This is a genomic window from Acidovorax sp. 69 (genome assembly GCF_002797445.1).
GTDB lineage: Bacteria > Pseudomonadota > Gammaproteobacteria > Burkholderiales > Burkholderiaceae_C > Acidovorax.
Genome location: NZ_PGEP01000001.1, coordinates 1089334 through 1200825 on the forward strand (window position 1 = coordinate 1089334; position 111492 = coordinate 1200825).

The 111492-nt window shown below is 64.3% G+C and carries 108 protein-coding genes, 1 tRNA gene and 2 pseudogenes (2 of these 111 cut by a window edge); 73 read left to right on the top strand and 38 right to left on the bottom strand.

Annotation, left to right across the window (positions count from 1 at the left end; translation table 11 throughout):
- Both CLU85_RS05020 and CLU85_RS05025 read left to right on the top strand, forming a co-directional pair.
- On the top strand, positions 1-174 hold the end of the coding sequence (locus CLU85_RS05020; RefSeq protein ID WP_100409324.1) for an Hpt domain-containing protein. Its footprint begins 5940 nt before the window's first position; 174 of the gene's 6114 nt are visible here — the last part of the coding sequence; its start codon lies off the left edge, out of view; the stop codon is at positions 172-174.
- 112 nt (positions 175-286) lie between these two features.
- On the top strand, positions 287-1447 hold the full coding sequence (locus tag CLU85_RS05025) for a PilT/PilU family type 4a pilus ATPase (protein ID WP_369858160.1): 1161 nt from the start codon (positions 287-289) through the stop codon (positions 1445-1447).
- A 48-nt stretch (positions 1448-1495) separates the two neighbouring features.
- Here CLU85_RS05025 and CLU85_RS05030 read toward each other — a convergent pair whose 3' ends face one another.
- Positions 1496-3034, bottom strand: coding sequence for a deoxyribodipyrimidine photo-lyase (locus CLU85_RS05030; protein WP_198509134.1), 1539 nt, complete (start codon positions 3032-3034; stop codon positions 1496-1498).
- 21 nt (positions 3035-3055) lie between these two features.
- On the opposite strand from CLU85_RS05030, the gene CLU85_RS05035 reads away from it, so the two are divergent.
- The 7 genes from CLU85_RS05035 to CLU85_RS05065 all read left to right on the top strand — a co-directional run bounded on the left by CLU85_RS05035 (position 3056) and on the right by CLU85_RS05065 (position 9133).
- On the top strand, positions 3056-3655 hold the full coding sequence (locus tag CLU85_RS05035) for a YqgE/AlgH family protein (RefSeq protein WP_100409327.1): 600 nt from the start codon (positions 3056-3058) through the stop codon (positions 3653-3655).
- The gene (gene ruvX / locus CLU85_RS05040; RefSeq protein ID WP_100409328.1) at positions 3652-4071 is read left to right on the top strand and encodes a Holliday junction resolvase RuvX; all 420 of its coding nucleotides are present in this window, start codon (positions 3652-3654) and stop codon (positions 4069-4071) included. Before CLU85_RS05035 ends, ruvX begins: the two co-directional genes overlap by 4 nt.
- Positions 4068-4589 (top strand): bifunctional pyr operon transcriptional regulator/uracil phosphoribosyltransferase PyrR, encoded by a 522-nt coding sequence (gene pyrR, locus CLU85_RS05045; RefSeq protein ID WP_100409329.1) that lies wholly within the window; start codon positions 4068-4070, stop codon positions 4587-4589. The genes ruvX and pyrR overlap by 4 nt, the downstream gene beginning before the upstream one ends.
- A gap of 2 nt (positions 4590-4591) precedes the next feature.
- Positions 4592-5554, top strand: a complete 963-nt coding sequence (locus CLU85_RS05050) for an aspartate carbamoyltransferase catalytic subunit (RefSeq protein ID WP_100409330.1) — start codon at positions 4592-4594, stop codon at positions 5552-5554.
- Positions 5555-5633: 79 nt separating this feature from the next.
- Positions 5634-6929 (top strand): dihydroorotase, encoded by a 1296-nt coding sequence (locus tag CLU85_RS05055; protein WP_100409331.1) that lies wholly within the window; start codon positions 5634-5636, stop codon positions 6927-6929.
- A 30-nt stretch (positions 6930-6959) separates the two neighbouring features.
- On the top strand, positions 6960-7697 hold the full coding sequence (locus CLU85_RS05060; RefSeq protein WP_100409332.1) for a 1-acyl-sn-glycerol-3-phosphate acyltransferase: 738 nt from the start codon (positions 6960-6962) through the stop codon (positions 7695-7697).
- A gap of 200 nt (positions 7698-7897) precedes the next feature.
- Positions 7898-9133 (top strand): Yip1 family protein, encoded by a 1236-nt coding sequence (locus CLU85_RS05065; RefSeq protein ID WP_100409333.1) that lies wholly within the window; start codon positions 7898-7900, stop codon positions 9131-9133.
- A gap of 85 nt (positions 9134-9218) precedes the next feature.
- Here CLU85_RS05065 and CLU85_RS05070 read toward each other — a convergent pair whose 3' ends face one another.
- Positions 9219-10298: an ABC transporter ATP-binding protein gene (locus CLU85_RS05070; RefSeq protein WP_100409334.1), complete on the bottom strand. Its 1080-nt coding sequence runs from the start codon at positions 10296-10298 to the stop codon at positions 9219-9221.
- 118 nt (positions 10299-10416) lie between these two features.
- Here CLU85_RS05070 and CLU85_RS05075 point away from each other — a divergent pair, with 118 nt between their 5' ends.
- On the top strand, positions 10417-12045 hold the full coding sequence (locus CLU85_RS05075) for an iron ABC transporter permease (RefSeq protein WP_100409335.1): 1629 nt from the start codon (positions 10417-10419) through the stop codon (positions 12043-12045).
- A 56-nt stretch (positions 12046-12101) separates the two neighbouring features.
- On the opposite strand, the gene CLU85_RS05080 is transcribed toward CLU85_RS05075, so the two are convergent.
- The 3 genes from CLU85_RS05080 to CLU85_RS05090 all read right to left on the bottom strand — a co-directional run bounded on the left by CLU85_RS05080 (position 12102) and on the right by CLU85_RS05090 (position 16560).
- On the bottom strand, positions 12102-13883 hold the full coding sequence (locus CLU85_RS05080; RefSeq protein WP_232727733.1) for an ATP-binding protein: 1782 nt from the start codon (positions 13881-13883) through the stop codon (positions 12102-12104).
- A 115-nt stretch (positions 13884-13998) separates the two neighbouring features.
- Positions 13999-15438: an aldehyde dehydrogenase family protein gene (locus tag CLU85_RS05085; RefSeq protein WP_100409337.1), complete on the bottom strand. Its 1440-nt coding sequence runs from the start codon at positions 15436-15438 to the stop codon at positions 13999-14001.
- Between the two features lie 393 nt (positions 15439-15831).
- Positions 15832-16560 (bottom strand): FadR/GntR family transcriptional regulator, encoded by a 729-nt coding sequence (locus CLU85_RS05090; protein ID WP_100409338.1) that lies wholly within the window; start codon positions 16558-16560, stop codon positions 15832-15834.
- 120 nt (positions 16561-16680) lie between these two features.
- Here CLU85_RS05090 and CLU85_RS05095 point away from each other — a divergent pair, with 120 nt between their 5' ends.
- The 13 genes and pseudogenes from CLU85_RS05095 (at position 16681) to CLU85_RS05155 (ending at position 31396) form a co-directional block, all read left to right on the top strand.
- Positions 16681-17499: an NAD(P)-dependent oxidoreductase gene (locus CLU85_RS05095; RefSeq protein WP_100409339.1), complete on the top strand. Its 819-nt coding sequence runs from the start codon at positions 16681-16683 to the stop codon at positions 17497-17499.
- 53 nt (positions 17500-17552) lie between these two features.
- On the top strand, positions 17553-18542 hold the full coding sequence (locus CLU85_RS05100; protein WP_100409340.1) for a TRAP transporter substrate-binding protein: 990 nt from the start codon (positions 17553-17555) through the stop codon (positions 18540-18542).
- A 91-nt stretch (positions 18543-18633) separates the two neighbouring features.
- Positions 18634-19152, top strand: a complete 519-nt coding sequence (locus CLU85_RS05105) for a TRAP transporter small permease (protein ID WP_100409341.1) — start codon at positions 18634-18636, stop codon at positions 19150-19152.
- A 2-nt stretch (positions 19153-19154) separates the two neighbouring features.
- Positions 19155-20438, top strand: coding sequence for a TRAP transporter large permease (locus CLU85_RS05110; RefSeq protein ID WP_100409342.1), 1284 nt, complete (start codon positions 19155-19157; stop codon positions 20436-20438).
- A 6-nt stretch (positions 20439-20444) separates the two neighbouring features.
- Entirely contained in the window at positions 20445-21473 is a 1029-nt protein-coding gene (locus CLU85_RS05115; RefSeq protein ID WP_100409343.1) for a lactonase family protein, read from the top strand.
- A 16-nt stretch (positions 21474-21489) separates the two neighbouring features.
- A pseudogene (garD, locus tag CLU85_RS05120) lies at positions 21490-23066 on the top strand (galactarate dehydratase).
- An 83-nt stretch (positions 23067-23149) separates the two neighbouring features.
- The gene (locus CLU85_RS05125; protein WP_100409344.1) at positions 23150-24085 is read left to right on the top strand and encodes a DMT family transporter; all 936 of its coding nucleotides are present in this window, start codon (positions 23150-23152) and stop codon (positions 24083-24085) included.
- A 10-nt stretch (positions 24086-24095) separates the two neighbouring features.
- Entirely contained in the window at positions 24096-25208 is a 1113-nt protein-coding gene (locus tag CLU85_RS05130; protein ID WP_100409345.1) for an aldose epimerase family protein, read from the top strand.
- Between the two features lie 76 nt (positions 25209-25284).
- Positions 25285-26274, top strand: a complete 990-nt coding sequence (locus CLU85_RS05135; protein ID WP_100409346.1) for a catalase — start codon at positions 25285-25287, stop codon at positions 26272-26274.
- Positions 26275-26474: 200 nt separating this feature from the next.
- Entirely contained in the window at positions 26475-27998 is a 1524-nt protein-coding gene (locus tag CLU85_RS05140) for a DegQ family serine endoprotease (protein ID WP_100409347.1), read from the top strand.
- Positions 27999-28172: 174 nt separating this feature from the next.
- On the top strand, positions 28173-28832 hold the full coding sequence (locus CLU85_RS05145; protein ID WP_100412379.1) for a response regulator transcription factor: 660 nt from the start codon (positions 28173-28175) through the stop codon (positions 28830-28832).
- Positions 28829-30181, top strand: coding sequence for an ATP-binding protein (locus tag CLU85_RS05150; protein WP_198509135.1), 1353 nt, complete (start codon positions 28829-28831; stop codon positions 30179-30181). Before CLU85_RS05145 ends, CLU85_RS05150 begins: the two co-directional genes overlap by 4 nt.
- A 222-nt stretch (positions 30182-30403) precedes the next feature.
- Positions 30404-31396, top strand: a complete 993-nt coding sequence (locus CLU85_RS05155; RefSeq protein WP_100409348.1) for a 2-dehydropantoate 2-reductase — start codon at positions 30404-30406, stop codon at positions 31394-31396.
- Here the strand turns inward: CLU85_RS05155 and CLU85_RS05160 are convergent, their stop codons facing one another.
- A complete protein-coding gene (locus CLU85_RS05160; RefSeq protein ID WP_100409349.1) occupies positions 31397-31888 on the bottom strand; it encodes an Lrp/AsnC family transcriptional regulator in 492 nt (163 codons plus the stop codon).
- 89 nt (positions 31889-31977) lie between these two features.
- On the opposite strand from CLU85_RS05160, the gene CLU85_RS05165 reads away from it, so the two are divergent.
- Together CLU85_RS05165 and CLU85_RS05170 are read left to right on the top strand one after the other, a co-directional pair.
- Positions 31978-32880: an EamA family transporter gene (locus CLU85_RS05165; RefSeq protein ID WP_100409350.1), complete on the top strand. Its 903-nt coding sequence runs from the start codon at positions 31978-31980 to the stop codon at positions 32878-32880.
- A gap of 169 nt (positions 32881-33049) precedes the next feature.
- Positions 33050-33445: a hypothetical protein gene (locus CLU85_RS05170; protein WP_100409351.1), complete on the top strand. Its 396-nt coding sequence runs from the start codon at positions 33050-33052 to the stop codon at positions 33443-33445.
- 120 nt (positions 33446-33565) lie between these two features.
- On the opposite strand, the gene CLU85_RS05175 is transcribed toward CLU85_RS05170, so the two are convergent.
- From CLU85_RS05175 to CLU85_RS05205, 7 genes are all read right to left on the bottom strand, one after another.
- Positions 33566-33640, bottom strand: a tRNA-Arg gene (locus CLU85_RS05175).
- A gap of 55 nt (positions 33641-33695) precedes the next feature.
- Positions 33696-38123, bottom strand: a complete 4428-nt coding sequence (locus CLU85_RS05180; RefSeq protein WP_232727734.1) for a translocation/assembly module TamB domain-containing protein — start codon at positions 38121-38123, stop codon at positions 33696-33698.
- On the bottom strand, positions 38123-39988 hold the full coding sequence (locus CLU85_RS05185; RefSeq protein ID WP_198509248.1) for an autotransporter assembly complex family protein: 1866 nt from the start codon (positions 39986-39988) through the stop codon (positions 38123-38125). Before CLU85_RS05185 ends, CLU85_RS05180 begins: the two co-directional genes overlap by 1 nt.
- A gap of 207 nt (positions 39989-40195) precedes the next feature.
- Entirely contained in the window at positions 40196-41383 is a 1188-nt protein-coding gene (locus CLU85_RS05190) for a VWA domain-containing protein (protein WP_100409353.1), read from the bottom strand.
- A 21-nt stretch (positions 41384-41404) separates the two neighbouring features.
- Positions 41405-42004 carry a GNAT family N-acetyltransferase gene (locus tag CLU85_RS05195; RefSeq protein WP_100409354.1) on the bottom strand — a complete coding sequence of 200 codons (600 nt, stop codon included), beginning with the start codon at positions 42002-42004 and terminating at the stop codon, positions 41405-41407.
- A 16-nt stretch (positions 42005-42020) separates the two neighbouring features.
- A complete protein-coding gene (locus CLU85_RS05200) occupies positions 42021-42266 on the bottom strand; it encodes a hypothetical protein (protein WP_100409355.1) in 246 nt (81 codons plus the stop codon).
- The gene (locus tag CLU85_RS05205) at positions 42267-43121 is read right to left on the bottom strand and encodes a MoxR family ATPase (RefSeq protein WP_100409356.1); all 855 of its coding nucleotides are present in this window, start codon (positions 43119-43121) and stop codon (positions 42267-42269) included.
- 106 nt (positions 43122-43227) lie between these two features.
- Here CLU85_RS05205 and CLU85_RS05210 point away from each other — a divergent pair, with 106 nt between their 5' ends.
- Complete coding sequence (locus tag CLU85_RS05210) at positions 43228-43890, top strand: cytochrome c (RefSeq protein ID WP_100409357.1); 663 nt, start codon at positions 43228-43230, stop codon at positions 43888-43890.
- A gap of 184 nt (positions 43891-44074) precedes the next feature.
- Complete coding sequence (locus tag CLU85_RS05215; protein ID WP_232727735.1) at positions 44075-45337, top strand: putative Na+/H+ antiporter; 1263 nt, start codon at positions 44075-44077, stop codon at positions 45335-45337.
- 25 nt (positions 45338-45362) lie between these two features.
- Here the strand turns inward: CLU85_RS05215 and CLU85_RS05220 are convergent, their stop codons facing one another.
- Positions 45363-45797, bottom strand: a complete 435-nt coding sequence (locus CLU85_RS05220) for a DUF1841 family protein (RefSeq protein WP_100409359.1) — start codon at positions 45795-45797, stop codon at positions 45363-45365.
- 188 nt (positions 45798-45985) lie between these two features.
- Between CLU85_RS05220 and CLU85_RS05225 the strand changes: the two genes are divergently transcribed.
- Positions 45986-46207, top strand: coding sequence for a hypothetical protein (locus CLU85_RS05225; RefSeq protein ID WP_198509136.1), 222 nt, complete (start codon positions 45986-45988; stop codon positions 46205-46207).
- A 43-nt stretch (positions 46208-46250) separates the two neighbouring features.
- On the opposite strand, the gene CLU85_RS05230 is transcribed toward CLU85_RS05225, so the two are convergent.
- Positions 46251-47054, bottom strand: coding sequence for an IclR family transcriptional regulator C-terminal domain-containing protein (locus CLU85_RS05230; protein ID WP_100409361.1), 804 nt, complete (start codon positions 47052-47054; stop codon positions 46251-46253).
- 91 nt (positions 47055-47145) lie between these two features.
- Between CLU85_RS05230 and CLU85_RS05235 the strand changes: the two genes are divergently transcribed.
- From CLU85_RS05235 to CLU85_RS05280, 10 genes are all read left to right on the top strand, one after another.
- The gene (locus CLU85_RS05235; protein WP_100409362.1) at positions 47146-47847 is read left to right on the top strand and encodes a 3-oxoacid CoA-transferase subunit A; all 702 of its coding nucleotides are present in this window, start codon (positions 47146-47148) and stop codon (positions 47845-47847) included.
- Positions 47848-47876: 29 nt separating this feature from the next.
- Positions 47877-48527, top strand: a complete 651-nt coding sequence (locus tag CLU85_RS05240) for a 3-oxoacid CoA-transferase subunit B (protein WP_100409363.1) — start codon at positions 47877-47879, stop codon at positions 48525-48527.
- A 39-nt stretch (positions 48528-48566) separates the two neighbouring features.
- Complete coding sequence (gene pcaF, locus CLU85_RS05245) at positions 48567-49772, top strand: 3-oxoadipyl-CoA thiolase (RefSeq protein WP_100409364.1); 1206 nt, start codon at positions 48567-48569, stop codon at positions 49770-49772.
- A gap of 32 nt (positions 49773-49804) precedes the next feature.
- Positions 49805-50599 (top strand): 3-oxoadipate enol-lactonase, encoded by a 795-nt coding sequence (pcaD, locus tag CLU85_RS05250; RefSeq protein WP_100409365.1) that lies wholly within the window; start codon positions 49805-49807, stop codon positions 50597-50599.
- Between the two features lie 28 nt (positions 50600-50627).
- Complete coding sequence (locus CLU85_RS05255) at positions 50628-51695, top strand: cyclase family protein (RefSeq protein ID WP_100409366.1); 1068 nt, start codon at positions 50628-50630, stop codon at positions 51693-51695.
- A gap of 103 nt (positions 51696-51798) precedes the next feature.
- Positions 51799-52095: a YciI family protein gene (locus CLU85_RS05260; protein WP_100409367.1), complete on the top strand. Its 297-nt coding sequence runs from the start codon at positions 51799-51801 to the stop codon at positions 52093-52095.
- Positions 52096-52162: 67 nt separating this feature from the next.
- Positions 52163-52888, top strand: coding sequence for an SDR family oxidoreductase (locus tag CLU85_RS05265; protein WP_100409368.1), 726 nt, complete (start codon positions 52163-52165; stop codon positions 52886-52888).
- Positions 52889-52950: 62 nt separating this feature from the next.
- Positions 52951-54285, top strand: coding sequence for a short-chain fatty acid transporter (locus tag CLU85_RS05270; RefSeq protein WP_100409369.1), 1335 nt, complete (start codon positions 52951-52953; stop codon positions 54283-54285).
- Positions 54286-54346: 61 nt separating this feature from the next.
- On the top strand, positions 54347-54631 hold the full coding sequence (catC, locus tag CLU85_RS05275; protein ID WP_100409370.1) for a muconolactone Delta-isomerase: 285 nt from the start codon (positions 54347-54349) through the stop codon (positions 54629-54631).
- Positions 54632-54695: 64 nt separating this feature from the next.
- Positions 54696-55688: a tripartite tricarboxylate transporter substrate binding protein gene (locus tag CLU85_RS05280; protein WP_100409371.1), complete on the top strand. Its 993-nt coding sequence runs from the start codon at positions 54696-54698 to the stop codon at positions 55686-55688.
- Between the two features lie 99 nt (positions 55689-55787).
- On the opposite strand, the gene CLU85_RS05285 is transcribed toward CLU85_RS05280, so the two are convergent.
- Positions 55788-56390, bottom strand: a complete 603-nt coding sequence (locus CLU85_RS05285; RefSeq protein WP_100409372.1) for a short chain dehydrogenase — start codon at positions 56388-56390, stop codon at positions 55788-55790.
- 132 nt (positions 56391-56522) lie between these two features.
- Here CLU85_RS05285 and CLU85_RS05290 point away from each other — a divergent pair, with 132 nt between their 5' ends.
- Positions 56523-57416, top strand: a complete 894-nt coding sequence (locus CLU85_RS05290; RefSeq protein WP_100409373.1) for a LysR family transcriptional regulator — start codon at positions 56523-56525, stop codon at positions 57414-57416.
- Between the two features lie 21 nt (positions 57417-57437).
- On the opposite strand, the gene CLU85_RS05295 is transcribed toward CLU85_RS05290, so the two are convergent.
- The 6 genes from CLU85_RS05295 to kefC form a co-directional block, all read right to left on the bottom strand.
- Positions 57438-58727, bottom strand: coding sequence for a type II toxin-antitoxin system HipA family toxin (locus tag CLU85_RS05295; protein WP_100409374.1), 1290 nt, complete (start codon positions 58725-58727; stop codon positions 57438-57440).
- Positions 58724-59368, bottom strand: a complete 645-nt coding sequence (locus CLU85_RS23265; RefSeq protein WP_232727736.1) for a helix-turn-helix transcriptional regulator — start codon at positions 59366-59368, stop codon at positions 58724-58726. The genes CLU85_RS05295 and CLU85_RS23265 overlap by 4 nt, the downstream gene beginning before the upstream one ends.
- 281 nt (positions 59369-59649) lie before the next feature.
- Positions 59650-60111, bottom strand: coding sequence for a PaaI family thioesterase (locus CLU85_RS05305; RefSeq protein ID WP_100409375.1), 462 nt, complete (start codon positions 60109-60111; stop codon positions 59650-59652).
- Positions 60111-60800 carry a transglutaminase family protein gene (locus CLU85_RS05310; RefSeq protein ID WP_100409376.1) on the bottom strand — a complete coding sequence of 230 codons (690 nt, stop codon included), beginning with the start codon at positions 60798-60800 and terminating at the stop codon, positions 60111-60113. The genes CLU85_RS05305 and CLU85_RS05310 overlap by 1 nt, the downstream gene beginning before the upstream one ends.
- Before the next feature lie 120 nt (positions 60801-60920).
- Positions 60921-61568, bottom strand: coding sequence for a trimeric intracellular cation channel family protein (locus CLU85_RS05315; RefSeq protein ID WP_100409377.1), 648 nt, complete (start codon positions 61566-61568; stop codon positions 60921-60923).
- A 118-nt stretch (positions 61569-61686) separates the two neighbouring features.
- Positions 61687-63582: a glutathione-regulated potassium-efflux system protein KefC gene (kefC, locus tag CLU85_RS05320; RefSeq protein WP_100409378.1), complete on the bottom strand. Its 1896-nt coding sequence runs from the start codon at positions 63580-63582 to the stop codon at positions 61687-61689.
- Positions 63583-63830: 248 nt separating this feature from the next.
- Between kefC and CLU85_RS05325 the strand changes: the two genes are divergently transcribed.
- From CLU85_RS05325 to CLU85_RS05340, 4 genes are all read left to right on the top strand, one after another.
- The gene (locus tag CLU85_RS05325) at positions 63831-64469 is read left to right on the top strand and encodes a LysE family transporter (RefSeq protein WP_100409379.1); all 639 of its coding nucleotides are present in this window, start codon (positions 63831-63833) and stop codon (positions 64467-64469) included.
- A 107-nt stretch (positions 64470-64576) separates the two neighbouring features.
- The gene (locus tag CLU85_RS05330) at positions 64577-65194 is read left to right on the top strand and encodes a ParA family protein (protein WP_100409380.1); all 618 of its coding nucleotides are present in this window, start codon (positions 64577-64579) and stop codon (positions 65192-65194) included.
- A gap of 99 nt (positions 65195-65293) precedes the next feature.
- Positions 65294-65758: a MaoC family dehydratase gene (locus CLU85_RS05335; RefSeq protein ID WP_100409381.1), complete on the top strand. Its 465-nt coding sequence runs from the start codon at positions 65294-65296 to the stop codon at positions 65756-65758.
- Positions 65759-65790: 32 nt separating this feature from the next.
- Positions 65791-66732, top strand: a complete 942-nt coding sequence (locus CLU85_RS05340; protein ID WP_100409382.1) for a LysR family transcriptional regulator — start codon at positions 65791-65793, stop codon at positions 66730-66732.
- Here CLU85_RS05340 and CLU85_RS05345 read toward each other — a convergent pair.
- Together CLU85_RS05345 and CLU85_RS05350 are read right to left on the bottom strand one after the other, a co-directional pair.
- On the bottom strand, positions 66725-67252 hold the full coding sequence (locus CLU85_RS05345; RefSeq protein ID WP_100409383.1) for a tRNA (cytidine(34)-2'-O)-methyltransferase: 528 nt from the start codon (positions 67250-67252) through the stop codon (positions 66725-66727). The genes CLU85_RS05340 and CLU85_RS05345 overlap by 8 nt on opposite strands.
- A 96-nt stretch (positions 67253-67348) precedes the next feature.
- The gene (locus CLU85_RS05350; RefSeq protein WP_100409384.1) at positions 67349-68071 is read right to left on the bottom strand and encodes a ComF family protein; all 723 of its coding nucleotides are present in this window, start codon (positions 68069-68071) and stop codon (positions 67349-67351) included.
- A 34-nt stretch (positions 68072-68105) separates the two neighbouring features.
- Here CLU85_RS05350 and CLU85_RS05355 point away from each other — a divergent pair, with 34 nt between their 5' ends.
- From CLU85_RS05355 to CLU85_RS05385, 8 genes are all read left to right on the top strand, one after another.
- Positions 68106-69008: a biotin synthase gene (locus CLU85_RS05355; RefSeq protein ID WP_100409385.1), complete on the top strand. Its 903-nt coding sequence runs from the start codon at positions 68106-68108 to the stop codon at positions 69006-69008.
- 151 nt (positions 69009-69159) lie between these two features.
- Entirely contained in the window at positions 69160-69636 is a 477-nt protein-coding gene (locus CLU85_RS05360) for a DUF2244 domain-containing protein (RefSeq protein ID WP_100409386.1), read from the top strand.
- Between the two features lie 59 nt (positions 69637-69695).
- Positions 69696-70865: a cytochrome c oxidase subunit II gene (gene coxB / locus CLU85_RS05365; RefSeq protein ID WP_100409387.1), complete on the top strand. Its 1170-nt coding sequence runs from the start codon at positions 69696-69698 to the stop codon at positions 70863-70865.
- Positions 70866-70895: 30 nt separating this feature from the next.
- Positions 70896-72527 carry a cytochrome c oxidase subunit I gene (gene ctaD / locus CLU85_RS05370; RefSeq protein WP_100409388.1) on the top strand — a complete coding sequence of 544 codons (1632 nt, stop codon included), beginning with the start codon at positions 70896-70898 and terminating at the stop codon, positions 72525-72527.
- Between the two features lie 11 nt (positions 72528-72538).
- A complete protein-coding gene (locus CLU85_RS23270; protein WP_232727916.1) occupies positions 72539-72649 on the top strand; it encodes a cytochrome oxidase small assembly protein in 111 nt (36 codons plus the stop codon).
- A gap of 13 nt (positions 72650-72662) precedes the next feature.
- Positions 72663-73289, top strand: coding sequence for a cytochrome c oxidase assembly protein (locus CLU85_RS05375; protein ID WP_100409389.1), 627 nt, complete (start codon positions 72663-72665; stop codon positions 73287-73289).
- Complete coding sequence (locus CLU85_RS05380; protein ID WP_100409390.1) at positions 73286-73510, top strand: DUF2970 domain-containing protein; 225 nt, start codon at positions 73286-73288, stop codon at positions 73508-73510. The genes CLU85_RS05375 and CLU85_RS05380 overlap by 4 nt, the downstream gene beginning before the upstream one ends.
- A gap of 75 nt (positions 73511-73585) precedes the next feature.
- Positions 73586-74467, top strand: a complete 882-nt coding sequence (locus CLU85_RS05385; protein ID WP_100409391.1) for a cytochrome c oxidase subunit 3 — start codon at positions 73586-73588, stop codon at positions 74465-74467.
- Positions 74468-74584: 117 nt separating this feature from the next.
- On the opposite strand, the gene CLU85_RS05390 is transcribed toward CLU85_RS05385, so the two are convergent.
- Positions 74585-74806, bottom strand: coding sequence for a twin transmembrane helix small protein (locus CLU85_RS05390; RefSeq protein WP_100409392.1), 222 nt, complete (start codon positions 74804-74806; stop codon positions 74585-74587).
- Between the two features lie 15 nt (positions 74807-74821).
- On the opposite strand from CLU85_RS05390, the gene CLU85_RS05395 reads away from it, so the two are divergent.
- The 7 genes from CLU85_RS05395 to CLU85_RS05425 all read left to right on the top strand — a co-directional run bounded on the left by CLU85_RS05395 (position 74822) and on the right by CLU85_RS05425 (position 82699).
- Positions 74822-75601 (top strand): SURF1 family protein, encoded by a 780-nt coding sequence (locus tag CLU85_RS05395; RefSeq protein ID WP_100409393.1) that lies wholly within the window; start codon positions 74822-74824, stop codon positions 75599-75601.
- A complete protein-coding gene (locus CLU85_RS05400; RefSeq protein WP_100409394.1) occupies positions 75543-76286 on the top strand; it encodes a hypothetical protein in 744 nt (247 codons plus the stop codon). Before CLU85_RS05395 ends, CLU85_RS05400 begins: the two co-directional genes overlap by 59 nt.
- Positions 76283-77464 carry a heme A synthase gene (locus tag CLU85_RS05405; protein WP_100409395.1) on the top strand — a complete coding sequence of 394 codons (1182 nt, stop codon included), beginning with the start codon at positions 76283-76285 and terminating at the stop codon, positions 77462-77464. The genes CLU85_RS05400 and CLU85_RS05405 overlap by 4 nt, the downstream gene beginning before the upstream one ends.
- A gap of 37 nt (positions 77465-77501) precedes the next feature.
- Entirely contained in the window at positions 77502-78374 is an 873-nt protein-coding gene (cyoE, locus tag CLU85_RS05410; RefSeq protein WP_100409396.1) for a heme o synthase, read from the top strand.
- Positions 78371-78985: an SCO family protein gene (locus tag CLU85_RS05415; protein WP_198509138.1), complete on the top strand. Its 615-nt coding sequence runs from the start codon at positions 78371-78373 to the stop codon at positions 78983-78985. The genes cyoE and CLU85_RS05415 overlap by 4 nt, the downstream gene beginning before the upstream one ends.
- A gap of 373 nt (positions 78986-79358) precedes the next feature.
- Positions 79359-80933 carry a PAS domain-containing methyl-accepting chemotaxis protein gene (locus tag CLU85_RS05420; protein WP_100409397.1) on the top strand — a complete coding sequence of 525 codons (1575 nt, stop codon included), beginning with the start codon at positions 79359-79361 and terminating at the stop codon, positions 80931-80933.
- Positions 80930-82699, top strand: a complete 1770-nt coding sequence (locus CLU85_RS05425; RefSeq protein ID WP_100409398.1) for a bifunctional diguanylate cyclase/phosphodiesterase — start codon at positions 80930-80932, stop codon at positions 82697-82699. The genes CLU85_RS05420 and CLU85_RS05425 overlap by 4 nt, the downstream gene beginning before the upstream one ends.
- A gap of 35 nt (positions 82700-82734) precedes the next feature.
- Here the strand turns inward: CLU85_RS05425 and CLU85_RS05430 are convergent, their stop codons facing one another.
- The 6 genes from CLU85_RS05430 to ftsY form a co-directional block, all read right to left on the bottom strand.
- Positions 82735-83460, bottom strand: a complete 726-nt coding sequence (locus CLU85_RS05430; RefSeq protein ID WP_232727737.1) for a Crp/Fnr family transcriptional regulator — start codon at positions 83458-83460, stop codon at positions 82735-82737.
- Positions 83461-83603: 143 nt separating this feature from the next.
- Positions 83604-84632, bottom strand: a complete 1029-nt coding sequence (locus tag CLU85_RS05435; protein WP_198509139.1) for a tripartite tricarboxylate transporter substrate binding protein — start codon at positions 84630-84632, stop codon at positions 83604-83606.
- Positions 84633-84745: 113 nt separating this feature from the next.
- Positions 84746-85687, bottom strand: coding sequence for an RNA polymerase sigma factor RpoH (gene rpoH / locus CLU85_RS05440; protein WP_100409399.1), 942 nt, complete (start codon positions 85685-85687; stop codon positions 84746-84748).
- Between the two features lie 240 nt (positions 85688-85927).
- On the bottom strand, positions 85928-86971 hold the full coding sequence (locus CLU85_RS05445; protein WP_100409400.1) for a hypothetical protein: 1044 nt from the start codon (positions 86969-86971) through the stop codon (positions 85928-85930).
- A 107-nt stretch (positions 86972-87078) separates the two neighbouring features.
- The gene (locus CLU85_RS05450) at positions 87079-89727 is read right to left on the bottom strand and encodes an EAL domain-containing protein (protein ID WP_100409401.1); all 2649 of its coding nucleotides are present in this window, start codon (positions 89725-89727) and stop codon (positions 87079-87081) included.
- Positions 89728-89857: 130 nt separating this feature from the next.
- Positions 89858-91234, bottom strand: coding sequence for a signal recognition particle-docking protein FtsY (gene ftsY / locus CLU85_RS05455; protein ID WP_100409402.1), 1377 nt, complete (start codon positions 91232-91234; stop codon positions 89858-89860).
- Between the two features lie 28 nt (positions 91235-91262).
- Between ftsY and CLU85_RS05460 the strand changes: the two genes are divergently transcribed.
- The 4 genes from CLU85_RS05460 to coaD all read left to right on the top strand — a co-directional run bounded on the left by CLU85_RS05460 (position 91263) and on the right by coaD (position 95422).
- Entirely contained in the window at positions 91263-92708 is a 1446-nt protein-coding gene (locus CLU85_RS05460) for a pitrilysin family protein (protein WP_100409403.1), read from the top strand.
- Between the two features lie 21 nt (positions 92709-92729).
- Complete coding sequence (locus CLU85_RS05465) at positions 92730-94076, top strand: pitrilysin family protein (RefSeq protein ID WP_100409404.1); 1347 nt, start codon at positions 92730-92732, stop codon at positions 94074-94076.
- Complete coding sequence (gene rsmD, locus CLU85_RS05470; protein WP_100409405.1) at positions 94073-94789, top strand: 16S rRNA (guanine(966)-N(2))-methyltransferase RsmD; 717 nt, start codon at positions 94073-94075, stop codon at positions 94787-94789. Before CLU85_RS05465 ends, rsmD begins: the two co-directional genes overlap by 4 nt.
- A 129-nt stretch (positions 94790-94918) precedes the next feature.
- Positions 94919-95422: a pantetheine-phosphate adenylyltransferase gene (coaD, locus tag CLU85_RS05475; protein ID WP_100409406.1), complete on the top strand. Its 504-nt coding sequence runs from the start codon at positions 94919-94921 to the stop codon at positions 95420-95422.
- A gap of 108 nt (positions 95423-95530) precedes the next feature.
- Here the strand turns inward: coaD and CLU85_RS05480 are convergent, their stop codons facing one another.
- Positions 95531-96475, bottom strand: a complete 945-nt coding sequence (locus CLU85_RS05480) for a LysR family transcriptional regulator (protein ID WP_100412385.1) — start codon at positions 96473-96475, stop codon at positions 95531-95533.
- A 122-nt stretch (positions 96476-96597) separates the two neighbouring features.
- Here CLU85_RS05480 and lysA point away from each other — a divergent pair, with 122 nt between their 5' ends.
- A complete protein-coding gene (gene lysA / locus CLU85_RS05485) occupies positions 96598-97842 on the top strand; it encodes a diaminopimelate decarboxylase (RefSeq protein WP_100409407.1) in 1245 nt (414 codons plus the stop codon).
- A gap of 325 nt (positions 97843-98167) precedes the next feature.
- On the opposite strand, the gene CLU85_RS05490 is transcribed toward lysA, so the two are convergent.
- The 4 genes from CLU85_RS05490 to CLU85_RS05505 all read right to left on the bottom strand — a co-directional run bounded on the left by CLU85_RS05490 (position 98168) and on the right by CLU85_RS05505 (position 100546).
- Positions 98168-99181, bottom strand: coding sequence for an NAD(P)H-dependent glycerol-3-phosphate dehydrogenase (locus tag CLU85_RS05490; protein WP_100409408.1), 1014 nt, complete (start codon positions 99179-99181; stop codon positions 98168-98170).
- 52 nt (positions 99182-99233) lie between these two features.
- Positions 99234-99692: a protein-export chaperone SecB gene (secB, locus tag CLU85_RS05495; RefSeq protein ID WP_100409409.1), complete on the bottom strand. Its 459-nt coding sequence runs from the start codon at positions 99690-99692 to the stop codon at positions 99234-99236.
- A gap of 107 nt (positions 99693-99799) precedes the next feature.
- Complete coding sequence (gene grxC, locus CLU85_RS05500) at positions 99800-100060, bottom strand: glutaredoxin 3 (RefSeq protein WP_100409410.1); 261 nt, start codon at positions 100058-100060, stop codon at positions 99800-99802.
- Between the two features lie 78 nt (positions 100061-100138).
- The gene (locus CLU85_RS05505; RefSeq protein ID WP_100409411.1) at positions 100139-100546 is read right to left on the bottom strand and encodes a rhodanese-like domain-containing protein; all 408 of its coding nucleotides are present in this window, start codon (positions 100544-100546) and stop codon (positions 100139-100141) included.
- 87 nt (positions 100547-100633) lie between these two features.
- Between CLU85_RS05505 and gpmA the strand changes: the two genes are divergently transcribed.
- From gpmA to CLU85_RS05525, 4 genes are all read left to right on the top strand, one after another.
- Positions 100634-101377 carry a 2,3-diphosphoglycerate-dependent phosphoglycerate mutase gene (gene gpmA / locus CLU85_RS05510; protein WP_100409412.1) on the top strand — a complete coding sequence of 248 codons (744 nt, stop codon included), beginning with the start codon at positions 100634-100636 and terminating at the stop codon, positions 101375-101377.
- A gap of 122 nt (positions 101378-101499) precedes the next feature.
- Positions 101500-102936 carry a S41 family peptidase gene (locus CLU85_RS05515; RefSeq protein ID WP_100409413.1) on the top strand — a complete coding sequence of 479 codons (1437 nt, stop codon included), beginning with the start codon at positions 101500-101502 and terminating at the stop codon, positions 102934-102936.
- An 86-nt stretch (positions 102937-103022) separates the two neighbouring features.
- On the top strand, positions 103023-103772 hold the full coding sequence (locus CLU85_RS05520) for a HesA/MoeB/ThiF family protein (RefSeq protein WP_100409414.1): 750 nt from the start codon (positions 103023-103025) through the stop codon (positions 103770-103772).
- Between the two features lie 113 nt (positions 103773-103885).
- A complete protein-coding gene (locus CLU85_RS05525; protein WP_232727917.1) occupies positions 103886-104374 on the top strand; it encodes a response regulator in 489 nt (162 codons plus the stop codon).
- Positions 104375-104435: 61 nt separating this feature from the next.
- Here CLU85_RS05525 and CLU85_RS05530 read toward each other — a convergent pair whose 3' ends face one another.
- Positions 104436-105068 carry a response regulator transcription factor gene (locus CLU85_RS05530; RefSeq protein ID WP_100409415.1) on the bottom strand — a complete coding sequence of 211 codons (633 nt, stop codon included), beginning with the start codon at positions 105066-105068 and terminating at the stop codon, positions 104436-104438.
- A gap of 123 nt (positions 105069-105191) precedes the next feature.
- On the opposite strand from CLU85_RS05530, the gene CLU85_RS05535 reads away from it, so the two are divergent.
- The 6 genes from CLU85_RS05535 to CLU85_RS05560 all read left to right on the top strand — a co-directional run bounded on the left by CLU85_RS05535 (position 105192) and on the right by CLU85_RS05560 (position 110530).
- A complete protein-coding gene (locus tag CLU85_RS05535; RefSeq protein WP_100409416.1) occupies positions 105192-106598 on the top strand; it encodes a CHASE3 domain-containing protein in 1407 nt (468 codons plus the stop codon).
- Positions 106599-106895: 297 nt separating this feature from the next.
- Positions 106896-107060, top strand: coding sequence for a DUF1328 domain-containing protein (locus CLU85_RS05540; protein ID WP_010463174.1), 165 nt, complete (start codon positions 106896-106898; stop codon positions 107058-107060).
- Positions 107061-107134: 74 nt separating this feature from the next.
- Entirely contained in the window at positions 107135-107527 is a 393-nt protein-coding gene (locus tag CLU85_RS05545; RefSeq protein ID WP_100409417.1) for a hypothetical protein, read from the top strand.
- A 176-nt stretch (positions 107528-107703) separates the two neighbouring features.
- Entirely contained in the window at positions 107704-108021 is a 318-nt protein-coding gene (locus CLU85_RS05550) for a BON domain-containing protein (RefSeq protein ID WP_100409418.1), read from the top strand.
- Between the two features lie 189 nt (positions 108022-108210).
- Positions 108211-109395 (top strand): putative zinc-binding metallopeptidase, encoded by a 1185-nt coding sequence (locus tag CLU85_RS05555; protein ID WP_100409419.1) that lies wholly within the window; start codon positions 108211-108213, stop codon positions 109393-109395.
- Between the two features lie 175 nt (positions 109396-109570).
- Entirely contained in the window at positions 109571-110530 is a 960-nt protein-coding gene (locus CLU85_RS05560; RefSeq protein WP_100412386.1) for an alpha-E domain-containing protein, read from the top strand.
- On the opposite strand, the pseudogene CLU85_RS05565 reads toward CLU85_RS05560, so the two are convergent.
- Positions 110496-111492 (bottom strand): annotated as a pseudogene (locus CLU85_RS05565) (transglutaminase N-terminal domain-containing protein); it runs 52 nt beyond the window's last position. The gene CLU85_RS05560 and the pseudogene CLU85_RS05565 overlap by 35 nt on opposite strands.

Here is a 111492-nt window from a genome sequence, read left to right on the forward strand (position 1 = left end):
GGTGCCTTGCGCGATCTGCCGATCATCATGATCACATCGCGTATCGCTGAGAAACACCGCGAGCATGCGATGGAACTGGGCGTGAACCACTATCTGGGCAAACCTTACTCGGACGAAGAGCTGCTGAGCCTGATCCAGCACTACGCCCGTCTCGCGGCAGCCGCAGAGGCCTGAACATGCGTTGTGCCCACAGATCCTGCATTTTTTGGCAGGTCTGTGGTGCGCTATTTGTTCGCGGCGTTGCGGGGCGTTTGTCCCGCATTCGCAGGGGTCGTTGATGGAGCCTTTGACCTCTCTTCCGGGCGATCCCCGACTGCTTGCGTGCCTGGCCTTTGTGGTGCGGGAGCGGGCGTCCGACCTGTTTCTCACGGCTGGGGCTCCCCCCACCATCAAACGGCAGGGGGCCTTTGCACCGATTGCGCAGCAGGTGTTGTCTGCGAACGATGTCCGGCAGATGGCTTACTCCATCCTGCGCGACGCACAGCGGCAGGAGTTCGAGACCACGATGGAGTGCGATCTCTCGTTCCAGACACCAGACGGCGAACGTTTTCGGGTCAATGTGCACCTTCAGAGGGGCCAGGTGGGCATGGTGGTGCGCCATGTCATCGCCCGGGTTCCGGGTCTGAGTGAGCTAGGCCTTCCGCCAGTCCTGCAGCAATTGGCTTTTCTCAAGGGGGGCCTGGTCCTCACAGTGGGGGCTGCGGGCTCGGGAAAAACCACCACATTGGCCTCGTTGTTGGACCATCGCAATGCCCACGCTGGGGGGCATATCCTGACGGTCGAAGACCCCATTGAATACCTGCACACCCACAAGAAGTCCTTGGTTACCCAACGCGAGGTGGGGCTCGATACCTTGTCCTATGACGAGGCCCTTCGCCGGGCCATGCGTGAGGCGCCCAACGTGATCATGATCGGCGAGATTCGTGACCGCGCCACGATGCAGCATGCTCTCCACTATGCCGAATCCGGGCACCTTTGCGTCTCCACCCTGCATGCGAACAATGCCAACCAGGCGGTACAGCGGATACTGAATTTTTTCCCCGAGGATGCCCATCGCCAGTTGCTCATGGACCTGTCCATCAATCTGCGCGCTGTTGTCGCACAGCGTTTGGTGATGGGGCTGGCTGGCGGCATGGTGCCTGCCACCGAGATCATGTTGCTCACGCCCTATGTGGCCGAGTTGATCCAGAAAGGGCAGATCGATGAGCTGAAGACCGCCATCACCCGCAGTGGAGAGCAGGGTATGTGCAGTTTTGACCAGTCCTTGCTGGCCATGGTCGAGGCCCGCGTGATTTCGCCCGAAGAAGCAATTGCCAATGCGGACAATCGTACCGATGTCAGCCTGCGGCTGCGCCTGGCGTCCGGCGCGTCGCTAGGGGGTGACGGTATACAGATGAGTCCCGACGAGCCTGAATCAGGCGATTTACCGCCTCCCGGTCACCGCTGAAAGCGCGACCCTTGTAGCGGGCGGGCTCCGCGAACAGCGTTTGCACGGCTACGAGCGCAGTGAGAGTTTTTCAGGGCCTTCAGTGAGATCGCCCACGCGTTCTGCGGCTGCTGCTGATTTCACCACCGCGTACCGGGCCAGTGTTTTGTGCCGAGCCGCGTCGTGCTCGACCACGGGCAAGGGGTAGTCGACGCCGAGCCGAACACCCGCTCCCTGCAACTCCAGCGGCCGCGCCAGCCAGGGCGCGTGCAATGCTTTGGTGGGTAACGGCGCCAATGCCGGCAGGTAGCGGCGAATGAACTTGCCCTCGGGGTCGAACTTCTCGCTTTGGCTGACCGGGTTGAAAATTCGGAAGTACGGTTGAGCATCGCAGCCGCTGGAGCTGGCCCACTGCCAGCCGCCGTTGTTGGCGGCCAGGTCGAAATCATTGAGGTGCGTGGCAAAGTAGGCCTCGCCCCAGCGCCAGTCGATGCCCAAGTCTTTGACCAGGAAGCTGGCCACCACCATGCGCAGGCGGTTGTGCATGTAGCCCGTCTGGTTGATCTGTGCCATGGCGGCGTCCACCAGCGGGTAGCCAGTGCGGCCCTCACACCAAGCGGCAAACAGGGCGTTGGCCTCGGGGCCTGATTCCCACTGGATGGCGTCGTAAGCCGGCTTGAAACTGTGGCCCACCACATGGGGATGGTGATGCAGGATTTGAAAGTAGAAATCCCGCCAGATCAGCTCGCTGAGCCAGGTGCTGGCCCCCGGGTTGCCTTGCAACATCAAGCGGTGCGCGGTGCGCGCCAGCAGGCGCGGCGAGATGGTGCCAAAACGCAGGTGCACGCTGAGATAACTGGGCCCTTTGACGGCAGGAAAGTTGCGCGTGTCTTCGTAGCGTTCGATGCGGCCGATAAAATCGTCGAACAACTGCTGCGCGCCGCTGGCACCGGTCGGCAGTTTGAGCTGCGGCAGGGCCGTGGCCTCGAAACCCAGCGACGCCAGGGTGGGGACCGCTTGGCAGTGTTCCTGCGGGCGCGGGGCGAAGCGGTGTGCATGGCGCTCCACTGGGTAGCTTGTGAGCTGAAACGCATCCACCTTCTTGAGCCAAGCGTTTTTGTAAGGCGTGAACACACTGTACGGGCTGCCGGTTTGTGTCAGCACCTCGCTGCGTTCCAGAACGGTGTGGTCCTTGAAGGTGTGAAAAGCCCTGCCGGTGGCGGCCAGTCGGGTGCGTACCCGACTGTCGCGTTCCAGGGCCTGCGGCTCGTCATCATGGTTGGCAAACACAGCCTGCACGCCCAGAGCGTTGGCCAGTGCCGGAATGGCGTCGCTGGCCACTGCGTGCAGCACGATGAGGCCGCCCTGCTCGTGCCCAGACAACGTGCGCAGCGTTTCATCAAGTTCCACCAGCGACTCGCGGATGAACTCCACCCGCCGGTCGGCCCGGGGCAGGGCGTCCAGGATCTCGCGGTCAAAAATGAAGGCGCAGTGCACCTGCTGGCACTGTGTCAGTGCGCGGTACAAAGCGGCCTGATCGTTCGCGCGCAAGTCGCGGCGGAACCAGACAAGACCGCTGGGGTAAGAAGGCTCGGAGGAGGGCGCCATGTTCACCGTTAAAATTGCTGCATGTCTTTCGATTCTGCGCCCATCAACCTGACGCATCACTTCCTGATCGCGATGCCCGGCCTGGAAGATGAGTCTTTCTCGCGCAGTGTGGTTTACCTGTGCGAGCACAGCGAACGCGGTGCCCTCGGACTCATCATCAACAAGCCCTCAGACATCACCCTCAAAGGCCTTTTTGACAAGGTGGACCTGTCCTTGCGGCGTGAAGACCTCACGAGGGAACCCGTTTTCCAGGGCGGACCGGTTCAGACCGAGCGCGGTTTTGTGCTGCACGAACCCATGCTCATGGACAAGGCAGAAACCGATGAATCGGCCTACGCTTCCACCATGACCATCCCCGGTGGCCTGGAGATGACCACCTCCAAGGACGTGCTCGAAGCACTGTCCACAGGCGCAGGCCCCCGCCGCGTGCTCATCACCCTGGGTTATTCGTCCTGGGGCGAGGGGCAGCTTGAATCCGAGCTGGCCGAAAACGCCTGGCTGACCGTGGCGGCCGATCTGTCGGTGATCTTTGACACCCCCGTGCCCGAGCGCTACGACCGCGCCCTGTCGCTGCTGGGCCTGAAGGCCTGGATGCTGTCGCCTGAGGCGGGGCACGCATGACCGGCTTGCCCGCTCAGCCAGCCGTTCCTGCGCATTTCCAGACCTTTCTTGCTTTCGATTTTGGCCTCAAGCGCACAGGGGTCGCCACGGGCAACCGCATGCTGCGCAGCGCCACGCCGCAGACCACCATCAAGGCCGAGGGCGACGCCCGCTTTGTGCAGGTGGCGCAGCGCATCAAGGAGTGGCAGCCCGACGCGCTGGTGATCGGCGTGCCTTACCACCCGGATGGCGCGAGCCACGAGAACACAGAGCGTGCCCTTAAATTCGGCCGACAGTTGCGTGGCCGCTTTGGTTTGCAGGTGTTCGAGGTGGACGAGCGCTATAGCACCACCGAGGCCATCGCCGGCGGCGCCAAGGACGCCGATGCCGCGTCGGCCTGCATCATCCTGGAACAGTTTTTGAGGAATCTTCCATGAGCCATCCCTCTCCTGTGGCCTCTGGCAGCCTCGTGCTCGACGCCGAGGCGCTGTACCGCGAACTGCTGCGCGGTGTGCGCAGCATGTTGACCCCCACCACGCGCCTGGCGGGCATCGCCTCGGGTGGTGCCTGGCTGGCCGAGCGTCTGCAAAAAGATCTGGGCCTTGAAGGGCCTGCCGGGGTGCTCTCGTCGGTGATGCACCGCGACGACTTTGCCCAGCGCGGCCTGTCGGCCGGTGCGCAGACCACGCTGCCGTTTGACGTGAACGGTGCCGATGTGCTGGTGCTCGACGACGTGCTCTACACCGGCCGCACCATCCGTGCCGTGCTCAACGAGCTGTTCGACTACGGCCGCCCCGCCAGCGTGCGCCTGGCCGTGCTGGTGGACCGGGGCGGGCGTGAATTGCCCGTGCAGTCCGACTTTGCCGCCGCGCGGGTGGCCCTGCCTGCCACCCAGTCGCTGGCCTTGGCGCGTGACGACAGCGGCACCTTCCAATTTCAAGTCAAAGAGGCCTGACCGTGCTGCACAAGCGCAACCCCCAACTCAACGGCAACGGCGAACTCATCCACCTGCTGTCCATCGAAGGCCTGCCGCGCGACATCGTCACGCACATCCTCGATACGGCCGCCAACTTCGTCAGTGTCAATGACCGCGAGGTCAAGAAGGTGCCGCTGCTGCGTGGCAAGAGCGTGTTCAACCTGTTCTTCGAGAACAGCACGCGCACGCGCACTACCTTCGAGATCGCGGCCAAGCGCCTGTCGGCCGACGTGATCAACCTGGACATCGCGCGCAGCTCGGCCAGCAAGGGCGAGTCGCTGCTCGACACCATCGCCAACCTTTCGGCCATGGCGGCCGATTTGTTCGTGGTGCGGCACAGCGAGTCGGGTGCTCCATACCTCATTGCCCAGCATGTGGCGCCCCATGTACATGTGATCAACGCTGGCGACGGCCGCCATGCCCACCCCACGCAGGGGCTGCTGGACATGTACACCATCCGGCACTACAAAAAAGACTTCAGCAACCTTACCGTGGCCATCGTCGGCGATGTGCTGCACTCTCGTGTGGCGCGCTCGGACATCCACGGCCTGACCACACTGGGCTGCGCCGAAGTGCGCGTGGTGGGCCCGCGCACGCTGGTGCCCAGCGACATGTCGCAGATGGGCGTGCGCGTGTGCCACACGCTCGAAGAGGGCATCAAGGATGCCGACGTGATCATCACGCTGCGCCTGCAGAACGAGCGCATGAGTGGCGCGCTGCTGCCGTCGAGCCAGGAATACTTCAAGAGCTTCGGCCTCACGCAAGAGAAGCTGCAACTGGCCAAGCCCGACGCCATCGTGATGCACCCCGGGCCCATCAACCGCGGTGTCGAGATCGACTCCGCCGTGGTGGATGGCAAGCAGAGCGTGATCCTGCCGCAGGTGACTTTCGGCATCGCTGTGCGGATGGCCGTCATGTCCATAGTGGCCGGGAACGAGGCGTGACACTTGGAATGAATACTCCTGTTTTCATAGCTGCTGGCGCTTATCCAGTAAGCGCTATCGGCCAAATTGGCTTGAAATCATGAAGATACTGATCCAGAACGGCCGCGTCATCGACCCCGCTTCGGGCCTCGACCAGACCTGTGACATCGCCATCGCTGCGGGCCGCATCGTCGGCGTCAACCGCGTGCCGCCCGACTTTGCGCCCAAGCGCGTGGTGGACGCCACGGGCTGCATCGTGCTGCCCGGCCTGGTGGACTTGGCCGCACGCCTGCGCGAGCCCGGCCACGAGCATGAAGGCATGCTCGAATCCGAAATGGCCGCCGCCGTGGCCGGTGGCGTGACCAGCCTGGTCTGTCCGCCCGACACCGACCCGGTGCTCGACGAGCCCGGTCTGGTCGAGATGCTCAAGTTCCGCGCCGAGAAGCTGCACCAGTCGCGGCTGTTCCCGCTGGGCGCTCTCACGCGCAACCTCGCAGGCGAGGTGCTGACCGAGATGGCCGAGCTGACCGAGTCCGGCTGCGTGGGCTTTGGCCAGGCCGAGGTCCCGCTGGCCAGCACCCAGGTGCTGCAGCGTGCGCTGCAGTACGCAGCCACCTTTGGCTACACCGTGTGGCTGCGCCCGCAAGAGATGCATCTGGGCAAGGGCGTGGCGGCTAGCGGCGCGCTGGCCACGCGGCTGGGCCTGTCGGGCGTGCCCGTGGCGGCCGAGACCATTGCGCTGCACACCATCTTCGAGCTGCTCAAGACCACCGGCGCGCGGGTGCACCTGTGTCGCATCAGCAGCGCGGCGGGTGTCGAGCTGGTGCGCCGGGCCAAGGCCGAGGGCCTCAACGTGACCTGCGACATCAGCATCAACACGCTGCACCTGACCGAAAACGACATTGGCTTCTTCGACAGCCGCGCGCGCCTCACGCCCCCGCTGCGCCAGCAGCGCGACCGCGATGCCCTGAGTGCGGCGCTGCTGGACGGCACCGTGGATGCGCTGGTGTCCGACCACACACCCGTCGATGAAGACGCCAAGACCCTGCCGTTTGCCGAAGCCGAGCCCGGCGCCACCGGCTTGGAACTGCTGCTGTCGCTTGCGCTCAAGTGGTCGCAGGACAGCGGCGTGCCGCTGCAGCGTGCACTGGCCACGGTCACGTCCGAACCTGCGCGGGTGCTGGGCAACGCGCTGGGCACCTTGCAGGCCAGCGTCGGCCAGATTGTGGAAGGGGGCGTGGGTGACCTCTGCATCCTTGATCCACAGGCCGCTTGGACCGTGCAGGACGACGCGCTGTGCAGCCAGGGCAAACACACGCCGTTCTCGGGCTACGAGCTGCCGGGCCGTGTGCGCATGACCCTCGTCGGGGGGCAGGTCGCTTTTGACCGGGGCTGATTGCGTGGCGCAGCACGGCGAGACCCTGCGATGAAGTCCTTGCTTGCCAGCTGGCGCCTGCTGCGCCTGCTCGGCCACATTGTCAAAGGGCTGGCGATCGTGGCGCTGCGGTTTCCGGCGCTTTCGCCCGACCAGCAGCACGCCCGCGTGCAGGTCTGGTCGCTGGAGCTATTGGCCCATGCAGGCATCAGCCTGCGCATCCTGGGGCAACCGCCAGTGTCCGGGCCGGTGATGCTGGTGGCCAACCACATCTCGTGGCTCGACATCCCTGTGATGCACGCGGCGCGGCATTGCCGCTTTGTTTCCAAGTCTGATGTGCAGGGATGGCCGTTGATTGGCACACTGGCCACGGCCGCCGGCACGCTCTACATCGAGCGCAGCTCGCGCCGCGACGCGCTGCGCATGGTGCGGTCGATGCAAGAGGCGCTGGAGCGTGGCGAGGTGCTGGCTGTGTTCCCTGAGGGAACCACGGGCGATGGGCGCGAGATGCTGCCTTTCCATGCCAACTTGCTGCAGGCCGCAGTGGCCGCACAGGCGCCGGTGCAGCCCGTGGGCCTGCGTTTTGCCGACAAGGCGACGGGCGCCACGAGTTTTGCGCCCAGCTATATCGGTGACGAAACCCTGGTGGGCTCGATCTGGCGCACATTGTGCGCCCCGCCCATCGAGGCCGTGGTGCACTACGGCCCGCCTGAGCGTGCTGGCGAGCGCGACCGCCGCATCTGGACACAGCATCTGCACGATACCGTCGATCAGTTGCGGCGGGGCTGACAGCCAGCAGGTCACAGAGGCTGTCCGTGCTGGCGGGGATGGCTTCGGTGCCCAAAAGCGTGCATATTCCACGTTTGTGGCTGCGTGGGCCGGATACCCGGTCTTCATTCCACACAATTTCCCGTATCGTCCGCGTCTTTCGGCCTGCACACATGCACAAGCGCACCTGCAGGCCCTGCCAACACTGCCGGGAGGGCACCATGAACCTGATTGAGCGCGCCAAGAGCATTCTTCTGCAACCCAAGGACACCTGGGCCACCATTGACGCGGAGACCACGGATGTGGCCACCCTGTTTACCCGCTACGCCATGATCCTGGCGGTGATTCCGGCGGTCTGTGGCTTCATTGGTATGTCGCTGATTGGTTTTGGCGGCTTTGGCGTCACCATCCGCGTACCTTTTGTGTCCGGCCTCGTGAACATGGTGGTGTCGTATGTGTTGAGTCTCGCCGGTATCTTTGTGCTGGGTCTCATCATCGACGCGCTGGCGCCTACCTTCGGTGGGCAGAAGAACCAGATCCAGGCCCTCAAGGTGGCTGTGTACGCCAGCACTGCGGCCATGCTGGGGGGCGTCTTCAGCCTGCTGCCTTCGCTGGCCATGCTGGGAGTGATTGCCGCGTTGTACTCCATCTACTTGCTCTACACCGGCCTGCCTGTGCTGATGAAGAACACCCCCGAGAAGTCGGTCGTCTACACGGTGGTTGTGATCGTCGCAGCCATCGTGATGGGCGTGGTGATCGGCGCCGTCAGTGCGCTCTTGCTGCCTCGGGGTGGTGCGATGTTTGGCGGGGCCCATGCCCCTGCAGCCATCACCATGAACACACCGGGCGGCAAGGTGTCCATCGACACGGCCGGCCTGGAGGCCGCTGGCAAGAAAATGGAAGAGGCCGCCCGCCAGATGGAGCAGGCGCAAAAGAGCCAGGACCCTGCTGCGATTGCTGCGGCCACTGGCAATGCGGCCAAGGCGGCAGCGGGCATGCTCGGCGGTGGCCAGGCCATTGCGGCCCAATCGCTCAAGGCAGCGTTGCCAGAAACGTTGGCGGGCCTGCCGCGCACGGGCTTTGAAGTGCAAGACGGAGCGACCCTGGGTCTGCCCACCAGCCAGGCCAGCGCGCAGTACGGCAGCGATGACAAACAGGTGCGCCTGGAGATCCTGGATGTGGGTGGCCTGGGGCAGATGGCGGTGATGGCCATGGGCATGGCACAGGGCGAAAAGGAAGACCAGACCAGCGCCGAGAAGACCTGGCAGGAAGGTGGCCGCACCCTGCACCAGCGCTATGAAAAGGACGGCAGCCGAGCCGAGTTCAAGACCATTCTGAAAAATGGCCTGGTGGTCAGCATCGAGGGTGACCATGTGGGCATCAAGGCCCTGCAGGGTTTCATGTCGCAGGTGGATCTGAACGGCCTTGAGGGCCTGCAGCGCAAGGGAAAGTCCTGAAAACTGTAGTGCGCTGTGGCGCAATGAATAATCAAAAATAATAGCAACCAGCGCTTTATGGATAAGCGCTGGAGCCTATTGGGGCTTAGATGGTGGTTCCCCGTTCCCGGGGGAACGTCACCACATGGTCCACCTGCGCCCGGATGCCGATCCACTCGCCCAGCGCATGGTCGTGGTGGCTGGGCACATGGGCCAGCAGGGTGTGGCCGCTGGCGAGTCGCAGCGTGTACAAAAACTCCGACCCCCTGAAAGATTTGCGTACGATTTGCGCCTGTACCGGCGCGTGGTCGTCGTGCACGATGTCATCTGCGCGCAGCAGCACATCACACTCGCCGCCGGGGAAGCTGCTGGGCAGGGGGCATTCTTCGAGATCGGTCAGATCGCCCAGCGGTGTTTGCGCGACCACGTTGTTGCCGCGTTGCACCAGGGTAGCGGGGGCGAACACACCGTGGCCAATGAAGTCCGCCACAAAACGCGTGGCGGGGCGGTGGTACAGCGTGTACGCGTCGTCCCACTGGTGTAGGTGGCCTTCGTTCATCACGCCGATCACATCACCAATGGCAAAGGCCTCGAACTGGTCGTGGGTCACAAACAGCGCCGTGGCGCCTGCGGCTTTCAGAATGCCGCGCACCTCGTGCGCCAGGCGTTCGCGCAGGTCCACATCCAGGTTGGAAAAGGGCTCGTCCAGCAGCATGAGCTGCGGACGCGGCGCCAGGGCGCGCGCCAGGGCCACGCGCTGCTGCTGGCCCCCCGAAAGTTCGTGGGGAAAGCGGTTCTCGCTGCCCTCCAGACCCACCAGCTGCAGTACCTCGGCCACGCGCGCGGCCTGCTCGGCCCGGGGCAACTGGTGGATGCCAAACGCCACATTGCGGCCCACTGACAGGTGTGGGAACAGTGCGTAGTCCTGGAACACCATGCCGATGCGCCGCAGTTCGGGCGGCACGCTGAGGCTGGCGCTGCTGACCACACTTTTGGTCAGGCGAATCTCGCCACCGGTCACGGGCTCCAGCCCCGCCACGGCGCGCAGCAGGGTGGTCTTGCCGCAGCCCGAGGGGCCGATCAGCACCCCGATATCCCCGGCTTTCAGGTTGAGCGTGACGCCTTGCACGGCGGCGTGTGCGCGGCCCGCATAGCGCACTTCGAGTTGGGAGACCTCTAGAAACATGCCGTGATTCTAGGTGGGCAGGGGCGAATGCTTAAAATTCGCATTTGCATTCCTGATCGTCGCTGGGCCCTTGCCGGGTGACGGGTGTGCGCTTCTTCCTTTTGCCGAGCCACTCGCCTTGCGCCGCACGCCATTTTTTGCCTTTCGCTCCCTCTCGCTGATCGTGTTCGCGGGTTTTTTGGCGTTGCCGGTGCTTGCCGTCCTCGCATCGTGGTTGCCGATAGGGCAGGGCGACGCACAGGCGGGCGCCATCCTGCGCGAGATGGCAGCCACGGTGTTGCCAGGTTATGTGTGGACCACCTTGTGGCTGAGCGTGCTGGTGGCCTTGGGCGCTGCGATGGTTGGCACGGGGGCTGCGGCAGCGGTCACGTTGTTTGACTTTCCCGGTCGGCGCACTTTTGAATGGCTGCTGCTGTTGCCACTGGCCATGCCGGCCTACGTCACCGCATATGCCTACACCGACTTTTTGCAGTTCAGTGGCCCGCTGCAGGTGGGCCTGCGCAACACCTTCGGCCTCGAAGGCCGCCTGCTACCCGAAGTGCGCAGCCTGGGCGGCGCGGTGTGGGTGTTCATCTTTTCGCTGTACCCGTATGTATACCTGCTGGCACGCACGGCTTTGGGCGAGCGCGCCGCCCACCTGATGGAAGCCGCCCGACTGTTGGGCGCCCCGCTGTCTCGGCGCATCCGCGCCGTGGCCCTGCCGCTCGCCCGCCCCGCCGTGGCTGCAGGCGTAGCACTGGTGCTGATGGAAACGCTGGCCGACTTTGGGGTGGCCAGCTACTTTGGCATCCAGACTTTCACCACCGGCATCTACAAGGCCTGGTTGTCGATGGACAACCGCTTGGCCGCCGCGCAACTGGCCACCATGCTGCTGGTGGTGGTGATGGCCTTGCTGCACCTGGAACACCGCGCCCAAAAGCGCATGCGTTTTGCCACGGGTGGCGGGCGCGCAGGCTCGGCCGAGGCACAGCCCCTGGCGCTGCGCGGCGCACGCCGCTGGGCCGCGTGGTGGGTGTGCACGGTGCCGGTGGTCATGGGTTTTGTCGCCCCGGTCCTGTTCATGCTGCGGCCCCTGGCGGCCGACTGGTCGGTGCTGCCGTGGGAGCGCTTCATGGAGTGGGCCTGGCACAGCGTGCGCCTGGGCGGCATCACCGCCGTGCTGGCCGTGGTCATCGCGCTGGCGCTGGCCTTTGCTGTGCGCCGCCAGCCCGACGCGGTCACCCGCGGTGTGGTGCAGCTGGCCAGCGTGGGCTACGCCGTGCCGGGTGCTGTCATCGTGGTGGGGCTGCTGCTGCCCGTGGGCTGGTTGCAGGCGGCCATGCCGCAGTGGGGCGTGGGCGCGCTGGTCACGGCCACGGCGTTTGGCATTGTGTGGGCGTACCTGGTGCGGTTTTGTGCCGTGGCTTTGCAGTCCTTGCAAAGCGGTTACGCGCGCATTCCCCTCAGTCTGGACGATTCGGCGCGCATGCTGGGTACTGGCAGCACGGGCCTGATGGCGCGCGTGCACTGGCCGCTGCTCAAACGCTCCACCGCCGCTGCAGCCTTGCTGGTGTTTGTGGATGTGATGAAGGAGTTGCCTGCCACCATGGTGCTGCGCCCCTTCAACAGCGACACCCTGGCCGTGGTGGCCTACCAGCTGGCGCGTGATGAGCGCCTGGGCGAGGCGGCGCTGCCGTCATTGGCGCTGGTGGCGGTGGGGCTAGTGCCGGTGATCCTGCTGAGCCGCACACTGCGCAGTCGGCAGTAGCCGCTTCCGTTGCGAGGCGCAGGGGATGGCCCTTGGGGCATGTGGCCCCAAGGGCTTTAAACAGCTATCGGGTGCTCAGGATGGCGCGGCAATGTGAGTGTGAAACGAGCGCCCTGGCCTTCGGTGGACGTCAGTGTCAGTGTGCCGCCCATCAGTGTTGCCAGGGCCCTGGACAGGGCCAGTCCCAGGCCTGTCCCACCATGCTGATAGCTCACCTGGTCATCACCTTGTCGGAATTTTTCAAAAATCGTTTCGTGCAGGCGGGCTGGGATGCCCGGTCCGGTGTCCACCACATGAAAGCGCACGGTGTCCTCCGTGCTGTCCACCTCGATGGTGACGGAGCCGGTGTCTGTGAACTTCATGGCGTTGGAGAGCAGGTTGTTGAGCACCTGCTTGAGCCGTAATCCATCACACATCAGGGTGGGTGGGGTATCGGTGGCGATTTGCACATCCAGTTGCAGATTTTTGTTGGCGGCCGTGATGGCGAAGAAATCGGCGGTGGACCGAACGATCTCGGCCAGGTTCTGCGCGGTCGGGGTGTGGGGCATGGCGCCTGCTTCTACCTTGGCCAGATCCAGAATCTCGGTGAGCAGCGCGTTCAGGTGGTCCGCCGCTTTGCGGATCAGGCTGGCCTGCTCTTTGAACCGGGGCTGGTCCAGGCGCAGCTCCATCAGCTCGGCAAACCCCCGGATGCTGGTCAGAGGCGTGCGCAGTTCGTGGGAGACCGCTGCCAAGAATTCGCTTTTTGCCTGGCTGGCAGAGTGGGCTTCGGCTTCGCTGATGCGCAGGGCCGCGTTGGTGCTCTCTAACGCACTCACGCTGCGCAGGAAGATGACGGCTGCGCCCATCAGCGCCATGCTGAAAAGACCGGTGGTGAACAGCGCAACGTTGCGGCTGGCACGCCACTCCTGCAGGGCTTCTTCGGTGCTGGTGGCCACAAAAACCAGCAGCGGGTAGTCGCCCACGCGGCTGTAGGCGTAGATGCGTTCGATGCCATCGAGACCGCTGGCCCGCACGTAGTGGCCGGAGCGACCCAGCTCGTCGATTTGGTTGGTGGCGGCACGATTGACCATGCCACCCATGCCCTGGCTCTTGCCACCCATGACGCGTGCGCGCACTGCGCTGTCATTGCCTAGCAAGGTCACGACTCCGATTGCGCCCAGTTGCACATCCCGGTAAACCTCTTCGAAATATTCCGGGTTGAGCGAGGCGACCACCAGCCCCAAAACACCCCCCTGGGGGGTGGATATCTTGCGGGACAGCTGGATCGTCGCCTTGCCCGAGACCTTGCCCACTACAGGCCTGCCAATGAAGAGTCCATTGCCGGTCATCTGCAAACGGTCTGTCTCTGACGATTTGGGTGCCAGATGCACCAGCACATGCTCGCGTTCGGAGAGATCGACGTGGCCCGTCTTTTCCCCCGTGGGGTCGATATTGCTTCCGACAAACCGTCCGCCAGGCCCCACCAGCGAAAGCTGGGTCAATATCTGCGGGGCCAGACCGGTCTCGTTGGCAAACCGCTTGAAGTCTGCCGGACCCAGTTCGCCGGACAGCACGGTATCGCGCATGCGTATCGTGGCCTGGTCCACAGCCGCCATCACACGCACGGTCTGCTCTCCCAGGCTCAGCGCCAGATTGCTGTTTTGCCGTATCTGCGCGTTCATGGCGTCCTGCCATGTCACGTTCAGGAGAATCAAGACCGTGGCCCATGCCAGGGTCAGCCCCAGTCCGGTCCCCAGAATGACCATGGCCCGTAACGGCACACCCGCCTGGCGCCTCGGCTCCGGTGGGCGTATGGCGGTCGCAGAGTGCGGGCTGGGCATGGCAGAGGCGGTCATTGAAGTGCGTGAAACGGGCGTAGCGGCATCATAGGCATTGGGGCCCTGGTGCCGATAGCTGCCTTGGTGGGCCGCGCCCGCTGGCCGCTGGCCTGCGTGGCACGAGCCCTCCCTGTCAAGCCTGGGTGTACGCCGTTTTCACTGTGGTGTAAAACTCTGCCGCATAACGCCCTTGTTCGCGCGAACCGTAGCTGCTGCTCTTGCGGCCACCAAACGGCACGTGGTAGTCCACGCCGGCTGTGGGCAGGTTCACCATCACCATACCGGCCTGGGCGTGGCGCTTGAAGTGCGTGGCGTGCTTGAGACTGGTGGTGGCAATGCCGCTGGCCAGGCCAAACGGGGTGTCGTTGGCCATGGCCAGCGCTTCGTCATAGTTCTTCACGCGCAGCACGCTGACCACCGGGCCAAAAATTTCTTCGCGGTTGATGCGCATCTGAGCGGTGGTGTCGGTGAACAGCGCGGGGCGCATGTAGTAGCCAGGGGCTCCATCAGCGTTGGTGGCCAGGGCTTCGCCGCCGTAGGCCAGGGTGGCGCCTTCCTGCTTGCCAATGCCGACATACTCCAGGTCCTGTGCCAGTTGACGGTCGTCCACCACAGGGCCGATGTCAGTACCGGCCTTGCGGGCGTCATCCACCTTCAAGGTCTTCATCTTTTCGACCATGGCGGCCACGAAGCGGTCGTGGATGCCTTCGGTCACGATCAGGCGGCTGCTGGCGGTGCAGCGCTGGCCGGTAGAGAAGAAACCGCTGTTGATGGCTGCGCCCACGGCCACATTCAGGTCCGCATCGTCCAGCACGACAAAGGGGTTCTTGCCACCCATCTCCAGTTGGACTTTGGCGCCACGCGGCACGCAAGCTGCAGCCACGCGCTGGCCGGTGCCGACGGAGCCGGTGAAGCTCACACCAGCGATGCGTTCGTCTTCGAGCAGTACCTGGCCTACGTCAGAACCACGGCCCATGACTAGGTTGAAAACACCGGCTGGCAGGCCTGCACGGTGCAGGATGTCGGCCAGCGCCCACGCAGAGCCAGGCACCACCTCGGCGGGTTTGAACACTACGCAGTTGCCATAGGCGAGGGCAGGGGCGATTTTCCAGGCCGGGATGGCGATGGGGAAGTTCCATGGCGTGATGATGCCAATCACCCCCAGGGGCTCACGTGTGATTTCGATGCCCACGCCAGGGCGCACCGAGGGCATCACCTCGCCACCAGGGCGCAGCGCCTCGCCAGCAAAGAACTTGAAGATGGCGGCGGCTCGGCCGACCTCGCCAATCGCTTCGGGCAGGGTCTTGCCCTCTTCGCGGGCCAACAGGTCGCCGAGTTCCGCTTTGCGCGCCAGGATTTCATTGCCCACGGCGTCCAGCACGTCAAAGCGCTGCTGGGGGGTGGACAGGCTCCAGGCTGGGAAGGCCGCGTGCGCAGCGGCCACGGCATCCAGCGCCTGCTCGCGACTGGCCACGGTGTAGTCACCGATCACGTCACGGGTGTCAGAGGGGTTGGTGTTGCGGTAGGCGCGGACGCCTTCGGTCCAGTTGCCGCCGATCAGGTTTGCATGCATGGGTGTGCTCGGGAAGTTGGGTGGTTGAAAGAAATGGGGAGAAACAGCGGGGTTCGAGGACTGACCCGTCGGTGAGCCAGGGCCGTAGATCGTGGAACGGTGCGAGATGTAGTGAGCACTGAACGATAACGGCCCAGTGCGCTGCGGGCAAGCTGAGTCATGAGCGGGCGCGGCCCAGCGCCCCCACTCATGGCTGGGCTTCTGTCAGAAGGTCTATGTGTTCTGTGTTTCCCAAATAGACGAAAGATTGTTGTATGTCATCGTACAACAATTTGTCATCCGTGTTTCTGGGGTTACTACTGAATCGGGAGCCATTGCGGGTCTCTGCTGCCCCGTCCACCGCTCCATTGGCAGAGCGGGCGGGGCTGCTGAGCCGTTCTGTGGCTTGCCTTCTTAGCCTACCTCGGCCTGGGCGCGGCGGCGCCGTTCGCGGCTGTTGGCCAGGTGGGTGCGCATGGCGGCGCGTGCGGCGTCGGGGTCCTGGCCCACGATGGCGTCGTAGATGCTCTCGTGCTCGCCGTTCACACGGCGCAGGTATTGGCGCAGGTCATCATGGGGGGCTTCGCCAGTGTCCAGCCGGGCGCGCGGAATGATCATGCTGCCCAGCGTGCCCATGAGTTCGGCAAAGTGGCTGTTCTGCGTGGCGCGCGCAATCTCCAGGTGGAACTGAAAGTCTGACGATACGGCGTCGCGCCCCTGGTCCACGGCCTGTGTCACGGCATCGAGCGCAACCCGCATGGCGACAATGTTGGCTTCGGTGCGACGTTGGGCCGCCAGCGCCGCAGCCTCCGTCTCCACCCCAATACGCAATTCCAGCACTGCGATCACGTCGCGCAAGGTGCTGAACTGGTCGGGTGTGATTTTGAAGCCAGGGGCCTGCCCCAGACCCAGCACGAAGGTGCCGATACCGTGGCGCGTCTCCACCAATCCAGAGGCCTGGAGCTTGGAAATCGCCTCGCGCACCACGGTGCGGCTGACCTCGAACTCCGCCATGATCGCGGCCTCGGTGGGCAGTTTGTCACCCAGCGCCAGTCGGCCATCGCGGATGCGATCCCCCAGGGACTCGACCAGTTCCAGGGCCAGTGTGCGGGGCTTTCGGCGAAGGGCAATGGCGGTGTTCATTTCTTGGTGTTATCCCTATGTGATCCAGGGGTGCTTAAGGGTACATTGCTTTTCGTTGTACGACAACTGATGACGTTCAACCTTGCTTGCCACACTGTACCAAGAACCTTCCCGATTGCCATGCCCAGCCACCCCACCCCGATCCGTTTCAACCGCCTGCTGCTCACCGGCGCTGCCGGCGGTTTGGGGTGTGAGTTGCGCACCCGCCTGAAGGCCTATTGCAGCACGCTGCGCTTGTCGGACATTGCCGAACTGGGGGTCGAGGCGGTGGGCGAGGAGCTGCGGCCCGCCAGACTGGAAGATGCCGCTGCCATCCACGCGCTGCTGGATGGGGTAGACGCCGTGGTGCATCTGGGTGGCGTCTCCACCGAGCAGCCCTGGGACGCCATCCTGCCAGCCAATATCGTCGGCGTGTACAACCTGTATGAAGCCGCTCGCAAACAGGGCGTCAAGCGCGTGGTGTTTGCCAGCTCCAACCACGTCACCGGCTTTTACCGCCAGGACGAAGTAGTGGATATCAAAGACCCCGCGCGGCCCGATGGCCTGTACGGCGTCTCCAAGGCTTTTGGTGAAGACCTCTCGCGCTTTTACTTCGATCGCTACGGCATCGAGACCGTGTGCCTGCGCATCGGCTCCTCCTTCCCCGAGCCACGCAACCGCCGCATGCTGGCCACCTGGATGAGCTACGACGACCTGGAGCGCCTGGTGGTGGCCAGCCTCACGGCCCCCGTGGTTGGCCACAGCATCATCTACGGCATGGGCGACAACACCACCACCTGGTGGGACAACACCCTGGCCCGCCATATCGGTTACCGGCCGCAGGACAGCTCCGAGCCGTTCCGTGCCAAGGTGGAAGCTGCAGATCCCCACCCTGACCTGGCCGACCCCGCCGTGATCTACCAGGGCGGTCCGTTTGTGCGAACCGGCCCTTTTGACTGAGTTTGCGCACGGCTCTGCATTCGATAACAAACCCTTTGCACCGGAGACATACCATGACCTTTCGCCGTTCCCTGTTGACCGCCTGCGCCGCTGCCGTGGCCGCGATGGCTTTTGTACCGCTGACTGCCCAGGCGCAGACCATGGTGCTCAAGGCGGCCGACGTGCATCCTGCCGGATACCCTAACGTGGTGGCGGTCGAAAACATGGGCAAGAAGCTCGACGCAGCCACCAAGGGGCGCCTGAAGATCCAGACCTTCCCCGGCGGCGTTCTCGGCGGTGAGAAGGAAATGATCGAGCAGACGCAGGTCGGCGCCATCAACATCTTGCGCACCTCGCTGGGCCCCGTGGGCACGGTGGTGCCCGAGGTGAATGTGTTCAACATGCCCTTCGTGTTCCGCAGCCAGGACCACATGCGCGCAGTGATCGACGGCGCCATTGGTGACGAGCTGCTGGCCAAGGTCAGTGCATCGCCCGCCAAGCTGGTGGCCATTGGCTGGATGGATGGCGGCTCACGCAGCTTGTACACCAAGAAGCCTGTTCGCAGCCCGGCCGACCTCAAGGGCCAGAAGGTGCGCATGATGGGCAACCCCCTGTTCGTGGACACCATGAACGCGATGGGCGGCAACGGCATCTCGATGGGCTATGGCGAAGTGTTCACCGCGCTGCAGACAGGTGTGGTGGATGGCGCTGAAAACAATGCGCCCAGCTTCTTCACCAGCAACCACTACAGCACGGGTGCCAAGTTCTACACGCAGACCAACCACCTGATCATTCCCGAACTGCTGGTGGTGTCGAAAGTGACGTGGGACAAGCTCTCCAAGGACGACCAGGCCCTGCTCAAGAAGCTGGGCCGTGAAGCGCAGCTGGAGCAGCGTGCCTTGTGGGACAAGAGCGTGGACGACTACACGGGCAAGCTCAAGGCTGCGGGCGTGGAATTCATCAACGTGGACACCAAGGCGTTCTATGACGCCACGGCTCCCGTGCGCGCCAAGTACGGAGCCAACTATGTGGACCTGATGAAGCGCATCGAGGCGGTGAAGTAGTCAGCTGCCGCAGGCCCCTGGGCGCAAGCAGTGCTCCTGGTGGGGTGCTTGCTGGGGACATCACTCATTTGATCCAACCTTTCGAATTCGTATGGACCACCCTTTTTTGCGCTGGATGGACCGGTTGTACCTGGCCACCATCTGGGCCGCCGGCACGGCTATTTTCTTTATGTCGCTGATCATCCCCTGGGGCGTATTCAGCCGCTATGTGATGGGCACGGGGTCGCAATGGCCCGAGCCCATTGCCATCCTGCTCATGATGGTGTTCACCTTCATCGGCGCTGCGGCGGCCTACCGCGCGGGTGGGCACATTGCCGTCAACATGCTCACCGAAAAATTGGCTGCCCCCCTGCAGCGGCTGCTGGTGGTGCTGGTGGACCTGCTGATGCTGGCCATTTGCGGCTTTGTGGCCTGGTATGGCACCAACCTGTGCATCGAAACCTGGGGCCAGGGTATTGCTGAACTGCCCTGGCTGCCCGTGGGGGCCACCTACTCCCCACTGCCCATCGGGGCGGCCGTAACCCTGCTGTTTGTGCTGGAGAAAATGGCCTTTGGGCCGCAGAACCACCGGCGCATCGTGCGCTTTGAAGAACTGACAGAAGGCGCCTGATCATGGACACTCTTGTACTGCTGGGCACGTTCTTCGTGCTGATGATGATCGGCGTGCCGATTGCCTATTCGCTGGGCTTGTCGGCGCTGGTGGGCGCGCTGTGGATAGACCTGCCGCTCGATGCCGTGATGATCCAGGTGGCCTCGGGCGTCAACAAGTTCTCGCTGCTTGCCATCCCGTTCTTCGTGCTCGCAGGCGCCATCATGGCCGAGGGCGGCATGGCGCGGCGCCTGGTAGCGTTTGCGGGCGTGCTGGTGGGCTTCATCCGGGGCGGGCTGTCGCTGGTCAATATTCTTGCGTCCACCTTCTTTGGCGCCATCTCCGGTTCGTCGGTGGCTGATACGGCGTCCATCGGCTCGGTGCTGATCCCCGAGATGGAAAAGAAGGGCTACCCTCGCCCCTTTGCCACGGCCGTCACCGTGAGCGGTTCGGTGCAGGCCATCCTGATTCCTCCCAGCCACAACGCGGTGCTGTATTCGCTGGCGGCAGGCGGAACGGTGTCGATTGCCGCGCTGTTCATGGCCGGCGTGCTGCCGGGGCTGCTCATGGGGCTCACGCTCGCGGCGCTGTGCCTGTTCACTGCGCACCGTGAAGGCTACCCCAAGGGCGAGGTCATCCCGCTCAAGCAGGCGCTCAAAATCTGTGTGGAGGCACTGTGGGGCCTGATGACCATGGTCATCATCCTGGGGGGCATCTTGTCGGGCATCTTCACGGCCAACGAGTCGGCGTCGATTGCCGTGGTCTGGGCGTTCTTCGTCACCATGTTCATCTACCGCGACTACAAGTGGCGCGACCTGCCCAAGCTGGTGCACCGCACGGTCAAGACCGTCACGGTGGTGATGATCCTCATCGGCTTTGCGGCGGCCTTCGGCTACCTGATGACGATGATGATGATCCCCATGAAGGTCACGGCTTTCCTCACCAGCCTGTCGGACAACAAGTACGTCATCCTCGCCATGATCAACATCATGCTGCTGCTGCTGGGTTGCCTGATGGACATGTCGCCGCTCATCCTGATCCTCACACCCATCCTGCTGCCTGTGGTCAAGATGCTGGGTGTGGACCCTGTGCACTTCGGCATGATCATGATGGTCAACCTGGGCATTGGCCTCATCACGCCGCCCGTGGGCACGGTGCTGTTCACCGGCGCTGCCGTCGCCAAGCTGCCGTTGGGCGTGGTCACCAAGGCCATGATGCCGTTCTTTGTGGCGCTGTTTGTGGTGCTGCTGATGGTGACCTATGTGCCTGCCATTTCGCTGTGGCTGCCCCGCGCGATGGGTTTGTGAGCACGCATGGACAAGACGCTGGTATTTGTCTCCTGCGCCGACAGCGGCGAGCTGCACGTACTGCATTGGGCTGCTGACACGTGGCAACTGCGCACCGAGCAGGTCTTGGCGCTGGGCGGACAACTCATGCCCATGGCGCTCAGCCCGGATGGCACCCGCCTGTATGTGGCGCGCCGCAGCGACCCGCTGGCCGTGGTCACCCTGGCCGTGGATGCGCGCGCGGGCCGCGCTGAGGTGCTGGCCGAGGCGCCATTGCCCGCCAGCATGGCCCATCTGGCCACCGATGGCACGGGGCGCTGGCTGCTGAGTGCGTCCTACGGCGCGGACCTGGTTGCGGTGCTGGCCATTGCCGCCGACGGCGTGGTGGGGGCCGGGCGCGATGCCGCCATCCATGCCACCGGCCGCCACGCCCACAGCGCACTGGCCAGCCCTGGCAACCGCTTCGTTCTGGCCGCATCGCTAGGGGGCGGGCAGCTGCACCGCTACCGTTTTGACGCCGCCACGGGTGCGTTGCTGCCTACCGATCCTGCGGTGTTCCCCTTGCCCGCTGGCACAGGCCCCCGGCACCTGCGCTTCAATGCGCAGGGCGACCGCATGTACCTGTTGGGAGAGCTGGACGCCTTTGTGCATGTGCTGGCTTGGGATGAAGCGAGCGGTGATCTGCAGCTGCTGCAAAGCCTGCCCACCGTACCGCCGGGCTTTGCAGGCCCTGCCTGGGGTTCCGACCTGCACCTGAGCCCCGATGGCCGCTGGCTGTACACCAGCGAACGCAACAGCCATACGCTGGCCGGGTTTGCTGTAGATGCGGTCACCGGCCAGTTGTCCCCCATCGGGCACTGGCACACCCAGCTACAGCCGCGCGGCTTTGCCATCACCCCCGACGGGCGCTACCTCATGGCGGCAGGGCAGATCAGCCACCGGGTGGGTGTGCACGCAATCGCCCCCAACAGCGGCGCCCTGACCCAGGTGGCCGAGCATGATGTGGGGCTCAACCCGAACTGGATCACCGTGCTGCCCATGCAGCCAAAAGCTTGAAGAGACTGTGCCAACGATGAACCGAACCGCCCTCACCATTCGCATGCACCCGGACGACAACGTTGCCATCGTCGCCAACGACGGTGGCCTACCTGGCGGAACCATGCTGCCCGGCGGCGTGCCAGGCGCTGGCATCACGCTGCGCGACAAAGTGCCCCAAGGCCACAAGGTGGCGCTGCAGGACATTGCCGAAGGTGCTGTGGTGCGCCGCTACAACGTGCCCATCGGGTACGCTTTGAAGCCCATCCTGGCCGGTAGTTGGGTGCATGAGCGCTTGCTGAAAATGCCATCGGCCCGTGCGCTGGAGGGCCTGCCCATGGCCACAGTGACGCCGCCGGCGCTGGAGCCACTCACGGGCTATACCTTCGAAGGCTATCGCAACGCCGACGGCTCGGTGGGCACGCGCAACATCCTGGCCATCACCACCACCGTGCAGTGTGTGGCCGGTGTGGTGGCCAACGCGGTGCACCGCATCAAGACGGAGTTGCTGCCGCTATACCCGCACGTGGACGACGTGATCGGCCTGGAGCACACCTACGGTTGTGGCGTGGCCATTGACGCACCTGACGCCATCATCCCCATCCGCACGTTGCGCAATATCAGCCTCAATCCCAACTTTGGGGGTGAGGTCATGGTGGTCAGCCTGGGTTGTGAAAAGCTCCAGCCCGACCGCTTGCTGCCCCCGGCAGCTTTCCCATCACCGACGAGCGCGATGGCGCCTTGGGCCCCGAGACGGTGTGCCTGCAGGCAGAGGAGCATGTGGGTTTCATGTCCATGCTCGACCACATCGTGCAAAGTGCGCGCCCCCATCTGGAGCGCCTGAACGCCCGCCGACGCGAGACCGTACCGGCCAGCGAGCTGGTATTGGGCGTGCAGTGTGGTGGCAGCGATGCGTTTTCCGGTGTCACGGCCAATCCTGCTGTGGGTTTTTGCGCAGATCTCTTGGTGCGCGCGGGCGCCACCGTGATGTTCAGCGAGAACACGGAGGTGCGCGACGCCGTCGAGCAGCTCACCAGCCGCGCCGCCACGCCCGAAGTGGCCCAGGCCATCGTGCGTGAACTGGGCTGGTATGACCAGTACCTCGACCGTGGCCGCGTGGACCGCGCAGCCAACACCACACCGGGCAACAAGGCTGGGGGGCTCTCCAACATCGCCGAAAAGGCCATGGGCTCCATCATCAAGAGTGGCACTGCGCCCATTTCGCATGTGTTGGCCCCGGGCGAAAAGCTGCGCCCTGACCAGCGTGGTCTGGTGTATGCCGCCACACCGGCCAGTGACTTCATCTGCGGCACACTGCAGCTGGCCGCAGGCATGAACCTGCATGTGTTCACCACCGGCCGGGGCACACCCTACGGCCTGGCTGAATGCCCGGTGGTCAAGGTGGCCACGCGCTCCGACCTGGCACGCCGCTGGCATGATCTGATGGACATCAACGCGGGCAAGATCGCTGACGGAGAGACCAGCATCGAACAGCTGGGCTGGGAGATGTTTCACTTGCTGCTCGAAGTGGCCAGCGGTCGCAAAAAAACCTGGGCCGAGCAATGGAATTTGCACAACGCACTGGTGCTTTTCAATCCCGCTCCCGTGACCTGAAGAAGATGCCTGCTGGCCCCCCGGCCACTGCCCCTCCCTCAACAGCCCTTGCCCGCAAGGGCTGTTGTCCTTGAAAGGCCCGCATGGGACATTCCCGTTTTTCTGACCCCAAGGTGGTGGTGGCCTTGGCGCTGCTGTGTTGCCTGCTTTGGGGCAGCTCCTACCCGGCCATCAAGACCGGTTATGCCTGGTTCGGTATTGCGCGCAACGACATTCCTGCGCAACTGGTGTTCGCAGGCTGGCGCTTTCTGGGCGCGGGGCTGATCCTGCTGGCCTGGGCCGTGGCAACACGCAGGTCCATCTGGGGCTTGGGGGTTGTGGCCGGGCGACAACTGCTGGTATTGGGCCTGGCGCAGACCACGTTGCAATACGTTTTCTTCTATGTGGGCCTGGCCCACACGACGGGGGTGAAAGGCTCGATCATGAACGCCACGGGCACCTTCTTCAGCGTGCTGCTGGCCCACTGGGTTTATCACAACGACCGTCTAAGCCACGCCAAGCTATGGGGTTGTGTGGTCGGCTTTGCGGGCGTCATGGTGGTTAACCTGGGGCGCGGCACGTTGGACATGGACTTCACCCTGCTGGGGGAGGGTTTTGTGGTGATTGCTGCCTTGGTGCTGGCCGCCGCCAGCATCTACGGCAAGCAAGTGTCTCAGGGCATGGATTCGGTAGTGATGACCGGGTGGCAACTCGGTGTGGGCGGTGCAGCGCTGTTGGCCATGGGCTGGGGCCTGGGGGGCTCGCTGTCCGGCTTCACATGGGGCTCCGGTGTGTTGCTGGTGTACCTGGCGTTGCTGTCATCGGCCGCCTTTTCGCTGTGGAGCATTCTGCTCAAACACAACCGCGTGAGCCAGGTCACGGTGTTCAACTTCACTGTGCCAGTGTTTGGCGCGGCGCTGTCAGCGTTGTTTTTGGGCGAGGCGCTGCTCGAGTGGAAGAACCTGCTGGCGCTGGTGCTGGTGTGTGTGGGCATCTGGCTGGTCACGCGCGATGCGCCCGCCGCGTCCACCACCAAATAGACTCGCCGTCATGGCTTACTCCCTTTCACGCGACGCGTTTCAACAAGAGCTGCAAGGTCAATGCACTGACCTATTCACCCTGCGTGGCGCTGGTGGCCTGCAGGTGGCGGTGAGCAACTACGGTGCGCGCCTGGTGCAGGTGGCGGTGCCCGACGGGCAGGGCAGTCTGGTCGACGTAGTGCTGGGCTATGACAGTCTGCAGGGCTATCTCGCTGGCCAGCTGTCCATGGGCGCTCTGATTGGCCGTTGGGCCGGGCGCTTGCGCGATGGTTTGCTCGTGCTTCCCGATGGATCGCATCTGCAGCTGCCCACCAACAGTGGCCCGCACCATCACCATGGCGGGCCCCGGGGCAGCCGCTTCCAGGTCTTTGCGGTCGAAGACGTGCAGTCTGATGCGCTCACCCTGAGCCATACCTTTCGCGCCGAGGACGACGGCATACCCGGCGACGTGCGCGTGCAGCTTCATCTGCAGGTCACGGCCGACAACGCGCTGCATCTGGCCTGGACGGCTGAGGCGCTGCATGCGCCCACGGTGCTCAACCTCACGGGGCATGCGTTCTTCAACCTCTCTGGCCTGGGCAGCACCCACGGCCACACCTTGCTGGTGCCCGCCAGCCGCTACGTGCCGCTGGCGCCCGATGTGTGCCCCACGGGCGCGCTGGCTGCCGTGCAAGGCACGCCGTTCGACTTCCGCCAGGCCCGCCGTGTGGGCGAGGCGGTGGCGGAGACGGACGAACAACTGGTCTTGGCCGGTGGGCTGGACCACTACCTGGTGCTGGATGAACAGGATGCCTCCCATGCCCCTCCCATCTCGGCCATCACCCCAGCCGGCCTGCGCCTGGCCGCGCTGCTCTGCGAGCCGGTGAGTGGCCGTGCCATGGAGGTGTGGAGCACTGCGCCCGGCGTGCAGGTGTACGCAGGCCACGGCCTCAAGGCCGATCCGGCGCGGGACCGGGGGCGGGGTGCGCTGCAAGGGCACTGGCTCTGGCAGCCCGGCGACGGCATCTGCCTGGAGCCTATGGAGTACCCCGATGCGCCCAACCACCCGGCCTTTCCCATGCGCTGGCTGGCGCCCGGGGAGGTGGAGCGTGGCGCGATCGTGTACCGGTTTCGCAGCCTCTGAGCGAAGTCGCTGGCAAGGGGCCGGGTTTTCGGCATGCCGGGCTACCATGTCCCCTGGCTCTCAACCGAGGTTGCTCATGGATACAAACTACACGCCCAGCACCGACTGGAAAGAGGTGGTGGCCCCTGACGAGGCGCAGCGCTTTGCCGGCTATGCGCGCCAGTTCGCCGAACTGCAAGTGCGCAAGTCGCAGAAGTACGGCAAGGGACGGGGCCTGCACCGCAAGCAGCTCACCGCAGCGCGGGGCCAGTTGCAGGTGCTGGGCGATCTGCCCGCGTTTGCGGCCCACGGGCTGTTTGCGCAGACTGCGCAGTACGAGGTGCTGGTGCGCCTGAGCAATGGCGGCATGGACAAGACCTCCGACCGCAAGCCCGATATCCGGGGCTTTTCGTTCAGCGTGCTGGGCGTACAGGGTGACTTTGCCCTGGGCAATGGCCCCGCCAAAAGCCAGGATTTCACGCTCATCAACCAGGAAAAATTTGCCTTTCCCCAAAGTGGCGAATTTGTGGACTTTGTGGTGGCGGCCTCACACGGCGGCGGCGCGCTGATCAAGTTTCTGGTGCAGCGCCATGGGCTGCTGGGGGCCGCCAGGCAGATCGCCAAAACGGTCAAAACCTTTGGCCGGCCGTTTGGCGGCTTTGCCGCCCATGCCATGCACAGCGCGGCGCCCATCGCCTGTGGGCCGTATGCGGTGCGCGTGCGCCTGGTGCCCCATGCATCCAACGGCGCACCGGTCACCCAGGTGCAGGACGATTGGAATGCCGAGTTCTCGGCCCGCCTGCGCCAGCAGGACTTGTTGTGGGACCTGCAATTGCAGCCCTTTGTGAACGAGGCCACCACCCCCATTGAAGACGCCAGTGTGGACTGGCCCACGCCCTACACCACCGTGGCGCGGCTGACCCTGCACCGGCAAGATCCAGCGGCCGACCCCACGCTGGCCGCGCAGGTCGAGGCCGCCGTGTTCGACCCCTGGCAGGCCTTGGCGGCGCACCGCCCTTTGGGCGACGTGATGCGCGCCCGCAAGGTGGTGTACTTTGAAAGCCAGAAGGGGCGCGGGGCCGCGTAGTTTGGGCCGCCGCCAGAGCGGCACACAACTCAGCAAAGCGGCTCTGGCTAGGCGCTGCGCCGCAGGCCGTACGAGTCGCATGACAAGACGCAGCAACGACGTCAAAAGAGTTTTGGAAGCCGCGTTGACTCTAAGTTTCGTCTAAGTCTTGGTGCCCACACTGCCCTCCATCGCAACCCCGATCGGAAAGGCACCACACCATGAACACAACAACGCTGACCTCTACCCCCCGCCGCCTCATTCTGGCCCTGGTGGCCGCAGGCGCCGTGGGTGCCACGGGCGCGGGCCTCATCAGCGGGCAGCAGGCGCGCGCTTTGACCCCCACCGCCCCCATCGTGGCGCAGACCCCGTCGGCCCCCGGCGGTGCGTTGCCCAGTTTTGCCCAGATCACCGCACAAAACGGCCCGGCCGTGGTCAACATCAGCGTCACGGGCACCACCAAGACGGCGGCACTGGCCAACGACGATGACGAGGACGAAGGCCAGCCCGCTGCACGCCAGCGCCGTGGCCCACAGATGGACCCCAGCGACCCGTTCTACGAGTTCTTCCGGCAGTTTGGAATCCCCGGCGCAGGCCCTCAGGGCCAGCCCAATGTGCCCACACACGGCCAGGGCTCGGGCTTCATCGTCAGCGCTGATGGGTTGGTGTTGACCAACGCCCATGTGGTCAAGGGCGCCAGCGATGTTGTCGTCAAGCTCACTGACCGGCGCGAGTTCCGCGCCAAGGTGCTGGGTGCCGACCCCAAGACCGACGTGGCCGTGCTCAAGATCGACGCCAAGGACTTGCCCACGGTGCGCCTGGGCAGCACACGCGACTTACAGGTGGGCGAGTGGGTGCTGGCCATTGGCTCGCCCTTCGGTTTTGAGAACAGCGTGACGGCGGGTGTGGTCAGTGCCAAGGGCCGCTCGCTGCCCGACGACAGTCTGGTGCCATTTATCCAGACCGATGTGGCGGTCAACCCCGGCAACTCGGGCGGTCCGCTGTTCAATGCGCGTGGCGAGGTGGTGGGCATCAACTCCCAGATCTACAGCCGCTCGGGCGGCTACCAGGGTGTGTCGTTCTCCATCCCTATCGAGCTGGCCGCCAAGATCAAGGACCAGATTGTGGCCACCGGCAAGGTGCGCCATGCGCAACTCGGTGTGGCCGTGCAGGAGGTGAACCAGGCGTTTGCCGAGTCGTTTGCGCTCGACAAGCCTGAGGGCGCGCTGGTGGCCAGCGTTGCCAAGGGCAGCTCGGCCGAGAAGGCTGGACTGCAGGCCGGTGACGTGATCCGCCAGGTGGACGGCCAGCCCATTGTGGCCTCGGGCGACCTGCCCGCGTGGGTGGGCCAGGCGCAGCCGGGTCAGCAGGCCAAACTGTCGGTGTGGCGCCAGGGTAAATCGCTGGAGCTGACGGCGACGCTGGGCGACGCCAGCGACAAGGCGAGCAAGCAGGCGCGCAATGACGACGCTGTGGGCAAGGGCCAGCTGGGCCTGTCGCTGCGCCCGCTGGACCCACAGGAGCGCCGCGAGGTGGGCGTGGCAGAGGGCCTGGTGATCGAGCAGGCGCGTGGCCCTGCCGCGGCCGCCGGTGTGATGCCCGGCGACGTGCTGCTTGCCATCAACGGAGCACCCGCCAGGAACATTGAGCAGGTGCGCGCGGCCATGTCCAAGGCGGGCAAGTCGGTGGCGCTGCTGATAGAGCGCGATGGCAACAAGATCTTTGTCCCTGTGCGTTTGGGGTAAGCGGCCCAAGACGCTCTCCTGGCGTCGTGGTTCCGTCTTGCCGTACCTTCAGGACTGTCTGCGACGAAGCGCCTGGCCAGGACTGCTGCGCTGAGCTTTGTCAGCCGCTTGGCAACGCACTTTGAAGGGGCCACTGCGGTGGCCCTTTTTCAATCATTGACTATGCTTGCCCCCATGCGCCTGCTCCTCGTTGAAGACGACCCCATGATCGGTGAAGCCGTTGCAGACCTGCTGCGTGCCGAACATTACGCCGTGGACTGGGCCCGCGACGGTGACGCAGCCGACTCTGCGCTGCGCACACAAGCCTACGACCTGGTGATGCTCGACCTGGGCCTGCCCCAGCGTGATGGCCTGACCGTACTGCGCGATTTGCGCGCCCGCAAAAACCGGACCCCTGTGCTGGTGGCTACCGCACGGGACGCCGTGGCCCAGCGCATCGACGGGCTGGACGCAGGGGCCGACGACTATGTGCTCAAGCCCTATGACCTTGATGAGCTGCTGGCCCGTATCCGCGCCCTGCTGCGTCGTGCAGCCGGGCGGGCAGAGCCGGTGTATGAACACAAAGGCGTGTGCATCAACCCCGCCACGCGCGAGGCCACGGTGCAGGGCGAGACCGTGGTGCTGTCGGCGCGCGAATGGGCCGTGCTGGAGCCGCTCATCGCCCGCCCCGGCATGGTGCTGTCACGCCAGCAGCTGGAAGACAAGCTCTATGGTTGGGGGGATGAAGTCAACAGCAACGCCGTGGAGGTCTACATCCACGGCCTGCGCAAGAAGCTGGGGGCTGACGTGCTTTTGAACGTGCGCGGCGTGGGCTATTTGGTGCCGAAGGCATGACCGGCAAGCTCGCTCGGGCCGTGGGCGGCATGCTCCCCCGCTCGCTGCGCGTGCGGTTGCTGGTGTTTCTGCTTGCAGCCATCGTGTTGGCGGGGGCCGTGCAAGGCGCACTGGCCTACCGGGGGGCGCTGGCCGAGGCCGATGCGCTGTTCGACTATCACATGCAGCAAACCGCCCTGGCCCTGCGTTCGGGTCTGCCGGTGGATGCCCAAGGTCTGGGCCAGGGCCTGGACCCCGAGGACGAAAACCACGAATTCATCGTGCAGGTGTGGACCAACGAGGGCCTGCGCATTTTTGAATCCGCCGTGGGTGCGGCCCTGCCGCAGATTGCCGTACTGGGCTTCACCAATGTGCAGGCGCGCGGCGGCACCTACCGCGTGTTTTCGATGCAGACGCGCTCGCAGGTCATCCAGGTGGCGCAGAACATGGCCGCGCGGCGCGACATGGCCCGCAGCCTGGCCCTGCGCACGCTGGCGCCGTTGGCCTTCATGGCGCCGCTGTTGGTGCTGGCTGTGTGGTGGGGCGTGAGCCGGTCGTTGGCACCCGTGGAGCGTGTGCGCCGCCAACTGGCCCAGCGCCAGGCCGACGACCTCTCGCCCGTGAGTGATGCGCAACTGCCCGACGAGGTGCAGCCCCTGGTGAGCGAACTCAACCTGCTGTTCGAGCGTGTGCAGCATGCCTTTGAGGCCCAGCAGCACTTTGTGGCAGATGCCGCACACGAGCTGCGCTCGCCGCTGGCCGCACTGCGGCTGCAACTGCAGGGTCTGCAGCGCGCGGGTGACGACGCCGCCCGCGCCAAGGCCATCGAACGCCTGTCCTCAGGCATCGAGCGCGCGACGCGGTTGGTCGAGCAGTTGCTGACCCTGGCCCGGCAAGAGGCAAGCGCGGCCGCCACCGAACCCGTGGACCTGCGCACCGTGGCCCAACTGGCTTTGGCCGACGTGGCCCCCGCCGCCCAGGCGCGCGGCATGGATGTGGGCTTGCTGGAATCCGACGCCATGACCGTCCCTGGCAATGCCGAGGCCCTTCGCATGCTGGCGCGCAACCTGCTGGACAACGCCATCAAGTACACACCGCCCGGCGGTCGGGTGGATCTGCAGGTGCGCACTGACAACGGTCAGGCTGTGCTCACGGTGGAAGACAGCGGCCCCGGTATCGCCCCCGAGCACCGCGAGCGGGTGATGCAGCGCTTCGTGCGTGAAACGGCAGAGGGCGCCCCTGGCAGCGGCCTGGGCTTGGCCATCGTGCAGGCCATTGCGCAGGGCCATGGCGCCACCGTGGCGCTGGACACATCCGTGCGCCTGGGGGGGCTGCGGGTGACCGTGCGTTTTGCCGTGACAAAGTCCTGAGAGTGTCTGTAATCTGCTATTGAATAGATAGCTTTTCGGGCAAGTTGTACGGGCGCTATCGGCCTGAAAGGTTTAAAAGTTGCAAGCAGGGGGCAAGTTGCCCGGTCACCTGTGCGCCACGCTGCGTTGCGTGTGGCGCGCACAATGTGACCGCCTCGCGCAGGGCCGTCCGGCTCCACGGTCTGCCTGCCCACACCTCCACCTCAGCACACACGCATCAGCATGAACTTCATCGTCTTGGGCGCAGGCGCCATTGGTTGTTATGTGGGGGGGCGCCTGGCAGCTCAGGGCCAGTCGGTCTGCTTGGTGGGGCGCCCCCATGCACTGGAGCCCATTGCCTTGCAGGGCCTGCAGGTCACCGATCTTGATGGTTTTGACCACTCTGTACCCCGCTCGGCCCTGCAGTTGGCGCACACGCTGGCCGACGCGGCCCCCAGCGCCGACAGCATCATCCTGCTGTGCGTCAAAAGTGGCGCCACCGAATCCGCCGCACGCGAACTGGCGGCAGTCTGTGCGCCCGGCACCTGCGTCATCTCTCTGCAAAATGGGGTGGACAACGTGGCCCGCGCCCGGGCGCTGGCGCCCGGCCTGAATGTGCTGGCTGGCATGGTGCCCTACAACGTGGTGCTGCGTGGCGCCCATGTGCACCGCGCCACCGCAGGCCCGCTGCAAGTGCAGCGCGATGCCGCCACGGAGCGCATTGCGCCCCTGTTCAACGCGGCGGGGCTGGCCACCGTGTTGCCGCCGGACATCCGTGCCGTGCAGTGGGGCAAGCTGCTGCTCAACCTGAACAACCCGGTCAATGCGCTGTCAGACCTGCCCCTGCGGCAAGAGCTGCTCGACCGCGACTGCCGCCGCGTCTTTGCCGCACTGCAGACCGAGGCACTGCGCGTGATGGCGCGCGCGGGCATCACGCCCGCCCAGGTCACCGCTGTGTCGCCCACGCTGCTGCCCCATGTGATGCGCCTGCCCAACTGGCTGTTCACGCGGCTGGCCCAACGCATGCTGCAGATCGATGCCACCGCCCGATCGTCGATGTGGGACGACCTGGAGGCCGGGCGCGTGACGGAGATCGACGCGCTGTGTGGCGCCGTGGTGCGCTTGGCTGCGCAGCAGGGCATGGCCGCGCCGCTCAATGCGCGCATGTGCGAACTGCTGGGCGGCCCGCGCCAGCGCCTCAGCGGCGCGCAGATGCGCAAGATGCTGGGGCTGTGATCAGGCGGGCGGCATGGCCTTGTCCAGCGGCAGGCTCAGCCCCGTCTTGAGACAAGCCAGCGCTACCGAGGTGCGAAACCTTCGCACGTTGTCGTCACCTTCAAACAGCCGCTGCGTCAGCGCTTCGTAGTCAGACATCGACGCCACGGTCACCACCAGCAGGTAGTCGGCCTCGCCGGTCACGCTGTAGCACTGCTGCACGGCATCTTCGGCCGCGATGCGTGCGCGCAAGGGGGCGGTGCGGTCAGGCCGCTCGTTTTCCAGGTGGACCTCCAGCATGATGGTCAGCGGCAGGCCCACTTTCACCGGGTCGAGCACGGCCACATTGGCGCGGATGACACCGCTGTCCTTCAGCCGCTGGATGCGCCGCTGGACGGCAGGTGCCGAGAGGTTGACCGCCTGTGCAATCACGCGCTGGGGCGTGGTGTTGTCGGACTGCAGGATGTCCAGGATCGCGAGGTCGAAGCGGTCTAGTGCTGCCGGGGTGGCCATGGAGGCTCCTTGGGAGGTGAGCGAAAGTTGCGTGCAAGCTCCAAAAATCGAGCCAAAAGCACGCCAGGGTCGCACTATATTTTCAGCCCATGAGCGCTTCCCCTTTCCGGTCTCTTCTTCACCGTTTTTTCCCTTTCCTCGCCGTTCTGGGCTCCGTCACTGCGCTGGGCATTGGCACCTCGTGGGCCAAGCACTGGCTGTTTCCGGTGGTGGGGGCGCAGGGCACCACCGCGGTGCGCGTGGGCTTTTCGGCGCTGCTGGTGCTGCTGCTGTGGCGGCCCTGGCGCTGGCATCTGTCGCGTGCCGATGCGCGGGCCGTCATGCTGTACGGCGCGGCACTGGGGGGCATGAACCTCATGTTCTACATGTCGCTGCGCACCCTGCCGTTTGGACTGGCGGTGGCCATCGAATTCTCGGGCCCCTTGGCGGTGGCCATCTGGTCATCGCGCCGCGCGGTGGATTTTGTCTGGGTGGCGCTGGCCATGGCGGGCCTGGGCATGCTGCTGCCGCTGGGGCTCAACGGCAGCACGCTGGACCCGGTGGGAGTCTCCTACGCCCTGGGCGCTGCGGTGTTCTGGGGGCTGTACATCGTGTTCGGCAAGCGCGCCGGGCACCTGCACGCGGGGCATTCGGTATCGCTGGGCCTGCTGGTCGCGGCGCTGGTGGTGGTGCCGGTGGGTGTGGCGCATGCGGGCGCCGCGCTGCTGTCGCCCACCGTGTTGCTCATCGGCGTGGCGGTGGCGGCAGTGTCCAGTGCCATCCCGATCTCGCTGGAGATGATGGCCCTGAAGCGCCTGCCCAAGGAGGCCTTCGGCATCATGATCAGCATGGAGCCTGCGGTGGCTGCACTGGTGGCCATGGCGCTGCTGGGCGAGCACCTGAGCGTGGTGCAGTGGCTGGCCATTGGCTGCATCATGGCCGCGTCGATGGGCAGTGCAATGACGGCTGCGCGGCCTGCTGCTGCCGACCGCGCAGCGCCGCAGGCGGCCTGAAGGCGCGTGCTGGCGGCGCGGTGCCGCAAGGCAGGCGGTGCCATGGCACGGCGCATTGCCTGACAGTGGTGTGGTCTGCAGGCTGGCATGGGCGGCGTGGCTGCAGGGCTAAAAAGGGACAGTGACGGCACCCCGTTGGCGCCGTCGCCCCCTGTCCAAGGAGCCGATCATGATTCCATCCACCATCTCTTCCACTGCGACCGCCACACCCGTGGACAAAGACCTGGCCGAGCAAGCGCGCCCCGGCTACGGCATCCCATCGCAAGACCCCCGGACCGGCGCACAGACCGCGCTGGAGCCTGAAGACGCAGAGCGCGAAGCCCACTCCGCCTTGATGGGCGGCGGCATGATGGCTGGCGCCGCAGCCGGTGCCGCTGTCGGCGTGGCCGTTGCGGGCCCGGTGGGGGTGGTGGTCGGAGGCACTTTGGGCAGCATTGCCGGTGCGCTGGGTGGTGCCGCAGCGGGCACCATGGTCAGCCCGGATGATCCTTCGGCCGATGCTGTGGCCGCAGAACACCTTGCGCCGCACCTGCGAGGGCCGGAAGGCAAGACAGACCCGAAGTAGGGTGTGCGGGGCTCACTACAGGCTGACTGGTGCAGCGTACGTACTGTGTGAGGTTGCTCCAAATTTGATAGCTGTCAGCGCATATTGCACTAGCGCTTGCCGCCATTTTGGCTGTGAATTTGGTCCCCTCGACAGGAATCGAACCTGTATCTAGCGCTTAGGAGGCACTCGTTCTATCCATTGAACTACGAGGAGGCAAGACAGCCGCGCATTGTAGTGGCGCGCGGCCGCCTCTCTGGCCGCTGGGACCTCAGTCGTATTTCACGGTGTAGATGATGTCCACCGCACTCTTCTCGCCGGTTTGCCCGCGCAGGGTGAGGCGGCGGGACAGGTCGTAAAAAATGTACAGCGTGCCCAGCGTGCCCGACAGGCTGCGCTCGTAGGTCACATACAGGTCTTTGGACAGGCGTTTGCCGAAGGTGAGTGCAGCGGCGCTGGCGTCGTCGCCCGCCGTGGCGCTGCGAAACCCGATTTCATCCAGGCCCAGGCGACTGGCGGCGTTGGCGGTGGGGCTCTTGCCGCCGTTGCGGCCCAGAAGGGCAAGCGCGGCCTGCTGCAGCACGGCGGCTTCCGCGCCGCCTGCCGATGCATTGCGGCCCAGCACCACCCACGACAGCTTTTCGGCGTCCGGCAACTCGGGGTCGGAGTACAGCGTGACGCGCGGCGTCTGCGCGCTGCCGGTGACCTGCACCCCCGCGCGCACGCTGATGTTGGGGCGCAGCGCCAGGATGTCGAGCGAGGGGTTGTTGTAGGGGCCGTTGAAGCGGATCAGGCCCGTCTCCACGTCCAGCATCTGGCCCCAGGCGCGGTAGCGGCCTTCGTCGGTGCGGACCTCGCCAGTCACGCGGGGTGGGGCGCCGGGCACGGCGCTGCTGCGGATGTCCACCTCGCCCGTGAGGCGCGTGGTGATGCCCTGGCCCTGCAGCGCAAAGTCGCGCCCCAGGTTGAGGGTGATGGCGATGTCGGGGGGCTTGGCCGTTTCTGCCTGGGCCGCTACCTGGCTGGCCTTGGCGGCGGACTGGGCTTTGGCCTGGTCTTCGCGGTCCTTGGCGGCAGAGCGTACGACCACATCCGATCCCAGGCTGGGGGCAGATTCGTCGGGCAGGATGATGGTGGCGCGGTCGGTGGTGAGTTGGCCGCGCAGGCTGATCTGCCCCTGCTGCAGTTGCGCCTGTAGCTGGCCCGACACGCTGACCTGCCGGTCGGCACGCACCAGCACCTGCAGGGCCTTGGCCTCGGCCTGCAGGGACATGGTGATGCCTGACAGGCCGGGGGATGTTGTGGTGGATGTGGCCGTGGCGCTGTCACCCCAGGCCACGCGGCCGGTGGCGGTCAGCGTGCCGCCGTCTTGCGCCGCCGCTGTGCGGTTGCCGCTGAAGCCTGCGATGCGCGCGTTGCTGCCACGCCCGCCTTGCAGTCGGAACTCGGTGATGTTGAGCTGGTTGCCCTGCAGCGTGGCGCGCAGGCGGCCGCCTTGCAGGTCGACCCCATCCACCACCGAGCGCACGGCCATGTCATCGGCCCCCAGGGTGCCCGCCCAGCGCGGCGCATCGCGTGTGCCCGACAAGGTGGCGCTGGCGTCCAGCGTGCCGCGCACGCGCCAGCCGGGCGGTGCCAGGGCCGACCACACGCCCACATCGGGCAGGCGCGCACGCAGGGTGCCAGCCAGCGGCGCATCGGCAGGCCAGGTGAAGGGGGCAGGGGTGTTGGCGGCGGCCAGGCGCGTGCTGGCGGTGGCGTCGATTTCACCCGCGCGGTCGCTGGCCCAGAGCAGGCGCGCACGCAAAGTGTCGCCTTCAGCCGTGATCGCAACTTCTGCCTGGCGCACACCGGCAAGGGTGCCTGGGATGCCGGATGCACCTGCGGGCGGTGTGGCCCCGGTCGCCAGCACGGTGGTGGCCCCCGGGCCGGTGCCCTGGCCACTGCTTTGCACCGCCGTGACGGCCGTGGCGTCGCCCGCCAGGATGCGCAGGTCGCCACTGGCACGGCGCAGGCTGGCGCTGGCGCGCAGTGCGTCGCCCGTGGTGTCCACGCTCCATTGCCCGTCGAGCACGATGCTGCTGGCCAGCCCCATGCGCGCGAGCAGCGGCTGCGCGGGCCGGCCTGCGGCGGCGGGCGTCTCGCCGAGGCCCAGCGCATCCACCCAGGCCATGGGCAGGCCCTGCAGCGTGCCCTGCGTTTGCAACCGCGGGCTGGCGCCAGGTGCCGTGGCCGCAGACCATTGCACGGGCGACCAGCGCAGCGTCACGGTGCCCGGCAAGGGGCCCGTCACGCGGGCTTGCCCGGCTGCTGCCTGCAGGCTGAGGGTGGCGCTGGTGGCGGGCGATGGCGCGGAGCGCCCGCTGGCCCCAGACGCGGGTGCGCTGGGTTTAGGGGGGCCGGTGCGCACGGTCAGGCCCAGAGGCTCCGACAGTTGCAGGGCCCACGGCCCTGGGCGCTGCGCCGCTTGCGCTTGCAGGCGCAGCTCGCTGACCTGCACCTGCCATTGCCCAGCACCCACCATGGTGCTGGAGACGCGGGTCTCCACTGCCGTCTGCAGGGCCTGTGGCGCTGGCGTGCGGATCTCGCCACGCAGTGCCAGGTTGGCCTTTGCCAGGTTGCCACCCAGTTCTGCCTGGATGGCGCGCAGTTGCAGGGCTTGCCCGGCGGTTGTGCCGCCGCCTGCGTTGGTGGTGGCAGGCAGCGTCAGGTCCAGTTGGGGGGCATTCAGCGAGGCCTGCAGCTCAAAGCGGTCCTGGTTGCGGGTGGGCGCGTTGGTGGCGGTGCTGGCGGTTTGCAGTTGCTGAGCCAACGTCTGCCAGCCCCCCTTCCAGCGGGCGGTCAGCTGTGCCGCTCCCTGGGCGCTGGCCCCATGCAGCGTGCGTTGCACGGTGGGGCCCACCAGCGGCAGGCTGGCCAGCCAGCGCTGTGTGCGGTCGGTGTCGGTCCACTGCACCTGCAGGTCGCCAGCGCCGCTTTGGGCTGCCAGCGCGCCCTGTGCCTGTGCTGTGGCGCCGGGCACCGCCAAGGTGACCTTGCCTTGGGCGGACTGTGCGGCCAGTGCCATGCGCAGGTCGGTGGCTTCCACGCGGGCCTGCAGGGCGTCCAGCAACAGGCGGTCCAGCCGCACCGTGCCGCCGTCGGCAGCCTGCCAGGTGCCTTGTGTGCTGAAGGTGTTGATGCGAAGTGGTGCGCCTGCTGCCGCTGTGGTCTTTGTGGTTGCAGCGCGCACAGGCTTGCCTGGGTCGGCCCGCACATCGGCGCTGAAGCGCACGGCGTCGCCCTGAGTCTGCGCGGTGACGCGGCCGGAGAGCGGGGCGGCGGCCAGCAGCGTGTGCAAGGCGTCGGGGCGCAGCGCGTGCAGGTTGGCCTGGCCTTCCAGAGCGTGGGTAGCGGGGGTGTAGTGGCCCTGCGCGGTGATGCTGCCCGCGCCCGCTTGCAGGGTGGCACTGGGCACGGTCCAGCGGGTGCCGTCGTAGCTCGCGCTGGCGTCCAATGCGGTCAGTGGCAGGCGGGTGGTGTCCCATGGGCCGGGCAGGTCGTTGCGCAACTGGGCCTGCAGGCTCCAGCCTGCGGGATGGCCTGCCGTGCCTGAACCACCGGATGTCGGCCCGGCTTGCAACGTGCCGTGCAGCTGCGTGACCGGAGCCTGGGGCCACAGGGCCGCCAGATTGACGGCACGCAACGTGGCGTTGGCGGACTGCAGGGGCTGCTGTGCCCACGGTGCCAGTGTGGCGGTCAGGTCGGCCTGCATGGGGTCTGTAGCGGGGGCAGGGGTTGTGCGTGGGGGAGGGTGTTGTGGTGCAGCCGGTTTGCTGGCAGGCGCGGCTGCAGGCGGTGTTGCAGCTTCGCTGGTCGGTGCGGGCTTCAGGCGTGCCTGCAGTTGCAGCTGCGCCGCAGCGGTGGCCAGTGTGCCCTGCAGCGTGGCGTGGGCACCCACCTGCAGCGCTGCGCCGCCCCCCGGGACGGCGGTGCGCACAGTGCCGTCCACGGTGGCATCCAGCGCCATGGGGGCTTGTGCGTCCAGCGTGGCGCGGGCGCTGTAGTGGCCCTGGGCCAGCCCAACAGCGCCGATGTTCAGGCGATGCTGGCGGCCGTCAAACCGGTAGTCGCCCACCAGGCCTTGGGCCTCCACGGCGGGCGACCCGGCCCACTGCAGCTGGTCCACACGGAACGGCACGCCCAGCTGCAGCGGCAGCACCAGGTCAGTCAGGGGCGTGGGCGGTGGCTCCGGCGCATCGGCGGGCCGGGGCTGGGGCGTGATCCGCACGCGGGCGGCGTGCACCTCGCCCAGTTCCAGGCGGCGCTGCAGCAAGGGGGCCCACTGCCAGCCCAGGCGGATGTCGGTCACTTCCACCGCCAGGGTGGGGCTGCTCCAGCGCAACCAGCCAATGCGCCCGCCGCTGCGCAGCGAGCCACTGACCTCGCGGCTCTCCAGTTGCTGGTGGGCGGGCAGGTATTGCGCCGCTCGGGCCAGCGTTGTGGCCAGTGATGTGCCGCTGCCTGCCCACCACCACAGCAGCGCGCAGGCCGCCAGTAGCAGGGCCACCAGGGCCACCAGCAGCCAGCCCAGAGCCCGCAGCACGCGGTGGGCCCGTGATGGGCGCGGTGGGCGCGGGCGTGGGGCCGACGAGGACCCGGCGCTGAAGTCCGACGCGCGGGCGCGGGGTGTGGGAAGGTGCGGGGCGTTCATCGCCATCAGAAGCTGAACCCCAGGCGCAAGTGCAGCCGCACTTCCTTGGTCTTGACGCCATAGGCCAGGTCGGCCTGCAGCGGGCCCACGGGGCTGCGCCAGCGCACACCGGCGCCCACGCCCACGCGCGGGCTCAGGTCACCGACCTTGTCGGCCACGGCGCCTGCATCCACAAACAGGGTGCTTTCCCAGTCGGTCATGGCACCGCCGTAGACGATGGGGCGCTGCCACTCCACGCTGCCCACGGCCAGGTAGCGGCCCCCATAAAGTTGACCGTTGTCGGTGCGCGCGCCAATGCTGCGGTAGCCGTAGCCGCGTACCGTGGTGTCGCCGCCCGTTACAAACAGCTGCGTGACGGGGATCTGTGCGCCTTCGCGGGCCAGCACGGCGCCTGCCTCGGCCCGCAGTGCCACACGGGCATTGCGGCCCATGCCCGCCTCGTCCTGCACGCGGCCTGCGGGGATGAAAGACTGCCACCGCACCAGGGTCCGCACAAACGGGTCGCGCTCTGGCCGCAGCGTGGTGCCCAGGCCCAGCTCCACCGCCACGCCGTGGCCCCGCGTGGGGGCGGTGAGGCTGTTGAAGTAGCGGCCTGTCCACCCGTAGTTCACGCTCAGGGCCGTGCTGGTGTCGGAGGGCGATCGCGTGTTGTCAGTCAGGCCCTGGCTGTTGGCATAGTCGTACTGCAAAAAGTAGTTGCGGTCGATGGTTTTGGTGCTCTTGCTGCGGCCTGCGCGCAGGCGCGCGCTGTTGACGTCGTAGTCGCCCGTCGCCTCGCGCTGCAGCTGGGCGCCTGCAAACCAGCGCCAGCCGTTGTTGTTGGGCAGGTCGGTCCATTCGCTGCTGGCGTGTTTGGTCTCGCGGTCCAGCGAGAGCTTGCTCACCGCGCGCCAACCGATGAAGGGCAACTGGTTGTGGATGTGCTCCAGCGACAGGCGTGCGCCGCTGTCGGTCGAGAAGCCGGGGCCGAACACCAGCTTCTGCATCGGGGCCTCGCGCACCTGGGCCACGACGGGAGCGGCCTGCGGGTCGGTGCCCTCGGCGTCGAGCGTGAGGAACACGGCGTCGTAGTAGCCGCTGCTGGCCAGGCGCAGCTGGGCGTCCAGCATCTCTGCCTCGTCATAGACAGCGCCCGTGGGCAGGCGTGCCAGGCGCCGCGCGCCGTCGCTGTCGTAGCGCTGGCTGCCCTGTACCCGCAAGGGGCCGAAGCGGTAGGCGGGGCCGGGGTCGTAGCTCACGCCCAGTTTTGCTTGGTGCTGGTCGGCATCGATCTCGGCCCGGCTGTTGGCGATGCGGGCCGTGGGGTAGCGCCGCGTCTGCAACTGACGCAGCCCGTCGGCCTTGGCGTTGTCCCAGGCCGACTGGGTGAAGGGCTGCCCGGGCGCCAGGGACCAGTTGCGCTGCAGGCGCTGCTCTTGACGCGCGAGGCTGTCAGTATCCGCGTCGGCGGTGCCCGCCACGGTGATGTCGGCACTGGCAATGCGTGTTTGTGGACCGGGCTCTACGGTGATCGTGACGGTGCGGGGCGCAGCTTTGCGGCTACTGGCGGCGTCTGGCGCCTCGGTTAGCACGACCGTGATGGTGGGCGCAAAGTAGCCCAAGGTGCCCAACAGGTCACGCGCATTGGCGTCGGTGGCGCCCAGCAGGCGCTGCAGCTCGTTGGCCTGCAGGTCGGGCAGTTGGCGAAAGCGCTGCAGCTCCAGATGGCGCTCCAGCGTCTCGCGCACGCCATTGGGCGCTTGCACCACCACGTCAAACGACGCGGCTCCTTCTGTCGCGTCTGCACTGGCACTCTGGTCGCTGGCGGGGGACTTGTCTGCACGTTGCAAAAAACTGCAGCCGCTCAGACACAAGGCGCCACAAAGCAGCAACGCCGACCACAGGGCCGGCGTTGGGGTAGTTGCAGTGGCAGGGCACAAGACGCGGATGGGCACGACGCGAAGGGATAGTCAGGTTGGCAGCGGATGAAGGGGGATGCAGGTCTAAGAAGACCTACACCAGAGCCCGACTATGCCCTGAAACCGGTGCGCCCTTTGTCGGACAGATGCTTACAAGGCACCACGCTTGACCATCGGATGCTACTTTGACAGCAGTCGCATGGTTTCTTCCAGCCCCTTGAGCGACAGTGGATGCATGCGGTTGCCAATGAGCTGCTGGATGATGCTGATGCTCTGGCGGTATTGCCACACCCCCTGCGGCTCGGGGTTGATCCAGGCGTGTTTGGGGAAGGCGTGCGTCAGGCGCTGGATCCATTCGGCGCCAGGTTCTTCGTTGTTGTATTCGACACTGCCGCCGGGCTGCAGGATCTCGTAGGGGCTCATGGTGGCGTCGCCCACAAAGATGAGTTTGTAGTCCTTGTTGTACTTGCGGATGATGTCCCAGGTCGGGAACTTTTCGGCAAAGCGGCGGCGGTTGTTCTTCCACATGAAGTCGTACACGCAGTTGTGGAAGTAATAGAACTCCAGGTGTTTGAACTCGGTCTTGACGGCCGAAAAGAGTTCTTCCACCCGCTGGATGTGCTCGTCCATGGTGCCGCCCACGTCCATGAGCAGCAGCACCTTCACGTTGTTGTGCCGCTCGGGCACCATCTTGATGTCGAGGTAGCCGGCGTTGGCTGCCGTGCTGCGGATGGTGTCGGGCAGGTCGAGTTCGAGCTCATGGCCCTCGCGCGCAAACTTGCGCAGGCGGCGCAGCGCCACCTTGATGTTGCGCGTGCCCAGCTCCTGCTGGTCGTCGTAGTCTTTGTAGGCACGCTGCTCCCACACCTTCACGGCGCTCTTGTTCTTGCCCGCTCCGCCAATACGGATGCCCTGCGGGTTGTAGCCGCCGTGGCCAAAGGGGCTGGTGCCGCCCGTGCCGATCCACTTGCTGCCGCCCTCGTGGCGCTCCTTCTGCTCTTCGAGGCGCTTTTTCAGCGTCTCCATCAGCTCGTCCCAGCCCATCTTTTCGATGGCGGCTTTTTGCTCGGGCGTCAGCTCGTTCTCCAGGATCTTGCGCAGCCAGTCGGCCGGAATTTCCTTGGTGAAGTCGGCCACCATCTCCACGCCCTTGAAGTAGGCGCCGAAGGCCCGGTCGAACTTGTCGAAATGCTTCTCGTCCTTCACCAGCGTGAGGCGCGAGAGGTTGTAGAAATCGTCCAGGGCCCAGGCGTCGTCCGACTTGGGACCTACCACGCCCGCCTGCAAGGCTTCGAGCAGGGTGAGGTATTCCTTCACGGAAACCGGCAGCTTGGCCGAGCGCAGGGTGTAGAAGAAGTCGATGAGCATGTTTTAGGCTCCTGGCGTTTGTTAAACGTGCGCGTACTGCTCTAAAAGATATAGCAATTGCGCCTTGGCCTCAGGCCACTCGCCCGCGCGCATGCTGTACATCACGGTGTCACGGATGGTGCCGTCGCGGCGTAACGCATGGCCACGCAGCACACCGTCCTTCTTGGCGCCCAGTCGCTCAATGGCTTTTTGCGAGGCAAAGTTGTAGTTGTCGGTGCGCCAGCCCACCACGTGGCAGCCCAGGGTGTCAAACGCGTGGCCCATCATGAGCAGCTTGGCGGTGGTGTTGACGTGGGTGCGCTGCACGCTTTTGCAATACCAGGTGTAGCCAATCTCTGCCCGGCGCACGGCGGGCACGATGTCGTGGTAACTGGTGGAGCCCAAGACCTTGCCGGTGGTGTCGTCCAGTACCGCAAAAGCGAAGCGGTTGCCGTCTTCGCGCATCTTGAGCGCTGCCTCGATGTAGGTGCGGGTTTCGTGTGGCTCGGGCACCGACGTGATGCGCAGCTTCCACAGCTCGCCATCGGCCGCAGCGGCTCGCAGGCCGTCTTCATGCGACAGAGCCAGGGGCTCCAGGCGGACGCCGCGATCACGCAAGGTGACAGGTTCTACAAATGCCATGTGTCTTTACCCGCGATCAATCTTTGGAGGGCTTGCTGCGGCGGCTGGCCTGCCAGCGCCTGGCCGCATGCAGGCCCAGACCGCCACCCAGCCCCACCAGGACAATGCCTACCAGGCTGGCGGTGCCATAGCCAGGGGCAAAAATATCGAACCCCAGCAAATGGCCTAACCAGAAGCCCAGCAGGGCCCCGCCCACAAAGCCCACGGCGTCTGCGACGCCGTTGACCAGCAGCTGGCGCGTGTTGGTGTCGCCGCTGCCCACTTAGCGGTTCCTCTGGTTCATGAACACCAGCTTTTCAAACAGGCTCACATCCTGCTCGTTCTTGAGCAGCGCGCCCACCAGCGGCGGCACCGCCACCTTGTTGTCGGCGCTTTGCAGGGCAGTGAGCGGAATGTCTTCAGCCACCAGCAGCTTGAGCCAGTCGAGCAGTTCGCTGGTCGATGGCTTCTTCTTCAGGCCGGGCAGATTGCGCACGTCATAAAACGTCTTCATCGCCACACCGAGCAGTTCGCTCTTGAGCGCGGGGAAGTGCACTGCCACGATCTGGCGCATCGTGTCGGCTTCGGGGAACTTGATGAAGTGGAAGAAGCAGCGGCGCAGGAACGCGTCGGGCAGCTCTTTTTCGTTGTTCGAGGTAATGAACACCAGCGGGCGGTGCTTGGCCTTGATGAGTTCGCGCGTCTCGTAGCAGTAGAACTCCATGCGGTCGATTTCGCGCAGCAGGTCGTTCGGAAACTCGATATCGGCCTTGTCGATCTCATCAATCAGCAGCGCTACGGGGCGGTCGGCCGTGAAGGCCTGCCACAGCACGCCCTGGATGATGTAGTTGCGGATGTCCTTCACGCGCTCGGCGCTGTCGCCATCGTTGAGTTGGCTGTCCCGCAAGCGACTCACGGCGTCATATTCATACAGGCCCTGCTGGGCCTTGGTGGTGGACTTGATGTGCCACTGCAGCAGCGGCATGTCCAGGGCCTGGGCCACTTCCTCGGCCAACATCGTCTTGCCCGTGCCGGGCTCTCCCTTGATGAGAAGCGGCCGTTGCAGCGTGATGGCGGCATTGACAGCGAGCATCAGGTCCTGGGTGGCGACGTAGTTCTGGGAGCCTTGGAATTTCATGGGGGAAAACACCGGATCGTTGATGGATGGGCTTGACAGGGCGCTGGCTATAATCAACGGCTGATCAGAGCCCAGAGCTGAACTTCCACGAGATTGTGCGCGCAAAATGAACAAAACGTTGACCACGCTATTTGCCCTGGCTGTCGCTTCCGTGACCGCCTTGTCCCATGCCCAGGAAGCCAAAGGCGACGTGGAAGCCGGTAAGCAAAAAATCGCCATGTGCATTGGCTGCCACGGCATTACTGGCTATCAGGCCAGTTTCCCCGAGGTGCACAAGGTGCCCATGATTTCGGGCCAAAGCGGCAAGTACATCGCCGCAGCGTTGGTCGCCTACCAAAAGGGCGAACGCAAGCACCCCACCATGCGTGGTATTGCCGAGTCGCTCTCTGAAAAAGACATCGCCGATGTGTCCGCTTATTACGAACAGCATGGCAAGACCGGCGCCGAACTGCCCGCCAAAGCAGCCCGCGAACCCAGCGTGCAAGTGGCCGAGTTGCTGAAGAAGGGGGCTTGCGTTTCGTGCCATGGCGACAACTTCGCCAAGCCCATCGATCCTTCTTATCCCAAGATTGCAGGCCAGCACTCTGACTACCTGTTCGTGGCGCTCAAGTCTTACAAGGCCGAGAAGAACACCAAGGTGGGCCGTGGCAACGCCATCATGGGCGGTGTGGCCAAACAGTTCACCAACGCCGAGCTGAAAGCACTGTCCAGCTATGTGGGTAGCCTTGAGGGTGATCTGCACACTGTGCCCCAGTCGCGCTTCCGCTGATCTGCGCAAGGCCCACGCCTGGCAACCCAGCCCGCCTCTGGCGGGCTTTTTTGTGCCCGATAGCGCCCTGCGCCTACAGGGTTGTGCGGTGAGGTTCCGGTAAAATACGCACAGGGTGTCGGCGCCGTGGTGGCCCGGCAGGTTTATGCGCTGGTCGGGCCGCCTCGCGGTTTTTCTGCGACCCATGAACCCCTCTCCCACCCTGATTCAAGGCATTGGTGCCGTCCTTTTCGGACTGGCGATCCTGCACACTTTCTCTACCAAATATTTCGAGCATCTGGCCCACACGCAGCCCCGGCATGCGGGCATCTGGCATTTGCTGGGCGAGGTGGAGGTGGTTTTTGGCTTCTGGGCGCTGGTGCTCATGATGTTCATGTTCTCCATCAGCGGCAAACAAGAGGCCACGGCGTACCTGGACTCGCGCAACTTTACTGAACCACTGTTTGTGTTTGCAATCATGGTGATTGCCGCCACAAGGCCCATCCTTCAACTGGCGGGTGCTGTTGTGCGCTTGCTGGCGCGGTGCATGCCGTTTCAGCGCGGAGTGGCGATGTATTTTGTGGTCTTGTCGGCGGTGCCTCTGCTGGGCTCGTTCATCACCGAGCCCGCCGCGATGACGCTGGCCGCGCTGATGCTGCGCGATATCTTGTTTTCGCAGCCGTTGTCGAACAAGCTCAAGTATTCGACCATTGGCGTGTTGTTCGTCAACATATCGATCGGTGGCACGCTCACGCCGTTTGCCGCACCGCCGGTGCTGATGGTGGCCACCCAGTGGAACTGGGACCTGTGGTTCATGGTGTCCCACTTTGGCTGGAAGGCGGCTGTGGCTGTGGTGGTCAATGCGGCCATCGCCACCTGGCTGTTTCGCCACCAGGTGGGACACATGGGGCGCAAGCTCGCGTCGGATGAGGTGCCAGTCCCCGTGTCTGTCATGCTGGTGCACTTGGGGTTCCTCGGGCTTGTCGTGCTGTTTGCCCACCACCCTGCGGTTTTTATGGGGCTGTTCCTTTTTTTCATGGGCTTTACCACGGCCTACCAGCGCCATCAAAACCCGCTGATCCTGCGCGAGGCGCTGCTGGTGGCCTTTTTTCTGGCGGGACTGGTGGTTTTGGGAGGCATGCAGCAATGGTGGCTGCAGCCGGTGTTGATGAAGATGGATGCCAACGCCGTGTTCTTCGGTGCAGTGGCGTTAACGGCCTTCACCGACAACGCAGCGTTGACCTACCTGGGGTCGTTGGTCGAGGGGCTCAGCCACGAGTTCAAGGTGGCATTGGTGGCAGGAGCCGTGACGGGCGGCGGCCTGACAGTCATCGCCAACGCACCCAACCCCGCCGGAGCGGCCATCCTGAAAGAGAAGTTTGCGGACAACGCGATCCACCCCTTGGGGTTGTTGTTGGGTGCCTTGCCGCCCACGCTGGTGGCGGTGATCGCGTTCAAATTGTTTTGACTGCAGGCAGTTGTGGTGCGGGTTGTCAGTCCCGCGTGGCGCGCCGCTGCACACACGCGATGTAGGCGTCGCCATCGGGCGGGCGGCCAGCGCGCTGGCTGTCCCACAGCATCTCGCCCAGGCAGTCCATGGCCGCATGATGGGCGTCGTGCAGCGAATCGAGCCGCGCCGTCAGCAGCTCCACCGCCTGACGGATGCCACGCGGCTGGTCGATGCTGCATTGTTCGCTGATGGACAGGTGCATCGACAGGTGCAAAAACGGGTTGGTCTGGCCCGGCTTTTCGTCGTAGTTGCGCGCCACGGCCGCGTCGGCATCGGACAGGTCTGCGTGGTATTCGGGGTGCTCGGCAATCCACAGGCTGGCCAGCGTCTCGATGGCTTCCATGGGGGCACCGCTTTGGGTCTTGGCATGTACCCCGCAAAGAAAGCGGCGCACGTCGGCTTGGGAGGGGCTGAACATGGGGCGTGAGGGTAGCACGCCCCCTTTTGCCTCGGTGGCTGCGGGGTCGCGCCGCTGCGCTACGTGGGGCTGCGGTGGCGTCCTACGTGCCAGACGGTGGGGCCGCCCTACATTGGCATGGCGCATAGCCGAGGAGCCGGGGCCGCTTTGCCGCAGTCCATCAAACCCCGGTGTTGGGAGAACTTGTCATGAATGCAATGCGAATCGTGGGTGTGCTGTTGTTGGTGCTGGGTCTTGCCGGTTTTCTGACCGGTGGCTTCAGCTTTACCAAGGACACCACACAAGCCAAGCTGGGGCCGTTGGAACTGACGGTGAAGGAAAAAGAGTCCGTGAACATCCCGCAATGGATGAGTCTGGGCGCTATGGTGCTTGGCGGTGTGGTGCTGGTGCTGGGCTTTCGCAAGCGCTGAGCGCTGCCGGTCTTGAGTCTCTTTGCCTCCCGCCTTTTTTCCGTCACCGACTTCTCGGTGCGCCCATCATGCGCGAGATGGTTCTGGCGGCACTCAGCAGCGCGGGCAACAGGGTCTCCTGCATCATTTCGGCACTGGTGCGGTTGGCCTGCCCGCTGATGTTGAGCGCGGCCACCGTGCGCCCTGTGCGGTCGGCCAGCGGCGCGGCGATCGAGATCAATCCTTCTTCCAGCTCCTGGTTCACCAGACACCAGCCTTGCTGGCGCGCCTCGCGGATGCGAGCCAGCAGCGTGGGCAGGTCGGTGGCCGTGTGGGCTGTGAAGCGCTCCAGCGGGTGTGGGGCCAGGCGTGTCACCAGCTCTTCATCCGGCAGGCCCGCCAGCAGCATGCGGCCCATCGAGGTCCAGGGTGCGGGCAGGCGCGAGCCCACGCCCAGGTTGGTTCGCATGATTTTGTGCGTGGGCACACGCAGCACATAGACGATATCGAGGCCGTCGAGCACGGCGGCCGATGAAGATTCGCGCACCTCTTCCACCAGGTCTTCCATCACCGGCTCGGCCAGGTTCCAGATCGGCAGCGACGAGAGGTACGCAAACCCCAGGTCCAGGATGCGCGGGCTCAGGCGAAACAGTTTGCCGTCCGTCTCCACATAGCCCAGCGTCTGCAGCGTGAGCAGGATGCGGCGGGCGCCTGCACGGGTCAGGCCCGTCTGCGCGGCGACTTCACTCAACGTCTGCTGCGGCGTGGCCGCGCTGAACGAGCGGATGACCTCCAGCCCGCGCGCGAACGACTGCACATAGCTGTCACTGGGCTTGGGGTCTTTGGTGGTTGGCGTTTCGGGATTCATACATGTGCCCTCTATAATTCTTTATGCGAACATTTGTTCTATAAGCGAACAAATTCTAAGCGGAAGTCATGCACATCATGAAAGCGTTTCGATGATCAACAAACTGGCGGATTCGGTGGCCCAGGCCCTTTCGGGGGTGAAGGATGGTGCCACGGTGCTGATAGGCGGATTTGGTACAGCGGGCATTCCCGGCGAGCTGATTGACGGCCTCATCGCCCAGGGCGCGCGCGACCTCACCGTGGTCAACAACAACGCGGGCAATGCCGACCAGGGCCTGGCCGCGCTGCTCAAGGCCGGGCAGGTGCGCAAGATCATCTGCAGCTTTCCGCGCCAGGTCGATAGCTATGTGTTCGACGAGCTGTACCGCAGCGGCAAGTTAGAGCTGGAACTCGTGCCCCAGGGCAACCTGGCCGAGCGCCTGCGCGCCGCTGGCGCGGGCATTGGCGCTTTCTTCTGCCCCACGGCGCACGGCACCGAGCTGGCTGCAGGCAAAGAAACGCGCGAGATCAACGGCAAGCACTACGTGCTCGAATTCCCCATCCATGGCGATGTGGCCCTCATCAAGGCCGAAAAAGGCGACCGCTGGGGCAACCTCACCTACCGCATGTCGGCGCGCAACTTTGGCCCCGTGATGGCGACTGCTGCCAAGACCACCATTGCCACGGTGCACGAAGTGGTCGAGCTGGGCACCCTGGACCCCGAAGCCATCGTCACGCCCGGCATCTTCGTGAGCCATGTGGTCCAAATCGACCGCGTCGCCACGCAGGCCGGTGGTTTCAAAAAATCCGCGTGAAATTGGCCGCAAGCGCAGAAAGAATAAGCATGAACAGCTATCAAAAGCGTAGTAAAGATGAGTTGGCGAAACGTGTGGCGCAGGACATCCACGACGGTGCCTATGTCAACCTGGGCATCGGCCAGCCCACCCTGGTGGCCAATCACATCCCCGAGGGCCGCGAGGTCATCCTGCAAAGCGAGAACGGCATTCTGGGCATGGGCCCGGCGCCGGCTGCAGGGCTGGAGGACTACGACCTCATCAACGCCGGCAAGCAGCCCGTGACGCTGCTGCCCGGCGGCGCGTATTTTCACCACGCCGACAGCTTCGCCATGATGCGCGGCGGCCACCTGGACATCTGCGTTCTGGGCGCCTTCCAGGTCAGCGCCACCGGCGACCTGGCTAACTGGAGCACGGGCGAACCCGGCGCCATCCCTGCCGTGGGCGGCGCGATGGACCTGGCCATCGGTGCCAAGCAGACCTGGGTGATGATGGATCTGCTGACCAAGCAGGGCGCCAGCAAGATCGTGACGCAGTGCAGCTACCCGCTCACCGGTGTCGCCTGCGTGAAGCGCATCTACACCGATCTGTGCACACTGGCCTGCACACCCACCGGGCTGCAGCTCATCGACATGGTGCCCGGCCTGTCGCTGGCCGAGCTGGAGCAGCTGGTGGGTTTGCCGATCCGGCCTGCGGCTTGACCAACACCCCCATCCCATTGCCTACCGAGGAGACAAAACATGACCACCCAAGCCTTCATCTGTGACGCGATCCGCACCCCCTTCGGCCGTTACGGCGGCGCCCTCAGCAGCGTGCGCACCGACGACCTGGGTGCCATCCCCATCAAGGCGCTGATGGATCGCAACCCCGGCGTGGACTGGGCCGCGGTGACCGATGTGCTGTACGGCTGCGCGAACCAGGCCGGTGAAGACAACCGCAACGTGGCCCACATGAGCAGCCTGCTGGCGGGCCTGCCCATCGACGTGCCCGGCGCCACCATCAACCGCCTGTGCGGTTCGGGGCTGGATGCCGTCGGCACCGCTGCACGCGCCATCAAGTCCGGCGAGGCCGGGCTGATGATTGCTGGCGGTGTAGAGAGCATGAGCCGCGCCCCGTTCGTCATGCCCAAGGCAGAGTCGGCGTTCAGCCGCAACAACGCGGTGTACGACACCACCATCGGCTGGCGCTTCGTCAACAAGCTGATGAAGGCACAGTACGGCGTCGATTCGATGCCAGAAACCGCCGAGAACGTGGCCACCGATTTCGGCATCGAGCGCGAAGCGCAAGACCGCATGGCGTTGGCCAGCCAGCTCAACGCCGTGGCCGCCATCAAGGCGGGCCACTTGGCGCGCGAGATCGTGCCCGTGCACATCCCGCAGAAAAAGGGCGACGCCCTCGTCGTGAGCCAGGACGAACACCCGCGCGAGACCAGCCTGGAAGCGCTGGCCAAGCTCAAGGGCGTGGTGCGGCCCGATGGCACGGTGACTGCTGGCAACGCCAGTGGCGTGAACGACGGCGCCTGCGCGCTGCTGCTGGCCAATGAGATCAACGCCGCCAAGTACGGCCTCAAGCCCCGTGCCCGTGTGGTGGGCATGGCCACGGCTGGCGTGGCGCCGCGCATCATGGGCTTTGGCCCCACACCCGCCACGCTCAAGGTGCTGGCGCAGACGGGCCTGACCATTGACCACATGGATGTGATTGAACTCAACGAAGCGTTCGCCGCACAAGGCCTGGCCGTGCTGCGTGCTTTGGGCCTCAAGGACGACGACGCGCGTGTGAACTCGTGGGGCGGCGCGATTGCGCTGGGCCACCCGCTGGGTGCCAGCGGTGCGCGCCTGATCACCACCGCCGTCAACCGCCTGCACGAACACGCCGGCCAGTACGCGCTGTGCACCATGTGCATTGGCGTGGGGCAGGGCATTGCCATCATTTTGGAGCGCGTCTGAGCCGCGCCTGCGAACACCAAGGAATCCAGTCCGTGCCCATTTCCACTCTCCAGACCCCCGGCGGCGCCTTCCGTGTCCGCATCGACGGCCCCGAGGGCGCCCCCGCGCTGGTGCTTTCCAACTCTCTGGGGACCACGTTGGAGATGTGGGATGCGCAGGCTGAACGCTTTGCCATGGACTACCGGGTCGTGCGCTACGACACGCGCGGCCATGGCGGCAGTGTGGTTTCGCCCGGTCCCTACAGCTTCGAACAGCTCGGTGGCGACGTGATCGCCCTGCTGGACGCGCTCCAGATCGCGCGCGCCAGTTTCTGCGGCATCTCCATGGGCGGCTTCACCGGCCTGTGGCTGGGCGTGAATGTACCCCAGCGCCTGAACCACCTCGTTGTGGCCAACAGTGCCGCCAAGATCGGCACCGCCGACGGCTGGACTGCGCGCGCAGCCTTGGTGCGAGAGAAGGGCGCGGCCGCCATGGACGAGTTGGCGGATTCATCGCCCAGCCGCTGGTTCACCGAAGCGTTTATCGCCCAGCAACCCGACGCGGTACGCCGCGCCCAGGGCTGGATCGCCGACCTGGCGCCTGAAGGCTATGCCGCCTGCTGCGAGGCGCTGGCCCAGGCTGACCTGCGCAGCGCCATCGACACCATCACCGTGCCCACGCTACTGATCGCCGGCGCGTTCGACCCTGTGACCACGGTGGCCGATGCGCAGGCCATGCAGACTGCGATTGCCGGTGCGCAACTGGCCAAAGTGTCGGCGTCGCATCTGTCCAATCTCGAAGCGCCGTCGGAGTTCGACGCCGCGTTGGCCGCCTTCCTGGCGCGCTGAGCATTGTTTTCCGCGCGCGAGACACCGCATGGATCTACAGCCCACCAACCCCCGCTGGCGACACCGGCCCGAAGGCTCCAACTGGGGTGACTTCGGCCCCAACGACCAATTGGGACGCCTGAACCTGCTCACGCCCGAGAAGGTGCGCCAGGGCGTGGCCGAAGTGCATGAAGGTTTGGCCTTCGCGCTGAGCCTGCCGCTCGACTACCCGGGCGGCAACGCGCTCAACCCCAACCGCAACCCGCCGGTGCTGCGGCCACTGCTGCGCAAGGGGCTGGTCAATTTCAACTGCCTGCTGGGTGGGTTGGAGCCGGGCCGCACCGATGTGCTGTCGGACGACCTGGCCATCCTGCACCTGCAGTACTCCACGCAGTGGGATGGCCTGGCGCATGCGGGCTCGATGTTCGACGCCAATGGCGACGGTTTGCCGGAAGCGCTGTACTACAACGGCTATGCCGCTGGCCGCGACGTGGTCGGCCCGAGCGATGTGCGTGATGCTGGCGTGCCCGCCGCACCGGGCGCGGCCGTCAGTACCTCGGCCGCGCACGCGCTTGGCATTGAGGGCATGGCACGCACGGGCGTGCAGGGCCGCGGCGTAATGGTGGACCTGCGTGCCCACCTGGGCGACGCGCGCACGCTGGTGGGCTACGACGCGCTGATGCGCGTGCTCGACGCCGACCGCGTGGCGGTGGAGCCGGGCGACATCGTTTGCCTGCACACCGGTTTTTCCGAGGTGGTACTGGGCATGCGCAAGCACCCGCACCCGGGCACGCTGGCGGTCAGCTGCGCGGTGCTGGACGGGCGCGATGACAAGCTGCTGCAGTGGATCACCGACAGCCATCTGGCCGCCATCGCGGCTGATAACTACGCCGTGGAAGCGCATCCTGCGCGACCGGGCGCCGACTGCTGCGCGGCTCTGCCGCTGCACGAGCACTGCCTGTTCAAGTTGGGCGTGCACCTGGGCGAGCTGTGGCACCTGACGCCGCTCGCCGAATGGCTGCGTGAGCGCGGCCGCTACCGCTTCCTGCTGACGGCGCCACCGTTGAATTTACCCGGGGCCATCGCCTCGCCCGTGACACCGGTCGCCACCGTCTGAGCGTCACCCCGCTTCGGTCGGCGCGCTGCCCGAAAGAGAAAAACCTGTTGGCCGGAGTTCCGGCGTTTGCATGTGCCGAATTACCGCGCACGAGGAAACCGTTGTGCCTTTCATCATCGAAACCTTCGACAAGCCCGACCACCAGCAGGTGCGCCAGGCCATGCGGGCTGCGCATCTGGCGTTTCTGGATCAGCACAAAGAGCTGCTGCTGGCGTGCGGCGCCAAGCTGGCCGACGACGGCACAGACCTGGGTGGCGGCCTCTATGTGGTGGCGCTGGAGACGCGTGAAGAAGCCCAGGGCTTCATCGAGTCCGACCCGTTTCACACCGCCGGCCTGTTCGATCGCGTGACGCTCACGCGCTGGCGCAAGGCCTATGTCGACGGCCAGTGCTTTCTCTAGCCGTTCTGCGTGTTCCGACGGCTCTGTCCGCGCACTGCATTTCCCCATTTCTTTGGAGTGACCTTCCATGACTGCCCTTTCTTCGCGTGAGCGTGTCCTCATCACTGGCGGTGGCGCCGGCATCGGTGCCGCGACCGCTGAGCGCTGCCGTGCCGACGGCTACGAGCCCGTCATCATTGACCGCGTGGTGGATCACGTGCCCGGTGGCATCCAGGCCGTCCTGTCCAACACGGCCGATACCGCGCGCGCACTGCAGCAGGCGCTGGCGGGTGGCCCCATCACGCGCCTGGTGAACAACGTGGGCATCGTGGTGCCCGCGGAGGCCGCCGAGCAGACGCTGGAGCAATTCGACCTGGCCGTGGCCTTGAATCTGCGGTGTTCGCTGCAGTGCATGCAGGCGCTGTTGCCGGGCATGCAGGCCGCGGGCTTCGGGCGCATCGTGAACATGTCGTCGCGTGCCGCTTTGGGCAAGGAGATGCGCACCGCGTACTCCGCCACCAAGGCCGGTCTGATCGGCATGACGCGCGTGTGGGCGCTGGAGTTGGGGCGCCATGGCGTCACGGCCAATGCCATTGGCCCTGGCCCGATTCGCACGGAGCTGTTCGACCGCGCCAACCCGCCCGATGCGCCGCGCACGCAGGCCATCATCGATGCGGTGCCCGTCAAGCGCGTGGGCACGCCCGACGACGTGGCGCACGCCGTGTCGTATCTGCTCGATGCCCGCAGCGGCTTCGTTACTGGCCAGGTGCTCTACGTCTGCGGCGGCATGACAGTCGGCGTGGCCGGGGTCTGAGCCCAGCGCATTTCTCGTAGCGCCCGCAACAACATTCAATATCCCAACCAAAGACTCACCAGATGTCGAAAATCACTGCCTTCTTCACCGAGCTGATGCGGCGCTACCTGCCCGATCCGTTCGTCTTCGCCATCATGCTCACGCTGCTGACCATGGCGCTCGCGTTCGGTGTGGAAAGCCGCCCGATCAACGACGTGGTGCAGGACTGGGGGAAGGGCTTCTGGAGCCTGCTGGCTTTCACGACGCAGATGGCCGTGATCCTGGTGATGGGCTATGTGCTGGCAGCCGCGCCCATCGTGGACCGCTTTCTCAATCGCATTGCGACGCATGTGCACACGCCGCGGCAGGCCATCATCGTCGCCACCATCGTGGGCTGCGTGGGCAGCTACCTCAACTGGGGCTTTGGTCTGGTGATCGGCGGCATCATGGCGCGCAAGCTGGCGCTCAAGGTGAAGGGCGTGCACTACCCACTGATCATCGCGGCGGCGTACACGGGCTTCACCATGTACAGCCTGGGCTTTTCGGCGACCATTCCGGTGCTGATCTCCACCAAGGGCCACGCCTTTGAAAGCACGATGGGCATCATTCCGCTGACACAGACCATCTTCTCTGCCCCCATCCTGCTGACCAGTCTGGCAGTGCTGATTGCGCTGCCGCTGCTCAACGCGGCCATGCATCCCAAGAAGGGCGAGCCGGTGGTCGAGCTGGATCCTGCAACGGTCGCCGATGCCAAGCCCGCCAGTGCCGAAAGCCTGCTGGGCGATGAGAAGACCCTGGCCTGGCGCCTGAACAATAGCCGCGTGTTGAGCCTGCTGATCGGCCTGTGCGGCATGGCGTACGTGGCCAGGCACTTCATCAAGGGCGGCAACCTCGACCTGAACATGATCAACTTCTTCATCCTGTTCCTGGGGGTGCTGCTGCTGGGCACGCCCATGGCGTACGTGGAGAAGGTCAATGAAGGCGTGAAGACCATCGGCGGGATCATTCTGCAGTTCCCGTTCTACGCCGGCATCATGGCCATCATGCATGGCTCGGGCCTGGTGGAATCCATCGCGCATGTGTTCGTGAGCTTTTCCACTGCAGACACCCTGCCGTTGTGGGGCCTGGTGAGTTCGTTTGTCATCAACTTTTTCGCCCCGTCCGGTGGCGGGCACTGGGTGCTGCAGGGCCCATTCATGATCAACGCGGCCACCACGCTGGGCGCTTCGCAGGCGCAAACCGCCATGTCGGTGATGCTGGGCAACGGTTGGAACGATCTGGTACAGCCGTTCTGGATCCTGCCGGCCCTGGCGCTGTCCAAGCTCAAGCTCAAGGACATCATGGGCTACACGGTGGTGTCCATGCTGCTGGTGGGTGCCATCTACGCGGCCACTATGCTGATCTGGCCGCACCTCTGAACGGCTTGCCACCTGCTCACTCCCTTTTCTTTTCCATCCTTTTGTCTTTCAGGAGAACCCCATGCTGTTCATGGTTGAAATGATCGTGCAGATCCCATCCACGCTGGCGCCCGAAGTGGCCGATGAGATCAAGCGCAAGGAAAAAGCGTATTCGCAGCGGTTGCAGCAGGACGGCAAGTGGCGCCACCTGTGGCGCGTCGTCGGCGAATACGCCAACGTGAGCATCTTCGATGTGGCCAGCAACGACGAACTGCATACCGTCCTCAGCGGCCTGCCGCTGTTCCCGTACATGCAGATCAAGGTGACGCCGCTGGCCAACCACCCGTCGTCGATCACGCAGGAATAAGACCCACGAAGAGGCAATGCGCCCCTTCCCTTTTTGTCCACCCACAAGAGTTCGAGGAAACAACATGACCACCTTCCATAACAGCACCCGCCGCACCTTGCTTGCCGCACTGGCGATTGCAGCCGTGGGCACCGTGCCCACCACGGCCTTCGCACAGGCCTACCCCAGCAAGCCGGTCACCATCATCGTTCCGTTCGCAGCCGGTGGCACCACCGACATCCTCGCGCGCATCATCGGCCAGGCGTTGACCACTGAACTGGGCCAATCGGTCATCGTGGACAACCGTGCAGGCGCTGGAGGCAACATCGGCGGTTCGCTGGCCGCCAAGGCCCCGGCCGACGGCTACACGCTGTTCATGGGCACAGTGGGCACGCACGCCATCAACGCCAGCCTGTACAAGAAGATGCCGTTTGACCCGGTCAAGGACTTTGCACCTTTGACCCGCGTGGCCAACGTGCCCAACCTGCTGGTGGCCAACCCCGCCCAGCCGTTCAAGACCGTGCCCGAGCTGATCGCCTACGCCAAGGCCAACCCCGGCAAGCTCAACTTTGGTTCGTCGGGCAGCGGCAGCTCCATCCACCTGTCGGGTGAGCTGTTCAAGTCGATGGCCAAGGTGGACATGGTGCATGTGCCCTACAAGGGCAGCGCCCCGGCCGTGACCGACCTGCTGGGCAACCAGATCGGCATCATGTTCGACAACATGCCCTCGGCCATTCAGCATGTGCGTAGCGGCAAGCTGGTGCCCATTGCGGTGACCACCGCCAAGCGCTCGCCAGAGCTGCCCAACGTGCCCACCATCGCAGAAGCAGGCGTGCCGGGTTACGAGGCCACGTCGTGGTTCGGCATGTTCGCCCCCGCAGGCACGCCCGCGCCAGTGCTGGCCCGGCTGAACACCGCGCTGGTCAAGGTGCTGGGCCAGGCCGATGTGAAGAAGAAGATCAACGACCAGGGCGCCGAAGCCATGAGCGAAACGCCTGCGCAGTTTGCCGCCTTTATCCAGGCCGAGTCCATCAAGTGGGGCAAGGTCGTGAAAGAGTCGGGTGCTAGCCTGGACTAAGCCCCGCACAGGCTCTCAGTAGCTACTAAATAGATAGCTGCTACCGCATATATATCAAGCGGTAGCAGCTATTTTTACTTTGCATCCATGCGTCCGGGCTTACTGCACCCGGTACACCCGCCCCGTTTGCGCGCCTTCCACGCTGCGCTGGTAGGCCAGGGCGGCGCGTTCGGCAGGAACGGTCTCGAACCCCGGGAAGAACGGTCCATAGACTCCGGCCGACTCCGTGAGGATGGTGGGGCTGACCGCGTTGATGCGCAGCCCGCGTGGCAACTCAATGGCGGCGGCCGCCACAAAGCCTTCGATGGCGGCATTCACTGCCGTGGCACTGGCGCCGTTGCGGATGGGCTCGGTGCCCAGGATGCCGCTGATGAGCGTGATGGAGCCACCATCGTTCAGGTATTTGTGGCCCAACAGCGCCAGTTGCACCTGGCCCAGCAGCTTGTCTTGCAGGCCCAGGTTGAACTGCTCGGCCGTCATCTCGGTCAGTGGCCCGAAATGCAGGTTGCCGGCTGTGCTGACGATGGCATCCACCCGGCCCACCGCCGCAAATAGCGCGACCAGTGATGGGGGCTGTGAGAGGTCCGCACGGTGCGCGCCACTGTTGCGGCCCACGGTGATGACCTCATGGCGTGCGCCCAGGTTGGCCAGCACGGCCTGGCCGATGGTGCCGCTGGCGCCGATGAGAAGAATCTTGGACATGGTGTTTTCCTTGCGTGTGAAAAAGGGTTGAAGAAGAACTGACAACCCGATTCTTTTGCTAATCAATTAATGTATAAAGTACGTGGAAGTTATGCTTGTGCTAACTTTTGATTAGGAATATGGGGAGTTGCCATGGACAAGCTGCGCAACATGGAGGTCATGGTGGCCGTGGTCGAGGCGGGCAGCTTTGCTGCCGCCGCGCGCCAGTTGCAGGTATCGGCCGTGATGGTGGGCAAGCACATCCAGCAGTTGGAGGCGCACCTGGGCGCGCGCCTGTTCCAGCGCAGCACGCGCCAGAACAGCCTGACCGAGGTGGGCGCCGCCTTCTACGACGACAGCAAACGCGTGCTGGAGCAAGTGCGCTGGGCCGAGTCAGCCGTGGAGCGCAGCCGCGCCGTGCCGCAGGGCTTGCTGCGGGTGAGCGCGCCGTTCACGCTGGGCAACCACGTCATTGCACCGCTGGTGGCTGACTTTCTACAGCGCCACGAGCAGGTGCGCGTGGACCTGCAGCTCACCGACAGCGTGGTGGACCTGGCGGGCGAAGGTTTTGATGTGGCGGTGCGCATCGGCCAGGTGGTGAACGAGGGCCTGGTGGCGCGCCCGCTGCGCCCCTACCGCATGGTGATTGCCGCAGCACCCGCGTACCTGCAGCGCCACGGCACGCCAGAGCGCGCGGCCGACCTGGCCCGACACCAGTGCCTGAGCCACTCGGTGTGGCAACGCCGTGTGGAATGGACATTGCGCGACGGCAGCGAGGAGTTCTTCTGGCCCGGGCACGCGCGCTTCGTTTGCAACCAGGGCGACGGCCTGCGCCAGGCGGCGTTGCGTGGCCTGGGTCTGATCATGCAGCCCGAAGTGCTATTGGCCGATGACCTGGCCAGTGGTGCGCTGGTGCCCGTGATGCAACCCTGCCTGCCCGCGCCACGGCCCGTGCAGCTCGTCTATGCGCCTGACCGGCGGCAACTGCCCAAGCTGGTGCGGTTTGTGGAGTGCGTGATGGGTGCGCTGGGCGTGGATGGCCGCTGACTGAGCCGTACGGCTGCAGGCTCAGCAGAATGCTTTGCGCTGGTCCTTGAGCGCATCGCGGTCGATGCTCGCCGCGAGCTGTTCCATGTCAGCCGCGCAGACGCCGTGTTGCAGAAAATGCCGGGGCCACTGCACTACCGTCTGCGCGACTTCCTGAATCAGCGCGATGGCCCGGGCCCGTGTGATGCCGAATTCACTTAGTTCGGTCAGTGCATTGTCCAGCGTGGACTGCGCGCCGTGCCGACCCACCACCATGGCCTGGTAGCCCATGTTCCGCAGCGTGGGCACCACGTCGAATGCTGGGGCCAGGTCGTAGTAGCCGTCAAAACCCAGGCGCAGGCAGTGGTTGCGCTCGTGGTCATCGGTGTTGTCCATGAGGATGTTGAAAACCATGCGCCGAAACAGCTCTTCGCGCAGGGCCTTTTGCCGGTCTGGGTGCGCCTGGCGCAGCAGCACGGTGGCCAGTGCCCCGTAGCTTTCGGCAAGGCCCGCTGCTGCCAGCGCCGTCTTGGCAGAGATGCAGTGCACGCGCAGGTTCAGCGAGTCCACTCGCACACGGTCAAACCGCTGGATCGTGAGCGCATGGCGCTGCGGCCTCCGGCCCAGCCGCGATGGAATAGGCAGCACGCCCGTGGTGGCAACGTGGATGCCTGCCTGGGCCGCCAGCGTCATGGTGGCGTGCTCGATGAGGGGCGTGTCCACGGTGTCGTCCAGCTCGCTGAACTTGATCACGCAGGGCCCGCCGTCGGTTTGCAGCAGCGCCTTGGGCCGCGCTCCACCCAGCGTCACGCCGGGCTGCACCAGCCGCTGGATCTCTGGCGTGACGGGGGCTTGTGACTGCACCTCTTCCACCGCCCGCACCATGGCCTCCAGATCGCGCGGTTGGGGATACGGCCCGATGCGGCGGGGGATGTACTGATTGGATGATGTGGAGATGCCCAACGCGCCAAAGCGGTCGTCACCGGCGAACAGCAGCATCTCCAGAATTGATAGGCGTGCGGGGCGGTCAATGTGGCGGATGATGCGCTCTCCCCAACGGTCTGGCCGTGCATCATCAATGGCGCCGGGTGCGCTGTCTTTTTGGTTTGCGCTGAACATGTGCCCCGCCAGCAGGGGCAGGTCCTCGCTCAGCGCAAACTCCCACCAGTCTGCGGCGTAGCTGAAGGTGGCGCAGTTGGGCACCAGCTGCGATAAGCCCACAGCCCCCGTCACCACAGGTTGTGCGGGATTGACCAACGCCCAGACGTACAGAGTGTCCTGAGGCACGTAGGAGCGCGGTGTGACCTGCTGCGCGTTGTCGGGTGGGTTCATGGCCGCGCTTTCTTCTGGCCCGCGATCAGTGCGGCCAGACCAGCGGCGGTGCTGTTGGGCAGGCGTTCCGGCGCGCCGAGTCCTGCGATCCCTAGGGTCCTTGCCATCTCTTCTTCACTGCCCAATCCGGTGGCCATCTGCATGGCTTTCTTGATCTGTTCCTCGTGGCCCAGTCCAGCCGCCATCAGCGCGGCTCTCATTGCTGCATTCGCCTGATCGATTCCCGGGAATGAACGCTCTTCTCTTACAAGGTGTGAGGCCCTTGGATGAATTGGCGCATTGACTTTTGATGCGGGCGGTAGGGCGACGGCTTGCGTTTCGGTCGCCGTTTTTGTTGAAGTTGTATGGGAGGCTTTCGCTAGCTTCTGCGCCGTGGCCCGAGCGTTGGGCCGGGGCCGGGGCCGGGCTCTGGCCACCTCCTGCTCCAGCGAAGTCAGGTCGTTCTGCGGCGCAATCAGGTCGGCCAGCCCCTGGGCTTGGTTGATGAGCCACATGCACATCACATACGAAGCCATGGACACCGACGGGTCGCCGCGCTCAATGCGCGCCATGGTGGGCTGCGACACGCCCAGCCTTTGGGCCCACTGGGCCTGCGTTTCCTTGCGGCGCTTGCGCGCTATCACGATGTTCTGCGCGAGCAACGCGATCTGCTGAAGAACTGCCTGGGGGTAGTCAGCGGGCTTGGTGTTTTGGGATGGCATTTATAGATGTTAGTCCAACAGACTATTTTTGAACATCTATGAATTAAATATGGAAAGTCAGAAAGGCATTGTTGGGTGAAAATTTATCATAGATGTATGAAATGTAAAGAAAAATACAAATGTATGAATTAAATTGAGTGGCGTGGTCTCGATTGCTAATGCAAGCCAGGGCTTAAAGCCAGGGCATGTTGCCGTGCGCCGCAATGCGGGGCCTGCGGGGCTCACTCCACAGCGTTGCTGGGCACCGCAGGCCCGATCTTGAACACTCCACTGACCCGCGCACACGGCACCCCGCCGGCCGTGACCAGGCCCTGCGCAAACACCAGCGAGCGCGTGATGCGCAGTGGATCGGCCTCGCCTTCGACCCAGGCGCCTAGCGGGGCAGGGGCCAGGTAGTCGATCTGCAGGCTGATGGTGGGCAAAAAGCGGTCGGCCACCTGGTCGCTTTTTCGGTGCACCGACAGGGGCACCAGCATGTCGCAAAAGGTGGCCATCATGCCGCCGTGCAGGTTGCCCATGGGGTTGGTGTGCCGCCGCTCCACGCGAAAGCCGAATTTCACCACCTTGCCCTGGTGCAGTACATACAACGGGCCGTTGTGCTGGATGTAAGGTCCGCCGGCTTCCAGTGCCACAAAGCCTGCGGGGGTGTCGTTGACGGTGGCTGCGTTCTCGGGGGTGTTCATCAGCGGGCTTCCTTGGCGATGTCGTTGGCAAAACTGGCGTCCTGCAGGCTGCTGCGGGTGGCGTCGCCCTGCAGCCAGCCGCCGTACACCGAGCGGAAGTCGGCCACGATCTGCGCCAGGGGCATGTCATCGAATGCGCCGCGCTGGTGCACGTATTCCATGTGGCGCTGGCCGGTCTTGTCAAAGGGGTGGTAGATGGAATCGTTCTCCCCATCGAACTCCAGCGGCAGCAGCCCGAAGCGCTCGCACAGTTCGATGTTGAAGGCCGGTGTGGCCTTGCGCCACTGGCCATCGAGCCAGATGTCGCTGTAGCCGTGCCAGATGAAAAGATCGGTCTTCATGGTCTCGCGCATGCGCTCCGTGCTGAGATGGTTGCGCACGTCGGCAAACCCTATGCGTGCCGGGATGCCTGCCGCGCGGCAGGCGGCGGTGAGCAGCGCTGCCTTGGGTACGCACCAGCCATAGCCGTTGGCCAGCACGCTGCTGGCTGCCATGCCCTCCGGTGAGAGGTCAATGCGGTACGGGTCGTAGCGAAAGCCGTCGCGCACGGCCAAGTACAGGGCCACGGCGCGTTCACGGTCAGTGGCGCCGCGTGCGTGTTCGGCGGCAAAGGCCTGGACGGCAGGGGCATCGCTGTCGATGAGGGCGGTGGCGCGCAGCGCGGCGGGTGTGGGGTGGTTCGGGGTCATGGTTCGAAGGCTCCTTGCGGCCCAGTGTGCAGGCCACCCTGGTGCGTAGCTGTCACGGTGGTGCCAGAGCCAGTGTGCCGGATCGCGCGCGCCGATGACTGCCCACGGGCTTTGTCTCGGTCACACCCGCCATGCGGGCAGTTCCCAATTGCGCCAAAGCGCCAGCCCGCGCAGCCCGGCGGTCAGCAGCACGCAAGCCACCAGTGGCGCCCAGTCGGGGGCTTGCAGGTGGCGCAGGGCCACGTCGGCCCAGCCGCCGGCAAAGGCGCACAACGCGTACGGGCGATGATCGCTGAAGGCCTGGGGTACTTCGTTGCACAGTACGTCGCGCAGCACCCCGCCAAACGCGCCGGTGATCACGCCCATCACCACGGCGATGATCGGCTCCATGCCGACGGCGGAGGCGATGTCGACGCCCACGGCCGCGAAGAGGCCCAGGCCGATGGCGTCGGGCAGGAGCATGGCGCGTTCGGTGGGCTCGAAGTGACGCTGGCGCATGAACAGCATCGCGCCCACGCACAGAGCCAGGATGCCCCAGACGAAACCGGTGTGCCGCACCCAGAAGAATGGCCGCTGGTCCAGCAGCAGGTCACGCAGCGTGCCGCCGCCAAAGGCCGCGACAAAGGCCAGCACGCACACGCCCACGGCGTCGAGCCGTTTGCGCGCAGCGGCGATCACGCCCGACAACGCGAACGCAATGGTGGCCGCCACCTCCAGAAGAAAGCGCAGGGTATGCACCCAGGGGGCGTCGAGAAACAACGGGTCCATGGGCGCAATTGTGCCGTGGTGCCGCCGTCGCGGGCGGCGGGTCGTGTCACCGCGCCTGCTTTGCTATTGCTTCCAAAAACATAGCTGGTAGCGCATGTTCAACGGGCGCCTCAGCGCATTATTTATCTGAATGCCGGGCACTGGCTGCCCCGTCACCCCTGATGCCGTCCTCTGGCACGCCATACCCCGGGTACTGCCCGCCCGTAGCCCCCAATGCGGCGCTTTCTTGCCGTTCCTTGGCCATCTGCTCGGCCAACTGGCTGCGTCCTTCGCGCGCCACGGCGATGTATTTGGCCTGGTCTTTGTGGTGCGGGTACATGCGGTCAGCCAGCGCGATGTTGTGTTTGCGAAAGCGGTCGGTGAAGGTGGTGGCTTCAGCGGGTGACAGGCCCATCAACTCCAGCACGGTGTGGGCGCTTTTGAGGCTGGACTCGAAAAGCTCGCGCTGCACCAGCGTTACGCCCAGGTCGCGCAGTTTGTTCCAGTGGGTGATGTCGCGTGCGCGGGCCACGATCTGCAGGTTGGGAAAGTGCTCGCGGGCCAGTTTGGCGATTTTCAGAGACTGCTCGGCGTCGTCCACGGCGATGACCAGGATGCGGGCGTGTTCGGCCCCCGCAATGCGCAGCAGATCAAGGCGCGTGGCGTCGCCATAAAACACGCGGTAGCCAAAGGTGCGGGCCACTTCCAGCATGTCCACGCTGTGGTCGAGCACGGTGGTGTGGATGCCCTCGGCCAGCAGCACGCGCGAGACGATCTGCCCGTAGCGGCCGAAGCCCGCGATGATGATGGGCGCCTCTTGCGGCTCGGAGATTTCTTCGGCGGCGGGGGCCTTGACCTTGGCATAGCGGCGCAGCAGCACGCGGTCCAGCAGCACCAGCAGCAGCGGGCTGATCAGCATCGAGAGCGCCACGGCGCCAATCAGCAGCGAAGCGGTTTCGGCCGGGAACACATTGGCGCCCGCAGCGGCCTGGAACACCACAAACGCAAATTCACCCCCTTGCGCCAGCAGCAGCGTGAACACGGGGCGCTCCTGGTAAGGGATGTTGACCAGCTTGGCCAGGGTGTAGATGACGACGGCCTTGGCCGCGAGGAAGCCGATCAGGATAGCGGCCATGAGGCCGGGCGAGCGCAGGATGACGCCGAAGTCGATGCTCATGCCCACGGCGATGAAGAACAGGCCGAGCAGCAGGCCCTTGAAGGGCTCGATGTCGGCCTCCAGCTCGCGCCGGTATTCGCTGTCAGCCAGCAGCACGCCGGCAAGAAACGCGCCCAGCGCCATCGACAGGCCCACCATCACCATCAGGTAGGCAATGCCCACCACCAGCAGCAGCGCGGCGGCGGTGAAGATCTCGGGCGTGTTGCTCTTGGCGATCCAGCGCAGCACGGGACGCAGCAGCAGGCGCCCGCCCAGGATGATGGCGGCAATCACGGCCACGATCTTGAGCGCCTCCAGCGCCACATCGCCGGGCGTGTGGCCCACGCCTTCGCCAGCGGCGGCGCCCAGTACCGGCAACATGGCCAGGATGGGGATGGCGGCAACGTCCTGGAACAACAGGATGGAGAACCCGGCTTGCCCACTTTGCGTGCGCAGCAGGTTGCGCTCGGTCAGCGACTGCAGCGCAATGGCGGTGGACGACAGCGCCAGGCCCAGTGCGCCCACCAGGCTCACGCGCCAAGGCAGGCCCGCCAGCGCGCCCAGCGCAAACAGCACGGCTGCGCACCCCAGCACCTGTGCGCTGCCAGTGCCGAAGATGGGCCGGCGCAGCGCCCACAGGCGGCTCGGTTGCAGCTCCAGTCCCACCAGAAACAGCATGAGCACCACACCGAATTCGGCGAAGTGCAGGATGTCCTGCACGTTGCTGACCAGGCCCAGGCCCCACGGCCCGATGGCAATGCCCGCCGCGAGGTAGCCAATGATGGCGCCCAGGCCCAGGGCCTTGGCAATGGGCACCGCGAGCACCGCCGCCGTGAGGTAGAGGAAGCCGTAGGTGAGCCAGGTGGGGGCGTGTTCCATAGAGAAGTGAGTGAGCGGGCGATGACGTTGGGGGGAGGGGGTCGCACGGAGGCGGGCGTGTCAGGATTCTGGCATTGCCACCGCGATGTAGACGGGTGCGCGTGGCACGTTATTGAAACGCTTCTGTTTTGATAGCTTTCAGCGCTTGTTGCTGGGGCGCTAGCGGCCAATTTTGTTCAGATCATCACGACGGAGCGGGGGGCGTTGTTAAGATGTTCGCCCTTCTTCGCACACAGGCACGGTGACCCATGGACTTGCAGACTTGGCTGGCTTTTTTTGCGGCATCGTGCCTGATTGCAGTGTCGCCGGGCTCGGGGGCCGTGCTGTCGATGAGCCACGGCTTGTCGTTTGGCGTACGCAAGACGGGTGCCACGATCTTCGGCCTGCAACTGGGCCTGCTGCTGATCTTGCTGATCGCCGGTGCGGGCGTGGGCTCGCTGCTGCTGGCGTCTGAGGTGGCGTTCAGCGTGGTGAAGGTGCTGGGCGCCTGCTATTTGATCTACGTGGGCTTCAACCAGTGGCGTGCGGGGGATGCGCCCATGGTGCAGGGCGACGAGGCCGCAGCGGCTGGCACCTGGCAAAAGCGCTGCTTGACGGGGTTTTTGACCAATGCCACCAACCCCAAGGGCATCATCTTCATGGTGGCTGTGTTGCCCCAGTTCATGACCGACATGCGCCCGCTGTGGAGCCAGTTGCTCGTGATGGCTGCCACCACGCTGACGGTGGACGTGGTGGTGATGCACGGCTACGCTTTTGGCGCCAGCGCACTGCGCCGCCTGATGCGCAGTGCCCGGGCCGTGCGCACGCAGAACCGCGTGTTTGGCGGCCTGTTGATGGCGGTGGGCGCCGGGCTGTTTTTTGTCAAGCGCGGCGGCCAGCACGCTTGATGTGATGATCATGCTTCTGTTTTGATAGCTGGTTGCGATTATTCATCAAGCGCTGAGGCCTGATTTGGCTCGGTTTTTATAGGTTCGCAGATCCCAAGGAGGTTGTCATGCCAGTCGTCGTAGTCGCCAATCCGAAGGGCGGCGTGGGCAAGTCCACGTTGTCTACCAACATCGCGGGCTACTTTGCAAGCCAAGGGCATCCTGTGATCCTCGGCGACACCGACCGGCAGGAGTCGGCCAAGCTCTGGCTGGGCCTGCGCCCACCGGCTGCGCGTGCCATCGGCGGCTGGGACACCAGCTCGGACGTGATCAGCCGCCCTCCCAAGGGCACCACGCATGCGGTGCTCGACACCCCGGCCGGTCTGCATGGCTGGCGCCTGAACGACGTGCTCAAGCTGGCCGACAAAATCATCGTGCCGCTGCAGCCCAGCGTGTTCGACATTTTTGCCACGCGCAGCTTTCTGGACCAGCTGGCCGAGCACCGCCGCGCAGAAGGCGTGCAGATCGGCATCGTAGGGATGCGTGTGGATGCGCGCACCAAGGCGGCCGAGCAGTTGCACCACTTTGTGGACAACCTGGGCTTTCCCGTGCTGGGCTATCTGCGCGATACGCAAAACTATGTGCACCTGGCTGCGCATGGCCTCACACTGTTCGATGTGGCGCCGGGTCGGGTGGCGCGCGACCTGGAGCAATGGCAAGGAATCTGTACGTGGCTCAATTCTTGAAGGACAGCGTGAAGCAGCAGGACCTGACACAAGACCCAAGGGAAAACACCTGTCACCCGTCAGACAAGGCGCGCTTGGGTGCGGGGCTACATTGGAACGATGAAAATCTTCCGCTCTTATTCCGAAGTCAGCGCCTGCGTGGGCCAGGAGGTCGCCGTGACCGACTGGATCACCATCACGCAGGAGCAGGTCAACCTGTTTGCCCAGGCCACGGGCGACCACCAATGGATCCATGTGGACCCCGAGCGCGCCAAGGCCGGGCCGTTTGGCGCACCCATTGCGCACGGGTTTCTCACGCTGTCGCTGATCCCGCGGTTCTTCGAGGCAGGCCTGAGCATCGAAGGCGCACGCATGGGGGTGAACTATGGCCTCAACAAAGTGCGCTTTACCGCGCCAGTGCCGGTGGGCAGCCGTTTGCGTGCACGCCTCACGCTGCAGGCCGCCGAGCCGGTGGCGCCCGATGGCATGCAGATGACCTGGCTGGTGACCGTGGAGCGCGAGGGCAGCGACAAGCCCGTGTGCGTGGCCGAATCGCTGGCGCGCAATTTCGGCGCTCCGGCCTGAGCCTGGTCGCAATCGGGCAGGAGGTCTGAACCATGGACCGCCTGCAAGCCATGAAAATTTTCGAGCGCGTGGTGGAAGAGGGCGGCTTTGCCGCCGCTGCCCGCGCCATGGACATGTCTCCCCCTGTGGTCACCCGCATGGTGGCCGAGCTGGAGCAGCACCTGGGCACGCGCCTGCTGCAGCGCACCACCCGCAAGCTGGCGCTCACCGACGCGGGAGAGTCGTACTTGCAGCGGGTGCGCGCCATCCTGCATGAAATCGACGACGCCGAGGCGGCGGCTGCGGCCAGCACACGCGACCTGCGTGGAACCATCCGCGTGGTGGCGGCGCCCGTGCTGGCCACCAACTTCCTGGCGCCCATGATGGCGTTGTGGCATGCCCACTACCCCAAGCTGATGCTGGACATCAGCTTGGATGCCTACGCGGCCAGCCGCGTCGACGAGTTCGATGTGACCATCATGGTGGCGGGCGAGGATTTCGACGCCAACATCGTCGCGCGTTCTTTGGTGCAGGGCGAGGCGATTGTGGTGGCATCGCCCGACTATCTGGAGCGCCGTGGCATTCCGCGCGAGCCGCAGGATCTGGTGCACCACGATTACCTGCGTGATTCCAGCGCGCCTGTGCGATTGCAGTCGGGGCCAGGCCGCAAGCTGCGCCTGCAGTCACTGCGGCCCGAGGTGCCTGACGAGGAGGTGGATGCACCGGCGGTGCTGCAGTCGGTGAGCACCGAGCTGCTGATGCGTGCCGCCGTGGATGGTGCGGGGGTGGCTGTTACCTCACGCCTGCTGGCCGAGGAGCATCTGGCCCGTGGTGAACTGGTGCACATTCTGCCGGGATGGATTTTTTCGCGCTACACCATCTATGCGGCGCTGCCGTCGGGCCGGATGTTGCCTGCCCGGACCCGGGTGTTTCTGGATTTCCTGACCGAACACGTGCCCCGTGCGATGGCCGAAAAACGCGGCCAGCTCAGCTGAGCTGCGCAAACCCGCTGATGATCGTGCCTTCGGGTTCAGTGGTGATCTGACCGTCGGGCATGGCAAAACTGTTCTGGCGCCACGCTTCGAACACGGTCACCGCCACCGCATTTGACAGGTTGAGGCTACGCTGGCCGACCACCATGGGCAGGCGCAGGCGTTGGGCGGGGGGGAAGCTCTCGCGCAACTCAGCGGGAAGCCCCCGGGTTTCGGCGCCAAATACCAGCCAGTCTCCAGGCAGAAAGCAGGTGGAGTGCACGGGTTGTGAGCTATGTGTGGTCATCGCGAACATGCGTGCATGTTCGGGCTGGGCATCGCGCAGAAAAGCGGTCCAGCCCGCATGGACCTGGACCTGGGCATATTCGTGATAGTCGAGCCCCGCACGCCGCATCTGGCGGTCTTCCATCGAGAACCCGAGGGGTTCGATCAAGTGCAGCGTGCACCCCGTATTGGCCGCCAGGCGAATGACATTGCCTGTGTTGGGCGGGATTTCGGGTTCGACCAGGACGATGTGAAACATGGCGCTATTGTCATCGCCTGACCTGTGTGTTGAGCAACCACTCGTAAACAAAAGTATCCCGTTGGTAGGTTGATCGGGTCGCTGGCTGGCAGGGGCTCAGGCTGGGGCCGTGCGCGCCAGAACCACCACCGTGACATGCGCCGCCCCTGCGTCGCGCAGCGCCAGCACGGCTGCGTGCGCGGTCGCGCCCGTGGTCATCACGTCGTCGAGCAGCACCAGGCGCTGGCCGCGCAGGGCTGGGGCGTGGGAGGGTTCGACCGCGAAAGCACCCCGCAGGTTGCGCAGCCGCTGGTCGCGCGGCAGGCTGCTTTGTGCCTCGGTGGCATGCAGCCGCAGCAGGCTATGCGCATCGGCCTTGGTGCCAGCAAGGTGCCGGGCCAGCAACGCAGACTGGTTGAATCCCCGTTCGCGCAAGCGCTCTTGCGACAGCGGCACAGGCAGTACCCGGTTGGCCGCTTCAATCGCGGGCTCCACCCAGGGAGTGCTGCGCAGCAGCGTGGACAGCGTTCCTGCCCACCCAGGATCTGCCCTGAACTTGAAGTCTGCGAGCGCGTCGGCCCACGGGTAGGCGTAGTCCACGGCCGCCAGACATGCGTCGAAAACCGGTGGATGGAGCAGGCAAGCCCCGCACACAGAAACCCCAGCGGGCACACGCAATGCGCACCGCTGGCAGCGGCTCGCTGGTTGCGCAAACCGTGCCACGCAGGCATTGCAGATCCGTTGCGACGGCCATGCATGGCACACGGCGCATTGGCTGGGCACGCGACCCACCCAGCCCCGAAGGTTCTGCGAAAGCCCTGGCAATCCGTTGAAACGCATGAGTCAATATACTCGCGCGTCCTTGTGAAATGCCATGTCCTCTGAGCGTCCCCCCACCATTGATCCTGTTGCGGCAGCCCGTTGGCATGCAGCGGCCCCCGCCCTGTCACCATGGCTTCATGAGGAGGTCGCTCGCCGCATGGAGGACCGCCTGCAGTGGATTCGACAGGCTCCCGAGTCCTGGTGCCACTGGGATGCGCTGCGTGGCGGGCTGCAGGCGCACTTGCTGGTGAGCGCTCGCTACCCCAAGGCGCGTAGCCAGGTGCACGAAACGGCTGTGCATTGCGAACGTGTGACGCGAGAGGCGCTGGCCAAGCCTTGGTGGAACCCTTCCCGCTGGAGTGCCTCCAGCCCTCAGTGGGGCATGCCAGCCGATGCCAGTGTGCAGATGTTGTGGGCAAACATGGCGCTGCATACGGCGGCAGACCCGCAGGCGCTCATTGGTCAATGGCACCGGGCATTGGCGGTGGATGGCTACCTGATGTTTTCGTGCCTGGGGCCAGACACGCTGCGCGAACTGCACGGGGTCTATGCGGCTCTGGGTTGGCCCCCGGCCGGCCACGCCTTCACCGACATGCACGATTGGGGTGACATGCTGGTCCATGCCGGATTTGCCGAGCCGGTCATGGATATGGAGCGCGTTACGCTTACCTTTGCCACCCCCGAACGGCTGGTGCAGGAGCTGCGCGAACTCGGCTGCAATCTTCACCCTGATCGCTTTCCCTCATTGCGCGGACGGCGCTGGCGCGAGAAGCTCTACCAAGCGCTGGCCGATCGGCTGGCAGATCCGCATCAAGGGGGCCATTTGGCGCTGACTTTTGAAATCATTTATGGCCATGCGTTCAAGCCCGCGCCCCGCGTGCGCGTGAGTTCCAGCAGCGCTGTTTCGCTGCAGGACATGCGCTTGATGTTGCGCAAGGGCGGCAAAGAAAACTAACCTGTAACTCCGTGTCAATGACTTGGAACAAGGCACGCTACAATTCAGGGTTATTGAGATTTCGGGCATCTTCCCGCGCAAATTTGCGGGCCGCTCCTGTGGTGCTGCAGGCACCGCGCACGGCGCGCCAGCAGTCTTGTGAGCAATACCGGTGACGGGCTTGGTTTTTCGTTTTGCCACGGTGTCGGGTCAGCGCATTGACTGGCGTCTTGTCCGCAATTGTTCGGTCACGCCGGCGCAGTTGGGGTGGATGTATCTGTCATTGTGTGTGGTGTCTCTGGGCATCGCATCGTGCTTTTGGATGCTAGGTGCCCACCTGGTGATGCCATTTGCATGGCTTGAAATTTTGGCTGTAGGAGTTGCATTCGCCATGTACGGTCGCCATGCGGCGGATGGCGAGAGAATTTCATTGCAGGGCTCACGCCTTGTGGTGGAGCTGGAGACCGCAGGCCGGCTGGAGCGCGCGGAGTTTGACCGGAGTCGGGTTCGTGTAGAACCCAAGACCGGAGACCGCTCACTCATCATGCTGTCTGCGCAAGGTCGATCCGTCGAGGTGGGGCGCTATGTGCGCCCCGATCTTCGATCGGCCTTGGCATCGGAGATCCGCATGGCCTTGCGCGCTGCCTGACCCCACGCAGGTGCGCGAAAGGGATTGGTTAAATTGAGGCTTAGAAGTAAGTGAGAACTATGAAGAGCATTTCCAACAAGCTGGCTTCTCTGCTGCTGATTGCCGGTGCATGGGTGGGCTCCGCGGCCCATGCCGTTCAGGACCTGCCTGGCGGCCCCGCAGTCAACCAGCTGAACCTGGCACCTCCCGTCACCAAGATCGCAGAAGAGCAGCATTTCCTGCACTGGATGATGCTGATCATCTGCACGGTGATCTTTGTTGCAGTGTTCTCCGTGATGTTCTATTCGATTTGGAAACACCGCCGCTCCAGGGGCGCCAAGTCGGCCAATTTCCACGAGTCCGTGACGGTGGAAGTGGTGTGGACCATTGTTCCTTTTATCATTGTGATCATGATGGCCCTGCCCGCCACCAAGGTGCTGGTGGCGCAGAAAGACACGACCAACGCCGACCTCACCATCAAGACCACGGGTTACCAGTGGAAGTGGGGCTATGACTACATCACTGGCGAAGGCGAAGGCCTTGCCTTCATCTCCACGCTGGACAGCAGCCACCGTGTCATGTCCGACAGTGGCAACGTCAAGGATGCGCCTGCCAACTACCTGCTCAAGGTGGACAATCCAATGGTGGTGCCCGTCGACAAGAAGATTCGCATCATCACCACCGCCAATGACGTGATCCACGCTTTCATGGTGCCTGCCTTCGGCATCAAGCAGGATGCGATCCCCGGTTTTGTGCGTGATACCTGGTTCCGCGCTGAAAAGATTGGCGACTACTACGGCCAGTGTGCCGAGCTGTGCGGCAAGGAGCATGCGTACATGCCCATCCACGTGAAGGTTGTGTCCGCCGAGGACTACACCGCCTGGGTGGCCGATCAAAAGAAGAAGGCTGCCGCCAAGCTGGACGACCCGACCAAGGTTTGGGCGCTGGACGACATCATGAAACGCGGCGAGAAGGTGTATGCCGCCAACTGCGCAGCCTGCCACCAAGCCAACGGCAAGGGTGCCGGCCCGATCAAGCCTCTGGACGGTTCGGCTGTGGTGCTGGATGCAGACCACGCCAAGCAGATTCAGGTGCTGCTCAAGGGGCAGAACAATGGTGCCATGCCAGCATGGGCCCAGCTCAGTGATACCGATATTGCCGCAGTGGTCTCGTACACCAAGAACAGCTGGTCCAACAAGACCGGTCAGCTGGTGCAACCTGCTGAAATCGTGGCCCAGCGTGGCAAGTAATTACCGCCCTATTGCATTGAGGAATTCACTATGAGCGCAGTTCTCGACAACCACGGGCACGGTGGCGACCACGCACACGACGACCATGGCCACCATGGCCCCACCGGCTGGCGCCGCTGGGTGTATGCCACCAATCACAAGGACATCGGTACGCTGTACCTGTTGTTTGCCTTCACCATGTTGATGGTCGGCGGCGTTCTGGCGCTGCTGATCCGCGCCGAACTGTTCCAGCCCGGACTGCAACTGGTGAATCCTGAGCTGTTCAACCAGCTCACCACCATGCACGGCCTGATCATGGTGTTCGGCGCCATCATGCCGGCCTTCGTCGGCTTCGCCAATTGGATGATCCCGCTGCAGATCGGCGCATCCGACATGGCTTTCGCGCGCATGAACAACTTCAGCTTCTGGCTGATGATCCCTGCCGCACTGATGCTGGTCAGTTCGTTCTTCATGCCTGGCGGCGCCCCCGCCGCAGGTTGGACACTGTACGCGCCGCTGACACTGCAGATGGGCCCCTCCATGGACGCCGGCATCTTTGCGATGCACATCCTGGGTGCGAGCTCCATCATGGGCTCGATCAATATCATTGTGACCATCCTCAACATGCGCGCCCCCGGCATGACGCTGATGAAGATGCCTATGTTCGCCTGGACTTGGCTCATCACCGCCTACCTGCTGATCGCCGTGATGCCTGTGCTGGCCGGTGCCATCACCATGACGCTGACGGACCGCCATTTCGGCACCAGCTTCTTCAACCCCGCTGGTGGTGGCGACCCGGTGATGTACCAGCATATTTTCTGGTTCTTTGGTCACCCCGAGGTGTACATCATGATCTTGCCGGCCTTCGGCATCATCAGCCAGATCGTGCCCGCCTTCGCGCGCAAGAAGCTGTTTGGTTATGCCTCCATGGTGTATGCCACTTCGTCGATCGCCATTTTGTCGTTCATCGTGTGGGCCCACCACATGTTCACGACCGGCATGCCTGTGACGGGCCAGCTGTTCTTCATGTACGCCACGATGTTGATCTCTGTGCCCACGGCTGTGAAGATCTTCAACTGGATCGCCACCATGTGGCGCGGCTCCATGACGTTTGAAACCCCCATGCTGTTTGCTGTGGGCTTCATCTTCGTGTTTACCATGGGTGGTTTCACGGGCCTGATCCTGGCCATGGCGCCCATCGACATCCAGTTGCAGGACACCTACTACGTGGTGGCCCACTTCCACTACGTGCTGGTGGCCGGCTCGCTGTTCTCCATGTTCGCTGGCGTGTACTACTGGCTGCCCAAGTGGACTGGTGTGATGTACTCCGAGACACGTGGCCAGATCCACTTCTGGGCTTCGCTGATTTTTTTCAACGTCACCTTCTTCCCGATGCACTTCCTGGGTCTGGCCGGCATGCCACGTCGTTATGCCGACTACCCTATGCAGTTCGCTGACTTCAACGCCATTGCGTCGGTGGGTGCTTTTGGTTTCGGCCTGGCACAGGTGTACTTCTTCCTGGCTGTGGTGGTTCCTGCCATGCGCGGCAAGGGCGAAAAGGCCCCCGCCAAGCCATGGGATGGTGCCGAAGGTCTGGAGTGGGAAGTTCCATCCCCAGCACCTTTCCACACGTTTGAAAACCCACCCAAGCTGGACGCCACGGCGACCCGCGTGATTGGTTGAATGCCATGGCGATGACACCCGAACAGAAAAAAAGCAACCTGCGTATGGCGCTGATCCTGGCGTCTGTGGCTGTTGTTTTCTTCGTCGGGTTCATGGTCAAAGTGGTTCTGATGTCCCGCTGAACCGACAACCTCCATGAGCCTGCACCGCGAAAACGCCAAAATGGTCGGTAAACTGGTCGTCGTTGCGGCCGGTATGTTTGCCTTTGGCTATGTGCTGATCCCCATCTACAAGCACATCTGCGAAATGACGGGCATCAATATCCTCTCGCTGTCAGAGCGCCAGGTGCCGGGTAACGGCGTGGCGGGCAAGGATGTCAAGGTGCCTGCGAATACGCAGGTCGACAAGACCCGCACGATCACGGTGGAGTTTGATGCGAACGCGCGAGGTCCCTGGGACTTCAAACCAGCGCAGCGCTCGGTGCAAGTGCATCCGGGCGAGCTGACAACGGTGATGTACGAGTTCCAGAACGTGCAGAACCGCCGCATGGCCGCGCAAGCCATCCCCAGCTACGCGCCACGCCAAGCGGCGGCGCACTTTAACAAGCTGGAGTGTTTTTGCTTCAACCAGTACACGCTGGAGCCTGGCGAGAAGAAAGAATGGCCGGTGGCCTTTGTGATTGATCCGCGTCTGTCCAAGGATGTGACAACCATCACCTTGTCCTACACATTTTTCGAGGTAGGGGGTAAGACTCCTGCTGCCCCTGAGTCCACGGCAGCGGTGGTGTTGCCTTCTCCTGCCATCTTGGGCGCTGGATCATGAACACCCCACTGGAACCATCTCCGGTGAAGCTGCTGGAGCGCAAGGGCTCGCTATTGCGCACGGTGCGTGCGGTGGCCTGGTCGCTGATCGGATTGCGCAAGGGCAGTGAATATCAGCAGGATGTCGAGAAAATCAACCCGCTGCACATCATTGTGGTGGGATTGATGGCGGTTTTCCTTTTGGTGATCAGTCTGATAGCGTTGGTGAATTGGGTCGTGTGAACTGGTGTGAATGGGTCGTTGAGACCGTATCGACAACAAAGCCTAAAACAAAGATTTTGAGATTCAGGAGCTGAAATGAGTGCATCAACCCACGGCGGAACCCCGTACTACTATGTGCCTGCCGAGTCACGCCACCCGGTGATGGCAGCGATCGGTCTGTTCTTCGTCATTTTGGGCGCAGGCCAGTGGATCAATGGCCACGACTGGGGTAAGTATTCCCTGGCCGTGGGCTTGGTGTGGTGGCTGTTTGTTCTGTACCAGTGGTTCGGCGATGCCATCCGTGAGAGCCAGGGTGGTCTGTACGGTCACAAGATCGACTTGTCCTACCGCTGGAGCATGAGCTGGTTCATCTTCTCGGAGGTGATGTTCTTCGGTGCGTTTTTCACGGCGCTGTGGTGGGCGCGCGCTCACTCGGTGCCCGCACTGGGCAGCCTGGACAACGCATTGCTCTGGCCCGATTTCAAGGCGGTTTGGCCCAGCTTGGCAGCAGGCGTTACCGCCTCACCGGCAGGTATTGTGGAGCCCTTCCAGACCGTGGGTCCCTTCTGGTTGCCCACGATCAATACGGCATTGTTGCTGACCTCGGGTGTGACTCTGACCATTGCCCACCACGCTCTGCGCGAAAACCACCGTGGTAAGACCATCGGTTTCATGTGGGCCACGGTGCTGCTGGGTTTTGTTTTCCTGCTGGTGCAAGGCTACGAGTACTACCACCTGTACACCGACCTGAATCTGAAGCTCAGTTCCGGCGTGTTCGGTTCGACGTTCTTCATGCTGACAGGTTTCCACGGTTTCCACGTGTTCCTGGGCATGTTGATGCTGCTGGTGATCACACTGCGACTGCAAAAGGGCCACTTCACTGCCGACAAACACTTTGGTTTCGAGGGCGCTGCCTGGTACTGGCACTTTGTGGACGTGGTATGGCTGGGTCTGTACGTGCTGGTTTACTGGATGTAAGCAGCGCACGGCACCATGAAAAAAGCGCCTCGCGGCGCTTTTTTTGTTGGGGCTTTGCACGGTGTGCGAGACCCGGAGCCCGTTGTAGAGGTGGGCTCTTGCGGAGGTTCTAAGCTGTCAGCGGGTCGCTGGAAGGCCGGTGGGCTGGATGTAACCCAGTTGCCAGGCAATCAGGATGCACAGGAACAGCACGACGGATAGCCCCACCCGCACGGCGAGCGCCTTGGCCATATGGTTGCCTTTGCGCTTGTCGTCACGGCCATTGCGCATCATGAAGAACAAGGCCGATGCCAGGCTGGCCAAAATGGCGATGAACGCCAGCACTACGAGGTATTTCATGGAGCACATTATCCCGTGACCACTTTCCGCCGTCCCACGGGCCTGCGTTTCTGGTTGATCACCGTCGCCGCAGTGGCCGCCATGCTGGTCACGGCGTCGCTCGGGCGCTGGCAGTTGTCGCGCGCTGCTGAAAAAGAGGCCTTGCAGACCATGTTGGACGAACGTGGCAATCAACCTGCCATTGACGGTCGGACGCTGTTGTCAGTCGCCGCTGGCCCCTCAGACGAAGTGCAAGCCCTGGTGCACCGTGCCGTGGTGCTGGAGGGCCGTTGGTTGCCAGAGCACACGGTGTACCTCGACAACCGCCAGATGCAAGGCAGACCCGGGTTTTTTGTATTGACCCCGTTACAGTTGGCTGGTGTCGATTCGGGTGTGGTGCTGGTGCAGCGGGGCTGGGCACCGCGCAACTTTCAGGATCGCACGCAACTGCCCCAGGTTTTGACTTCGGGCGAGGCCGTTGTGCGTGTGCAAGGCCGTGTAGCCGCAGCGCCCTCGCGTCTCTACGAGTTCCAGGGGGGGGATAGCGCACAGGGGTCTTCCCGCATCCGGCAAAATCTCGACCTGGCGGCGTTTCGCACCGAAACTGGTCTGGCGCTGGCCCACCTCATGGTGTTGCAGACTGGCGAAGCCGGCGAGGGCCTGCAACGCGACTGGCCCGTGGTCGGCGCAGGGGTCGACAAACACTACGGTTACGCATTTCAATGGTTCGGGCTCTGCGGCCTGATTGCACTTCTCTATGTCTGGTTCCAAATCGTCCGACGGTTCATTCGCCCGCGCAGCCAGCCTGCCGCCTGAGGCCCGTGCCGAGCATCCGCTCGGGCTGACCGTGCACACGCTGCCCGAAGCCGGGGAGGCCGTGGCCACCGCACAGCGTGCGCGCCATGGCCGCTGGAAGATGTTGGGGGTGCTGTTCATCTGCGCTGCCCCAGTCATTGCTTCCTACCTCACGTACTACGTGATCCGGCCTGATGGGCGTCGCAACTACGGGGAGCTGATCAATCCCCAACGCACCCTGCCGGAACTCACAGCCACGGCCCTGGATGGCACCGCCACGCCGCTCGGCTCGCTCAAGGGCCAGTGGTTACTGGTGAGTGTGGCAGGCGGTCATTGTGATGCGGCGTGCCAGAAGCATCTGTACCTGCAGCGGCAATTGCGCGAAAGCCTGGGCAAGGAAAAAGACCGCATGGACTGGGTCTGGCTGGTCAACGACGCCGCCCCGGTACCCGACACGTTGGCACCTGCCCTGCAAAAGGCCACAGTGTTGCGGGTGGATGGTGCCGCGCTGGATGCGTGGCTCGCTCCTGCGGAAGGCCATCAACAGGCAGAGCACCTGTATGTGGTGGACCCCATGGGTAACTGGATGATGCGATTTCCTGCGGCCATGGATACCAGTGGTGCCGCCAAGGCGAAACGCGATCTGGAGCACCTGCTGCGCGCGTCCTCGTCGTGGGACGAGGCCGGGCGACCGGGAAAGCCATGACCGATACGCAGCCGCTTTACGATCTGGCGCCCATTGCAGAAATCATGCTGCTGGGCCTGGTGATCGCGCTGGGCCCGCTGGCCTGGGTCTGGGTGCGCAACCGCCGCAGCTCGCCCATGCGGCGCCTGCAGGCGCTCACAGTGCTGACCTTGTTCCTGACGTTTGATCTGGTGTTGTTTGGTGCGTTCACGCGCCTCACGGACTCTGGCCTGGGATGCCCCGACTGGCCCGGTTGTTATGGCAGTTCGAGCCCGGTGGGGGCCCGCGCAGAAATATCGGCTGCACAACAGGCGATGCCCACAGGCCCTGTGACCCATGGCAAGGCCTGGGTGGAGATGATTCACCGCTATCTCGCCACCGGCGTGGGCGTGCTCATCATTGTGCTGACGGTGTCATCGTGGGTGCAGCAGCGCCGGGCCTTGCGGGCCGCAGCAGAGACACCACCTCTGAGCCCCTGGTGGCCCACGGTGACGTTGTTGTGGGTGTGCCTTCAAGGGGCCTTTGGTGCGCTCACCGTGACCATGAAGTTGTTCCCGGCCATCGTCACGTTGCATCTGGTCGGGGGTCTGGTCTTGCTGGTGCTGCTGTGTGTACAGGCAGTGCGCCATAGCCATTGGGCGCGAGGCCAGTCACGCACGGCCATATCGCCCAGCCTGCGCCGGGGTCTGGTCTGGACGGGGTTGCTCTTGGCGTTGCAGATCATTTTAGGTGGCTGGGTCAGCACCAACTACGCCGTGCTGGCTTGCACGACCTTCCCCACCTGTCAGGACAGCTGGTGGCCCGCCATGGACTTTGCCCAGGGGTTTCAAATCTGGCGCAAGCTGGGCATGCTGCAAGATGGCAGCCACATCAGCTTTGCAGCACTCACCGCCATCCATTACGTGCATCGCCTGATGGCCTATGTGGTGTTGTTGGCGCTGGGTCTGGTGGTCTGGCGTTTTCGTCGCAGTGGCGTATTGCCCGTGCAGACGCGCTGGCTGGCCGGTTTGGCGCTGCTGCAACTGATCACGGGCTTGTCCAACGTGGTGCTGGACTGGCCTCTGGTGGCCGCCGTGCTGCACACCGGTGGCGCTGCGGCCCTGGTGGTGGTGATGACCTGGGCCGTGGTATCGAGCCGCACGGCGTCCGTGCTTCAAGAGTTTTCCGCGCCATCGGGCGCATCGAGAGTGTCCGCATGAGTGTTGCCCCCCCGCCGTTGTTGCTCCGCCGTCGCGCTTGCAACAGTTTTATGCGCTGACCAAGCCCCGCGTGGTGCAACTCATTGTTTTCTGTGCCCTGATCGGCATGGTGCTGGCGGTGCCCGGTTTGCCCTCTGCGGCCCAACTGGGCCATATGGCATTGGCCAGTGCAGGGGTGTGGCTGGTGGCGGGTGCCGCTGCTGCGTTCAACTGTATCGTTGAGCAGGGTATCGATGCGAAGATGAAACGCACGGCCTGGCGACCCACCGCAAAAGGGGAGTTGTCCAACACCCAGACGCTGCTGTTCTCTGCCGTGTTGTGCGCCACGGGTTCTGCGCTGCTGTACTTCTGGATCAACCCGCTGACCATGTGGCTCACGTTTGCCACCTTTGTGGGCTACGCCGTGGTCTACACCGTGATCCTCAAGCCCCTGACACCCCAGAACATCGTGATTGGCGGCGCCTCGGGGGCCATGCCGCCGGTGCTGGGCTGGGCAGCTATGACTAACGACGTGGGGCCAGAGGCACTCATCCTCTTTCTCATCATCTTTTTGTGGACACCACCGCACTTCTGGGCGCTGGCCCTGTACCGGGTGGAGGACTACCGCAAGTCTGGCTTGCCCATGCTGCCCGTCACGCATGGCAACGAGTTCACGCGGTTGCAGGTCTTTCTGTACACCCTGATCTTGTTTGCTGGGTGCTTGATGCCGTTTGTGTACAGCATGAGCCACGAGATTTATCTGGTCGCGGCCGTGTTACTGAGCGCCGGTTTTTGCGGCTACGCTTTTGCACTTTGGCGAAACTACTCAGACGCGCTTGCACGAAAGACCTTTCGTTTTTCACTGATTCATCTGAGTTTGTTGTTTGCAGCGATGCTCGTGGATCACTATGCCAAGCCTTATCTGACATGATTAAAAAACGAAACGCTCTCAAATTTGTAGCTATCAGCGCTGTATCCATAAGCGCTACAGGCCTTTTTGGTGCTTGTTCCGAAAAAAAGGCTGAATTCCGTGGTGTAGACATCACGGGGGCCGACTATGCCCGCGATATTCCGCTGACCGACCACAACGGCCAGGCGCGCCACCTCAAGGACTTTGCGGGCAAGGTGGTGGTGGTGTTCTTTGGCTACACCCAGTGCCCGGATGTGTGTCCCACGTCCATGCAGGAGCTGGCCGAAGTCAAACAGATGCTCGGCAAGGACGGGGATCGCTTGCAGGGCATCTTTGTCACCGTGGACCCTGAGCGTGATACGCCCGAGGTGCTCAAGGCCTATATGGCCAACTTTGACCCGAGCTTTTTGGCGCTGTACGGCACAACCGAACAAATGGCTGCCGTTGCCAAAGACTTCAAGATCTACTTCAAGAAGGTCGATGGCAAGACGCCCACCAGCTACACCATGGACCATTCGGCCGGCAGCTACGTGTACGACCCGGCGGGGCGCCTGCGGGTCTACAACCGTTACGGCAGCGGGGCACAGGCCCTGGCGGCCGACGTGAAGGCCCTGTTGGCCGAGGCGGGCTGAGCGCAGTTTTCCTCAGAAGGCAGCGGGGAGCCTGCTTCCCCGCCTTGAGCGACGGGCATCGTGCACGGTGTATGTCGCGGATCCGCCTCACCGAGTGCCTCAAGAATGCGATGCGCATCACATTCACGCCAAGTTTTCGGTGCTTGCAGGGGCTTCCTTGATGCCGATCCTGGCCTGATTCTCTAGAGTGGTCCAAGCTGCTATCTGCTCGCACTTGCTGGCAGGTGGCGCGCTCCATGGGCTTGTCGCACGCGAAATTTGCCGGTTTTTCCGTCAGCTGCGATTTGGCCATGGAGCTCCCTGTGCGCGAGGCGCTGCTCCTCACAGCAACCGCGCCTCGATCACGGCCACTCTGTGAAGGAATCAGCCATCCATGCGTTCGAATGTGCACGTCACCCAGCGCGACTATCCGCTGGCAGAAGGGGACACCCTGCTGTCCACGACCGACCTCAAGGGGCGCATCGTGTATGCCAACGATGCCTTCATCAAAGTCAGCGGCTTCGGGCGCGAAGAACTGTATGGAAAGGCGCACAACGTCGTACGCCATCCCGATATGCCCTCTGCGGCGTTCGAGGACATGTGGGCCACGATACGCGGGGGTCTGCCCTGGTCTTCGCTGGTCAAGAACCGGCGCAAGGATGGCGACCACTACTGGGTGCGTGCCAATGCCAGCCCGATCCGCCATGGCGGGGCCGTGGTCGGTTTTCTCTCGGTGCGTACGAAGGCGTCCGAGGATGAAATACGGGCCCACGAGACGCTCTATCAGCGCATCAATACCGGGGCCCGGCATCTCAAGGTGTATCGCGGTTTTGTGGTGCGTGTGCAAGGTGCGGCCGCGTGGTGGGCACGCCTGCGGTTTGTATCCGTGGGCGTGCGTTTGCAAGGCGCCATGGGCGCGTTGCTGGTGGGTGGTGCGGCAGCCATGGTGACGGCGGCGGGTGTGCAAACATCCGTGGCGGGGTGGTGGCTGGCGGGCCTTGTCGCCTGGTGCGTGGCGGGGGGCGCCTTGGCCTGGTGGATACATGTCGGGGTGGTGCGGCCTCTGCAGGAGGTGTTGGCCCAGGCGCGTGCCGTGGCGAGCGGGCAGAAGGCCGAGGCCCTGATGCTGCAGCGGGGCGACGAGATCGGCAGTCTCATGCGCAGTGTGCAGCAGGCCGGGCTGAACATGCTGTCCCTGGTGAGTGACATCCAGGGCAAGGCCACGCAGGTGAGCCACTGTGCCACCGAGTTGCAGGAGGGCAATACACATCTGTCGGAGCGCACTGAAGAGGCTGCCAGCAGCCTGGAGCAGGCCGCTGCCGCCCTGGACGAACTCACCGCCGCCATCCGCGCCAACAGCGACAAGGCTGCCCTCGCTGCTCAGCGCGCCAGCCTGGGGGCACAGGCCGCCACGTTGGGAGCGGGCACGGTTCAAAAGGTGCATCACACCATGCAGGGCATCGCCAGCGCGAGCCAGCGCGTCGCAGAAATCAGCGCGTTGATCGATGGCATTGCCTTCCAGACCAACCTGCTGGCGCTCAATGCTGCGGTGGAGGCTGCGCGTGCCGGTGAGCATGGAAAAGGTTTTGCTGTGGTGGCTACCGAGGTGCGCGCTCTCTCACACAAAAGCGCATTGGCCGCACGCGATATCAAGACCCTGATCGATGCCTCGCTGGCCGAGGTGCGCAGCGGTACGGAGGCAGCGGTCGCAGCGGCGCGCACCATGGACAACGCCGTGGAATCCGTGCATGGGCTCACTGCGCTGGTGCAGGACATCCAGCACGCCAGCCGCGAGCAGGCGTTGGGCGTCGAGCAGATCAACGGCGCTGTGGCCCAGCTGGAGCAGATGACGCAGCAGAACGCCACGCTGGTGCGCCGCAGCGCCGAACTGAGTGGTTCTCTGGCTTCGCAGGCGCGGCATCTGGATGAGGCTGCGTCTGTGTTCCAGCCAAAGGGACTGGTGCCATGAGGGCTGCCGGCTTGGGCCCGCTTCCCGCGCAGGCATCTTCTTTCGCCCACAGGCCCCAGGAGGAAGGTGACGATGGCTCGCTCATCCTGGCCGCCATGAATGCGGCCCCCGATGGCATCCTGCTGGTAGACCGCACCGGGCGCATCGTGATGGCCAATGCCGCGATGGAGACCATCTCCGGCTACCCGGCGGATGAGCTGTGCGGAAACTCGGTCAGTCTATTTTTGCCTCCTGCCTTGCGCGATGCGCATGCCAGGCACTTGGAGAGCTATTTTCAGGCCCCTTCGCGCAGGCCGATGGGGATGGGGCGTGACCTCTGGATCATGCGCAAGGACGGCAGGTCCTTGCCCGTAGACATCGCCCTGGGCCACACAGATGCCCATGGCGGCACGGCGGTGGCCTTTGTGCGCGATATCTCTGAGGTGCGGCGGCTGGAGGCGCGCATGCATTTTCAGGCCACCCACGACACGCTGACGGGCCTGATCAATCGCTGGCAGTTTGGACAGCGGCTCGAACAGACTATTGCCGAGTCGGCCCGCTCGGGCCAGTCTTTTGCATTGCTGTTGCTGGACCTGGACGACTTCAAGGCGGTCAACGATGGCTATGGCCATGCTGCGGGTGACCAGGTGCTACTGGAGGTCGCGCGCAGACTCAAGAGCGTGCTGCGTGCGGGCGACGCGCTGGCCCGGTTGGGCGGTGACGAGTTCACCGTGCTGTTGCCGCAGATCACCCATGCGCAGGACGCCGAGCATGCGGCGGCCAAGCTGCTCGACGTGTTGTGTCAGCCCTATCAGATGCACGGCTTCGAGCTGGACTTTGGCGCCAGTCTGGGAATTGCGTTGTACCCCACCGATGCGCAGGACGCGGCTACGCTGCTCCGCTACGCCGACATGGCCATGTACCACGCCAAGGAGTCGGGCCGTGCGCATTACGCCTTCTACGCGCCGCCGCTGGGCATTCGCATGGCAGAGAAGTTGCAACTGCATGAGCGCCTGAAAATTGCGCTGGCCTATGGCGGTCTGGCCCTGCATTACCAGCCGCAGGTCGATGTGGTCACCGGCCGCATACAGGGGGTTGAGGCGCTGCTGCGCTGGACCGATCCACAGCTCGGGGAAATCCCTCCGGACCGATTCATCCCCGTGGCAGAGGCCACGGGCCTGATCCTGGCGTTGGGCGCATGGGTGCTTGACACCGCGTGCCAGCAGATTGCAGCGTGGTCAGGGGCTGGTTTGCCGCTGCGGGTGGCGGTCAACCTGTCGGCACAGCAATTGCGCCAGACCGATCTGGTCGAACAGATCGAGCGCAGCCTGTCCCTCTACGGGGCAAGGCCTGACTTGCTGGAGATCGAAGTGACCGAGTCGGAGGCTATGGCCGACCCCGAACAGGCCCGTCGCGTACTGTGCCGCCTGCAGGCGCTGGGCGTCTGTATTGCCCTGGACGACTTCGGCACCGGCCACTCTTCGTTGGCCTATCTGAAGCAGTTGCCCGTATCCCGTATCAAGATCGACCGCGAGTTTGTGCGTCCCTTGCTGCACACCAGTGCGGACGCCACACTCGTGCAGGCGATCATCGTGTTGGCACAGACGCTGGGCCTGCATGTGGTGGCGGAGGGGGTGGAATCCTCTGAGCAATTACAACTGCTGGTGGATTTTGGCTGCAATGCCTACCAGGGGTGGCTGTACTCCCGCGCGGTGCCTCCGGCGCACGTGGCGCAATTGCTGCAGATCGATGTCGAGTCTGCTCCGATGGTTGCCGCACCCGTCTGAAAGCCGGTTGTATCAGGGGGCTCCAGCAGGGGTTGTCACGCGTTGGTGTGGCTGGCACTGGGCGTTTTTTGCCCCCCTGCCAGACCGAGCAAGACCTCCCGCTGGATCTCGCAGTGCCAGCGGTCATGGCGGATGAGGCCTTGGCGGAGCGTCAGCTGCCGAAGGGCGCGCGCAATCGTCTCGCGCGTGGTCGACAGCAGATCGGCCAGTACCACATGGCTGGGCAGCCGTACCAGGGTGCTGCGCTGTATGCGGGCCAGTTGCAGCAAGGTGGCGGCCAATTGGCCTGCCACGCCCCGGATGCGGACAATGCGGGCCCATTCGGCGAGCCAGGCGTTGGTTTGTGCGTAGCTTTGCGCCAGGCTCCGCACGAAGGTCTCGTCCAGCAGGCCTTGTCGGCTGGCAGAGGCGATGGCCACCTCGCACACCCGCCCGGCCGTCAAGGCACGGCAGGACACCGCAGCAGGTTGCTCAAGCACCCCCGTGGTGCCCAGTGGCTGGCCGGAGCCAAACAGCCCGATGGGCCGTTCCACCCGGTCTTCGCCGCTGCACATCAGCATGACTGTGCCCGTTTTGACGATTCTGAAGGTGGGCTGCAATTCGCCTTGCCGCAAAAGCAGTTCGCCCTTGGACATGGGACGTTCAACCACCAGCGGGGCCCAATCGGCGCGGCGTTGGTCATTTTGACGCCCCAGCAGGCAGTGTTGCTGCCCCACACACAGTGCACACCCGCCACTGCGGGCGAGAGATTCAGATTTCATGGTGCGGTGGCAATGGGCATTCACCCCGAGGGCGGAGGACAAAAACAGGACGCCCAGAAAGGAAAACCCGGGCAAGAAGGTGAACCTTACCCGGGTTTATGTCGCATTGCAACAAAATGTATACCGCAGACGCCTGCGCTGGTTTACTCCGCTTTGATACCGCGCATGGCAATCACCCCGCCCAGCAGGTTGGTGTCGGCTTTGATGCGATTGGCCAATCCCTCTGGCGACGAGCCCACCGTCTGCCAGCCTTGCTGGAACAGCTTGCTGCGCACTTCTTCGCTGCGGGCAATCTCGCTGATCACGGCTGCCAGTTTGGCCTGAATGGGTTTGGGCATGGTCGATGGTGCCGCAAAAGCGTTCCAGATTTCCAGGCTGAAACCCTGGATGCCCGCTTCAGAGAGGCTGGGCACTTCTGGCGCCAGCGGGCTGCGCCCGGCAGATGTCACGCCAATCGCACGCAGCTTGCCCGCGCGCACCTGGGCCTGCGCCAGGGCTGGGGGCAGCAGCGCCATCTGCAGCTGCCCACCGAGCATGGCGTTGGCTACCTGGGGGTAGCCGGGGTAGGGCACATGCACCGGATTGATGTTGCTGCGCGACTTGAGCAATTCCGTGCCGATATGGCCTACGGTGCCCACGCCCGGTGTGCCGTAGCTCCACTTGTCGCCTCCATTGCGTGCCGCCACAAAGAAGTCGCGGGCACTGGCACCAGCGGGAACGCCGGCCTGACTGACGGGGGCGGTCAGGATCAGCGGCGAGGTGCCGATAAGGCTGAGCGGGGCCAGGTCCTTGAGGGGGTCATACGGAACGGCAGGATTCAGCAGCCTGGCGATGGTCATGTTGCCGTTGATCATCAGCCCGATGGTGTGGTCATCGCGTGACTTGGCCACTGCATCGGCGCCGATGTTGCCGCCTGCACCCACCTTGTTGTCCACGATCACGGGCTGGCCGAGGGCTTTGGACAGGGGCTCCGAAAACGTGCGGGCCGTGAGGTCGGGCGATGAACCCGCTGGAAAACCCACGATGATTTTCAAAGGCTTGGTGGGCCATGCCAAGGGGGCTGCCGCCGCGACCGCCTTGGCGGTGTTCTGGGCCACGGCCCAGGGAGATGCGGCTGCCAGGGCAATCAGCAGCGAGGCTCGGCGAGAAACGACAGGGCGTGACAACAACATGGGGCGGGGTCTCCTCAAGAATATTCAGGGGCCAAAACGACACGGGGCCCCAGAATTGGGGCCCCGCGAGGCAATTTCTGCAGGAGGGCATATTAACGCCCCCCATTGCAGGCTCAGGCGTATTCGGCCAGAGCTTTCTTCATCTTCTTCATGGCGGCGACCTCGATCTGGCGGATGCGCTCGGCGCTCACGCCGTAGACCGCTGCCAGCTCGTGCAGCGTCATGCCGCCGGAGCCATCGTCATTCACCTTGAGCCAGCGTTCCTCCACGATGCGGCGGCTACGATCGTCCAGACTGGCCAGGGCGGTGGCAATGCCATCGGTGGCCAGGGCATCACGCTGGCGCGACTCAATCATCGCGGTGGGCTCGTGCGAGGCATCGGCCAGGTACGCGATGGGGCCAAAAGCCTGCTCGCCATCGTCTGACGGAGCGGGGTCCAGCAGCACGTCGCCACCCGACATGCGGGTTTCCATCTCGATGACTTCTTCGCGCTTGACGTTCAGCTGAGCGGCCACGGAGTCGATTTCGTGGTCGGACAGGGTGTCGCGATGTGTGGCGGCGTCCGCAGCTGCGGCATCGGCCTTGAAGCCTTGCTTCATCGAGCGCAGGTTGAAAAACAGCTTGCGCTGGGCCTTGGTGGTAGCCACCTTGACCATGCGCCAATTTTTAAGGATGTATTCGTGTATCTCGGCCTTGATCCAGTGCATGGCATAGCTCACCAGGCGCACGCCCTGATCGGGGTCAAAGCGCTTGACGGCTTTCATCAGGCCCACGTTGCCTTCCTGGATCAGATCGCCGTGCGGCAGACCGTAGCCCAAATATTGGCGCGCGATCGAAACCACGAGGCGCAGGTGCGACATCACCAGCCGGCCTGCGGCATCCACATCGTTGTGGTCCCTGAGCTGGCGTGCATAGGTCTGCTCTTCGTCGTGCGTGAGCAGGGGCAGGCGGTTGACGGCCGAAATATAGGCGTCCAGGTTGCCAAGGGCAGGCACCAGCGCCCAGGGGTTGGTGGGAGCCAGGGTCATCGTCGCGGTTCCAGATTGAATGTTCATTCCGGGAATCCTTTCCTCTAAGCCAAGATATTAGCACTCTCTCTGATTGAGTGCTAAGCCCGGAGTTCCCGCCGGGTTGCTCGGAATGGCCATTCCATGGATTCTTGGCGAAATGCCCATTCGCCGCATATTTGATAATGCGTTGAAGCTATAAAAATATGAGCAATATCTGGATCCCAGATGGCCTCACAAGGTTTTTCCCCAAAATCTGTGCCGCCCGAGTCCCCCCCTCCCTTCGTCCTAAACGCTCAGGTCGATTTGCTGCACCGTGCCCGCGCCGCCGTTCTCACGCAAGTAAGCGCTGGTGGACCGCACCACACCCAGGCTGCCGTTGTCTGCCGTGCGCAGCGCAAACGGGGTGGCCACTGACGTTGTGTGGATGGCGCCCACGCCGAGTTCCGCCAGGGTTTGCAGGCGGCCGGTGCCGTCGGCGCTGGGGGTCCACACGCGCAGTTGCTGGTAAACGGGGTCGGCTTCGTCGATCCAGCCGTTGTGGTCGCTGTCATGTTGGGCCAGTTCGGCAAAGCCGTTGCCGGTGCCAGGGCCAAACAGTTCCAGGCCGTTGTCGATGCGTGCGTTCTGGTTGGTGTCCAGTGCCAGGTAGCCCCGGTTGCCCGAAAGCAGGGGCACGTCTTCGGTCTGGCCATCGCCGTTCAGGTCAAAGGCAAAACGCTGGTTTTGTAGCTGGGCGGCAGTGCCGTCGAAGTTGATCACCAGCGGGTCCACCGCTACGGCGTCGCCCAGGCGCAGGCTGATGGATGACTCCTGGCGGTAGCTGCGCTGCATGTCGAGCTGCAGGGTGAAGCGGATCTCCTGCCCGTCGGCCGTGCGCACCAATCCCTCTACGGCAAACTGGGTGCGTTCGGTTTCTTCGATCACTTCGCGCTGTTCATAGACCAGGCCAAAACCGGCCCGCTGGCGCGCGGGCGCCGAGGATGGCGCCTGGGCTGGGCCTGGGGGTTGTGCAGAGGGCGTGGGTGCGGCAGAGGCCTCTGCCCCCGCATACACGCGCACCTGCACGCCCGTCATGAGCGCGATGAGGTCGCGGATCATGGCCCATTGAGGCGTCAGTCCTTCATCGGGGTCGCGCGGCTCGGAGGGCGCCTCGGCCGCTGCTGTAGCCAGCCGGGCAGCGCGGGATATCTGGACGGACGGGGCCGCTCGGCCCGCCGCACCATCTGGGCGGCGGTCTCCCACCCAGGCTTCGAGGCGGCTGCTTTGCGTGTGCATGCGCGTAGCGACATGCTGGGCCTGCATCTGCAGGGTGGACGATTCGATCTTCATGGGATACCTCCACGGCTTCCACAGGGAGATATCGGCGTGTGGGTGGCAGAACTTGAGCCCAGTGGGTGGGCGGGTGGGTGGCTCCGGGCACCGAACCCAGGTACTTGCTATGCGCCTTGCCGAACCTGGTGCTCAAAATCCTTCAGCGCCAGGGGGCGGCCAAACAGATAGCCTTGAAAGGCCTTGCAGCCATGCGCCAATAAAAACTGGTGGTGGGCGGCCGTCTCCACCCCTTCGGCGATCACATCCAGGCCGAGGCTCCCGGCCAAGGCAATGATCGAACGCGCAATGGCTGCGTCGCTCGGGTCCAGCAGCACGTCACGCACAAAACCCTGGTCGATCTTGATCTGGTCCAGCGGCAGGCGCTTGAGGTAGCTGAGCGACGAATAGCCGGTGCCGAAGTCGTCCAGCGAAAAACCCAGGCCGTGGGCCTTGAGGGCACGCATGGTGGCGATCACGTTGTCCACGTTGTCGAGCAGCAGGCTCTCGGTCAGCTCCAGCTTGATCTGTGCCGGTGCGGCCCCCGTGTTCTGCAGCAGCGCCAGCACCTGCGTCACAAAGTCCTCTTGCAGGAACTGGCGCGCACTCACGTTGATGGCCAGGCTGAGGTGGGCAAACTGCGGGTCTTGCCGCCATAGCGCTTGCTGGCGCAGCGCGGTTTCCATCACCCAGTGGCCCAGGGGCAGGATCAGGCCGGACTCTTCGGCCAGCGGGATGAACTCTGCGGGCGAAACCATGCCCTGCACGGGGTGTTGCCAGCGCACCAGTGCCTCGGCGCCGAGGATTCGGCCCAGGCTGTCCACCTGGGGCTGGTACAGCAGCAAAAATTGTGATTGCCGCAGGCCGTTGTGCAGTTCGGTCTCCAGCAGCGCGCGGCGGTTCACGGCCTGCTGCATGTCGGGGTCAAAAAAGCGCAGCGTGTTGCGACCCGCATCTTTGGCTCGGTACATGGCCATGTCGGCTTGTTTGAGCACCTCGTCCACCGAGTCACGGTGATGGCTCAGCAAGGTGGCGCCGATGCTGGCCGAGAAGTGATGCTCGTGCCCGGCCAGCTCGTAGGGCTGGCGGAGCTGGGTCAGGATCAATTCGCCCAGGGTGCGGGTCTGCGCGGCGGCCTCGGGTGCGTCGCTGCTCAGGTTCTGCAACACCACGACGAACTCGTCGCCGCCCAGGCGGGCCACGGTGTCCTGCTCGCGCACACAGCCGCGCAGGCGCTGGGCCACGTCCTTGAGCAGCAGATCGCCCACCTCGTGGCCTCGGGTGTCGTTCAGGGTCTTGAAGTTGTCCAGGTCCACAAACAGCACGGCCGTGGTCAGGCCAGATCGCGCACCGTTGACCAGCACCTGCTGTAGCCGGTCTACCAGCAGACGGCGGTTGGGCAGTTGTGTGAGCGCGTCGTAGAACGCCAGGTAGCGCGCTTCGTCTTCGGCGGCCTTGCGGCCCGAGATGTCAATGTCGATACAGAACATCTCCGGCGGGTGACCTGGCACCTGGATGTAGGCGTGGCTTGAGAACACATCCACTGGTGATCCGTCCTTGCGCCGCAGCTGCAGCTCGCCGGCAGGAATGACATCGCCCGTGTCGAACATGTGCTGCACATGGGTGCGCACGGCGTCGCGCATGGGGGGCGGGATGATCAGGTCGAGCAGGTTGGCGCCCAGCGCTTCTTCGGCGGTGTAGCCATAAAGGTGCTCGGAGGCCTTGTTCCAGTAGCTCGTGGTGCCGTCTTCGAGATAGCCTTGGACCGAGATGGACGGAATGTTGCGCAGCAAAGACCGAAACCGCAGCTCCGATTCGCGCAGTGCGCTTTCGGCCTGTTTGCGTTTGGTGATGTCCCGTGCCAGGAACACGACGGCCGCGTGGCCACCCGCCTTGACGCCCAGGGGTTGGGTGCGCCCCTCGAATTCGCGCTGCCCTGACAGCGTCTGCATTTCATATTCCAGCGTGTGGGTCTCGCCAGAACGCAGGGTATCCTGGATCAACGCCATGAAGCGGTCGGCCTGCTCTTGGGGGAGCACCTCATGCAGTGTTTTGCCGATCAGTTGGGGGGCGCTGGCGGCCAATGCCGCGTCGTCGGGTGACAGCACTTCGACATAACGTCCCTGCGCGTCCAGCACCAGCAGCACATCGGGGATGGCCTGTGCAATGGCATGCAACCGTGCCGCAATGCCGGTGAGCGCATGCTCGGTGGTCATGCGTTCTTCCACATCGCGCAGCAACAGGCCCAGCACCACGGTGGCGGGGGTGAAGGTCAGCAGATAGGGCAGGGCCAGCGTCTGGTTGATGCGCTGAACGGCTTCGGCAGGCAACAGCTGAAACAGCGCGATCACCGCCGTGTGCAGCAGCAGACCGAACAGCGCGAGGGTGACAGGCTCCACCCCCAGCCGCCCCCGGGCGCGGCCTTCGCGGTACACCAGTCCGAGAGCGGTGCACAGCCCAATCACCATCAGGCCCACCTCCGCGCCCGCGCCGCCCAGCCACAGGCGGCCCGTGGCGGCCATCAGCGCTGCAATGCACGCCACCAGCGGGCCGCCAAACAGGCCCGCCATGCTCAGCACCACCGAGCGTGCATCAAAGATCACGCCGGGCATCAGCACCACAGGGGTGAGCATGCCCACTACGCAAATACCGCCAAAGATCAGCCCCGAAAAGGCCTGGCCGACCAAAGGGCGCTGTCGCCAAAGGCGGATGTTGAACCCGTGCAGAAAGCACAGCGCCAACAGAAGGGCCACGCCTTTAACCAGCTCAATGAACATGGGCCTCCGTGCTTTTCGAGGGGAAGGCCCATCATGGGGGAATTGTTGCGATTCGTAAACGTGAAAATGGCCCCGGATGGAGCCATTTCAGAAAGGCGGGTGCCGTCCCGTGTTGCGGGGTCGGGTGCTTTCAGGTCAGCAAAGCCTGGGCAAACTCGCGGGCGTTGAAGGTTTCCAGGTCTTCGAGCTTTTCGCCCACGCCGATGAAATACACGGGAATCGGGCGTTCCTGCGCAATGGCGGCCAGCACGCCCCCCTTGGCCGTGCCGTCGAGCTTGGTGACGATGAGCCCCGTGAGTTGCAGTGCATCGTCGAAGGAGCGCACCTGGGACAGGGCATTCTGGCCGGTGTTGCCATCGATCACCAGAAGCACTTCATGGGGGGCCGTGGCATCGGCCTTGGTCACTACGCGGCGTATCTTTTTCAATTCTTCCATCAGGTGTAGCTGGGTGGGCAGACGCCCGGCGGTATCCACCAGCACCACATCCTTGCCACGCGCCTTGCCGGCCGTGACGGCGTCAAAGCTCACGGCGGCGGGGTCGCCGCCTTCCTGGCTCACGATCTCGACGGTGTTGCGATCAGCCCACACGCCCAACTGCTCGCGGGCGGCAGCGCGGAAAGTGTCGGCTGCCGCCAGCAGCACGGCCGCGCCCTCGTCCGCCAGGTGTTTGGTGAGCTTGCCAATGGAGGTGGTCTTGCCCGCACCATTGACGCCCGCCACCATGATCACGGTGGGCGTGTGCTGGCCAATGACCAGCGCTTTTTCGAGCGGGCGCAGCAGGTCTGCCAGTGCATCGGCCAGCAGGCCCTTGACGGCGGCAGGGTCGGTGGTCTTGCTTTCTTTCACGCGGCGCTTGAGGTCAGTCAGCAGGTGCGTGGTGGCCTTGACACCGGTGTCGGCCATCAGCAGGGCCTCCTCCAGCTCTTCATACAGCGCGTCATCAATCTGTGTACCGGTGAAAACCGTGGCAATGCTGCTGCCGGTTTTGCGCAGGCCGGCCTTGAGGCGGTCCAGCCAACCCTTGCGCTCCGCCGTGGTGGCGGCAGGGGCCGTGGCTGTCACAGGCGAGGAGGGCGCCGGTGCGGGCCAGGTCACAGGCGCAGCCACAGGGCCTGCTGGTGGTGCAGCGGCCGGGGGCGGCACGGGCGGCAATGCGGGGGCAGCTGGCTCGGCCACCAGGCCTGTCACGGTAGCCGCAGCGGTGGGGGCTGTAGGCGGTGGGACTGCGGCCTCGGGCGTCTTGGTCGCAAAGGGATTGCGCAGCCAGCCAAAGCTGGAGGCGGCTGGGTCAGGCGCGGTGGAGGGCGCCGGGAGGGCGGTCGCAGGCGGAGCGACGGATGCAGCGGTCGGTGGAGGGGCCGCAGGATCTGGAGGCTCGGGACGGGCCAGGGGCGCGGGCAATGGGGCGGGGGCGACGGGCGTCGGCGCGCCCACCGGCTGGGCCGGGGTGGGTGCATCGGTGGGAGCGGGCGCAGGAGCGGGTTTTTTCTTGAAAAAACTGAACATTGGAGGGTTCGTAGAATCACTCCATTCTATGAAACGCGCTTCCACCCTACTGGGCCTCATGGCCTGCCTCTCGTTCGGGGCTGCCTTTGCGGCAACGCCACCGGTGTCTCAACCCAGTGCCACAGCGCCCGCCACACCGTCGACCACGGCCTCTGGCGCACAGGAGTTCATGCTCAAAAACGGCATGCGGCTCATCGTGCAACCCGACCGCCGTGCCCCGACGGCGGTGCACATGGTCTGGGTGCGTGTGGGCTCCATGGATGAGGTCGATGGCACCTCGGGCGTGGCCCACGCGCTGGAGCACATGATGTTCAAGGGCACGAAGACGCTGCCACCGGGCGAGTTCTCGCGCCGCGTGGCGGCTCTGGGTGGCCGCGAAAACGCCTTTACCAGCCGCGACTACACCGGCTACTACCAGCAGATCCCGTCCAACCGGCTGGAGGACGTGATGAAGCTCGAATCGGACCGTTTTGCTAACAACCACTGGCCCGACGAAGAGTTCAAGAAAGAGATCGAGGTCGTCAAGGAAGAGCGCCGGCTGCGCACCGAAGATCAGCCCCGCGCCATGCTGGCCGAGCAGCTTTTTGCGGCCACCTTCAACGCCTCGCCCTACCGCCGCCCCATCGTGGGCTGGATGAGCGATCTGGACGCGATGACACCCGACGACGTGCGCGCCTTCCACCGCCAGTGGTACACGCCCACCAACGCCGCCGTGGTGGTGGCCGGTGACGTGGATGTGGCCCAGGTGCGAACGCTGGCAGAAAAATATTACGGCAGCCTGCCCGTGCATGCCCTGCCCGCGCGCAAGCCGCGCACCGAGCCCGTGCAGCAGGGCCTGCGCCGCCTCGCCGTCAAGGCCCCGGCCGAGCAGGCCTATGTGGCGCTGGCCTTCCGCGCGCCCAGCCTGGACCGCGTGGATCAGCTCACCGACCAGGACCGCGACGCGCTGGCGCTGATGGTGCTCTCGGCAGTGTTCAACGGCTATGACGGTGCCCGACTGGACCGTGCGCTGACCCAGGGTGAGAACCGCGTGGCCGACAGCGCCAGCAGCAGCGCCATGGTCACCGGGCGCGGCCCCAGCCTGTTCATGCTCAGCGGCGTGCCCGCAGCGGGCAAAACAGCCCAGCAGGTGGAAGATGCGCTGCGTGCCGAAGTGGCCCGCGTGGCGCGCGATGGCGTGAGCGAGGAAGAGCTGGCCCGCGTCAAGACGCAATGGATCGCCTCGACCGTGTACGAGCGCGATTCGGTGATGAGCCAGGCGCAGGAGCTGGGCGGCAACTGGGTGCAGGGCTTTCCACTCGACGCACAGGAGCGCCTGCTGGCCCTGCTGCGCACCGTGACCCCTGCCCAGGTACAGGCCGCAGCCGCCAAATACTTCGGTGACGACCAACTGACCGTGGCCACCTTGCTGCCCCAGCCCCTGGATGCTCCCCGCGCACGCGCCACGCTGCCGCCGGGCGCTGTCATCCGTTGAACCCGCACTGGGCCATTGCACATGAATACTATTAAAAATATAGCTGCTCGCGCTTTACTGATAGGCGCTGGGGCCGTTCTTTACTCAAACCCCTCCTGGGCGCTGCTGCCCATCCAGCACTGGACCGAGGCCAGTGGCGCCAAGGTCTATCTGGTTGAAAGCCCGGTCATCCCCATGGTGGATGTTCAGATTGACTTTGATGCTGGCAGCCGCCGCGACCCTGTGGCGCAGTCGGGCCTGGCCAGCGCGGTGGCCGCCATGGCCAGCAAAGGTGTGAAGGCCGTAGGCGCCGAGCCCGCGCTCGACGAAAACGCCCTGGGCGAAGCCTGGGCCGACCTGGGCGCCAGCTTTGAGGCTGCAGCCGACAACGATGCCCTGCACTATTCGTTGCGCTCGCTCACCGACGCGCCGCTGCTCGACCGCGCCGCCCGCCTGGCCGCCCGCCAGATCGCTGAACCCAGTGTGAACGATGAGGTCTGGCAGCGCGACCGCGCACGCTGGAGCGCCAGCATCAAGGAGTCCAACACCCGCCCCGCCACCGTGGCCAACCATGCGTTTGCGGCGGCCGTGTATGGCAGCCATCCCTATGGTGTGCGCACCACCGAAGCCACGCTGGCGCGCATCGGCGTGGCCGACATGCAGGCCTTCCATGCCCAGACCATTGCGGCCTGTCGCGCCAAGGTCAGCATCGTGGGGGCCGTCACCCGTGCCCAAGCGCAGACCCTGGTGGCCACACTGCTGTCGCGCCTGCCCGCCACATCGGGCTGCGCGCCGCTGCCGCCCGTGGGCGAGATTGCCGCCCTGACCGCGCCGGCAGAGCAGAACATCCCCTTTGCCTCGGCACAGGCCCATGTGCTCATTGGCCAGCCGGGTTTTCAGCGCCGAGACCCGGATTTTGTTGCGCTGCTGGTGGGTAACCACATCCTGGGCGGCGGCGGTTTTGTATCGCGCCTGACCAACGAGGTGCGCGAAAAGCGCGGCCTGAGCTACAGCGTCTACAGCTATTTCGCATCCGGCTTGCACGCCGGTGCCTTTACCGTGGGCCTGCAGACCCGGCCCGACCAGGCGGCCCAGGCCGTGACGGTGTCACGCGACGTGATCGCCCGTTTTGTGGCCGACGGCCCCACCGAGGCCGAGTTGCGTGCCGCCAAGGACAACCTGATCGGCGGTTTTGCGCTGCGCATCGACAGCAACAAGAAGCTGCTGGGTAACGTGGCCAACATTGCCTGGAACGAATTGCCGCTGGACTACCTGGACCAGTGGACGAAAAAGGTGGAATCCCTCACCGTGGCCGAGGTGCGTGCCGCCATGGCGCGCAAGCTGCAGCCCGAACGCATGGTGACGGTGGTCGTGGGAGGCAAGCCATGAGCCGCTCGACCCTGAAAACAACTGCCATCAACGCCGAGATCCGCAAGGCCCAGGCTGCTGCAGCCGCTCCCCCGGTTGCCGCCACCGGCAAGAAGGGCGCGCCCAAAAACAAGGATAGGGCGGCCGCAGCCGCTGCGCCCAAGGGCGCGGGCGAAATCCGCATCATCGGCGGGCTGTGGAAGCGCACCCGCCTGCCCGTGGCGCAGCGACCCGGCCTGCGCCCCACGCCCGACCGCGTGCGCGAAACCCTGTTCAACTGGCTGGGGCAGGACCTGGCGGGCTGGCGCTGCCTGGACGCTTTCGCGGGCACCGGCGCCCTGGGGCTGGAGGCTGCCTCACGCGGTGCCAGCGCCGTGCAGCTAGTGGAAAGCGATGCCGTCCTGGTGGCCCAGCTGCACACCCTGCAGCAGCGCCTGCAGGCCACCGCCGTGCGCGTGCAGCGTGGCGACGGGATTGCCGCCCTCAAACAGGCGGCGCCCGCCAGCATCGACCTCGTGCTGCTGGACCCGCCGTTTGACAGCGACCTTTTCGGCGCGGCCCTCCAGGCGGCAGCCAAAGCGGTCGCCGCCGAGGGGTTTGTGTACCTGGAGGCGCCCCGCGTCTGGACGGACGAGGAACTGGCGCCCTGGGGGCTGGCTGTGCACCGTCACCTCAAGGCGGGCGCCGTGCATGCGCATCTGCTGCGCCCCGCAGCCGCCATCACAGCGGTTTGACCGCGCCAGGCCGTGTTGCAGTGCACTGCATAATGCGCGCACGCGGCCCGGCGGTCCTGGGGACGGTGCCATCACCTGTCCTCCGGACCCCGGCCAACGACCCTTCCGCCAGACAGGAGACAACCAGCCATGGCCCAGAACGTGCTCGCCGTTTACCCCGGAACCTTTGACCCCATCACACTAGGCCACGAAGACGTGGTGCGCAGGGCCACCCAGTTGTTCGAACGCGTGATCGTGGCCGTGGCAGCGGGGCATCACAAGAAAACCCTGTTCAGTCTGGAAGAGCGCATCGACATGTGCCGCGAGGCCGTCAAGAGTTACCCGCAGGTGCAGGTGGAAAGCTTCTCGGGCCTGTTGCGCGACTTTGTGGTGTCGCGTGGCGGCAAGGCCATGGTGCGGGGCTTGCGCGCCGTGACCGACTTTGACTACGAGTTTCAGCTGGCGGGGATGAACCGCAGCCTGATGCCGCAGGTCGAGACCGTGTTTTTGACCCCCAGCGACAAATACCAGTTCATCAGCAGCACCTTTGTGCGCGAGATCGCGGTGCTGGGCGGGGAGGTGACTAAGTTTGTGTCGCCGTCCGTGGAAGAGCGGCTGGCCGTCAAGGTGCGTGGCCTGTCGGTACCGGGCTGAGTGAGCGGGTTGTCCGCTGTTTTGCTCCTGCAGGCCTGTGGCGCTTGTAAATTAAGCACGTGTTGCTATATAAATGATAGTAATTGGCTCTGGTGCTGGGCCATTCCGTCAGTCCAGGCCTGGCGGTAGCCGCTGGGCGATGGCATCGGCCTGCATGCGCAAGGCCTCCAGCATGGGCACTACCTCGGGCAGGGGCGGGCGATAAAGTGGCAGCAGCGCCGTCACGCTGAACGGGATGGAAAATGCCAGGCGCCGCAGCACCAGCCGCTCACTGGCGGCGGCCAGGGCTGTGACCGGGTTGACGATCGCAATGCCCAGGCCCTGCTCGACCATGGCGCACACGGCGGCGGCGCTGTGGGTTTCTACCCGCAGCGTGCGGGCCACGCCCGCCTCGGCAAAGCGGGCGTCGATCAGGCGGCGGTAGGGGTCATCGGCCGAGAGGCTCACAAAAAACGCCTCCGCAAAATCGGCCAGTTGCAGTGTGGGTTTCTGAGCCAGCGCATGGCCCGCAGGCAGCACCGCCACTTCGTCGAGCGTGAGCAGTACCTCGGCGCGCGTGCCAGGGGGCGCGCTGGTTTGCTCACACAGACCCAGATCAAAGCGCTGGGCACTCATCCATTCTTCAAGCAAGGGCGATTCTTGCGGCGTGACCGACAGGCGTGCCTGGGGGCTGCCTTGCATCAGATGGGCCGCAGCGCCCGGCAAAAGCGCGTGTGCCAGCGCGGGTAGGCACAGCACCGACAACTGCACGGCGTCCGGGCGGCCCAGCGCCACAGCACGGTCCACCACCCGCTCCAGGCCCTGCCACGAACGCTGTACCTCGTCCCACAGCGCCAGCGCACGGGCATTGGGGCGCAGGCGGCCTTGTACGCGCTCGAACAGTGCATAACCGAGCAGTGACTCCAGCCGGGCCAGCTCGCGGCTCACGGTGGGTTGTGAGCTGTGCAGCAGGCTGGCAGCGCCCGTGGCACTGCCAGCGCTCATCACCGCCCGGAACACCTCGATATGCCGGTGCGTGATGCGGTGAACCGGTGATTCAGCGGTGTCTTTCATGTGGTAAAGCATATCCATAATGAATGGATGTTGGAAAAACAAGCATTCGACTAGATGCTGTGCCGTGGGCATGATCCCGGCATGGGTGGCGTGTTGCGCCCAGTACCTTCGGAGCTTTTTGTATGTCCAATCCTTTTTCGCCGGCCCAGTTGTGGTCCCTGGCTGACCAGTTTGGCACCCCGCTGTGGGTGTACGACGCCGCGACCATCCGCGAGCGCATTGCGCAGGTGTCCAACTTTGACACCGTCCGTTTTGCACAAAAAGCCTGTTCCAACATCCATATCCTCAGGCTCATGCGCGAGCAGGGCGTGAAGGTGGATGCGGTCTCGCGTGGCGAAATCCTGCGCGCGCTGGCTGCGGGCTACGTGGCGGGTGGCGAGCCGTCCGAGATCGTTTTTACTGCCGATCTGTTCGATGCCACCACGCTCGACTGCGTGGTGGAGCACGGCGTGCCGGTCAACGCGGGCTCGATCGACATGCTGCACCAGCTGGGCGCGCGCTCGCCCGGCCACAGCGTGTGGTTGCGCATCAACCCCGGATTTGGCCACGGCCACAGCAACAAAACGAACACGGGTGGCGAGCACAGCAAACACGGCATCTGGCACACCGACCTGCCTGCGGCGCTGGCCGCCATCGCGCAACACGGCTTGAAGCTGGTGGGCCTGCACATGCACATTGGCTCGGGTGTGGACTACAGCCACCTGGCCGAGGTCTGCGGTGCCATGGTGGGCCTGGTCCGCACGGCCCATGCGGCAGGGCATGATTTGCACGCCATCTCGGCCGGTGGTGGCTTGTCCATCCCCTACCGCAGTGGCGATCCCGTCATTGACACCCAGCATTACCACGGCCTGTGGGACGCAGCGCGGCAGCAGGCCGAGGCGGTGGTGGGGCACCAACTGGGTCTGGAGATCGAGCCCGGTCGTTTTCTGGTGGCCGAGTCAGGCGTGTTGCTGGGCGAAGTGCGTGCCACCAAAAATGCGGGCAACAACCACTTTGTGCTGGTGGACACTGGGTTCAACGAACTCATGCGCCCGTCGATGTACGGCAGCTACCACGCCATGAGCGTGCTGCGCCGTGACGGCTCCACAGCGGCAGAGCAACCCACGGTGGTGGCGGGCCCGCTGTGTGAGTCGGGCGACGTGTTCACGCAGGGCGACGGCGGCGTGGTGCTGCCACGCGATCTGCCGGCCGCGCAGGTGGGCGACCTGCTGGTGATCCACGACACGGGGGCGTATGGTGCCAGCATGTCCTCCAACTACAACACGCGCCCGCTGATTGCCGAGGTGCTCGTGGATGGCGGCCAGGCCCGCCTGATCCGCCGCCGCCAGACGGTGGACGAGCTGCTGGCGCTGGAACTGGGCCTGTAAGCCCAGTTGGTAGCTGCGCGCGTGGTGGCTGCCAGCCAGCCAGGGTCGGTGGGGTAGGTGGGAGCCTACGGGCAGGCGCTGCAAAGCCGGACAACGGCGCTGCGGGGTGAGAAATACAGTGAAAGCACCTGACCTTCTCACCTTTTCAAGGAGATTCCCATGCCTCTCATTGCCTGGCTACTTGGTGTTCCGCTGTCGGTTGTGCTTCTGTTGATGTTGTTTGGGGTGTTTTGAACATTCCCCTGTCAGCGACCCCACTGGCGTCCAGAAAAAAAGGCCCCTGCAGCATGCCGCAGGGGCCTTTTTTCTGGTTGGCACCATCGGTTCACATCAGCTCGGACGCTGGCCCGCGCCCCATAAGGGTGACCACCGCATCGGCAGGTGTGAGCTGGCCATCGAGCAGCGCCACCACCGCACGGGTGATGGGCATGTCCACGCCCAATGCTGCTGCCCGTTGTGCCACGGTGCGGGCGCTGTAGACGCCCTCTGCCACATGGCCCAGCGATTCGACGGCTTGTGGCAGGGTTTTGCCCTCCGCCAGCAACATACCCACGCGCCGGTTGCGCGACAGGTCTCCCGTCGCGGTCAGTACCAGGTCGCCCAGGCCCGACAGCCCCATGAAGGTGTCGGGCCGAGCGCCCAGCGCCAGGCCCAGACGGGTCATCTCGGCCAAGCCCCGTGTGATGAGTGCTGCACGGGCGTTGAGGCCCAGCGCCAGTCCGTCACACAGGCCGGTGGCAATGGCCAGCACGTTTTTCACCGCACCACCCACTTCGACACCCACGATGTCTTCGTTGGCATACACCCGCACGCTCGGGCTGTGAAAAGCGCTGACCAGCGCATCACGCACGCGGGCATGGCTGCTGGCCGCGACCAGCGCCGTGGGCTGGCCCAGCGCCACCTCCTGCGCGAAGCTCGGGCCGCTGAATACACCTGCTACCAAATCAGGAGCTACCTGCGCTTGCACCTCGTGCGCCAGCAGGCCAAAAGAGTCTGGTGCCTGCGCAGAGGCCGCCTCAAACCCCTTGCACAGCCAGGCCACTGGCACCGTGCAACCGTGCAGGGCCCGCAACATGCCACGCAGCGCGGCCATGGGCGTGGCCACGATGACGAGGTCGGCATCAGGCAGCAGCGAACGGAAGTCGCCATGGGCCACGGAGAGGGAAGCAGGGAGGGCGATGCCGGGCAGGTAGCGTGCGTTTTGCCGCTGCGTACCCATCTGGCCCGCCTGGGCGGCATCGCGCGCCCACAAGGTGACTGCATGGCTGGTGGGGTGCAAGGCGGCGCTCATGGCCACCGCCGTCCCCCAGGCACCCGCACCCAGAACTATGATTTTCATAGCTATATGCGCTTATGAATCAAGCGCTACAGGCCAAAAGACCTGCAAGCATTTACTGGGTGATGATGGGCGAAGCCTGGCCTGCTGCCTGGGCTTGCTGCTGTTCGTACATGCCCTGGAAGTTGATCTCTGCCAGGTGCACGGGCGGAAAGCCTGCGCGGTTGATCAGGTCGGCCACGTTGCCACGCAGGTAGGGGTACACAATCTGCGGGCAGGCGATGCCCATGATCGGACCCATCTGGTCTTCAGGCACGTTGCGGATTTCGAAGATGCCGGCCTGCTTGGCTTCGACCAGGAACACGGTCTTGTCCTTGATCTTGGTCTGCACCGTGGCGGTCACGGCCACTTCAAAGATGCCTTCGGCCACAGGGGTGGCTTCCACACCGAGCTGGATGTCCACGCTGGGCTGCTCTTGTTCGAGCAGGATGGCGGGCGAATTGGGCTGTTCCAGCGACAGGTCCTTGAGGTAGACGCGCTGGATCTGGAACACGGGGTTTTCTTGGTCGGCCATGGTTGACAAGTCTCTTTGCGAAGGGGTTTCGGCAAAACAAAACCCGCCGGGGAGCAGCTCCCGCAGCGGGCACATGGGGCTGCATTATGCAGCGCCCAAGGGTGGGGTCAGGAGGCGCCCAGCAGGGGCATCAGCTCGCCACGGCTGTCCAATGCCACCAGATCATCGTGGCCGCCCACGTGGGTGTCGCCGATGTAGATCTGGGGCACCGTGCGGCGCCCGGTGATCTCCATCATGTGGCTGCGCGCGGCGGGATCGGTGTCGATACGGATCTCCTCGATCTGTTCCACGCCCTTGGACTTGAGGATCTGCTTGGCCCGGATGCAGTAGGGGCAGACGGCGGTGGTGTACATCTTCACGGGTTGCATGGCGATCCTTCCTCTTTCTTCTTCCAGTGGGGCAACAAAGGTTGCAAGCCTATCGCTGATGGAATAACTGGGGGTGGGTCAGGCTTTTTCCACGGGCAGGCTGGCTTCGCGCCAGGCCTTGAGGCCGCCGGCCATGGCCTGGGCGTTGTCGTAGCCCAGCTTTTTGGCAATGGCGACAGCGCGGTTCGCCCGTGCGCCACTGGCGCATACCAGGACCAGCGGCAGTGCCTTGTTCTTGACCACGGAGGGCAAGCGCTCTTCGAGCTGGCCCAGGGGCACGTTTTTGGCGCCGTTGACGTGGCCTGCGGCGAATTCCTCGGTCTCACACACGTCGATGACCACTGCTTTTTCGCGGTTGATAAGCTGTACGGCACGCGCGGGTGTCAGCGAACCGCCACTGGCGTTCTTGAGGACCGGCCACAGCAACATGCTGCCCGAAGCCAGTGCAACGATGAACAGATACCAGTTATCAATAATGAATTTCACGGAGATTCCTTGGGTTGGCGAACAGCGTAATTCTAGAATGCTGGGTTTTGGTCTGCATTTCTTTGACCCGCCTTTCCTGGGGAAACCATGTACAAGCTCGTTTTGATTCGCCATGGCGAATCCACCTGGAACCTTGAAAACCGCTTCACCGGCTGGACCGATGTCGATCTCACGCCCACCGGCGTCTCCCAGGCCATGTCGGCGGGCAAGCTGCTCAAGGCCGAAGGCTACGAGTTCGATCTGGCGTTCACCAGTGTGCTAAAGCGCGCCATCCACACCCTGTGGTATGCCCTGGACGAAATGAACTGCACCTGGTTGCCTGTGGTGAAGGACTGGCGCCTGAACGAGCGCCACTACGGAGCGCTGCAGGGACTGAACAAGGCCGACATGGCCAAGCAGTACGGCGACGAGCAGGTGCTGGTATGGCGCCGCAGCTATGACACGCCACCGCCAGCCCTGGAAGCCACAGACCCCCGCAGCGAGCGCAGCGACCGCCGCTACGACGGTGTGGCGGCTGAAAATGTGCCCTTGACCGAGTGCCTGAAAGACACCGTGGCCCGGGTGTTGCCCTTTTGGAACGAAGCCATGGCGCCCGCCATCCTGTCGGGCAAGCGCGTGGTACTGGCCGCGCACGGCAACTCCATCCGCGCGCTGGTGAAGTACCTGGACAACATTTCGGAGACCGACATCGTGGGCCTGAACATTCCCAACGGAATCCCACTGGTATATGAGCTTGACGCCGACCTCAAGCCCATCCGTCACTACTATCTGGGTGATGCCGAGGCGGCTGCCAGGGCAGCAGCGGCGGTCGCATCGCAGGGCAAGGCGTAAATCGCAGGTAAAGACGGGTGAAAACCCCGTAGATTGCCGCCAAAGTTAGTGCCCACGCGGAACTGCGGCGGGTTTGGTCCTTCCAAGGTGTATATTGGTTTTGAAGCGGTAAAAGGTGTTGTATGGGCCACAAACTCAAGATTGCAGGATGGGTGTCGGTAGGCGTGGTGGCGGGTGCGCTCACCACGGTGTCACTGCAAACGGTGGCGCGCGGCGCCATGACGCCGTTGCCACTGGAGGAAATCCAGCAACTGTCGGCGGTGTTTGGCCTTGTGAAGACCGATTACGTCGAGCCGGTGGATGACAAAAAGCTCATCACCGACGCGATCTCGGGCATGGTCGCCAGCCTGGACCCCCATTCCCAGTATTTCGACAAGAAGTCCTTCAAGGAATTCCGCGAAGGCACTTCAGGCCGTTTTGTGGGGGTTGGCATCGAGATCACGCAGGAAGACGGCTTGATCAAGATCGTTTCTCCGATCGAAGGCTCGCCGGCCTTCCGTGCAGGCCTCAAGACCAACGACCTCATCACCAAGATCGACGAAACGGCCGTCAAGGGCCTGGCGCTCAACGATGCCGTCAAGCGCATGCGTGGTGAGCCCAATACCAAGGTCACGCTCACCATCTTCCGCAAGGACGAAAGCCGCACCTTCCCCGTCACCATCACGCGCGAAGAGATCAAGACCCAGTCCGTCAAGGGCAAGGTGGTAGAGCCCGGCTATGCCTGGATTCGACTGTCGCAGTTCCAGGAACGCACGGTGGATGACTTTGTGCGCAAGGTGGAAGAGGTTTACAAGCAGGAGCCCAACCTCAAGGGCATGGTGCTGGACCTTCGCAACGACCCGGGTGGCCTGCTCGATGCCGCCGTTGCGATTTCTGCAGCGTTTTTGCCCGAGAACGTCACGGTGGTTACGACCAACGGCCAGTTGGCCGACAGCAAGGCGACCTACAAGGCTGCACCCGACTATTACCAACGCCGTGGCGGTGGTGACCCGCTGCGCCGCCTGCCTGCGGCCCTGAAGTCCATCCCGCTGGTGGTGCTGGTCAATGAAGGTTCGGCCTCTGCCAGCGAGATCGTGGCGGGCGCGCTGCAAGACCACAAGCGCGCCACCATCATGGGCAGCCAGACCTTTGGCAAGGGCTCGGTGCAGACCGTGCGTCCTCTGGGCCCAGATACCGGCATCAAGCTGACCACGGCCCGTTACTACACGCCCAGCGGCAAGTCGATCCAGGCCAAGGGCATCGTGCCTGACGTGATGATCGACGAATCCGAAGAAGGCAACATCTTTGCCGCCCTGCGCATGCGCGAAGCCGATCTCGACAAACACCTGGGCAGTGGCCAGGGCGAAGAGAAGAAAGACGAAGCCCGTGAAAAGGCCCGCGAGGAAGCCCGCAAGCGCATGGAAGACGAAGCCAAAAAGCCCGCTGCGGAGCGCAAGATTCCAGAGTTTGGGTCTGACAAAGACTTCCAGCTCGTGCAAGCGCTCAATCAGCTCAAAGGCCGTGCGGTGCTGGTCAGCAAGACCCTGACCGAACGCAAGGAAGAAAAGAAAGAGAATTGAGCCTTCGCGCTCTGATCTCCAGGCTGGGTTTCGCGAGGAATCCAGCCTTTTTCACGCCCATTTCGCCGCCATTTCCCTGACCTCTCATGACCGACGACCAGCTTTTGCGCTACTCCCGCCACATCCTGCTTGATGAGATGGGCATCGAGGGGCAGGAGAGGGTGATGGCCGCCCATGCCCTCATCATCGGTGCGGGAGGCCTGGGATCCCCTGCGGCGCTTTACCTTGCCTCTGCGGGCGTGGGGCGCATCACGCTGGTCGATGACGATGTGGTGGACCTCACCAATCTGCAGCGCCAGATTGCGCACACCACGGCACGCGTGGGTATGCCCAAGGTGCAGTCTGCTGCCGAGGCCATGGCCGCCATCAACCCGGAAGTCCGGGTGACGGGGCTGCAAGCGCGGGTGGACGCAGCGGCCCTCGATGGTCTGGTACGGGACGCTACGGTGGTGCTCGATTGCAGTGACAACTACGCGACGCGCCATGCCGTCAACGCCGCCTGTGTTCGCCACGGCAAGCCCCTCGTGGCTGGCGCCGTGATTCAGTTTGATGGGCAGATCACGGTCGTTGATCCGCGCGATGCGCAGTCCCCGTGCTACGCCTGCATCTTCCCGCCAGATGCTGATTTCGAAGAGGCGCGATGCTCCACGATGGGCGTGTTCGCCCCGCTGGTCGGTGTGGTGGGGGCCATGCAGGCTGCCGAAGCGCTCAAGTTGCTGGCGGGTATCGGGCAATCTCTGTCTGGTCGGCTCCTGATGCTTGACGGCCGCTCCATGGAGTGGAACACCATGCGCGTGCAGCGCAATCTCCACTGCCCGGCGTGTGTGGCACGGTAGGATTTTTCCTACATTGCCAACCTCTTGCCGCTGGCAGAATTTGGTCTACCAAACGCCTAAATTCAAGGTTCGAACAGCGCGCCCCTGCGCTGATCGTCAAAATGGACCCGTCTGTGAAGCTGCGCACCTACATTGTTGAAGACAACGCGACCATCCGCGAGAACCTGATTGGGACTCTGGAAGAGTTGGCGTCGGTCGAGGCCGTAGGGGTGGCAGAAACCGAAGATGAGGGCAAGAACTGGCTGTCCACGCACAGCGAGCAATGGGATCTGGCCATCGTCGATCTTTTCTTGCGCCAGGGAAGCGGTTTGGGTGTGCTGGCGGCCTGCCGCACGCGCCGTCCCGGCCAGAAAATGGTGGTGCTGAGCAACTACGCAACGCCTGACGTGCGCATGCGCTGCGCTCAGTTGGGAGTGGATGCGGTTTTTGACAAATCCAACGAAATTGATGCGCTGGTGGACTACTGTGTGCTGCACAGCAGCCGCCCTGGGGCCTGGATTCCGGCAGTCCGCTGCTATCGTCCTCGGGCTCGCCATCGTGACACCAGCCACCGCCGTGTGTTTGTGCGGCGGGCTTTATCTTCCCACTCCCCACCCTGTTGAATGCGTTTGTCGGACTGGCCCCAGTCCGGTGGCGCCGGACTGAGGCCTGCCTTTCATGTGGTCAGTCAATCAGGCGGTTCTTGAGCGCGTAGTAGGTCAGGTCGCTGTTGGACGACAAGCTCATTTTTTCCATCAGTCGCGTGCGGTAAGTGCTCACGGTCTTGACACTCAACGACAGGGCTTTCGCAATGTCACCTGCGGTTTCGCCCTTGGCCAGTTTGAGGAACACCTGGAACTCGCGTTCCGACAGTTGCTCGTGGGGTGGTGCATCGTCCTTGCGGTTCAGCTGCTGCGCCAGCAATTCGGCCACGGCAGGGGTCAGGTAGCGGCGGCCCAGAGCAATGGTGCGAATCGCTTCCACGATTTCCGAAGGCTCGCACTCCTTGTTCAGGTAGCCGCTCGCACCTTGGCGAATCAGGTTGATCGCATAGTGCTCTTCGGGGTAGCCGCTCAGAATCAGGATGCCCATGTCGGGGGCCTTGGCGCGCAGCATGGCCAGCGCGTCGAGCCCGCTTTGACCGGGCATCGACAGGTCCATCAACAGTACGTCGATTTCCTTGTTGCGCACCAAGTCGATGGCTTCGCGGCCATTGGCCGCCTCACCCTCCACCCGCAGGTCTACATGTTCAGACAGGAACTGCCGCAGCCCGGAGCGAACAATCGCATGGTCATCCACAATGCCGATTTTGATCATTGGTGTTTCTTTCGAAGGACGGCCGCGATGCTGCTGCCAGTCCGTTTTGAAGTCCAAGGGACCCCGCATGTTAGTGCGTGTGGGGCCACTGGCAGGTGATGGGTCATTATCCAGAATAAGCGTATGAATCTCCAAGAAAACACCCGGCGCTGGTTACCAAAAGTCCGCAAGATGGCATTGAGCCTGCCCATGGCGCTGCTGGCAGCCATGGTGCTGGTGGGCATCAACGAAACGGGGCACATGCGCTCTCAGGATGCCGTGGAGCAGATGGCACAAGGGCAGGCCACCCGTGGCGATGTCAACATCCTGCTGCAGGGCATGCTCGACGCGGAGACGGGCCAACGGGGGTATCTGCTCACCGGCAACGAGACCTATCTGGAGCCCTATGACAAGGCCGTAGCCAATGTGCAGACCAACATGGATCGGCTGCGCAACCAGTTCATGGGTTCTCCAGACGACATGCAGGAGTTCGCGCTGCTGTCGCGGCAGATCTCGCGCAAGCTCGCTGAGATGGAGCTGAGCTTGCGGTTGCGCCGCCAGGGCAATGAAGACGCGTGGAAATTCATTTTGAACACCGACGTCGGCAAAGAGCACATGGAGGCTATCCGCAAACATGCCCAAGAGCTGATTGCACGCAGCGATGCACGCATGGCGCACGGTCGCGAGCAAATCGAGCAATCCCTGATGCTCTCGCGCATTGGCATTGCCACTGTCACGGCAATTGGACTGCTGGCGTTTTACATGTACCTGCGCCAGGCGCAGGCCCTGTTGCTTGTCAATCAGCGTGAGCAGGAGCTTCTGGAGCGGGAGCGAGACCGCCTGGAAGGTCTGGTCCGGGACCGCACGGCCACGTTGTCGGAGTTGGCCAATCACCTGCAACAGGTGCGCGAGGAGGAGCGCGGACATCTGGCGCGCGAACTGCACGATGAACTGGGTGCCCTGCTGACGGCGGCCAAGCTGGACGTTGCGCGCCTCAAGTCCAAGATCGATGTCACGGCCCCTGATATCTCCGAGCGCCTCAAACACCTGACCGAGACGCTCAACAGCGGCATTGCGCTCAAGCGCCGGATCATTGAGGATTTGCGTCCATCGTCGTTGTCCAATCTGGGGCTCACCGCTGCGCTCGAAATTTTGACGCGGGAGTATGCCGAGCGCGCGGGCATTGAGGTGGAGACCAGCCTGGAGCCCGTCCAGTTGCCTGACGCGGCGCAACTCACGGTGTATCGCATGGTCCAGGAGGCATTGACCAACGTTGGCAAGTACGCGAAGGCGCAGAAGGTGCTGGTGTCGGTGCATGCCTATCCGACCCATGTGTCGGTCCAGGTGCGTGACGATGGCGTGGGATTTGACCCTGCCACCGTCCGCCCTACGTCCCACGGACTGGCGGGGATGCGCCACCGGGTGGAGGCCGCTGGCGGGCGCCTGTCTCTCACGTCCCGGCCTGGCAATGGCACCCTGTTGTCTGCCGTGTTGCCACTGCAGCGCGCACCGGCGGAGCCGCACAAGACGGTAGCCGCTCACGGCGTCTGAGCCGCCTTTTCCGGGCCTCCCGATAGCGCCAGCACCGCAGCGCTCGGAGCTTTTGGCTGATTGCTTTCCATCCATGCTCTGGCAGAAGGTAGGTGCTAGCCAGGGGCCGCGCTGCCTGTGGGATGTGGCCCTTGTGCTGCGTGCTGTCCTACACCGTCCCCGCAGTGCCGCCGACACGGACGCGCGCCAGGCACCGGCATCTCTGGCGCTGCGGGCTGCCTACAGTGGACTCCAGGCGCTGAGGTTCTTGCGCCAGCCAATCCGCCGGTACCCCGGCCCCCTCATAAGGAGAAGGAAATGTTGCATTACGCAGTTGTCTTTTTGGTGATCGCGCTGATTGCCGCCCTCTTCGGCTTTGGCGGTATTGCTGCCGGTGCCGTGGGCATCGCCAAGATCCTGTTCTTCGTGTTCGTGATCATGGCCGTTGTGACCTTTGTACTGGGGCTGCTCAAAAAGGGGTGAGGTTGCATCACCCGGCCCACATCCAAGACGCTGAATAACGTCGCACCCCAATTTCTAGTTCCCAGGAGTTTTTCATGAGTATTCAGACAGCCACCGACAAAGTAACCCATGGTGTTCGCAACCTGACCGACGATGTACTGCAAAGCGCGCAGGACGCGGTGCAGACGACCCGGGCCGTAGCTGACCAGTCGCTCGACAAGGCCGAAGAAAGTGTGCATGCCCTGCAACGCCAGGCCGATCCTGCAATTGACGACCTGGCCGCTCGTGCACAGGACTTGGCAGCTCGCAGCATCGACTACTGCGCCGAGACCAGTGCGCGTGCACGCCGCCAGATCCAGCAGGCAGCCGAAGTCACCGGCAAGTACGTGGCCGAGCAACCCGGCAAGTCGCTGGCCATCGCCGTCGCATCGGGTGCTTTGCTGGCGACCATGGCGATGTGGATGTCCCGTCGGCGCAATGCATACTGAGGGTTAGCGCACCGGTTTTTGCACGCCCGTGCCTTGCCAGCAACCCGCAGCGCATGGATGCCCGCCAGCGCTGGCCCTTTCCCACAGTCCGCCGGTCGCGGAGGGTGCAACAGACCGGTGGACTGAACATGTCCCAGCACCCGCGTTCCCAACCATTCTTGAACAAGGAAAACACCATGAAATACGCACGTGCCCTCGCTTTCGCCGCTGTCGCCGGCATCACCATCGTCACGGCCACCGGCTGCTCGGTAGCCCGCGAACAACAGACCATGGGTTCTTATGTGGATGACGCTGGCATCACCACCGCCGTGAAGGCCAAGATGGCCGAAGACAAGAACGTGTCAGCCACCTCCATCAGCGTGGAGACGCTCAACGGTACGGTGCAGCTCTCAGGCTTTGCCAAGTCACAAATGGAAAAGAACCAGGCAGAAAACATTGCGCGCAACACCAAGCATGTGCGCGAAGTGCGCAACAGCATCGTTGTGCGCCCCTGACCGCGTCGCTTGATGCCCTGCGCCTCGGGTTTTTGACCTCTGGCACAGCGGCATCGGCCGCAGGCGCAGGCTCCGGGCATGTCCCGGGGCCTGTTTTTTTATGGAGTCGCCAGCGCGTGTCTTGTGGGCGGCGACCGCAAGCGGTATTCGTCCCAGCCATCTCAGACGACGGGGTATAAGCTCAACACCATGCGGGTATTCAATTGCGACCATTGCGGTCATCTCGTCTTCTTCGACAGCGTGCAATGTCTGCACTGCGGCAGCGCGCTGGCCTTCCTGCCTGATGTGCTGACAATGGCGGCTCTTGTGCCAGCGCCGCAGGACGGAGCCGATCTGTGGCGGTGCAGGGGCGCGCGGGGCAGTGCCGACTACAGCGGTCGCCTGTACCGCCTGTGCCGCAACCACACAGAGCACCAGGCCTGCAACTTTGGGGTGCCCGCCAACGACTACACCGAACTGTGCGTCTCCTGCCGGCAGACGCGGGTGATGCCCGATCTGACCGAAGCCGCCAATCTTGGCCGCTGGATGCAGATCGAGACCGCCAAGCGGCGCCTGTTCTACAGCCTGGCACGCCTGGGCCTGGAGCCTGCTCCCGGGCGCGTGGGGCCCGTGTTCGAATTTTTGGCCGAAGTGCCGGGCGGCCCGCCGGTGCTGACGGGCCACCACAGCGGAACCATCACACTCAATGTGGCCGAGGCGGACGACGACGAGCGCGCCCGCCGCCGCATTGCACTGGGTGAGCCCTACCGCACGCTGATTGGTCACCTGCGCCATGAGTCCGGCCACTTTTACTGGGACCAACTGGTGCGCGACGGCGGGTGCCTGGATGATTTTCGCCGCGTGTTTGGCGACGAGCGCCAGGACTATGCAGCCGCGCTGGAGTCCCACTACGCCAAGGGCAATGACCTGGGCGAGTGGGCGGAATGCCATGTCAGCGCCTATGCGTCCGCCCACCCATGGGAAGACTGGGCCGAGACCTGGGCCCACTACCTGCATTTGACCGACCTGCTGGAAACCTCGGCCAGCTACGCCACCGAGGTCACGATCCCTGGTATCTACGGCGCGCAGCGCAGCCGCGCTGTCGATCCGTTCGGCACGCCGGCGCCCGATTTCAACACCATGCTGCAGCACCTTGTGCCGCTGACGCTGCTGCTCAACAGCCTTACCCGCAGCCTGGGCCAGCCCGATGCCTACCCCTTTGCACTGGCTGAGCGGGCGCTAGCCAAGCTCCGTTTCGTGCATGACGTAGTGCGCGCTGCGGGCCAGCGTCCTGCCGCAGCCGCGTCCGCGGTGACTGAGGCTCCGACCCCTGCCACAGCGCTCCAGCCGGTGCTGAAAAAGAGTAGCAAGAACAGCCCCAAAGACGGGCGCTAACCCCGGTTCCTGTTGAGTTGCGTGAAGGGCCTGGAACTTGCTTGATGCCAGACAGGAGGTTGGAGTACCCGCACAAGTGCGATGGAGAGGGTAATCCCACCGCCCCTGCCGTCCAGCGCCCGTGATTCCTTGCTGGCGCCGGCAGCCCCACACAGACCCCAGGGAGGCCATGACCATGCTTAGCCGCACTGCAGACCATCTTTTCTGGATGGCGCGATACACCGAACGCGCCGAGAACACCGCCCGCATGCTGGATGTGAACTACCAGAGCGCGCTGCTTCCACAATCCACCGCCGTGGCGACGCTGGGCTGGCAGGGCCTGCTGTCCATCAGCGAACTGCTGCCCGCCTACACCGCCCAGTATGGAGAGGTGACGCAGGCGAACGTGCTGCATTTCATGGTCAAGGACCCCGCCAACACGTCGTCCATCGTCGCCTGCCTGCAGGCTGCGCGCGAGAACGCGCGGGCCGTGCGTGGCGCGCTCAACACCGAAGCCTGGGAGATATTGAACCAGACCTGGCTGGAAGTGAACCGCATGATTGCCAGCGGTGCACTGGAGAGTGACCCGGCCCGCTTCTTTGAATGGGTGAAGTTCCGCTCACACCTGTCGCGTGGCGTCACCGTGGGCACGATGCTGCAGGACGAGGCGCTGCACTTCATGCGCCTGGGCACTTTCCTGGAGCGGGCCGACAACACGGCGCGCCTGCTGGATGTGAAGTTCCATGCCGTGCAGAGCGATTTTTTTGGTGCGGCCACAGCGCAGGACCAAGATTACGACTTCTACCACTGGAGCGCTATTTTGCTGAGCGTTTCAGGCTTTGAGACCTATCGCAAGGTCTACCGGGATGTGATCACTCCCGAACGCGTGGCCGACCTGCTCATCCTGCGTGCCGACATGCCACGCTCGTTGCATGCCTGCGTGCAGGAGGTGATGGGCAACCTGGACATGCTGGGCAGTGGCCAGTCTGCCGAGACCCAACGGCATGCAGGGCGGTTGCTGGCCCACCTGAAATTCGCGCGCATTGACGAAATTTTGGCCAACGGCCTGCATGCCTATCTCACGCAGTTTCTGGAACGGGTCAACGACCTGGGCGCGCGGATCAGTCGGGATTTTCTGGTGCCATCGACGGCGTGATGCCATCGGTCACGGGTTCCACGGTCACGGCCACCTGCAGCACATGGTGGTCGCCACCGTGGATCACGCCACGCAGTGGCGAGACATCCGCGTAGTCGCGCCCGATGGCCAGGGTCACGTAGTCCTCACCAGCGGCGCGGTCGTTGGTGGGGTCCAGGTCAAACCACGGTTCACCGTCTGGCGCGCCATCGCCTTCGATGGCGCAGGGTGACCACACCGACACCCAGGCGTGCGAGGCATCGGCCCCCACCAACCGGGGCTGGCCTGGCGGGGGCTCGGTGAGCAGGTAGCCGCTCACATACCGCGCTGCCAATCCCATGCTGCGCAGGCAACCGATCATCACGTGGGCAAAGTCCTGGCACACGCCCCGGCGCAGCCGCAGGGATTCGAGTGCGGGCGTGCTCGCATCGGTGGCGTTGGAGGCGTAAGCAAAGTCGGCGTGGATGCGCGACATCAGGTGGCTGGCGGCCTTCATCAGCGGGCGTCCAGGGGCAAAACTCTCGCGGGCATAGGCCACAAAGTCGGCATGCCGGGGGATGTAGGGCGAGGCAAAGCTGAACTCGGTGGCGGGATGGTAGGGCTGGCCACGCCGGTAGCCCAGGCGTTCGCGCACGGCCTCCCAGGGCTCGCCGGGCGGGGCGGGGGGCGGGGGGCTGTCTCCAGCAGGCTTTCGGCGCGTACGCGCAGTTGTTCATGCGTGAACGGCAGGCTGAAGAAGGCGCGGGTGTTGCCGAACACGTCCTGGGTGGACTCGCACTGGGTTGGGGCAGGCGACACCTGCAAGGTGTGCGTCAGCACGCGTTGCACCAGTCCGGTGCGTGGGTGCAAATGGGCCATGTGCTGGGCGTTTTGCACCGCCGGGGTGTACTGGTACACCGTTTCGTGGACGACACGCAGTTTCATGGCAATCCAAGCGTTGAAATCGGAAACCATGTGTGAAGCCGGCGCACCCGAGGCCATGG

What these genes read in the sequence shown, in the direction of transcription:
- CLU85_RS05030 (WP_198509134.1), bottom strand. Translation starts at nt 3,034, where the DNA reads ATGGCGCCCTCCTCCGAGCCTTCTTACCCCAGCGGTCTTGTCTGGTTC.
- CLU85_RS05035 (WP_100409327.1), top strand. Translation starts at nt 3,056, where the DNA reads ATGTCTTTCGATTCTGCGCCCATCAACCTGACGCATCACTTCCTGATC.
- ruvX (WP_100409328.1), top strand. Translation starts at nt 3,652, where the DNA reads ATGACCGGCTTGCCCGCTCAGCCAGCCGTTCCTGCGCATTTCCAGACC.
- pyrR (WP_100409329.1), top strand. Translation starts at nt 4,068, where the DNA reads ATGAGCCATCCCTCTCCTGTGGCCTCTGGCAGCCTCGTGCTCGACGCC.
- CLU85_RS05055 (WP_100409331.1), top strand. Translation starts at nt 5,634, where the DNA reads ATGAAGATACTGATCCAGAACGGCCGCGTCATCGACCCCGCTTCGGGC.
- CLU85_RS05060 (WP_100409332.1), top strand. Translation starts at nt 6,960, where the DNA reads ATGAAGTCCTTGCTTGCCAGCTGGCGCCTGCTGCGCCTGCTCGGCCAC.
- CLU85_RS05065 (WP_100409333.1), top strand. Translation starts at nt 7,898, where the DNA reads ATGAACCTGATTGAGCGCGCCAAGAGCATTCTTCTGCAACCCAAGGAC.
- CLU85_RS05070 (WP_100409334.1), bottom strand. Translation starts at nt 10,298, where the DNA reads ATGTTTCTAGAGGTCTCCCAACTCGAAGTGCGCTATGCGGGCCGCGCA.
- CLU85_RS05080 (WP_232727733.1), bottom strand. Translation starts at nt 13,883, where the DNA reads ATGACCGCCTCTGCCATGCCCAGCCCGCACTCTGCGACCGCCATACGC.
- CLU85_RS05085 (WP_100409337.1), bottom strand. Translation starts at nt 15,438, where the DNA reads ATGCATGCAAACCTGATCGGCGGCAACTGGACCGAAGGCGTCCGCGCC.
- CLU85_RS05090 (WP_100409338.1), bottom strand. Translation starts at nt 16,560, where the DNA reads ATGAACACCGCCATTGCCCTTCGCCGAAAGCCCCGCACACTGGCCCTG.
- CLU85_RS05095 (WP_100409339.1), top strand. Translation starts at nt 16,681, where the DNA reads ATGCCCAGCCACCCCACCCCGATCCGTTTCAACCGCCTGCTGCTCACC.
- CLU85_RS05100 (WP_100409340.1), top strand. Translation starts at nt 17,553, where the DNA reads ATGACCTTTCGCCGTTCCCTGTTGACCGCCTGCGCCGCTGCCGTGGCC.
- CLU85_RS05105 (WP_100409341.1), top strand. Translation starts at nt 18,634, where the DNA reads ATGGACCACCCTTTTTTGCGCTGGATGGACCGGTTGTACCTGGCCACC.
- CLU85_RS05110 (WP_100409342.1), top strand. Translation starts at nt 19,155, where the DNA reads ATGGACACTCTTGTACTGCTGGGCACGTTCTTCGTGCTGATGATGATC.
- CLU85_RS05115 (WP_100409343.1), top strand. Translation starts at nt 20,445, where the DNA reads ATGGACAAGACGCTGGTATTTGTCTCCTGCGCCGACAGCGGCGAGCTG.
- CLU85_RS05125 (WP_100409344.1), top strand. Translation starts at nt 23,150, where the DNA reads ATGGGACATTCCCGTTTTTCTGACCCCAAGGTGGTGGTGGCCTTGGCG.
- CLU85_RS05130 (WP_100409345.1), top strand. Translation starts at nt 24,096, where the DNA reads ATGGCTTACTCCCTTTCACGCGACGCGTTTCAACAAGAGCTGCAAGGT.
- CLU85_RS05135 (WP_100409346.1), top strand. Translation starts at nt 25,285, where the DNA reads ATGGATACAAACTACACGCCCAGCACCGACTGGAAAGAGGTGGTGGCC.
- CLU85_RS05140 (WP_100409347.1), top strand. Translation starts at nt 26,475, where the DNA reads ATGAACACAACAACGCTGACCTCTACCCCCCGCCGCCTCATTCTGGCC.
- CLU85_RS05145 (WP_100412379.1), top strand. Translation starts at nt 28,173, where the DNA reads ATGCGCCTGCTCCTCGTTGAAGACGACCCCATGATCGGTGAAGCCGTT.
- CLU85_RS05150 (WP_198509135.1), top strand. Translation starts at nt 28,829, where the DNA reads ATGACCGGCAAGCTCGCTCGGGCCGTGGGCGGCATGCTCCCCCGCTCG.
- CLU85_RS05155 (WP_100409348.1), top strand. Translation starts at nt 30,404, where the DNA reads ATGAACTTCATCGTCTTGGGCGCAGGCGCCATTGGTTGTTATGTGGGG.
- CLU85_RS05160 (WP_100409349.1), bottom strand. Translation starts at nt 31,888, where the DNA reads ATGGCCACCCCGGCAGCACTAGACCGCTTCGACCTCGCGATCCTGGAC.
- CLU85_RS05165 (WP_100409350.1), top strand. Translation starts at nt 31,978, where the DNA reads ATGAGCGCTTCCCCTTTCCGGTCTCTTCTTCACCGTTTTTTCCCTTTC.
- CLU85_RS05170 (WP_100409351.1), top strand. Translation starts at nt 33,050, where the DNA reads ATGATTCCATCCACCATCTCTTCCACTGCGACCGCCACACCCGTGGAC.
- CLU85_RS05180 (WP_232727734.1), bottom strand. Translation starts at nt 38,123, where the DNA reads ATGGCGATGAACGCCCCGCACCTTCCCACACCCCGCGCCCGCGCGTCG.
- CLU85_RS05190 (WP_100409353.1), bottom strand. Translation starts at nt 41,383, where the DNA reads ATGCTCATCGACTTCTTCTACACCCTGCGCTCGGCCAAGCTGCCGGTT.
- CLU85_RS05195 (WP_100409354.1), bottom strand. Translation starts at nt 42,004, where the DNA reads ATGGCATTTGTAGAACCTGTCACCTTGCGTGATCGCGGCGTCCGCCTG.
- CLU85_RS05205 (WP_100409356.1), bottom strand. Translation starts at nt 43,121, where the DNA reads ATGAAATTCCAAGGCTCCCAGAACTACGTCGCCACCCAGGACCTGATG.
- CLU85_RS05210 (WP_100409357.1), top strand. Translation starts at nt 43,228, where the DNA reads ATGAACAAAACGTTGACCACGCTATTTGCCCTGGCTGTCGCTTCCGTG.
- CLU85_RS05215 (WP_232727735.1), top strand. Translation starts at nt 44,075, where the DNA reads ATGAACCCCTCTCCCACCCTGATTCAAGGCATTGGTGCCGTCCTTTTC.
- CLU85_RS05220 (WP_100409359.1), bottom strand. Translation starts at nt 45,797, where the DNA reads ATGTTCAGCCCCTCCCAAGCCGACGTGCGCCGCTTTCTTTGCGGGGTA.
- CLU85_RS05225 (WP_198509136.1), top strand. Translation starts at nt 45,986, where the DNA reads ATGAATGCAATGCGAATCGTGGGTGTGCTGTTGTTGGTGCTGGGTCTT.
- CLU85_RS05230 (WP_100409361.1), bottom strand. Translation starts at nt 47,054, where the DNA reads ATGAATCCCGAAACGCCAACCACCAAAGACCCCAAGCCCAGTGACAGC.
- CLU85_RS05235 (WP_100409362.1), top strand. Translation starts at nt 47,146, where the DNA reads ATGATCAACAAACTGGCGGATTCGGTGGCCCAGGCCCTTTCGGGGGTG.
- CLU85_RS05240 (WP_100409363.1), top strand. Translation starts at nt 47,877, where the DNA reads ATGAACAGCTATCAAAAGCGTAGTAAAGATGAGTTGGCGAAACGTGTG.
- pcaF (WP_100409364.1), top strand. Translation starts at nt 48,567, where the DNA reads ATGACCACCCAAGCCTTCATCTGTGACGCGATCCGCACCCCCTTCGGC.
- CLU85_RS05255 (WP_100409366.1), top strand. Translation starts at nt 50,628, where the DNA reads ATGGATCTACAGCCCACCAACCCCCGCTGGCGACACCGGCCCGAAGGC.
- CLU85_RS05265 (WP_100409368.1), top strand. Translation starts at nt 52,163, where the DNA reads ATGACTGCCCTTTCTTCGCGTGAGCGTGTCCTCATCACTGGCGGTGGC.
- CLU85_RS05270 (WP_100409369.1), top strand. Translation starts at nt 52,951, where the DNA reads ATGTCGAAAATCACTGCCTTCTTCACCGAGCTGATGCGGCGCTACCTG.
- catC (WP_100409370.1), top strand. Translation starts at nt 54,347, where the DNA reads ATGCTGTTCATGGTTGAAATGATCGTGCAGATCCCATCCACGCTGGCG.
- CLU85_RS05280 (WP_100409371.1), top strand. Translation starts at nt 54,696, where the DNA reads ATGACCACCTTCCATAACAGCACCCGCCGCACCTTGCTTGCCGCACTG.
- CLU85_RS05285 (WP_100409372.1), bottom strand. Translation starts at nt 56,390, where the DNA reads ATGTCCAAGATTCTTCTCATCGGCGCCAGCGGCACCATCGGCCAGGCC.
- CLU85_RS05290 (WP_100409373.1), top strand. Translation starts at nt 56,523, where the DNA reads ATGGACAAGCTGCGCAACATGGAGGTCATGGTGGCCGTGGTCGAGGCG.
- CLU85_RS05295 (WP_100409374.1), bottom strand. Translation starts at nt 58,727, where the DNA reads ATGAACCCACCCGACAACGCGCAGCAGGTCACACCGCGCTCCTACGTG.
- CLU85_RS05305 (WP_100409375.1), bottom strand. Translation starts at nt 60,111, where the DNA reads ATGAACACCCCCGAGAACGCAGCCACCGTCAACGACACCCCCGCAGGC.
- CLU85_RS05310 (WP_100409376.1), bottom strand. Translation starts at nt 60,800, where the DNA reads ATGACCCCGAACCACCCCACACCCGCCGCGCTGCGCGCCACCGCCCTC.
- CLU85_RS05315 (WP_100409377.1), bottom strand. Translation starts at nt 61,568, where the DNA reads ATGGACCCGTTGTTTCTCGACGCCCCCTGGGTGCATACCCTGCGCTTT.
- kefC (WP_100409378.1), bottom strand. Translation starts at nt 63,582, where the DNA reads ATGGAACACGCCCCCACCTGGCTCACCTACGGCTTCCTCTACCTCACG.
- CLU85_RS05325 (WP_100409379.1), top strand. Translation starts at nt 63,831, where the DNA reads ATGGACTTGCAGACTTGGCTGGCTTTTTTTGCGGCATCGTGCCTGATT.
- CLU85_RS05330 (WP_100409380.1), top strand. Translation starts at nt 64,577, where the DNA reads ATGCCAGTCGTCGTAGTCGCCAATCCGAAGGGCGGCGTGGGCAAGTCC.
- CLU85_RS05335 (WP_100409381.1), top strand. Translation starts at nt 65,294, where the DNA reads ATGAAAATCTTCCGCTCTTATTCCGAAGTCAGCGCCTGCGTGGGCCAG.
- CLU85_RS05340 (WP_100409382.1), top strand. Translation starts at nt 65,791, where the DNA reads ATGGACCGCCTGCAAGCCATGAAAATTTTCGAGCGCGTGGTGGAAGAG.
- CLU85_RS05345 (WP_100409383.1), bottom strand. Translation starts at nt 67,252, where the DNA reads ATGTTTCACATCGTCCTGGTCGAACCCGAAATCCCGCCCAACACAGGC.
- CLU85_RS05350 (WP_100409384.1), bottom strand. Translation starts at nt 68,071, where the DNA reads ATGCGTTTCAACGGATTGCCAGGGCTTTCGCAGAACCTTCGGGGCTGG.
- CLU85_RS05355 (WP_100409385.1), top strand. Translation starts at nt 68,106, where the DNA reads ATGTCCTCTGAGCGTCCCCCCACCATTGATCCTGTTGCGGCAGCCCGT.
- coxB (WP_100409387.1), top strand. Translation starts at nt 69,696, where the DNA reads ATGAAGAGCATTTCCAACAAGCTGGCTTCTCTGCTGCTGATTGCCGGT.
- ctaD (WP_100409388.1), top strand. Translation starts at nt 70,896, where the DNA reads ATGAGCGCAGTTCTCGACAACCACGGGCACGGTGGCGACCACGCACAC.
- CLU85_RS23270 (WP_232727916.1), top strand. Translation starts at nt 72,539, where the DNA reads ATGACACCCGAACAGAAAAAAAGCAACCTGCGTATGGCGCTGATCCTG.
- CLU85_RS05375 (WP_100409389.1), top strand. Translation starts at nt 72,663, where the DNA reads ATGAGCCTGCACCGCGAAAACGCCAAAATGGTCGGTAAACTGGTCGTC.
- CLU85_RS05380 (WP_100409390.1), top strand. Translation starts at nt 73,286, where the DNA reads ATGAACACCCCACTGGAACCATCTCCGGTGAAGCTGCTGGAGCGCAAG.
- CLU85_RS05385 (WP_100409391.1), top strand. Translation starts at nt 73,586, where the DNA reads ATGAGTGCATCAACCCACGGCGGAACCCCGTACTACTATGTGCCTGCC.
- CLU85_RS05390 (WP_100409392.1), bottom strand. Translation starts at nt 74,806, where the DNA reads ATGAAATACCTCGTAGTGCTGGCGTTCATCGCCATTTTGGCCAGCCTG.
- CLU85_RS05400 (WP_100409394.1), top strand. Translation starts at nt 75,543, where the DNA reads ATGTCTGGTTCCAAATCGTCCGACGGTTCATTCGCCCGCGCAGCCAGC.
- CLU85_RS05405 (WP_100409395.1), top strand. Translation starts at nt 76,283, where the DNA reads ATGACCGATACGCAGCCGCTTTACGATCTGGCGCCCATTGCAGAAATC.
- CLU85_RS05415 (WP_198509138.1), top strand. Translation starts at nt 78,371, where the DNA reads ATGATTAAAAAACGAAACGCTCTCAAATTTGTAGCTATCAGCGCTGTA.
- CLU85_RS05420 (WP_100409397.1), top strand. Translation starts at nt 79,359, where the DNA reads ATGCGTTCGAATGTGCACGTCACCCAGCGCGACTATCCGCTGGCAGAA.
- CLU85_RS05425 (WP_100409398.1), top strand. Translation starts at nt 80,930, where the DNA reads ATGAGGGCTGCCGGCTTGGGCCCGCTTCCCGCGCAGGCATCTTCTTTC.
- CLU85_RS05430 (WP_232727737.1), bottom strand. Translation starts at nt 83,460, where the DNA reads ATGAAATCTGAATCTCTCGCCCGCAGTGGCGGGTGTGCACTGTGTGTG.
- CLU85_RS05435 (WP_198509139.1), bottom strand. Translation starts at nt 84,632, where the DNA reads ATGTTGTTGTCACGCCCTGTCGTTTCTCGCCGAGCCTCGCTGCTGATT.
- rpoH (WP_100409399.1), bottom strand. Translation starts at nt 85,687, where the DNA reads ATGAACATTCAATCTGGAACCGCGACGATGACCCTGGCTCCCACCAAC.
- CLU85_RS05445 (WP_100409400.1), bottom strand. Translation starts at nt 86,971, where the DNA reads ATGAAGATCGAATCGTCCACCCTGCAGATGCAGGCCCAGCATGTCGCT.
- CLU85_RS05450 (WP_100409401.1), bottom strand. Translation starts at nt 89,727, where the DNA reads ATGTTCATTGAGCTGGTTAAAGGCGTGGCCCTTCTGTTGGCGCTGTGC.
- ftsY (WP_100409402.1), bottom strand. Translation starts at nt 91,234, where the DNA reads ATGTTCAGTTTTTTCAAGAAAAAACCCGCTCCTGCGCCCGCTCCCACC.
- CLU85_RS05460 (WP_100409403.1), top strand. Translation starts at nt 91,263, where the DNA reads ATGAAACGCGCTTCCACCCTACTGGGCCTCATGGCCTGCCTCTCGTTC.
- CLU85_RS05465 (WP_100409404.1), top strand. Translation starts at nt 92,730, where the DNA reads ATGAATACTATTAAAAATATAGCTGCTCGCGCTTTACTGATAGGCGCT.
- rsmD (WP_100409405.1), top strand. Translation starts at nt 94,073, where the DNA reads ATGAGCCGCTCGACCCTGAAAACAACTGCCATCAACGCCGAGATCCGC.
- coaD (WP_100409406.1), top strand. Translation starts at nt 94,919, where the DNA reads ATGGCCCAGAACGTGCTCGCCGTTTACCCCGGAACCTTTGACCCCATC.
- CLU85_RS05480 (WP_100412385.1), bottom strand. Translation starts at nt 96,475, where the DNA reads ATGAAAGACACCGCTGAATCACCGGTTCACCGCATCACGCACCGGCAT.
- lysA (WP_100409407.1), top strand. Translation starts at nt 96,598, where the DNA reads ATGTCCAATCCTTTTTCGCCGGCCCAGTTGTGGTCCCTGGCTGACCAG.
- CLU85_RS05490 (WP_100409408.1), bottom strand. Translation starts at nt 99,181, where the DNA reads ATGAAAATCATAGTTCTGGGTGCGGGTGCCTGGGGGACGGCGGTGGCC.
- secB (WP_100409409.1), bottom strand. Translation starts at nt 99,692, where the DNA reads ATGGCCGACCAAGAAAACCCCGTGTTCCAGATCCAGCGCGTCTACCTC.
- grxC (WP_100409410.1), bottom strand. Translation starts at nt 100,060, where the DNA reads ATGCAACCCGTGAAGATGTACACCACCGCCGTCTGCCCCTACTGCATC.
- gpmA (WP_100409412.1), top strand. Translation starts at nt 100,634, where the DNA reads ATGTACAAGCTCGTTTTGATTCGCCATGGCGAATCCACCTGGAACCTT.
- CLU85_RS05515 (WP_100409413.1), top strand. Translation starts at nt 101,500, where the DNA reads ATGGGCCACAAACTCAAGATTGCAGGATGGGTGTCGGTAGGCGTGGTG.
- CLU85_RS05520 (WP_100409414.1), top strand. Translation starts at nt 103,023, where the DNA reads ATGACCGACGACCAGCTTTTGCGCTACTCCCGCCACATCCTGCTTGAT.
- CLU85_RS05530 (WP_100409415.1), bottom strand. Translation starts at nt 105,068, where the DNA reads ATGATCAAAATCGGCATTGTGGATGACCATGCGATTGTTCGCTCCGGG.
- CLU85_RS05535 (WP_100409416.1), top strand. Translation starts at nt 105,192, where the DNA reads ATGAATCTCCAAGAAAACACCCGGCGCTGGTTACCAAAAGTCCGCAAG.
- CLU85_RS05540 (WP_010463174.1), top strand. Translation starts at nt 106,896, where the DNA reads ATGTTGCATTACGCAGTTGTCTTTTTGGTGATCGCGCTGATTGCCGCC.
- CLU85_RS05545 (WP_100409417.1), top strand. Translation starts at nt 107,135, where the DNA reads ATGAGTATTCAGACAGCCACCGACAAAGTAACCCATGGTGTTCGCAAC.
- CLU85_RS05550 (WP_100409418.1), top strand. Translation starts at nt 107,704, where the DNA reads ATGAAATACGCACGTGCCCTCGCTTTCGCCGCTGTCGCCGGCATCACC.
- CLU85_RS05555 (WP_100409419.1), top strand. Translation starts at nt 108,211, where the DNA reads ATGCGGGTATTCAATTGCGACCATTGCGGTCATCTCGTCTTCTTCGAC.
- CLU85_RS05560 (WP_100412386.1), top strand. Translation starts at nt 109,571, where the DNA reads ATGCTTAGCCGCACTGCAGACCATCTTTTCTGGATGGCGCGATACACC.